The sequence below is a fragment of the Inquilinus sp. CAU 1745 genome, assembly GCF_039839375.1.
Lineage (GTDB): Bacteria > Pseudomonadota > Alphaproteobacteria > DSM-16000 > Inquilinaceae > JBDOQU01.
In genome coordinates this window covers 1-112,196 of record NZ_JBDOQU010000010.1, presented here as the reverse complement: position 1 = coordinate 112,196, position 112,196 = coordinate 1, and the positions used below count along the sequence as shown (strand labels likewise).

Genomic DNA, 112,196 nt, shown 5'->3' with positions numbered 1-112,196 from the left:
TCAGCGCGCCGTAGAAGATGACGACGCCCATGACCAGCGTGTAGTCGCGGTTGAGCGCGGCCTGGACGAAATAGCGGCCGATGCCGGGCATGCCGAAGATCTGTTCGATCACCACCGACCCGGTGATGATCGCCGCCGTCGCCGGCCCCAGATAGGAGACGACGGGCAGCAGCGCCCCCTTCAGCGTGTGCCGCACGATCATCACCCGCTCCGGCAGCCCCTTGGCCCGCGCCGTCCGGATGAAGTTAGACCGCAGCACCTCGATCATGCTGGCGCGCGTCATCCGGGCGACATAGGCCACCTGCGGCAGCGTCAGCGCGACGATCGGCAGGATCTTGTATTCCCAGGCCCCGCTGCCCCAGCCACCGGCCGGCAGCCAGCCGAGTTGCACCGCGAACAGCATCACCAGCAGGGGGGCGACGACGAAGTTCGGGATCGTGATGCCGACCATGGCGAGGCTCATCACCCCGAAATCGGCGCTGCTGTTCTGCTTGAGCGCGGCAATGGACCCCAGCGTCGTGCCGATCAGGACGGCCAGCAGGATTGCGGTGCCGCCGAGCTGCATCGACACCGGGAAGCCCTGAGCGATGAGCTGGTTGACCGAGAAGTCGAGATATTTGAACGACGGGCCGAGATCGCCCCGCAGCACGTCCGCCAGATAGTTCAGGTACTGGAGGATCAGCGGGTCGTCCAGATTGTAGGCCGCCCTGAGGTTTTCCTCGATCTGCGGCGGCACCCGCCTTTCGGCGGAGAACGGGCCGCCCGGCGCCAGCCGCACCATGAAGAAGGTGATGGTGATGATGATGAGCAGCGTCGGTATGGCTCCGAGCACTCTGCGTACTGAATAACTGAGCACGGGCCTGGCCCCAATTTGACATAATGCGAAACGGCATCCGCTGATCGCGGCCGGTCGTTTCGTGCGGTCGTCGAAAAAAGGCGGGGCTCTTCCCGCGCCGGGATCAGCGTCGGAAAGAGCCCCGGATATTCATGGTCGCGTCAGCGCGAAACGCTCAGATAGCGCGAGGCGTGCCGGTCCATGATGTTGTCTTCCCAGCCCGACACGGCGGACGAGACCAGATGCTGCTGCGTATAGTAGTAGATCGGGATGATCGGCATCTCCGACAGCATGATGCGCTCGGCCTCCTCCAGCAGGTCGGAGCGGGCTTCCATGTCCTGCTCCGTGGCGGCTTCCGCCACCAGCCGGTCATATTCGGCGTTCTGCCAGCCGGCCGGATTCATCTGGCCGATATCGCCGCGCAGATATCCGGCGAATGTATTCGGATCGTTGTAGTCGCCGATCCAGCCGGCACGGACCACGTCGAACTGCAACTCGTCGCGGCTGTTGAGGTAGGTGCCCCATTCCTCGTTCCGCAGCGTGGCGTTGATGCCCAGCGTCTGCTTCCACATCGCCGCGATGGCGATCGCGATGTTCCGGTGATTGTCGTTGGTGTTGTAGAGGATCTCGATGTCCAGCGGCTCGTCGACGCTGAAGCCCGCCTCCTCGTACTTCTCGACCGCCAGCGCGTTGCGCTCCTCCTGGGTCATCGCTTCCCATTCGTCGAGCTGCTGGGGCTCGTAGTTGGCGATGCCGGGCGGCACCCATCCATAGGCCGGGATCTCGCCGCCCTTGGTGATCTGCTTGGTCAGGATCTCCCGGTCGATCGCCAGGAACATCGCCTGACGCAGCGGGATGTTGTCCTTGAACGGCTCGATCTGGGTGTTGATGCCGTAGAAATAGTTGCCGAGATAGACGGTGTTGTGGAACTCCTCGGCCAGGTTCTCCTCGATCCACGGGATCTGGGAGGCCGGAACGTCATAGGTGATGTCCAACTCGCCGGCGCGGAACCGCTGAAGCTCGTTCTCCTGATCCTCGGTCGGATAGTAATAGATCGCGTCCAGCGACACGTTCTCCGCATCGTGGAAATCGGGATTCTTCTCCAGCTTGATGTGGCCCTGCGGCACCCATTCGGTGAGGACGAAGGCGCCGTTGCCGACGAAGTTCTCCGGCTGGGTGAAGGAATCGGGATGCGCCTCGATGGAGGGCATGTGGACCGGGTACGCCATATGGTGCGCCAGCAGGCCGATGAAGTACGGCGTGGGGCTTTCCAGCGTCACTTCCAGCGTTCTGTCGTCGATTGCGACCGCGCCGAGCTGAGTGATGTCGGTGATGGAGCCTTCGTTGATCGCCTTGCCGTTCTTGATCGGCCACAGCATGAAGGCGTAGTCGGCGGCGGTTTCGGGATCGAGGCCGCGCCGGAAGCCGGCGACGAAATCATGCGCCGTGACGGGCGTACCGTCCGACCACATGGCGTCGTCGCGCAGGTGGAAGGTATAGACCAGCCCGTCATCGCTGACGTCCCAGCTTTCGGCGACGCCGGGGATGATCGTCCCGTCCGCCGCCTCTGCCGTCAGCCCTTCGTAGATGTCGCGCTGGATGTTGGATTCCGACACGCCGGAGGATCGGTGAACGTCGAGTGATTCGGGCTCTGCGGCGTTGCCGCGATGAAGCGTGCCGGCGGCCTCTGCGGCGAAGGCGGTGGAGACGAGAAGCGCGGCCGTCAGCGCGGCGCGCGTCGTCAGCTTGCGGATGTGACTCATCGAGGAGTGCCTCTTTCTGTTCGTAACTGAGTTTCTTCTGCGGAAACGGCTCATCTATTCCGTGTCCAGACGCCGGTTTCGACACCCGGCTTTAGAGGTCACGGTAATCCCGCCGAAATCCGCCAGCAAACAAAATCTACGATATGGAAAGAGTAAGGAATCTCCGTTCCCGATCACGCCCGCCGGGTTTCATGAAGAAACCAAAGCACCGCCGTCAGCAGCAACAATGCTCCGGCCTGATGCGCCGCCGCCAGCGGGATGGGAACGCGCATCAGCAGCGTCCCGACGCCGAGAGAGACCTGCAAAAGGACCATGGCGGCGACCGAAGCGGCCGCGGTCGCGGCCCGCCCGCTCAGGCCTTCGATCCTCCCCCGCACCCAGAGCAGCAGCAGGAAAAGCGCCGTCGTCTGCGCCAGCCACCGGTGCGTGAACTGCACCATGGCGGTATTCTCGAAGAAGTTTATCGAAGGCGGGTTGAGGCTCCAGGCCTCCGGCGGCAGGACGTGTCCGTCCATCAGCGGGAAGGTGTTGTAGGCCATCCCGGCGTCCAGGCCGGCCACCAGCGCGCCCCAGAAGGCGGTGGCCCCGACCATCGCCAGCGCCGCCCATCCATGCAGCCTGAGCGAGCGGGAGACGATTGCCCCGTCGCCCTTCGGCCGGAGGAGGCCGAAGCCCACCCAGACCAGCAGCAGATAGATCAGGATCGCGGCGGAGAGATGGGCCGCCAGCCGGTACTGGCTGACCGACGGCCGGTCGACCAGGCCGCTCATCACCATGTACCAGCCCAGCGCGCCCTGGAGCCCGCCGAGCGCGAGGAGGCCCAGCAGCTTCCATTTCAGCGTCCCGCCCCGATCGGCGCGTCCGATGTCGCCCCGCAGCCAGAACCAGAGGAGCGGCAGGGCGAAGACCAGCCCGATCAGCCGGCCCCACAGCCGATGGAACCATTCCCAGAAATAGATCCCCTTGAATGCGGCCAGGCTCATGCCCGCATTCTCCAGGACATATTCCGGCGTCTGCTTGTAGAGGTCGAAGACCTGGTTCCAATCCGCCTGGTTCAGCGGCGGGATCGCGCCGATCAGCGGCTCCCACACCACCATGGAAAGCCCGCTTTCCGTCAGCCGCGTGATCGCCCCGATGACCGCCATGGCGAAGACCATGAAGGCGCAGACAAACAGCCATGCCGCCAGGCGGCGGACGCTGGCGGTCGAGGCGGGAATCGCGGGGGCTGTATCGGTGACGGCGGCCAATTCGGATGACGATCTGGTTGGGGATGGCCGCTATATGGGCCGTCGGCCGCGCGATCGTCAAACCGCGCATCCGCGTCCGTGCGTCGCATCATATTATACTAATTAAAATTGTTATTACTGAATATTTTTGAATGTGAATTGTAATTTCGGATGCGATAGACCATCATCAAACATGTGTTATTGACGATCTAATAACACATCGAACGTGTGGATAAGCCGATGCCCGATATTTCATACTCCCTTCCCGCGCGTCCGGCCAAGCTTTCGAAGGTCGAGGCGATCAAGGAGGAAAGCCGTCAGCTTCGCGGTGCGATCGCGGAGACGCTGGGCGATTCCGCCGCCGACAAGTTCGAGGAGTCGGAGGTCCAGCTTCTCAAGACCCATGGCATCTATCAGCAGTTCGACCGCGACACCGCGACCGAACGCAAGCAGGCCGGGCTTGAGAAGGAACATCAGTTCATGGCCCGCGTCCGCATTCCGGCGGGCCGGCTGACGGCCGACCAGTATCTGAAGCTGGACGGGTTCGCCGACGATTACGCCAACGGGACGCTGAGGATTACCACCCGGCAGACCTTCCAGTTCCACGGTGTCCTGAAGGGCGACCTTCACGAGTTGATCCACGCCATCAGCGGCGAACTGCTGACGACCATGGCCGCCTGCGGCGACGTGGTCCGCAACGTCACCGCGACCCCGGCCCCCATCCGGGACGAGGTGCATGCGACGCTCGACCGGACGGCAGCACTCCTCTCCTCCGTCCTGCTGCCCCGGACCACCGCCTATCACGATATCTGGGTGGATGGGGAGAAGGTCACCGGCGACGCGGTGGAGGAGCCGCTCTACGGCGCGACCTACCTGCCGCGGAAGTTCAAGATCGGCCTCGCCACCCCGGACGACAATTCCATCGACCTGTTCACCAACGATCTGGGCGTCATCGCCCATTTCGACGGCCAGCGGCTGGAGGGCTGGACGCTCGCCGTCGGCGGCGGGCTGGGCATGACCCACAACAAGCCGAAGACCTATCCCCGCCTCGCCACGCCGCTCCTGTTCGTGGAGCCGGACGGGCTGCTGCCGGCGGTGGAGGCGGTGATCAAGGTCCAGCGCGACCATGGCGACCGCGCCGACCGCAAGCACGCCCGGCTGAAATACCTGCTGGATGAGATGGGGCTGCCCTGGTTCAAGGCCCGGGTGGAGGAGCATGCCGGCCGGACCTACGATCCGCCGCGCCCGCTGCCGCGCTTCCGCATCGTCGACCATCTGGGCTGGCATACCCAGGGCGACGGGAAATGGTATCTGGGCGTACCGGTCCCCAGCGGCCGCGTCGCCGACATCGGCGACAGCCGCATCCGCGCCGCCCTCCGCACGATCGTGGAGACGCACCAGCCCTCCATCGTCCTGACGCCGGCGCAGGACATCCTGCTGGCCGACATAGCGGAGGACGCGAAGGAGGCGGTGGAGAAGATCCTGCGCGACCATGGCGTAACGTTGGCCGGCGACCTGTCGCCGCTGGAGCGCTGGGCGCTCGCCTGCCCCGCCCTGCCGACCTGCGGCCTCGCGCTCACGGAGGCGGAGCGGGTCCGCCAGCCGCTGGTCGCCGGCATCCTGGAGCGCCTCACCGCCTACGGGCTGGAGCGGGAGACGATCTCGCTGCGCATCACCGGCTGCCCCAATGGCTGCGCCCGGCCCTATGCCGGGGATATCGGGCTGGTCGGCCGGATGCCGGGCTATTACGCGCTCTATGTCGGCGGCGATTTCGAGGGCACGAGGCTGAATTTCCGCCTGCTGGACAAGGTGGGCGAAAGCGAGGTGCCGACCGTTCTGGACCCGCTGTTCAAGGCATTCTCCGCCGAACGTCAAGGACCGGAAGGCTTCGGCGACTGGTGCGGCCGGATGGGCCCGGCGCATCTTGCGGCCCTGATCGACGAAACCATGCCCGCGGTGAGCATCTGATGATCCCGATCATGCTGGACCCCGCCCAGGTGCGGATAGCCGTCATCGGCAAGGGCGAACTCGCGGCCCGCCGTCTCAGCCAGTTGATAGAGGGCGGCGCGCTACACCTCACGGTCTTCTCGACCGATCCCGTCGCGGAACTGACGGGGCTGGCCGGCGACCGGCTGATCCGCCGCCTGCCGGAGACGGAGGAGCTTGGCCTTTTCTCCGTCGTCTGGATCGTCGACGTCCATCCCGCAACAGCCGAACGCCTCGCCCGCGCCGCGCGGGCGGCCGGCGCGCTTGTGAATGTGGAGGATGTGAAGGATCTCTGCGACTTCCACTCCCCCTCCATCGTCCGGCGCGGCGATTTGCTGTTGACCGTCTCCACCGCCGGCCGCAGCCCCGGCCTGGCCGCCCGCATCCGCCGGCATCTGGAGCGGACCTTTGGCCCCGAATGGGGCGGCCGGCTGGACCGGCTGGCCGGCCAGCGGGACGATTGGCGGGCGGAGGGCAAGGCGCTGCCGGAGGTCGCGCGGCTGACCGAAGGCTTCATCGATCGCGAAGGATGGCTGCCGTGACCGTTTCCGCTGCCCGCTTCGACGATGCCGCGCCTCTGGAGGACAGGGTTGCCCACCTCCGCGCCGCCAACAGCGACCTGCACGGGCAGGAGCTGGTCCGCGCCATGGTGACGGGGGAGATGAAGGGACGGATCGCGCTCGTCTCCTCCTTCGGGGCGGAAAGCGCGGTGCTGCTGGACATGGTGGCGGAAGCCGATCCCGCCACGCCGGTCGTCTTCCTGGACACGCTCAAGCTGTTCCCGCAAACGCTCGGCTACCGCGACGCGCTGATCGACCGGCTGGGCCTGACCGACGTGCGCACCATCCAGCCGGCCGACCGCGACCTGACGCGCCACGATCCGGACGGCACGCTCTGGTCCATCGATCCGGATTTCTGCTGCCACATCCGCAAGACCGATCCGCTGGACGCGGCGCTTTCCGGCTTCGCCGGCTGGATCACCGGCCGCAAGCGGTTCCATGGCGGCAAGCGCGCCACATTGCCGACCATAGAGGGCGACCCGCTGACCGACCGGCTGAAGATCAACCCGCTGGCGCCCTGGACACCGGACGACATCGCCCGCTACCTGGCCGATCGCGACCTGCCGGTCCACCCGCTGGTCGATGACGGCTTCCTGTCGATCGGCTGCCAGCCCTGCACCCGCCGGGTCGGTCCCGGCGAGGATGTCCGCGCCGGGCGCTGGGCATGGCTGGACAAGACCGAATGCGGCATCCACGGCGAGGGCATCTGAGATGGCGCATCCTTTCGCCCTTCCCGACTTCCAGCCCGGCACGGTCTGGCTGGTCGGCGCCGGCCCCGGCGATGCCGGGCTGCTCACGCTGCTGGCGCTGCGCGCGATAGAAAGCGCCGATGTCATCGTCCATGACGCGCTGATCGGCGACGACATATTGTCGGCCGCCCGTCCCGGCGCGCTGATCGAGGATGTCGGCAAGCGGGGCGGCCGCCTATCCCCGAAGCAGGCGGAGATCACCGCGCGCCTGATCGCGCACGCAAGCGAGGGCCGCCGCGTCCTGCGCCTGAAGGGCGGCGACCCGTTCGTCTTCGGGCGCGGCGGGGAAGAGGCGCTGGCGCTGGCCGAGGCCGGCGTGCCTTTCCGGATCGTTCCCGGCGTCACGGCGGGAATCGGCGGCCTGGCCTATGCCGGCATCCCGGCGACCCATCGCGGCATGGCGAGCGCCACGGCCTTCGTCACCGGCCATGGCGCGGCCGGGACGGTGCCGGAAGATGTCGACTGGCCGGCGCTCGCCCGCGGCGCGCAGGTCATCGTGCTCTATATGGGGCTGCGCACGCTGGAGGATATCGCGACGAGGCTGATGGAGGGTGGCCGCTCCCCCATGACGCCTGTCGCCATCGTCTCCAACGCCTCCACGCCGCGCCAGACGGTCGTCACGACAAGCCTCGTCCGCTGCGCTCGGGAATCCCGCCGCCTCAACGCGAAAAGCCCCGCCATTATCGTGGTGGGGGAGGTCGCGCGGCTGCATGATCTGCTCGCCCCCTGGCAGCAGATCAGCCCGAACGGGGAGACCGTCGCCGATCTGGCGGCCACGCCCGCTACCGCCGCCGCGCAGGCTTGAGAATGGAACGCCAATGCCAGCCATGCGGCATGGGAAAGTGGCGTTCTTCGCCGGCCGCCCCTATATCCGGGGCGGGCCGTTCCGTTTGAATTTTTTGTAGAAGATCGCTCGCGTCCGGTGGACGCGCGCCCTAGCTTTGAATGATGGATGCCATGCCAAAAGACGTCATCACCACGGTTTCCACCGATGTCATCGTTATCGGCGCCGGTCCGGTCGGCCTGTTCGCGGTGTTCGAACTGGGACTCCTCGACCTGAAATGCCATCTGGTCGACATCCTGGACAAGCCGGGCGGCCAGTGCGCCGAGCTTTATCCTGAGAAACCGATCTACGACATTCCGGGCCTGCCCGTTGTGACGGGGCAGGAGTTGACCGAACGCCTGCTGGAGCAGGGCAAGCCCTTCTCCCCGCAATTCCATCTCGGCCAGATGGCCGAGCGGCTGGAGAAGACCGAAGACGGCAAATGGCGGCTGGAAACCGACGCCGGCACGGTGCTGGAGGCCCCGGTGATCGTCATCGCCGCCGGCGGCGGCAGCTTCGTGCCCAAGAAGCCGCCGATCCCCGGCATCGACGCCTATGAGGACAAGTCGGTTTTCTACGCCGTCCGCAAGATGGACCGGTTCCGCGACAGGAACATCCTGATCGCCGGCGGCGGCGACAGCGCGCTCGACTGGACGCTGAACCTGCAGCCGATCGCCTCGAAGACGGCGCTGGTGCATCGCCGCGACGATTTCCGCGCCGCGCCGGACAGCGTGCTGAAGATGCGCGCCCTGGTCGCGGAAGGCGCGATGGACCTGCACATCGCGCAGATCACCGAGTTGCATGGAACGGACGGCCAACTGGAAGCGGTGTCGCTGAAGGGGCCGGACGGCGTCACCCAGATCGAATGCGACACGCTGCTGGCCTTCTACGGCCTGACCATGAAGCTGGGGCCGGTCGCGCGGTTCGGCCTCAACCTACACGAGAACCTAATTCCGGTGGATACGGAGAAGTTCGAGACGTCGGAGTCGGGCATCTTCGCCATCGGCGACATCAACACATATCCCGGCAAGCTGAAGCTGATCCTCTCTGGCTTCCACGAAGCGGCATTGATGGCCCAGTCTGCTTTCCATTACGTGAAGCCGGGCGAAAAGCTGCGCTTCCAGTACACCACCTCCTCGACCAGCCTGCAGAAGAAGCTCGGCGTCGCTTGAGGTTTTTTAGTCGTCATTCCGGACTTGATCCGGAATCCATAGGCCCTAGCCGCTTCACCGGCGCGGAGGATCGGGCGCGGACCAGCTTCCGTCGACGCCGCATGGATGCTGGATCAAGTCCAGCATGACATTTTCTTGAGGCCCCGCGACCAGGAACAAGGGCGACATGTCCGACGACTACAAGATCCATGTGACCGACCGCGAAGGTGCGGAGCATACGCTGGACGCGGTGGAAGGCTGGCGGGTGATGGAGATCATCCGGGACCATGGCCTGCCCATCAAGGCGGAGTGCGGCGGCGCCTGCGCCTGCGCCACCTGCCATGTCTATGTCGACGAATCCTGGCTGCCCCGGCTGCATGAGCAGCATCAGGAGGAGATCGACATGCTGGACGAGGCGTTCGTGGTCGAGGACAACTCCCGCCTGTCCTGCCAGATCATCTTCGCGCCGGAACTGGACGGCCTCCGGGTCACGCTCGCGCCGGAAGGTTGATGCCGGGCATGTCCAATTCGTGTATCAGGACCATCCGACAATTCGAGAGGACGATATAAGCATGAAGCTGATCATCCCGGCCCTGGGGCCATTCTACGACCGTTGGGGCGGGATCGCCGAGACGCTGCTTCGAATCGTCGTCGGCGGCGCCCTCGTCACCCATGGATATGTGAAGATCCAGGACCCGTTCGGCGCGGCCGGCATGGTGGAGGGGCTGGGCTTCTACCCCGGCGCCTTCTGGTCGCCGCTCCTGTCCGCGACGGAGTTCTTCGGCGGCATCTTCCTCGCCATCGGCTTCCTCACCCGCCCGGCCGCGCTCGCGGCGATGATCGTCCTGCTGGTCACCGTCTGGTTCCACTGGATCGTCATGGCCCAGGGCTATGCGGGTGCGGAAAAATCCATCATCTGGGCCGCCGCCTGCTTCTATTTCGTGATCCATGGCGGCAAGCGCTGGTCCGTCGACCGCCTGATCGGCCGCTCCTTCTAAGCCTCCGCCGCCCCTCCTATTCGGCCAGGATTCCCGGCTCCCCTCCGCGGTTCGCCCGCGCCTGGGCGCGGGCGCCGGGGGGCGGGGCGTTGGCGGGGCGCACCGTGGCCTCGCCGCCTTCGGCCACCACCAGCCTGTCCGTCGCCGCCTCCAGTTCCACCTCCAGCCGGGCCAGCATGACGTCCCGGCTGAGGTCGGAGGGCAGCGGCGGCAGGAATTCCACCGTGATCGTGCCCGGCTTCTTGATGAAGGACCGCCGCGGCCAGAACACGCCCGAATTCAGCGCCATCGGCAGCACCGGCAGGTCCAGCGCGTCATAGAGCGCGGCGATCCCGATCCGGTAGGGGCCCCAGACGCCGGCCGCCACGCGGGTTCCCTGGGGGAAGATGACGATCGGCCGGCCCTGCCGCGCCATCCGGCGCGCGCCGTCGATCATCGACCCGATCGCCCTCGACCGCCCTCCCCTGTTGACCGGGATCACGCCGGCCTTGGCGGCGTACCAGCCCCAGATCGGTATCCACTTCAGTTCGCGCTTCATCACCGGGGCGGGATCGTCGACCAGCAGATGGAGCTTCATCGTCTCCCATGTCGACTGGTGCTTGGCGGCCAGGATGAACGGCCCCTCCGGCACGTTTTCCAAGCCGGTGACCCGGTAGTCGAGCCCCAGCAGCGTTCTCTCCAGCCAGCTCAGGCTGCGCAGGTAGAAGCGGATCACCACCATGAAGGCGCGTCTGGGAAGCAGCAGCCCCCACAGGATCCCGACGCAGAAGATCGTGGTCCAGGCGAACAGCGCGGCATTGAACAGGAGGGAACGGAGGACGGTCATCGGCTTTCAGCGGGCCTTCGGGGCAACGGCAAGGGCGCCGTCGGTCGGCGGACCCTTCGCCCATATTCGCATCCGACGCCGGAACCTCAAGGGCGATTGGACCGAAAAGCCGTCATCATCCCGCCAGGGCGATCTTCCGCTCCCCGGGCCGGCCGACGCGTTCGGGTGGGAACAGCAGCGTCACCACGGTTCCCTTGCCGAGCGTGCTGTCGATCTTGAGCGTCCCGTCATGAAGCCGCGTCAGCGACTTGGCGATCGCCAGCCCCAGCCCCGCCCCTTCATATTTCCGGCCCAGCGACGTGTCCGCCTGGACGAAGGGCGCAGCCACCCGTTCGATCGATTCCGGCGCGATGCCGATGCCGGTGTCGATCACCTCGATCCGGCAGCCGCCATCCTCCTCCAGCGATGCCCTGATCTCCACATTGCCGCCTTCCGGCGTGAACTTGACGGCGTTGGACAGCAGGTTCAGCAGCGCCTGCTTCAGCTTCCTCTCGTCGGCCAGCAGGCGCGGGAAATTCTCCGGCACGGTTATCTTGACCTCGACGCCGCCTTCCCGCGCCCGGTCGCGCACTAGCCAGCAGCAGGCCTTGATGGAGAAGGCGAGGTCGATATCCTCCTCGCTCAGTTCCACCTGTCCGGCCTCTATCTTGGCGATATCCAGGATGTCGTTGATGACTTCCAGCAGGCGCGCGCCGCTGCGGTTGATGTCGCCGGCATAGTCGGCATATTCAGCCGTCCCCACCGGCCCCAGCGCCTGGTCGCGAATGATTTCCGAAAAGCCGATGATGGCGTTGAGCGGCGTGCGCAGCTCATGGCTCATATTCGCCAGGAATTCCGATTTCGACCGGTTGGCGAGTTCTGCCAGCTCCTTGGCGGCGGTAAGTTCCTCCGCCGTCCGGCGTTCGTAGGTGATGTCGCGCAGGGTCAGCACCATGCCGTTGACGGCGGGGTCGGACAGCAGGTCCCGGGCGCTGACGTCGAACAGCCGGCGGTCCCCGTCCGACCGCACCAGCCGCCATTCCAGGGCCGCCGCCCCGTCGCGGGCCAGCATGTCCAGCGTCAGGTCGACTTCCCGCCGGTCCTGCGGATCGACCAGGTCGGTCAGGCACAGATCGACCAGCGTGTCGGGTTCGATCCCCAGCACCGCCACCGCCGACGGGCTGGCGAAGGTGATGCGATGGTCATCGTCGACCACCACGATCAGGTCGAAGCTGTTCTGCACCAGCGACCGGAACCGTCTTTCAGACGCCTGAAGCGCCAGCGCCTCCCGTTCGCTGAAGGCGGCGAATCGCCGCTCGATCCTGACCGCCAGCACGCCGAAGCCCAGGATGCTGATCGTCACGATCGCCACGGTCGCGCCCAGCAGGTCGCCATCTATGGTGGATCGTAGCCCGACCACCATGGGCAGCGGAACCAGCGTCAGCGCCGCCATGCCGGTGTAGTGCATGCCCGATATGGCCGCGCCCATCGCGCCGGACGCCGCTATCTTCCAGCTGAGCCCGCGCTGGTTGAACGCCAGCCACAACGCCGTCGTCGCGGCCAACACCGCGATCAGGACGGAAAGCGCCACCAGCCCCGGATCGTAGTTGGTCGTCGCATCCATCCTCATCGCCGCCATGCCGGTATAATGCATCGCGGCAACGCCCAGGCCGGTGACGGTCCCGGCCCCGCCGATGACGGCCGGACGAGCGCCCAGCCAGGCGGTCAGCGACAGCCCCAACCCGACGAAGCATATCGCGATGACCAGCGAGGCAGCCGTGAGGAAGGGTTCGTAGGTAACCGGCATCGGGGCGTTCATGGCCAGCATGCCGATGAAGTGCATCGACCATATGCCCCCGCCCAGCGCCGTGGCGGCGCTGGCCAGCCAGGCGGCGCGCCGCCAGCCTGCCGCGGCGGCGACCTGTCCGGCGATATCCAGCGCAGTGAACGAGGCCAGCACGGCCACCACGATGGAGAGCCCCATCAGGATCGGGTCGTGGTGGGCATGGATGGCGTGGTGGTGCATTCGGCCGCCGCGGGGTTGCTGGTGCGACCATTAACGCTCAAGGAAGGTTAATAAAATATGATGTACTTTACAGGATGGCCGTCCGCACCAGCGCCGCCAGGTATTTGTGGTATTCGGAGATCAGGAGGGCGGTCGTTCCGGGCCAGCGCCACCACTCCTTCAGATAGACGTTCGGCGGCGCCACCGGGTGCGGCAGGATCTCGATCTCCGGCAGCGCCTCGTCGAATTCCACCAGGCTGCGCGGCATATGGTAGTTGGCCGTAACCAGCCTCAGCGTCCGGTAGCCCTGCTCCCGCATCCAGGCCGCCGTCTCCAGTGCGTTGCCGCGCGTATCGTCGGCGGCGTAGCCCAGCGTGATGCAGCATTCCAGCTCCGCCGGCGCCTGGCGCGACAGGCGCAGCAGTTCCGCCACCTCGACCCCGGCATAGACGCCCGACACGAACAGCTTGTCCGCCCGGTCGTCCGCCAGGAGCGCCAGCCCCGCCGGCAGGCGCTCCCGCCCACCGGTCAACACGACGATCGCGTCGGTGCGCCGGTCGTCCGCCGGCGGCGTGGCGGACGCCATGTCGGCGAACCAGATCAGCCCGCCCAGCCAAACCGCGCCCAGGATCACCGCCGCGAAGGGCAGCATCCGGACCGCAACCCGCCAGAAGCGGTGATGGCGGCGGGACCGGCGGCGAGCGCGATGGAAGGCGGTGGAGGACATCAGCTTCAGAATATCCGGGAAAGCGCGAGCCTGACGGCGATCCGCGCCGAAATGGCGGCCAGCAGCGCGGCGGCGGCCGGCACCGCCAGCAGCACGAGCGCGCTCCCCACATCCAGCGAGAAGGAAGGCAGCAGACCACCGCCCCCGCGCGGCAGCGCGGCCTGCAGCAGGACGAGCGTCGCCAGCGCCAGCAGCGTTCCAGCGACCGCGCCGCGAACGGCCAGCCTCAGCGCATGGCCCTGGAACTGCCGGGCGACATAGGAATCCGTCGCCCCCATCAAATGCAGGAGGTCGATCACCGGGCGGTGGATGGCGAAGCCGGCGCGGGTGGCGAAGATGACCGCCGCCATCATCGACAGCGCCGCCAGCAGGATGAAGGCGGCCGCCACAGCCTTGACCGTGGTCGCCACGGTCAGCAGGTCGCGCCGCCATTGGCCATGGTCGTCCACCAGCGCCCCCGGCGCTGCCTCGGCCAGCGCGGCTTCCAGCGCCGCCGGATCGACAGCCGGTTCTCCCGCCAGGGTCACGTCGATCAGCACAGGGACCGGGAGATCGCCCAGATTGGCGTCCGGCCCCAGCCAGGGGGCTAGCAGCCGGCCGATGGCGTCATCGTCCAGGACGGTCGCGCCGGCGACGCCCGGCCATGCCGTCAATATCTCCATGATCGCGGCCAGCGTATCGGGGCGTTCATCCGCCGGCAGCGTGCCCGGAAGCTCCACCGTCATCGCTCCCGACAGGCCGCGGTCCCATCTCTCCGCCAGGGCTGCGGTCGACAGAGCCACGGCCAGCGCGAGGCAGGCCAGATAGACCATCGGCGCCAGGATCCAGGGCACGTAGCGGTCCGCCCCGTCCCTCCCCAGCGGCACGACATGCGCGCGTCCGGCTCTTCCTCGCTGTCTCATGCCGGTTCCCCGATGGCCGCTTCCCCCATGGCCAATTCCCCTGCCGGCCCCAGCAGCCGCCCCTGGTCCAGATGCAGGGTCGCATGGGCGAACCGGCGGATCAGCGGCTCGCTATGCGTCGCCACCAGCACGGTCGTGCCCAGCTTGTTCAACTCCTCCAGCAGGTGGAGGAGCCGCCATCCCATCGCCTCGTCGACATTGCCCGTGGGCTCGTCCGCCAGCAGGATGTCCGGCCGGTTGATGACCGCCCGCGCGATCGCCACGCGCTGCTGCTCCCCGCCGGAAAGGGTGGGCGGCCGGGCCTCCAGCTTGTCGCCCAGCCCGACCCAGCGCAGCAATTCGCGCACATGATCCAGAATCCGTCCGTCCCTGCCGCCGGCGATCCGCAGCGGCAGCGCGACGTTCTCCACCGCCGTCAGATGGTCCAGCAGGCGGAAATCCTGGAAGACGACGCCGATTCTCCGGCGCAGCGCCGGCAATTCCCGCCGGGGCACGCTCGCCATGTCGCGGCCCATCAGGGTGACAAGGCCGCGCGACGGGCTGTGGGCCAGCGACAGGAGGCGCAGCAGGGACGATTTGCCCGCGCCGCTGGGGCCGGTGATGAAGTGGAAGGATCCCTCCGCCAGCGTGAAGCTCACATCCTGCAGCACTTCCGGCCCGGCGCCGTAGCGCATGCCGACATTCTCAAAACGGATCAACGGCGACCCTGCCTTCCTCGTCACAGTCGCGCGGCCGGCCATGGCGCGCGAGGGCGAGACCTTACCCGTCCGGCCGCCTGTTCATCAATATTTAGGGGTTCCTTGCGTAAAGCCGGAGCCGCAACCTATAACGGTCGAACCTGCCGCGCGCCTGTCCGGAAACGCCTGATGCTGCTTACCTGCCCCTCCTGCTCCACGCGCTACGCCGTCGATTCGGCGAAGCTGGGCGCGAGCGGCCGCAAGGTGCGCTGCGCCCGATGCAGTCACCAATGGTTCCAGGAGCCGCCTCCGGAGACGGAGGAGGATATCCGCCGGACCGTCTTCGCGCCGCAGCCAGAACCCACCGTCAGGCCGATCCCGCCCGGCTCCAACCTGCCGGCGACCTGGACCGGGAATCCGCCCCGCCGCACCGGCCTGGCCGCCGCCTGGACCGCGCTGGCGCTGCTGGTCGTCGGGCTTCTCGCCGTCGGCTATGCCGGCCGCGACCGGATCGTGGAATTCTGGCCGCCGGCGCTGAAGCTCTATCAGGGGCTGGGGATAGAGGTTCCGGTCGATCTCGCCACTCTCGACGGCGTCGGGCCGGGACTGACGCTGGTCGACCTGACCACCGAGCGGACCGATGGGGCGGGCGGCTCCGTCCTCTGGGTGCGCGGCAGCGTGCGCAACGATTCCGGCGCGCCGCGCACGGTCCCTGACCTGGCGGTCACGCTGACCGGCGCGGACGGCGCAGAGGCCGGCCGATGGACCTTCGCGGTCGACCCGGCCGATCTCGCCCCGGACGCCGCCGCACCGTTCGAGACCAGCTTCCGCAATGTCGGCGACGATGTCGTCGCGCTGGAGATCGCGCCCGCCGCCGAATAGGGCGGCCGGCCGGCGGCGACCGTCATGACCGATTCCCCCTTCCGCCCTCGCATCCTCATCGCCGACGACGAGGAGGCGGTGAGGGAGTTCGTCCGCCGGGCGATGGAGCATGGCGGCTACCATGCCGACGTGGCGGCGGACGGGCTCCAGGCGCTGGAGACTCTCCACCGGGGAGAGAAATACGACCTTCTCATTACCGACATCGTGATGCCCGGCCTGGACGGCATAGAGCTGGCGCTGAAGGCGGCGAAGGACTTCCCCGACCTCACCATCCTCATGATGACCGGCTACGCCGCGGAGAAGCAGCGCGCCTACGGGCTGGAAAGCCTGATCCACAAGGTCCTCTCCAAGCCCTTCTCCCTGAAGCAGATCACCGAAGCCGTACGGGAAGCGCTGCGCCGGGGTTGAGCAAAGCCGTCATGCTGGACTTGATCCAGCATCCATACGGTCTCGACGGGAGCCAGGTCCGCACCCGCTCCTTCGCCGCCGGTGAAGCGGCGGCGGCCCATGGATTCCGGCTCGGGGGCCGGAATGACCACAAGGGGAAAATTCTCACACCTTCGGCGTGCGGCCCTCCAAAATCTCCGTGAAGACCGAAGCGTCGATGTTGCCGCCGCTGAGGATGACGGCCGCCCTGCGGCCCGCATAGCGTTCCCGTTCGCGAATCAGCCCGGCCAGCGCCGCCGCGCCGGCCCCTTCGGCCAGATTGTGCGTGTCGGCATAATAGACGCGGACCGCCCCGGCGATCTCATCCTCCGTCAGGCGCAGGATGCGGGCCGCCCCGCGCCTGATGATCGCCAGCGCGTCGGGATGCGGGTCCCGGCAGGCCATACCGTCGGCGAAGGTCCGGGCGCTGTCGGTCGATGTCGGGCGGCCGGCTTCGAAGGAGAGCGCATAGGCCGGCGCCTCATCCGCCACCACCCCGACGATTTCCGTATCCAGGCCCAGCAGGTCCCGCGCGGCGATCATGCCGCAGATTCCGGACCCCATCCCGATCGGCACATAGGCGACCGCGAGGTCGGGAACGGCGGTGAACAACTCATGCGCATAGGTCGCCACACCCTTCACCAGATCGATATGGAAGGAGGGAACGAAGTGGAAATCCCGCTCCTCCGCGATCCGCCCGGCGGTGACGCGGCTTTCGTCGAAATCCTTGCCGGAGACGACAAGCTCCGCGCCCAGCCCTTCCATGGCCGCGTTCTTCTCCGTCGAGTTGCTCTCCGGCACGACGATCACGGCGGGGATGCCGAATCGGGCGGCGGCAAGGGCGATCGACTGGCCGTGATTGCCGCGCGTGGCGGAGACCACGCCCTTTGGCAGCGCGCCCGCCCGCCGCAGGCCATCCAGATAGACCAGCCCGCCGCGCAGCTTGAATGCGCCGATCGGCGTGTGGTTCTCATGCTTGACCCAGACCTTTGCCCCAGTCCGTTTGGACAGGAGCGGCCATTCATAAGCCGGCGTCTCCGGCACGACCGGCCTGACGAGGGCGGCGGCTGCTTTGAGGTCGTCGAGTGAGAACAAGGTCATCGGTATCCGGCCTTCCTGTTTTCCTTAGCCACAGCCTATGCGACCCGGTGGCGCGCGTTCCACCCTGGAAACCTCGCATCGGCTCGGAACGAAAAGAGAACAATTGATTCGGCGCCTCTGGAACCCTACTCTCATGGGTCCGGTTCAATATCGGATGGAGCGGCGGTCTCTATGACGGTGATGAGCGACATCTCCCGGCGCATCTGGGACATGAAGTACCGGTTCAAAGGGCCTGACGGCGCGCCCGGCGACCCGGAGATCCCGGATAGCTGGCGTCGCGTCGCCGATGCCTTGGCCGCCGTCGAGGCCGATTCCGGCCATTGGGCCGGACGGTTCTACGGCGTGCTGGAGACGCTGGAATTCCTGCCGGCCGGCCGCATCCTGGCCGGGGCGGGCACCGGCCGCGACGTCACGCTCTTCAACTGCTTCGTCATGGGCCGTGTGCCCGACAGCATGGCCGGCATCTTCGAGCATCTGAGGGAGGCGGCGCTGACGCTCCAGCAGGGCGGCGGCATCGGCTACGATTTCTCGACCCTCCGGCCCAGGGGCGCGCCAGTGAAGGGCGTCGGCGCGGACGCGTCGGGTCCGCTCTCCTTCATGGATGTCTGGGATTCGATGTGCCGGACGATCATGAGCGCGGGGTCCAGGCGCGGGGCCATGATGGCGACGCTCCGCTGCGACCATCCGGATATCGAGGCGTTCGTGGAGGCCAAGCAGGAGCCGGGGCGGCTGCGCATGTTCAACCTGTCCGTCCTGGTGACCGACGCCTTCATGCAGGCGATCGAATCCGATTCGCCCTGGGACCTCCTGTTCGACGGCACCGTCTACCGCACCGTCCGCGCCCGCGATCTCTGGGACCGCATCATGCGGGCGACCTATGATTATGCGGAGCCGGGGGTGATCTTCATCGACCGGGTGAATGCGCAGAACAATCTCTCCTACGCCGAGACGATCCATGCCACCAACCCGTGCGGGGAGCAGCCGCTGCCGCCCTACGGGGCCTGCCTGCTCGGCTCCGTCAATCTCGCCCGGCTGGTGCGGAACCCCTTCACGCCGGATGCTTTCCTGGATCTGGACCGGCTGGCGGAGATCGTGCCGGTCGCCGTCCGGATGATGGACAATGTCGTCGACATCTCCCGCTTCCCCCTGCCCGCCCAGGCGGAGGAGGCGCGGGCGAAGCGGCGGATCGGCCTCGGCGTAACCGGGCTGGCCGACGCCTTCCTGATGTGCGGAATCCGCTATGGCGACGCCCGGTCGGCCGCGCTGACGGAGGAATGGCTGGGCGCGGTCCGCCGCCACGCCTATCGCGCCTCGGCCGAGCTGGCGGCGGAGAAGGGGCCGTTCCCGCTCTACGATCCCGAGCGGTATGGCGATGCGCCGATGATCCGGTCGCTGGAGCCGGACATCCGCGACCTGATCGGCCGGCACGGCATCCGCAACGCGCTGGTGACCTCCATCGCGCCGACCGGCACCATCTCGCTTTTCGCCAACAACGTCTCCTCGGGCATCGAGCCGGTCTTCGCCTACGCCTACACCCGCGCGATCCTCCAGCCCGACGGCGCGCGGACGACGGAGACGGTGACCGACTACGCCGTCCAGGCCTGGCGCAACCTGTACGGCCCGGACGCGCCGCTGCCCGACCATTTCGTCGATGTGGCATCCCTGACGCCGGACGACCATCTGGCGATCCAGGCGGCCGCCCAGCGCCATATCGACAGTTCGATCTCCAAGACGATCAATTGCCCGGAAGATTTGCCGTTCGAGGCGTTCAAGGAGGTGTACGCCAAGGCGTACGCGCTGGGCTGCAAGGGCTGTACGACCTTCCGGCCGAATCCGGTCACCGGCGCGGTGCTCCAGGCCGGACCGCCGCCGGCGGAAGCCAGCAGGGCCGGACTGGACGGCGATGGGGATTCGGTGCCGCTGACCGCTGACGGCGGGCCGATGGACAGGCCAGACGCCCTGCCGGGCCGAACCTACAAGCTGCGCTGGCCGGACAGCGACCACGCCATCTACATCACCGTCAACGACACCTGGGCGGACGGCCGCCGACGGCCGTTCGAGGTCTTCATCAACTCCAAGAACATGGAGCATTACGCCTGGACGGTCGCGCTCACCCGCATGATCTCCGCCGTCTTCCGGCGCGGCGGCGACGTGGCCTTCGTGGTCGATGAGTTGAAGGCCGTGTTCGATCCGCGTGGCGGCCAGTGGATGGGCGGGCGCTACGTGCCCTCCCTGCTGGCGGCGATCGGCGAGGTGATCGAGCGCCACATGGTCGCCATCGGCTTCCTCGACCGTCCGGCCGTGCTGGCCCGAACCTCTTCGCCGGAGGCCGATGCGATGCCGAGCGTCGGGCTCACCGCCCGCTCCTGCCCGCGCTGCGGCCGGCCGGGCCTGATCCGCAGCGAAGGCTGCGACCTCTGCCCCGAATGCGGATATTCCAAATGCGGATGAAGATCGACGAGCTGACCAGCGCGGCCGACGCCGCCGAAGCCCGGCCGGACGCCGCCTCCCTCCGCCGGGCAGCGGCGGCGGCGGTCGCGCTTGCCGACGAGGCCGCCCGCAATCCCGACCTCGACCATGACCAGCGCGCCGAGGCCAGCCGGGTCGCGCGGAGCGACTATATGGCGATCGCCCGAACCGTCGCGTCCGGCGGCGGCTTCCGGCTGGAGATTCCGGGCGATGACCCCGCAGGGCCGGTGGAGATCGTCATGGAAGATGGCGGCCGGTTCGATGCGCGCGGCTTCGTCCGCAGGCTGGTGTCGGACTGGCGGCGCGTGTTCGGTGGCTGAGGGCTCACCCGCCCGCCGTCGCCGCGCGCACCCGTTTCGCCAGTTGGACGAGCGCGCGATCATGCACGCCCATCTCCTCCAGATGCTCGACGGTGTTGAAAAGATAGTCGGGGTTCGGGCCGTTCTGTCCGACCCCTCCGCCGATCACCGCCGCGGTATGGTCCAGATCCAGCCGTCCGCAATATTGGCAGTGCTTGCGGTCGACCACGAAGCAGCAGGCGGGCAGCCGTTCGATGCCGCCTTTCCCGTCCGGCAGCTCTATCCGCAAGAGGCTTGGCCGATAGACGCCGGTGACCATCTCGCGGTCCCAGAGATAGGCCAGCGTCCGGTCCATCCCCTCCGGCCTCGCCTTGAAGGCGAAGCCCCGGCAGGAGCCGCCCCGGTCGAGCCCGAGAACGAGGCCCGGCCGGTCCGGCGTCCCGCGATAGCGGTGGGAATAGACGCAGAACCGGCGATGATATCCGCGCAGCAGCGCCGGCCGACGCTCCATGAACTCGAAGCCCGGATTCCACATCAGGGAGCCATAGGCGAAAACCCAGAGCGGCTGGCCGGGAGGTACGCGGAGCGTGACCGTACGCGGGTCGGTGAAGTGCGGATCGCCCGTCGCCGGATCGATCATGACGGGCTGGGCGGGCGACAAATCGGTATCGGGACTCATGCCCCTTGATGTAATGGAAAGCAGTCCCGCGCGCCAGCCGCGACCCCGAAGGTCCCCGGCGCGTTTCCCTTTCCCGGCCTGAGAAGGACGCCCATGCGCCGCTTCAGCCGCTTCGCCCTCTTCGGTCTCGTCATCATCGCCGTCGCCTATGTCGGCTACTGGTTCTATGCCGCCTCCCTCGTCCGTTCGGGGATCGAGGACTGGATCATGGCCGAACGCCAGCGCGGCGCGACGGTGCAGGCGGGCGATATCAGCATCACCGGCTTCCCCTTCACGATCAACGCGTCCAGCCGGGACATCGCCATCACCCGGCCGGACGGACTGATGTGGGAAGCCAACGGCCTGACGGCCAGTGCGCTGCCCTGGTCATGGGAGAAGATCGACTTCACCCTGACCGGCGGCCAGCGGCTGGTCGCCCCCGGCCAGCCCATGATCACCGGCACGGCGCAGGGCGGCGAGGGGGAGGCGTGGATATCCCCCGAAGGCCGGATCATCGGCTTCAACGTGGCGCTGGACGAGGTCGTCGTGTCGGCCCCGCAGACGGCGGGGACGATCACGCTGGCCGGCGTCGATATCGGCTTCCACGAGGTCCCGTCGGGCGAGGGGGAAGGGCAGCCGGACCTCGTCATGTCGCTCGACGCGCGGGAGGCGGTGCTGCCCCAGACGCCGCTGTCGACGCTGGGCAACCGGGTCGAAAGCGCGGGGCTGGGCATCCGGATCACGGCACCCGTCCCTCAGGCCGCGCGCGCGCCGATGCTCGAGGTCTGGCGCGATTCGGGCGGGGAGGTGCTGGTCGACCGGCTGTCGCTCGATTGGGGGCCGCTGTCGCTGGACGGCGAAGGCCGGCTGACGCTCGATGAGGAGCTGCAGCCCGAAGGCGTGCTCAACGCGCGGGTCGCCGGCTTCGTGGAGTTGATCGACGGGTTGGCCGCCGAAGGCATCCTGGAGGATCGCGCCGCCAGCTTCGCCAAGGCCGGCCTCACCCTGCTGGCCGGCCCGGCCGGCGAAGACGGAACCGTCCGCCTCGCCGCCCCCATCGTCATCGAAAACGGCCACGCCTCCCTCGGCCCCGTCCCGCTGGGGCCGGTGCCCCGGATCGACTGGCGACGGTAGGGCGGCAGCGCCTCCCTCCCTCATGGTGAGCTTGTCGAACCATGTGTGCCCACGTCCTTCGACGGGCTCAGAGCCTGTGAATCTTTCGGCTGATGCGTGCTGGAATGTGATTGCCTGGGTGGGCAGGTTTTGATTCCCTGATCCGAGCGTTGTCATGGTTCGGCGAGGGGGCGATGGCTGAGGAGCTGTTCGAGGGATTCGCAGAGCATCGGGCTCCGGCGGCGGGTGCAGGCGGTGGCCGGCCTCGGCTTCGCGAGCCGGAGCGGGGCCAGATCGAGCTGCGTGCGCTGGACCTCGACAGCCTGATCGGGTCGGACCATCCGGCGCGGCTGTTCTGGGTCTATGTCGAGCGGCTCGACCTGTCGGTCCTGGAGGATCGGATCAAGGCCCGGGCGGGCCGGCCGGGGCACCCGCCGATCAGCCCCCGGCTGCTGCTGGCTTTATGGCTGTACGCGACCAGCCAGGGGGTGGGCAGCGCGCGCCTGCTGGCGGCGCTGTGCGAGCGCGATGACGGCTATCGCTGGCTGGCCGGGGGTGTGTCGGTGAACTACCACACGCTGTCGGACTTCCGGGTCGACCATCCCGACCTGCTGGACCGGCTGCTGGTCGAGCATGTCGCGGCGCTGGTCGCCGCCGGCGTCATCGATCTGGACACGCTGGCCCAGGACGGGCTGCGGGTCCGGGCCGGGGCGGGAGCATCGTCGTTCCGGCGTCGCGACACGGTGGCGCGGCATCTGGACGAGGCCCGGGCGCTGGTCGGGCGGCTCAAGCAGGAGGTGGCGGCCGACGCCGCGGCCAGCCAGCGCCGGCGCCAGGCGGCCGAGGCGCGGGCGGCGCGCGAGCGCGCGGCGCGGCTGGAAGCGGCCCTGACGGCGCTGGTTGGGATCGAGGCCAGGCGGGCGGCGGAGGCGGCCCGGCCGCGCCGGCGCAAGGCTGCGGCCAAAGCCGGAGCGAAGCCGCCGAAGAAGCCGAAGCCGCCGCGGGCCTCGACCACCGATGTCGAGGCGACGGTCATGAAGATGGCCGATGGGGGCTTCCGGCCGGCCTACAATTTGCAGATCGTCAGCGTCGCCGAACGTCAGATCGTCGTCGCCGTCGAGCCGCTGGCCAGCGGTTCGGATGGCGGCCTGATGCGGCCGATGCTCGAACGGGTCGAGGCCGCCTTCGGGCGCTGGCCCGAACGGCACCTGGCCGATGGCGGCTTCACCAAGAACGCCGACATCGAGTGGGCCTATGAGGAGGGCCGGGCGATCGCCGTGCACTGCCCGCCGATCCGGAACAGGCACAAGACCGACCCGTTCGCGCCGCGCGCCAGTGACGGCCCCGGCGTGCTGGCCTGGCGCCGGCGCATGGCCAGCGACGAGGGCAAGGCGGCCTACAGGCGCCGGGGCGTCTGCGAGTGCATCCATGCCCGGTGGCGCCACTGGAACCTCAACCGGTTCACCGTGCGCGGCCGCGCCAAGGTCAGGACCGTCTCGCTCTGGTTCGCCCTGGCCAACAACCTCCTCCAGGGCCAGCGCCTGATCGCCGCCGCCTGAACCCCAGCGAACCGCCCAAGGGGAGGCCCCACCCGCCGGTCATCGCCTCAACGGTCCGCCGCGCCCTATCAATCACCGGCCAGCACACCAATCCAAGACACCCAGGTCATGGTCGTCGCCGCGCGATACATTCACAAGCTCTCAGGATGAAGGAGGGTGGGATAAAACCCCTCCCAGCCAGCCTCACGCCTGATTGGCGTCGATGATGCCTCGGCGGATGGCGCGGGTACGGGTGAAGAGGTCCTGGAGCTTGTCGGCCTCGCCCCAGCGGATGGCGCGCTGGAGGGCGGTCAGGTCCTCGTTGAAGCGCTGGATGACGTTCAGCACGGCTTCCTTGTTGTTCAGGAAGACGTCGCGCCACATCACCGGATCAGAGGCCGCGATTCGAGTGAAGTCCCGGAAGCCGGTGGCGGAGAATTTGATGACCTCGGATTTGAGGTCGTCTTCCAGGTCCGTCGCGGTACCGACGATCGTGTAGGCGATCAGGTGCGGCAGGTGAGAGACGATCGCCAGCACCTGGTCGTGATGTTCCGCGTTCATCGTCTCGACGGTCGATCCCATGCCCTGCCACAGCCGCGTCAGCCGGTCGATTGCGGCCTCGTCCGCGCCGGGCGGCGGGGTCAGCAAGCAGAACCGCCCCTCGAACAGTTCCGCGAAGCCCGATTCCGGCCCCGAATGCTCCGTGCCCGCCAGCGGGTGGCCGGGGATGAAATGCACCGTCTCGGGCAACAGTGGGGCCAGGTCGCGGATGACCGATCCCTTCACCGACCCCACGTCGGTGACGATTGCGCCCTTCGCCAGCCCCGGCGCCATCGCCTCCGCCACCGATTTGTAGGAGCCGAGCGGCGTGCAGATCATCACGCAATCCGCCCCCGCCACCGCGACGGCGGGATCTTCATGGACGCTGTCGACGAATCCCAGTTCCAGCGCCTTGGCGCGGGTTTCCGCGCTGCGGGCATGGCCGGCGATCTCTCCCGCCAGCCCATGCTTTTTCACGGCCCGCGCGACGGAGGAGCCGATGAGGCCCAGGCCCAGCAGCGCCAGCCGCCGAAAGATCGGGGTATCGCTCACCGCCTCAACCCCCCAAGTGTCCGGACAGGAGTTCGACCAGAACGTCCATCTCCGCGTCCTGGCCGATGCTGACGCGCAGGCAGCCCGGCAGGCCGTAGGCGCCCATCTGCCTGACCAGCACGCCATGCCGCTTGAGGTGGAGCCGCGCCGCCTCCGCGTCCCGCCCGCCGAAATCGACCAGCAGGAAGTTGGCGACGGACGGGTGGACGGTCAGCCCCAGCGCCCTCAGCGCCTCGGCCGTCCGCTCACGGCAGGCCTCATTATGGGCGCGGCTGCGGTCGACGAACGCCATATCCTCCAGCGCTGCGAGGCCCGCCGCCTGCGCGGCGGCGCTGACGTTGAACGGCCCGCGCACCCGGTTCAGCACGTCGGCGATTCCCGCCGGGCAATAGCCCCAGCCGAGCCGGAGCGACCCCAGCCCGTGGATCTTGGAGAATGTCCGGGTCATCACGACATTGTCGAACCGGTCGACCAGGGCCGAGCCGTCGGCATAGTCGTTGCGGTTCATGTATTCGGCGTAGGCCGCGTCGATGACCAGGATGACGTTGGGCGGCAGGCCGGCATGCAGCCGCTCCATCTCCCCCGCCGAAAGATAGCTGCCGGTCGGGTTGTTCGGGTTGGCGATGAAGACCAGCTTCGTCCTCTCCGTCACCGCCGCCAGCATGGCGTCGACATCGGTGCGCAGATCGCGCTCCGGCGCGGCGACCGGAATCGCCCCGGCCGCTTTCGCGCTCAGGGGATACATCAGGAAGCCGTGGGCGCTGTAGACCACCTCGTCGCCCGGACCGACATAGCTCCGGACCAGCAGGCTGATGATCTCATCCGAGCCCGCGCCGCAGACGATCCGGTCGGCGTCCAGCCCGTAGCGCGCCGCCAGCGCCCGTCGCAAGGCGGTCGAGCCGCCGTCGGGGTAGCGGTGCAGATTATCCGCCTGCGCCAGATAGGCAGCCGCCGCCTTGGGCCCGGGACCGAATGCGCCTTCGTTGGACGCCAGCCGGATCAACCGGCCCAGCCGGTTGTCCGCCGCCTCGGCCGTCGATTCGCCGCCGACATAGGGGCTGATCTCCAGGATGCCCGGCCGGGGCGTGGGCTGCCGGGAAAGCTGCCGCACGGGCTCCATGACCGCGCCCACGGCTCAGGCGCCTCTTGTTGGCATCGGGGTGGCGAAGCCGCCGATCGTCACCGCCCGTTGCGCGGTGTCGCCGATCTTGTCGACCAGCCGCTCCAGCCGGTCGTCCTGCGCGCCTACGAAATCATCGACCTCCAGAAGCTGGAGCGGCGTCCCGTTCTCGCCTCCGACCTTCGTGTTCCAGAAGGAAAGCGGTACGAGCCCCGCCGCCTCGGCCGCATCCTTCAGCCTGCCGCGGCTGAGGTCGCCCGCCGTCTCGATCCCGATCAGCGTGTGATCGTCGCCCGTCGGCTCATAGGGGATCTGCGCGATCGCCAAAGCGGGGCGCTCCTCCCCCTTCTCCGCCCGGAGGAAGGGCAGCCGGGAGACGATGCGCGGCGACTTCCCGTCCTCGGCCATCAGCGCCGGCCACCACGGGTCGGGGTCGCTGTCGTCCGGCCAGGGGACGACGGCCACGGTCGCAGCCCCGTCCATCACCAGCCGGATGGCGGCCATCGGCGCGTTGACCGGGACGATCGGCGTCGTGCTGCCGTAATGGTCGCGCGCCACGTCCCACAGATCGTTGCCTTCCTGGGCGCAGACGGCGATGGCGAACGGCCCCTGGAGCCGGGTCGTGCCGGCCAGAAGCTCCCGCCACATGCGGATCAGGACCGCGAAGGGGAAGCGGCCGGTGTGCCGGCCGGCCAGGCGGCGCAGGATCTTCGCCTCCCGCGCCGGGCGCAGATAGACCCGCTCCTTCCCCTTGGCGGCGGCGATCTTCTCCACGATTCCCGCGCGGCGCATGATCAGGTCGTGGATCGAATCATCGATCTCGTCGACCTCGCGACGCAGATCGTCCAGCGCATTTTCAGGGGAGGACATCGGGACCTTATTCGACGCGGTTCGGGAAGCATGCATCTCAAGCGCACCATGGAACGCTCAAGGGGGGACTAGGAATAGTCCGCGCCCCAATCAAAAGCAAAGAAAACATCGGTATTTGCGGCCGGCCGACGGCGCTTCCCCGGCGGCCGCCTCCGGTCAGGAAACCGTTGACACCGAGGGTCGGGACCGCCCTTTCTACTCTCCCCTTTTCGCCGCCGCACCCGAAAGTCCCATCGAGGCATGACCCTGCCGGTCCATATCAGCGCCACCCCGGATGCAAGCCCGGTCCTGCCGGGCCACCGCGTCACGCTGGCCGCGGAAACGCCGATGAAGCTGGACAGCGGCGCGACCATCGGCCCCTTCACGGTCGCCTACCAGACCTACGGGACGCTGAACGCCGACCGGACGAACGCGATCCTGGTCTGCCACGCCCTGACCGGCGACCAGTATGTGATGGAGAGCCATCCGATCACCGGCAAGCCCGGCTGGTGGAGCATGACTGTCGGCCCCGGCCTGCCGATCGACACCGACCGCTATTTCGTGATCTGCGCCAACGTGCTGGGCGGCTGCATAGGCACCACCGGCCCGAAGGAGACCGACCCCGCCACCGGCAAGCCCTTCGGCGTCTCCTTCCCGGTCATCACCATCGCCGACATGGTGCGCGCACAGAGACTGCTGATCGACCATCTGGGCATCGACAGGCTGCTGGCCGTGATCGGCGGCTCCATGGGCGGCATGCAGGTGCTGCAATGGGCGGTCAGCTACCCCGACAGGCTGCACGCCGCCGTGCCGATCGCCGCCGCCGCCCGCCACTCCGCCCAGAACATCGCCTTCCACGAGGTCGGGCGCCAGGCGATCATGGCCGATCCGGACTGGCGGGGCGGCGACTATTACGGCACCGGCGCCAAGCCGACGCGCGGCCTGTCGGTCGCCCGGATGGCGGCCCACATCACCTATCTGTCGGAACCCGCGCTGCACCGGAAGTTCGGCCGCAACCTCCAGGACCGCCAGTCGCTCAGCTACGGCTTCGACGCCGATTTCCAGGTCGAAAGCTACCTCCGCCACCAGGGGATCACCTTCGTCGACCGGTTCGACGCCAACTCCTACCTCTACATCACGCGGGCGATGGATTATTTCGATCTCGCCCGCGACCATGACGGCGCGCTGCATCGCGCCTTCAAGGGGAAGGACGTCCGGTTCTGCCTGATCTCCTTCTCGTCGGACTGGCTGTTCCCGACCTCGGAGAGCCGCGCCATCGTCCATGCGCTGAACGCCGTCGCCGGCAATGTCAGCTTCGTGGAGGTCGAGAGCGACAAGGGCCATGACGCCTTCCTGCTGGACGAGCCCGAGTTCGCCCGCGTGCTGGGCGGCTTCCTGAAAGGGCAGGCGGACCGCATCGGCCTGAAAGGCGCTTCTTGACCATGCCCCGCGATCTTGCCCTCCCCGCCGCCGCCGCCGTTCGGGCCGACCTTCGCCTGATCGCCGACATGGTTGCGCCGGACAGCCGCGTGCTGGACATCGGCTGCGGCGACGGCGATCTGCTGGACGCGCTGGCTCACGCCAAGGGCGTCGACGGGCGGGGCATCGAGCTGTCGATGGCCGGCGTCCATGCCTGCGTCAGCCGCGGCCTTTCGGTCATCCAGGGCGACGCCGACACCGACCTGGCGGACTATCCTGAGGGCGCGTTCGACTACGCCATCCTCAGCCAGACGCTCCAGGCGATGCGCGACCCGCGCGGCGTGCTGGAGAATCTGGTCCGCATCGGCCGCCACGCCATCGTCAGCTTCCCGAATTTCGGCTATTGGCGGGTGCGGATGGAACTGCTGCTGCGCGGCCGGATGCCGGTGACGCAGCAACTGATCTATCAATGGTACGAAACGCCCAACATCCATTTCTGCACAATCGAGGATTTCGCCTCGCTGGCCCGTGAGGTCGGCGTGGCGGTGGACCGCTGCGCCATACTGGACGGCAAGGGCGGGCTGGTCGCCTCCCGGCCGAGCTGGCGGGCCAACTGGCTGGGCGAGCAGGCTGTCTTCCTGCTGAAGCGGGGCTAGCCTCTATCCGCCCCGCGTCGCGACCGGCGCCGTCTGGCGGGCCGGCATCAGGACCGGCCGGTGGCGGCGGACCTTCCGGGCGGGCGAAAGCTGGTAGAGCTGCTTCGATGCCTCGATCATGACGACGCCGGCGAAGCCCTGGAACCAGCGCGCACCGATCTCCTCCCAGGCGGGGGCGGAACTCAAGAGGAAGCGCGACCGGACCGGCGGCATGTAGAGCGCGCGGGCAGAACGCTGCGGCACAAAGCGGTTGTCGCGCAGCATCCGGGAAAGCTGCGACGCGCTGTAGGGTCGGCCATGGCCGAAAGGCGTGCGATCGGTCCGCGCCCAGATGCCCCGCCGGTTGGGTGCGACGACCAGCAGGCGACCGCCGCCGGCCAGCACCCGCCAGCATTCGCGCATCAGCCCGGCCAGATTCTCCGTCACCTCCAGCCCGTGGACCAGCACGATCCGGTCGATGGAGGTGTCCTGGAACGGCAACTCCGTCTCCTCCACCAGCGCGTTCAGCCCAAGCCCGTCCTCCGGCCAGCGCACCACGCCCTGACGGGACGGCATGACGGACAGCACGCGCTCGGCCTCTCCCCGGAAGGGGCGGAGGAAGGGCGGCGCGTAGCCGACGCCCAGCACAACCTGGCCCTTCACGTCGGGCCACAGCAGCCTGACGCGCCGACGGATCATCCGCCGGGCGACCTGGCCCAGATTGCCCTCGTAGAATTCCCTCAGATCGACGACATCATTGTACATCGGCGCGCCCCCGCACGACCCGGCTAACGTTTACCTGTCATCAAATGTCATCATTTGTCATCATCCGGGCAAATCTATCCCGTTTCCTTCTAGGAAAATCGTCTTCAAGCCAGCCATGTTCAAGTGCCCTCTTGCCGGGTTCCGGGCGGCTTGGCATGGTCGGAGCTGGTTCCATCGCACTAGAAGGTGAGTCGAACGACCGATGGCCGCGCTTGAGACGATCGTCCTTCCCGCGCTCAGCGACAATTACGTCTACCTGCTGCGCGATGGCGGGACCGGCGCGGTCGCCGTGGTCGATCCAGGCGAGGCCGCGCCCGTCGAGGCGGCGCTGGAGGAGCGGGGCTGGACGCTCGACCTCATCATCAACACCCACCACCATGCCGACCATACCGGCGGCAATAGCGCGCTGAAGCGCCGCTATGGCGCGCGTATCGCCGGGCCGAAGGCCGACGCCCACCGGATCGAGGGGCTGGATTTGCCGCTGGCCGAAGGCGACAGGATCGCCGTCGGCAAGCATGAGGCGCGGGTGATCGAGACGCCGGGCCATACCAGCGGCCATATCTCCCTCTGGTTCGGGGAGGCCGGCGCGCTGTTCTGCGCCGACACGCTGTTCGCGCTGGGCTGCGGCCGCCTCATGGAAGGCACGCCCGCCCAGATGTGGGAAAGCCTCCGCCGGCTGCGCGCCCTGCCGGACGGCACGAATGTCTACTGCGGCCATGAGTATACGCAAGCCAACGCGCGATTCGCGCTCACCGTCGATCCGGACAATCCCGACCTCCAGGCCCGCGCGGCGGAGATCGACCGGCTGCGCGCGGCGGGCCGGCCGACCGTGCCCTCGAAGCTGGGGGTGGAGAAGAAAACCAACCCGTTCCTGCGCGCCGACGATCCGGATCTAGCCCGGTCGCTGGGCCATGAGGGCGACCCCGTCGCCGCCTTCGCGGAACTTCGTTCCCGCAAGGACAGTTTCCGACCCTGAACCATAAGGACCCCACGCCCATGTACACGCTGCGCGGCAGCCTCACCTCCCCCTATGTCCGCAAGAGCCTCGCGCTCGCCGTCGAGACCGGCCTGCGCGACCGGATCGAGTTCCAGAAGACCGACCCCTGGGCGGCCGACACCGACCTGGGCGATACCAACCCGCTGGGCAAGATCCCGGCGCTGGTCGGCGGCGGGCTGGAGAGCGCGCTCTTCGACAGCCCGGTCATCTGCGAATATCTGGACGGCCAGCATGGCGGCCGCCGCTTCTTCCCCGCCGAGGGGCCGGCGCGTTGGAAGGCGCTGCGCCTCCAGGCGATCGGCGACGGCATCGCCGACGCCGCGATCTCCCGGCTTCTGGACACGAGACGGCCGGAAGCCCAGCAATCGGCCGACTGGCAGAAGCGCCAGAAGACCGCGATCGCCCGCGCCTGCGACGTGCTGGAGAAGGAAGCGGCCGATCTGGAGGGCGAACCGACCATCGGCACGCTGGCCGTGGCGGTCGCTCTAGGCTACCTCGACCTGCGCTGGAGCCAGGACAATTGGCGCGACGGGCGTCCAGCCCTCGCCGGATGGTTCGAGACCTTCAATGCTCGCCCGTCCATGACAGAGACGGCCGTGGCCTGATGACCATGGCGGCGGAGCCGATCGGCGACCGCGTGTTGCGCGGGATCGGCTTCGCCGTCCTGACTTTCGGCCTGTTTTCGGCCAGCGACGCCACCGTGAAGTGGCTGAGCGCCGATTATTCGATCTTCCAGATCCTGTTCTTCTCCACCGTCACCGCCTTCCTGCCGGTCGGCGCCTTCGTGATGGCGAGCGGCGGGCTGGCGACGGTGAAGCCGCGCTATCCCGGCCTCGTCTGGCTGCGCAGCTTCCTCGTCACCGGGACCGCGATCTTCACCGTGCTGGGCTTTTCCTTCCTGCCGCTGACGGAAGGCTACGCCATCATCTTCTCCGGCCCCCTGATCGTCACGGTGATGTCGGTCCTGTTCCTGAAGGAGAGCGTGGGCTGGCACCGCTGGGCGGCCGTCTTCGTCGGCTTCCTCGGCGTTCTGGTCATGCTGCGGCCGGGCTTCCAGGAAATCAGCTTCGGCCATGTCTGCGCACTGATCGCGACGACCCTGTTCGCGGCGTCCAACATCGTCCTGCGCCGGATGGGGCGGGGGGAGAATATCGGCGCGCTGCTGATCATCCTTCTGGTCAGCACGCTGATCGTCACCGGCCCTGTGATGGCGGCGGTGTGGACGACGCCGACCCTGCCCCACCTCGCCACCATGTGCCTGGCCGGCCTGTTCGCCGGCAGCGCGCAGATCTTCCTGGTGGCGGCGTTCCGCGAGGCGCCGGTCGCCGCCGTCACCCCCTTCCAGTACACGCAGATGATATGGGCGGTCGTGCTGGGCTATCTGCTGTTCGGCGACCGGCCGCATTTCTTCACCATGACGGGCGCCGCGATCGTCATCGCCAGCGGCCTCTACCTGCTGTGGCGGGAGAGCCGGGCGGAGGAGAGGGCGCGCCCCTGACGGGAGGCATCCATGGATATCGACGCCTATCTGCGCCGGATCGGCTGGACCGGCGCGGTGGACCCGACGCCGGAGACGCTGTCGGCGCTCGTCGCGCGGCATGTGGCGTCCATCCCGTTCGAGAACCTGAACCCCTTCCTGGGCCTGCCGGTCGATCTCGACCCCGTGGCGCTGGAGGAGAAGCTGGTTCGGAACCGGCGCGGCGGCTATTGCTTCGAACAGAACGCCCTTTTCGCGCTGGCGCTGGAGGCGCTGGGGTTCCGGGCATCGGGGCTGGCGGCGCGGGTCCTGTGGAACGGGCCGGAGGACGCCATCACCCCGCGCAGCCATATGCTGCTGCGCGTCGAACTGGAAGGCCGCACCCATCTGGCCGATGTCGGCTTCGGCGGCAACACGCCCACCGGGCCGCTGCTGCTTGAGGAAGGGATGGAGCAGGAGACGCCGCACGAGCCGTACCGCCTGATCCCCCATGACGGCGACTGGCGTCTCCACGCCAGGATCGGGAAGGAATGGAAGGCGCTCTATCGGTTCGATTTGCAGCGGCAGTATCCAGTCGACTACGCCGCCGCCAACTATTTCCTGTCGACCAGCCCCTCATCGCATTTCGTGACCGGCCTTGTCGCGGCGCGGGCTGTCGAAGGCAGGCGTCTGGCGCTGCGCGGCCGCGATTTCGCCACCCATCATATGGACGGCCGGACGGAGCGGCGGCGGCTGGAAAGCGCCGACGAGATCATCGAGACGCTGGACCGCGACTTCCTGATCACGCCCCCGCCGGTCGCGGACCTTCGCGCCAGGCTCGACAGTATCGCCTGACGACTACTGGCCCGGGCACTGGCGCTCGAACAGCGCCATCACCTGCTCGTTCAGCCAGGCATCGGCGCTCGCCTGCCCGTTGGACTGCACGCGCTGGACATATTCGGGCTCAAGCTCCTGCCGCGCCTGCTCCTTCTCCTCCTCCGTCGGCACGCAGGACGCAGTGTCGCTCCCCATGCCGCCCAGGATGGAATCCACCTCGGCCTGAGGGGACTGGTTGGTCGAATCCGTGGCCTGGGCCGCCGCCGGCGCGGCCATCGCCATCACCGTCAGGCCGGCCAGCCATCCGAACATCGTCCGTTTCATGATCCTGCCCTCCTCGCTCGACCAGAACGACGGACAAGTATGAATGTCATACCGGACCTGATCCATTACCCATACGGCGTCAGCCGGAAGCGTCGACATTCCCCGTCGGCGCAATGCCCGGATCAGTCCTTCAGCCGCGCCGCGATCAGCAGGAACATCGGCCGGTCGCGCTCCTCCGCCCATTCGGGGTGGGCCGCGAGCTGCTCGTCCGTCGGCGACCATTCCTCGACATGGCGGATCTCGAAACCCAGCCCGATCAGCAGGTTGAGCCAGGTTCCGATGGTCCGGTGGTGCTTGACCACGCCCGGGGCCAGCCAGTCGGTGGTGCGCGGTCCTTCGACGCTGTAGCCGTTGAGCGGCCAGGCCCGGTTCCCGGCCTCGTCTACCGACCATCCCGGGCGGGCCGACGCCATGAAGATCGGATGTTCGACGGAGAACACCATCTCCGACCCCGGCCGGAGGGCGCGGCGCACCTGGCCCAAGAGACGCCCCGCATCGGCGACATAGTGCAGTGCCAGCGAGCTGTAGGCGAAGTCGAACGGGGCCTCGGGCAGTTCCAGCCGGTCCAGATCCGCCCGCTCATAGGCGATGGCGGTATCGGGCGTCTCCGCCCGGGCCCGCGTCAGCATCTTCTCCGACAGATCCAGTCCCAGCACATGGGCCGCTCCCTGCCCCGCCGCCCAGCGGCAGAACCAGCCGAACCCGCAACCGAGGTCGAGAACCTTCAGACCGCGCAGATCCGGAATCAGCGCCCGCAGAGACGGCCATTCCGCCGCCCCCTCCAGCCCTTCGACCGAGCGGCCCAGACGGCTGTAATTCTCGAAGAACTCCGGGGAGTCATAGATGTTCTGGGCCATCGGCCGCGCCTTCGATGCATCGTTCATGGGTAACCAACGTTAAGGATTGGGTCGGTAAATTAGGATTACCTGTATTGCCCGAACAGCATGACATGCCCGCCGCATCCCATCGAGGACCGATGACCAAGCTCCGGACCGGAATCGACGCCCGGCCATCGGCGGCCGGCTCGCCGCCGGAAGGCATCCTGCGCAAGACCGAGGAGCGGCTGCGGGCGATCCTGGACGCCGCCCCGGACGCGGTCATAACGATCGACAGCGGCGGGCTGGTCGTCGACCTGAACCAGACGGCCGAGCGCATGTTCGGCTATCCGCCCGAACGGGCCATCGGCCGCGCCATCGCCGACCTGATCATCCCGGCGCGGTACCGGGAGGCTCACAGGCACGGCCTGGCCAACTACCTCGCGACCGGCCAGAGCGCCATGCTCGATCGGCGGATAGAGGTCTCCGCCAGCCGGGCGGACGGGTCTGAATTCCCCGTGGAGTTGGCGATCGGCGCCTTCGTGCTGGACGGGGAGCAGTTCTTCACCGCGCGGCTGCGCGACATCACCGACCGCAAGCGGACCGAAGAGGCCATCACCCAGGCAAGAAATGCGGCCGAGGAAGCCAACCGCTCGAAATCGGAGTTCCTGGCCAATATGAGCCATGAGCTGCGCACGCCGCTCAACGCCATCATCGGCTTCACCGAAGCGCTCCATGCGGAGATGTTCGGGCCGATGGACGCCAGGCAGCGCGACTATCTGGCCGACGTGCTGGGCTCCGGCCATTACCTGCTGGCGATCATCAACGACATACTGGACCTTTCGAAGATCGAGGCCGGAAGGCTGGACCTGTCGCCGTCGCCGGTCGACGTTGCGGCGATGCTGCGGGATTGCCTGGCGCTTGTCAGGGAGCGCGCGCTGGAGAAGCGCATCCGTATCGCGCTGGAGGCACAGGACGGCATGCCGCCGCTCAATGCCGACAAGCTGCGGCTGAAGCAGATCGCGCTGAATCTCCTGTCGAACGCCCTCAAATTCACGCCCGAAGGCGGCGAGATCGCCGTTTCCGCCCGCCCCGCGCCGGATGGCGGCATGGAGGTCGCGGTCAGGGACACCGGCATCGGGATGAGCCGCGACCATGTGGCGTTGGCGATGCAGCCCTTCGGCCAGGTGGAGAATTCCTTCACCCGCCGCCATGACGGCACCGGCCTCGGCCTGCCGCTGGTCAACAAGCTCGTCGCCATGCATCAGGGCACGGTCGACATAGCAAGCGAGATCGGCCGCGGCACGACCGTCACCATACGCTTCCCCGAGGAAAGGCTGGCGAGGTGAGGCCTATTGTTTGCTTGGTTGGTCATTCCGGACTTGATCCGGAATCCATGGGACCTTGCCGTTTCACCGGGGGCGAAGGAGGAGGCACCGTCCTGGCGGCCATCGACACCGTATGGATGCTGGATCAGGTCCAGCATGACATTGTTTTTGTTGGTCATTCCGGACTTGATCCGGAATCCATGAGTCGTTTCCGCCTCACCGCCGGAGAAGGACCGGGCGCGGTCTCGTCCGGCATGACGGCGTTGGGAGGCGAGGAAAGGCGAGCATGATCCCGTCGCCATTTCGGATCGACGGCGGCGGAAGCGTCTCCTAAGCTGGCGGCGGTCCTTCCAACCCTGCGGTTCCCCTCATGAGCATCCCCGGCGACGGCCTTCATCAGCTTCTCATCGTCTACGCCGCCTATGTGGTGGCGGTGGCGAGCCCCGGCCCCAGCGTCCTGGCGATCATGGGCGTGGCCATGAGGCAGGGCAGGGTTCCGGCGCTGACGCTGGCCGCGGGGGTGATGACCGGGTCGGTCTTCTGGGCGTCCTCGGCGGCGCTCGGCCTGTCCACCCTCCTCGCCAGCTATGCCTCGGCGCTCCAGATCATCAAGGTGGCGGGCGGGCTCTATCTTCTCTTCCTCGCCTTCAAGGCGATACGATCGGCATTGCGGCCGGATAGCCCGACGCCGGAGGGCGAGGCCGCCCCCGCCCGGGAGAGCAACGGCGCGCTCTACCGCCGCGGGTTGATGCTGCATCTGGCGAACCCCAAGGCCGTTCTCGCCTGGATCGCCATCATGGCGATCGGCCTGAAGCCGGACAGTCCCGCCTACATCCTGCCCGCCATCCTCGTGGGCTGCGGCGTGCTGGGAACGTCGATCTGCTGCGGCTATGCGATCCTGTTCTCGACCCGGCGCGCCGTCCGCCTCTACCAGAGCGCCCGGCGCTGGATCGAGGGGACGATGGCGCTGTTCTTCGGTGGGGCCGCCCTGCGCCTGCTGGCGTTCAGGGTCTGACAGGCGCATTTCGACCCGAAAAGGAGACGCCTCGGATGGATCAACTTTCGCATATCGGCCTGGCATACGCGGCCGTCGCGGTCGGACTGCTCAGTCCCGGTCCGAACATCCTGTCGGTCATCGGAACGTCGATGAGCGTGAGCCGGAAGGCGGGCATCGCCCTGGCGCTCGGCATCTCCCTCGGCTCGTTCCTGTGGGCGACGCTGACGGCGATAGGGCTCACCGCGCTCCTCTCCGCCTACGCATCTGTCCTGGCGGTCATCAAGATCGCGGGCGGACTCTATCTCCTCTGGCTCGCGTTCAAGGCGTTCCGGTCGGCGGCGTCGGCCGCGCCGCCGGAAGGCCCGGAACTACAGGCCGGGCGGCCGCTCCGCTTCTTCATGCGCGGGCTGACGATCCAGATGACGAACCCGAAGGCGGCGCTGTCCTGGATCGCGGTCATGTCGCTGGGGCTTGGCGCGTCCGCGCCGGCATCGGTCGCCATGGTCATCGTCGTCGGCACGACGGTCCTGTCCATCGTAGGGCACGTCCTCTATGCGATGGCCTTTTCGACCGACCGGGTCGTCGTCCTTTATCTGCGGGCGCGCCGGGGCATCGAGGCGGCGCTTGGCGTCTTCTTCACCTTCGCCGGGCTGAAGCTGCTGACCTCCCGCACCTGAGCCCTACCCCCGCCTCGCGAACATGTCCCGCGCGGCCAGGATCGCGCCGCCGACGATCAGGATGCAGGCGACCCCCACGGCGGGCGTGAAGTCGCCCTGGCCGAAACCGATCAGCAGCAGGGTGGAGAGCAGCGGGGCGGAGTAGGCGAACGCCCCCAGCGCCCGGATGTCCCCCCGCTTCACCCCATGGTCCCAGGTGAAGAAGGCGAGTCCCACGGGACCCAGCCCGAGGCCCAGGATTGCGAGCCAGCCGGTCGCGTCCGGCCAGACCGTAGTCTCCAGCGCCAGATGGCAGGCGAGCGCCAGCAGCGCGGTCGCGCCGCAGAAGCCGCCGACCGCGTCGGTCGGCACGTCCCCGACCCGGCGGCTGAGGACGGAATAGCCCGACCAGATGAGCGCCGAGCCGATCGCCGCCATATAGCCCAGCGCATGATCGCCGCTGAGGGTCACCCCGCCATCCCTGGCGATCAGCAGCGCCGCGCCGGCCAGCCCCATCGCCGCGCCGGCGACATGCCACCAGCGCAGCCTCTCCCCCGGCAAGAGAGCCGAGAACAGCACGATCAGCAGCGGCCAGGTGTAGTTGATCAGGCTGGCCTCGACCGGCGGGGCGAACTTCACCGCCACGAAGAACAGGAAATGGAAGCCAAACAGGCCGCCGACGCCCAGCAGCCACACCAGCGGCCCCTGGCGGAGCGGCGCAACCGGCGACCGGCCCTGCGACAGCGGCCAGAGGAGCCCGATCAGGAAGGCCTGCGCGAAGGCCATGGCGACAAGCTGGAAGGGCGGCACCGCGCCCGTCAGCGTCGTCAGCAGCGCCAGCGTCGCCCACATCAGTACGGCCGTGCCGCCGATGAGGGTCGCGCGCCTCGTGTCGGCGAGGGAGGCCTGGAGCGCGGCGTCGGTCATCGGCGGGTCGTCATCTGTTCAGGCGCTGGAGATGGGCGGCGAAGGCTTCCACCGGCGCCTCGTCGGCCAGGAGGCCGGCGGGCACCGAGAAATGGCCCTGGGGACGCACATAAACCTGATTCTCCGGCACGCGCCAGCGCCGGGCGATGCCCATCCCCTGTTCGAAGGGCGCAATGGTGTCGACGGAGCCCAGCACCATGAACACGTTCTCCGCCCCCATCGCGGGATCGCCCGTCGGATCGGTCAAAGGACGCCAGCGGGCCAGCTTCTCCGCCGTCCAGCCATTCTCCAGCAGCACCCGGTCGACGCCGAACGCCTTGGCGAACGCCCCTGTCAACGCGATGTCCTGGATGCCTTCCGAGGTGGTGAAAAGCAGCAGCGCGTCCGCCCGTGCCTCCTCCGGCCAGCAGCCGGCATGGACGGCGGCGAGCTGGCTGGCAAACGCGCCCATGCTGATCCCGCTCCAGCCGACCGCCCCGCGCGAGGTCCGCCGCGCCCAGCGGGTCAGGATGCCGGCCTCCCGCACATGGGCGGAGAAATGGTCCAGCACGCCCAGCGGCGTCCGCGCCACCAGCATCTCCCCGCCATAGCGGCCCTTCGGCCGGCGGCGGCCGTGCCACGGCGCCTCGACGGCGATCACGCGGATACCGCGCCGGCAGAGCGATTCCACCTCGCGCAGCGGCCCCCGCACATGATCGGCCTCGATGCAGATGCCGTGGAGGTAGATCACGGTGGGCGGATCGGCGATCCCGGCGGGCTCGAACACCCTCGCCCAGCATTCGCCGCCCATGTCGGGCTCCGGGCAGCGGAAGCGCAGCCAGTATTCGATGCCGAGATCGCTCGCCACCCGCCGGCTCTCCGTCACCGCCGGTCCCGGCTCCGCCAGCGCATAGGCGTGGGCGGGATCGGCCAGCCGCGCGCCGTGCCGGGCGGCGACCTCCGCCTCCGTCGGGATCTCCCAGCGGCAGGCGGCTAGCCGGTGGGCACGGGCGAAATAGGCGAAGCGCAGGCGGGTCATCGCCAGCGCGTGGGCGGCGTCCAGCCGCTCCTCCTCCGCCCTCACCATGTCGGCGGGGTCGTATGGTCGCCGGCCGAACAGCGCGCCGCGCCACCGTTCCTCCGCCCCGTCGGCGCGGGCGGCGGCGCGATCGACCTCCTCCAGGCTGCGGGAGAGCCAGTTGGACCGGGTGACCTTCGCCGGATCGACCGGGACCTCGGCGCAGAACCGGTCGATGTCGCCGCCGGCGATTTGTGCCGCTGCCCAGGCGCGCGACATGGGCAGCATCCAGTCCGCCAGCAGCCGCAGCGTCACATCGTCCAACCAGGGCCGCGCGATGAGCGAGCCGAGCGGGCTGCGCATCAGCCGCCCCACGTCCGGCCGCGCCCGCAGCCTGGGCGGGGTCGGTGGGCGGGTGGAGGCGGACAGGCGGATCACCCGGCGAGTCTCCTCCCAGGCGACCAGCCCGTCCAGCTCGTCCAGCGCGGCCCAGCGGACATCCTCCGCATCGTCGGCGGCCAGGGGCTCTCCCGACTGCCACTCCGCCGCCACCTCGACCAGCGTGTAGTGATATTGCGTCCGCCCCGCCTCGTCGGGCGTGATGCTGTCGACGACGGTGACGATGCCGGTAGGGGCGACGCGGATGCCGGTCTCCTCCGCCACCTCGCGCTCCGCCGCCTCGAACACCGTCTCCCCGACCTCCTGGCCGCCGCCGGGCAGGCCCCATTCGCCGGCGCGGGGCGCACGGCCGCGCCGCACCAGCAGGACCCGGTCGCCGCGCCACACGACGACGCCCACCCCAACCCTGACGGCGGCGGGATATTCGCGGCCGTCGCCGGTCATTCCTTGAAGCGATCGTCCACGGGGATCCGGTATCCGACGGCCAGGCGATTGGTCTGGTTCGCCATTCCGGTCACCGCCATCAGCTCGCCGAACATGGCGTCGGTCATGCCGGCTTTCCGCGCCCCGGCGGTGTGGGACGCGACGCAATATTCACAGCCATTGGTCACGCTGACGGCGAGATAGACCATCTCCTTGACCACGGGATCCAGCGCGCCCGGCTCCATCACCGTCCTCAGGTTCTCCCAGGTCCGTCGCAGGCTCTCCGGATCGTTCGCCAGCGCCTTCCAGAAATTGTTGATCCAGTCGGTCTGGCGGACAGCCATGATGTCGTCATAGACCGCCCGCACCTCCGGCGTCGCATCCTCATACTCGATCAGCGCCATGTTTCCTCGCATTCCCGGAAAGGGTTCGATCACGCGGCGACCACGGAAATGCGCGCCGCCGCCCGCGAGCGGGGCTTCTTCCGGATGACGATCTCTATGTCCCGGTCGAGCGCCGTCAGGAACGTCATCAGCCGTTCGACGGAAAAGCCTTCGAGCCGGTAGTTGGCCAAAGCCGAAACCTTCGGCTGGTTCACGCCCAGGAGAGCAGCCGCCGAAACCTGTGTCAGGCGACGGCGAGTGATGATCCCGTTGATCGTATGCGCCAGCCGCAGCTTCGTCTGCCGCTCTTCCGCATCCGCGTAGCCGAGATCGGCGAACACATTGCCTGTGCCCCTGACGATCGCGGTCTCCTCATCCGCCGGGGCGGGAGTCTTTCGATCTGCCATATCGGACCTCATAATCCTGCCGAGCCAGCTTCAGCCTTCTTTCGACGACATCCACATCTGTACGGGCGGTCCTGACGCCCTTCGGCGATTTCTTCTGGAAGGCGTGGAGGACCCCACCCAATCGAGCGGCCTTTCGCCGGGACGCGCCGGCCGCGCCACCTCTTCTATATCCTACTTCTGGGATAAGCGGTCAAGCTGTTGCTCTGCTCAATACACCCCGCCTTCCCCTCATGGTGAGCCCGTCGAACCATCTGGAACATCAAAGTCCATCATGCGCCGGACTTCGCCGCCGGTGAAGCGGCGAAGGCCTATGGATTCCGGATCAAGTCCGGAATGACCAACAAAAACAAGGTCATGCTGGACTTGATCCAGCATCCATACGGTGTGCCGGCTGCCGGGACCGCGCCCGCCCCATTCATACTCAATACATATGCTGGCCGCCATTGATGGAGAGGGTGGAGCCGGTGACGAAGCCGGCTTCGTCGGCGACCAGGAAGACGACGCCGCGCGCGATCTCCGACGCCTGGCCCAGCCGGCCGACCGGCACGCGGGCGACGATCTTCTCCAGCACCTCCTTCGGCACGGCGCGGACCATGTCGGTGTCGATATAGCCCGGCGCGATGGCGTTGACGGTGATGCCCTTGGCCGCACCCTCCTGCGCCAGCGCCTTGGTGAAGCCGTGGATGCCGGATTTGGCCGCCGCGTAGTTCACCTGCCCGTACTGGCCGGCCTGGCCGTTGATCGAGCCGATATTGACGATGCGGCCGAAATTCCGGTCGCGCATCCCGTCGATCACCACCCGGCACATGTTGAAGCAGGAGCCGAGATTGGTGTCGATCACCTCCTGCCAGGATTTCGCGTTCATCCGGTGCATGGTGCCGTCGCGGGTGATGCCGGCATTGTTGACCACAACCTCGACCGGCCCCAGATCGGCCTCGACCTTCCGGACTCCTTCCTGGCAGGCGTCGAAATCGGACACGTCCCATTTATAGGCCGGGATTCCGGTGCGCTGGGTGAATTCCCGCGCCCGCTCGTCATTGCCGCCATAGTTGGCGGCGACAGTGTAGCCGGCCTCCTTCAGCGCGACGCAGACCGCCTCGCCGATGCCCCTGGTGCCCCCGGTGACCAAAGCTGTCCGCGCCATCGCATTTCTCCCTGTCGGTTGTTGTTCTTCCCTTTTGAAACGCCGTCAGGCGGCCTCGACGCAGAGCGCGATGCCCATGCCGCCGCCGATGCACAGCGTGGCGAGCCCCTTCTTGGCCGACCGGCGGCCCATCTCATGCAGCAGCGTGATCAGCACGCGGGCGCCCGACGCGCCGATCGGATGGCCGATGGCGATCGCCCCGCCATTGACGTTCACCCTTGCCGGATCCCAGCCCAGCTCCTTGTTGACGGCGCAGGCCTGGGCGGCGAAGGCCTCGTTGGCCTCGATCAGGTCCAGGTCCTCGACCGACCAGCCCGCCTTCTCCAGCGCCCGGCGGGAGGCCGGGATCGGCCCCGACCCCATGACCGCCGGATCGACGCCGGCCGTCGCCCATGACGCGATCCGCGCCAGCGGCTTGAGGCCGCGCCGGCCCGCATCGTCGGCGCTCATGAGCACCAGCGCCGCGCCGCCATCGTTGAGGCCCGAAGCGTTGCCAGCGGTCACCGTGCCTTCCTTGTCGAAGGCCGGGCGCAGCTTCGCCAGCCCTTCCGCCGTGGTGTCGGGCTTGGGATATTCGTCGGCGTCGACGATCGTGTCGCCCTTGCGGCCCTTCACCGTCACGGGGGCGATTTCGTCCTTGAAGCGGCCGGCCTTCTGGGCGGCGGCGGCCTTCTGTTGGGAGGCCAGCGCGAAGGCGTCCTGGTCCTCCCGCGTGATCTGCCAGCGCTGGGCCACATTCTCCGCCGTATTGCCCATGTGATAGCCGTTGAAGGCGTCCCACAGGCCGTCGCGGATCATGGTATCGATCATCTTCGGGTCGCCCATCTTGACGCCCGCGCGCAGATGGATGGCGTGGGGCGACAGGCTCATGCTCTCCTGCCCGCCCGCCACGACGATCGCGCTGTCGCCGGTCTTTATCGCCTGGCTGGCCAACGCCACGGCGCGCAGGCCCGACCCGCAGACTTGGTTGATGCCGTAGGCGGTGCGCTCCTTCGGGATGCCGGCGGCGATCGCCGCCTGACGGGCGGGATTCTGCCCGGCGGCGGCGGTCAGCACCTGGCCCAGTATGACCTCGTCGACCTCGTCGGCGGCGACGCCCGCCCGTTCCAGCGCGGCCTTGATGGCGACCGTCCCCAGATCATGGGCCGGCACCGTCCCCAGCCCGCCGTTGAAGGCGCCGACGGGCGTCCGGGCGGCGCCCACGATTACGACATCGGTCATCTGCTCATGCTCCCAGGAATGTGCGGGACCGACCGCGAGGGCCGGGAAAGGATTTAACCTTCGGACGATACGGCACGCCGACGGCGGGGCGCAACCGGCCGCTCCGATTTGTCCCGGCCCCCCGACAACCACGCCGCCAGCGGCTCCCAGACAGCCTCGCGGGCCGCGGCGGAGACGACCATGCCGATATGGCCGAGCGGCGGAGCCAGAATCTCCGACCCCGCCATCGCCTCGGCCAGGGCGCGGGCGCTTTCCGGCGGCACGATGCGGTCGCGCGCCGGGATCAGATGGAGGCTGGGGCAGCCGACGCGGCCGGGCAGCACCGGCTCTCCGGCGATCCGCCAGTCGCCCATGGCCGGCGTATTGCCGCCATACCAGTCGACCAGGCATTCCTCAGCGACCGGCGCGGCCAGCGCCATGCCGTCATTCAGCCAATCCTCCAGCGCGACGAAGGATTCCGCCGCTTCCGATTCCGGGTCCATGGCGGCGAAACGGGCGAATTTCCGCGCCGCCAGTAGCGGGTCGAGCGACAGGAACAGCGCCTGGAGGGCGTCCACCGGCAGCGAACCCCAGGCGGAGAGGAAGGGCCGCCATGGCGCGGCGAGCGCCGCCAGCCGCCGGGCCGCGCCCTCCCCCGCCGCGTGGAAATCCCAGGGCGCGGCCATCAGGGCCAGCACCGACACCTCCCGCGGCCGCCTTTGGGCGAGCGCGACGGCCAGCGTCCCGCCCATGCAATATCCGGCCACCGGAACCGGCCCGCCCGTTTCGGCGACCGCCTGATCCAGCGCGCGGTCCAGCCGCCCGGCGACATAGTCGGTGAGGTCGAAGCGCTGCTCCTCCGTCCCCGGCTCCCCCCAATCCAGCAGCATCGGCCGCAGGCCGCGCCTGGAGAGGAACCGCAGCAGGCTGCGCGGTTGCGAAAGGTCCAGTATGTAACCGCGATTGATCAGGGACGGCACGAACAGCACCGGCCTTCCGTCGGGCGGGCCGTAATCCAGCAGGCGGCTCCCGCCTTCCCGCCACAGCACGGGCGGGTCGTCCAGGGCACGCCGATAAGGGTGGGCGCGGTACCGCTCCAGCCCCGTCAGGAAGGCGTCACTTCGCCTTCGGACCGCCCTTTCGACCGCCTGGGCCAGATCCGCCGGATCGGCCGCCGCGAGGCTTGGGGCGAGGTCGCTCAGCCTTCCGTCCGGTTTCCAGGGCGGCAAGCCGCTCCTCAAGAGCGGCAACGCGGCGAGCGATGTCGTCCACGTCGCCTGCGCCGCGGTCAGGTGAAGGCCGAGCGGCCTGGGGCCCTGCCTTTTCATCGGCCTCTTCCGATCCGGCCCCGGCGAAGATCGGGGCGGTGAAGGGAGCCGCCATCCACGGCGCGGCGGCTTCGGAGAACAGCCCCGCCAGCCGGCCGAACGCGTCGGCGGATCGCGGGTCGGACAGAAGCGCCGTCCATTGGTCCTGCCACAGCTCCAGATAGCGTTGGGCGAGAGAATCGAGATCGGGCGGTTCGGCGTCGGGCGGTTTCGCAGCCATGGCCGCACTATAGCGGCACGGCCGGGACGAAGCCTAGCCTGCACCGGCGCGACTGTCACCGCCCCGCGGGAAATTCCCTTTCCGCTAAACGCCGATAAGACGAATCCTTGCCACCCATCGCCGGGACGCGTACCACTATCAGGGCTTGGTGGCAGTGCATCATCACTGCTTGTTCGCCGCCCACGCCTTTCTGCCTCGGGAGATGAACCGTTCCGATGAGCACATCACAGTCCGGCGAGAAGCCGTCGCCGATCACCATCAAGAAATACGCGAACCGGCGACTCTACAACACGGCGACCAGCAGCTATGTGACGCTGGATCATCTGTGCCATATGGTGAAGGAGGGGACGGAGTTCGTGGTCTACGACGCCAAGTCCGGCGACGACATCACCCGCTCCGTCTTGACCCAGATCATCGTGGAAGAGGAGGCCAAGGGGCAGAACATGCTGCCGATCGGCTTCCTCCGGCAGCTCATCAGCCTCTATGGCGACAGCATGCAGTGGATGGTCCCGCAATATCTGGATCATTCGATGGAGACCTTCGCCCAGAACCAGGACCAGATGCGGCGGTATTTCCAGGAGACGATGTCGGGCATGTTCCCGTTCAACGCGCTGGAGGAGATGGGCAAGCAGAATATGGCGATGATGGAGAACGCCATGAAGATGTTCACCCCCCTCCCCAACGGCGAGACGAAGAACCCCGCCGCCTCCGGCGCGCCCGGCGATCTGGAGGCGTTGCAACGCAAGCTGGAAGACCTCCAGCGCCAGATGGCCGCCATGGCGGGAATGGGGACGGGCGCGAAAAAGAACTGAGTCAGCTTTCCCCGCATTCGTCATTCCGGACTTGATCCGAAATCCATAGGCCGCCGCGGCTTCACCGGCGGCACAAGATCAAGCCCAGCATGACGACTGAGCCCGAAGGATGCCGGCGCGGACGGTCGCCGCCCGCTACTTCTTCGAATCGTGCTCCGGCTTGCCCTTCCGTTTGGTCGAGGCCATCTTGTCCAACTCCTTCTCGCTCATCGATTTGTACATCGATTTCGAAGGGCCCTTCAGGTCGCTGACCTTCTCGTCGCCGCGCTTGGCGGCGAGGGCCGCGCCGGCGGCCTTCTGCTGGGATTTGGATTTGGCGGGCATCGGGAAACCTCCTTGTGACCGGGTTCTGATCCAAGAACAGCGTCCGGGCGCGGCGGTTCCTTAGATCCCGAACTCCATCGACAGCCGCGACAGCCGGACGCTGAACAAGGGCTGCAGCCCCGTGAGGAACCTCAGCGGGCCGTCCGCCGCGAACCGCCAGCGCGCGCGACCGACCTCGATCCGCGCCCGGGCCCGCATGTCGGTGAGGATCGGTCCGTCCTCACCTGCCTGCGCCGTCATCAGCCGGAAGCGCCACCGCCCCGGAAGCTTGAACAGGGGAGCGAACTGGAGCGCGGCGTAGGTCCGGCCCTCGATCTCCGCCCGCGCATGATATTCGTCACCCCGGAACTCCTGGAATTCCGCCAGCTCCTTGGGAATTCCCCAAAGCGCCCGCCCGCCGACGCGCGACGCCGGACTATCAACCCTGATATCGGTGACGGTGACGCCGCGGCGGCCGTTCGCGCGAACCCGCACGGCGGCAAGCATTTCGCTGTAGGAGAGGATGCCGCCCGACCCGTAGGCCGCCCAGGCCGTACCCGTCAGTACCCGACCGAACCGCACGGCCGGCGCAATCCCCTCGGGCAACCGGCCCGCGATCTCCGCCACCGGGACCGGCCAGACCGAGAGATACATCACGCCGCGCAACTGCCAGGGGGCCGGCGGATAGGGGGTTCCATCGGCCCCGCGCGGCCACGTCGCGCTTTCCGCCTCGGTCGGAAAAGGAGCGTCCGTCCCGGTCATCGCCAACCGAAAGCCACGCCGAGAAGCGCGAGCAGAACAAACCCGGCCAGCCCGGCGATAAAAATCGCCCGCCGACGCCGGCTACGCAGGATAATCTCTCCCTGCCGGACGTCCCGCGCGGCATGGGTCCGACCGTCTCCGCCATTCTCTCCTTGCTGGGCCATGCGGGTACAAACAGCGTCCGTCGGACGCTTGTTCCGTCGGCGGAGCTACGAAAAAGGGTATGAGCTGGCTGGGGCGCCAGGGATCGCGCCGCTGTTCGTTTCGGCCTGTCTATTGTGGCTTGGCGCCCGTTCTAATGCTGAATGCGAACGACACATTGGGCTGGATCATGGCTCCTCGCCCAACTCGCGGAGCAGGCTCGCACATCCCACAGGAAGGCCCTGGGATCACGCCGCATAGACGGATTCCTTCGTCCTTTCGATATCCCGGCGAACATAGGGGTTGCGAATGGCGGCCTCCATGACGAGGTCGACTAGCCGCGCCAGCTTCGCCGCAAGATCTTCCTTCAGCGCCAGGATGTCGCCTAGCGAGGGCGGATTGTGGTCCGGCTGGAACTCGACCACAAAATCGACATCCGACCGGTCCGGATCGCTATCGATTGCGTGAAGGCGCCTGGTCAGTCTTCCCGCATCGAGATGCCGTAAGCGCGGCCGGCATCGCGCAGCCAAGCCATCATCCAGTCCCCGTAGCTCCGCGCGACCAGGATGCGCACCGTTTCCCCGGCGCTGCGCCACAGCAGCGCCGGTACATGAGCTAGCCCGGTCATCTGGGCGGCGCCGACGGGAAACCCCTCTGTTGCCCCCCCCTCCGGGGGGAGTGTGGGAGAGGGAGCTAGAGTCTGGTCGGACAAATCGAGCGCCGTTCCCGCCGCCAGGATGTCGAGCACGCGATCCCCCGACAATTCCAGGGCCGCATAGCCGTCACCAACGTCGAACGCGACCCACGGACCGCCATCGTTCAAGGCGGCTTCGACCTGCGCCAGCGCCGCCGCGCCGGCATCGTCCAGCGCCATCGCCAGGATCGATCCCCGCGCGGTCCGGAAGGCGACGAGAGAGCCGTCGCCGCAGGCGCGGCCACCCACGAGCGGCTCCGGCAACCCCGCCGGCAGGCCGGCCGGCGACCGGTCCACGGCTTCGAACTTGACGATCCGCCCCGGCTCGAAGGTTCCCAGCATCGGCTCAGCCATGGAGACGCACTCCCTCCGGATCGACGAACACCGGCGATCGGACGATCACCTCCACCGCCTCGCCCTTCAGCGGGAAGGCCGCGACCAGCCGCTCGCCATGCCGCTCCCGCCCACGCTCCAGAAGGGCGAGCGCGATCGGCTGACCCATCGCCGGGCTGAAGCAGGTCGACGTGACGTGCCCCTGCATCCTGACCGGCGGCGCCGCGTCCGCCCGGGCCACGATCTGAGCGCCCGGCCGGATGCGGCTTCGCCCGTCGGCGGGGACCAGGCCGACAAGCTGCTTCCGGTCGGGCGCTGCGAGGGCGGGGCGGTCCAGCATATGGCGGCCGACGAAATCATCCTTGGTTCGGCTGACCATCCGGCCGAGCCCGAGATCGTCGGGCGTCGTCCGGCCGTCCAGCTCCGGCCCGGCGACATGGCCCTTCTCAATTCGGAGCGTGCCCAGCGCCTCCGTGCCATAGGGCGTGATGCCGAACGTTTTCCCGGCCTCCATGAACCGGCGCCAGGCCGCCTCGCCATGGCCGAACGGCACATTGACCTCATAGGCCAGTTCGCCCGAGAAGCTGATGCGGAAGACCCGCGCCGCGACCCGGTCGATCGTCGTCTGCAGGATGCCCATGAAGGGCAGGGCCGTGTCGGCGACGGCGTCCTCGCCCAGCACGAGGGCCAGCACCTCGCGGCTCCGCGGCCCGGCGATGGCGAAAGACGCCCATTGCTCGGTCACCGACACGGCGGCGACCCTGAGCTCCGGCCAGACCACCTGGAGGTGCCGGTCGATATGACCCATCACCTGGACGGCGTTCGCCGTCGTGGTCGTGACCATGAAACGTCGGTCGGCCAACCTTGAGACCGTGCCGTCGTCGTACACCACGCCGTCCTCGCGCAGCATGACGCCATAGCGCGCGCGTCCGACAGCGAGGCGGCTGAACGCATTGACATAGAGCCGGTTCAGAAGCTCGACGGCGTCCGGCCCGGCGATCTCGATTTTGCCCAAAGTCGAGACGTCGACGATGCCGACGGCCTCCCGCACCGCCGCCGCCTCGCGGGCGATCGCCTCGCCGATGGTCTCGCCCGGCCGGGGATAATAGCGCGGCCGCCGCCACAGCCCGGCATCGACGAAGACGGCGCCGGTCCGTTCGTGCCATCCATCCATGGCGCTTTTGCGCAAGGGCTTCATCAGCGCGCCGCCGGTGCGGCCGGCCAGCGCGCCCAGCGCCACCGGCGTATAGGGCGGGCGGAACGTCGTGGTGCCAACCTTGGGGATCGATTCCCGCCGCAACTCCGCCATCACCGCGTGGCCGTTGAGGTTGCTGGTCTTGCCCTGGTCGGTGCCCATACCCAGCGTGGTATAGCGCTTCAGATGCTCGACCGAGACGAAGCCCTCGCGATGCGCCAGCTCGACATCTTCGACCGTGACGTCGTCCTGTATGTCGACGAAGGCCTTGCCCCGGCGCCTGCCCCCCGTCGGCACGCGCCACAGCGGTTCCGTTCGCGCCTCGTCCTCGTCCGGCAGGTCGGGTAGATCGATCGTCGCCGGCGCGCGGCCGAGGGCCTCGGCTGCCGCCGCGCCGGCTTCGGCGCCGTCACGCAGGATCGCCATGGCGCCCACCGCGCCCCCGGCGCGCCCGACGGTCCGCATGGCTTGCTTCACCTTGCCGGGGACAAATGCCGCCAGGGTGTCGTCCCACGCCACCTTGCCGTCCGACTGGCTGTGCAGATGGACGACCGGCGACCAGCCGCCGGAGACGCACAGCAGGTCGCAGTCGATCTTCGTCGTCCGGTCGAGGGCATGCCTCGGCGCGACCAGGACGCCCGCGACGGCGCCGCGCCCACGGACGCCGACGACAACATGCTCCGCCCGCACCTCGATCCCGCGCTGCCGCGCCTGGTCCAGGGCCGCCCCGCCGGCCACCGCCCGACAGTCGATCACGGCGCCGACCGTCACCCCCGCATCGTGCAGGTCGAACGCGGTACGCCAGGCGTCGTCGTTGTTGGCGAAGACGACGGCCCGCCGGCCCGGCGCGACGCCATAGGCATTGACGTAGCCCCGCGCGGCCGATGCCAGCATGACGCCCGGACGGTCGTTGCCGGCGAAGGTCAGCGGCCGCTCGATCGCCCCGGTCGCCAGCACCACGCGGCGCGCCCGCACCAGCCACAGGCGCTGGCGCGGTTGTCCCGGCGGCGGCTCGGGCAGATGGTCGGCGACCCGCTCGACCAGGCCGACGCCGTTATGGTCGTAATATCCGAAGGCGGTGGTGCGGGGCAGCAGCGTCACGTTCGGCGACGCCGACAGCTCCTCGATCGCCGCCTCCGCCCAGTTGAGCGCCGCGTCCGGGCGCTCGAACCTGAGCGCGCCGCCGAAGACCGGACGATCCTCCGCCAGCATCACGTTCAGCCCCGATCGCGCGGCCGTCAGCGCCGCCGCGAGCCCCGCCGGGCCGCCGCCGACCACCAGCAGATCGGTATGGGCGTGGCGTCTGTCGTAGCGGTCGGGATCGGCCAGCGTCGCCGCCCGTCCCATGCCGGCGGCGCGCCGGATGAACCGCTCGTAGAACATCCAGGCCTTGGCCGGCCACATGAAGGTCTTGTAGTAGAACCCGGCAGGGAACAGCGGCGACAGAAGCCCGTTGACCGCCATCAGATCGAACCGGGCGGACGGCCAGCGGTTCTGGCTCGCCGCCACCAGCCCGTCATAGAGTTCGACCGTCGTCGCCCGCGCGTTCGGTTCCCGCCGCGCGCCGTCACGCAGCTCGACCAGCGCGTTCGGCTCCTCGACGCCCAGGCCGTAGACGCCGCGCGGCCGGTGGTACTTGAAGCTCCGCCCGACGATGCGGACGCCATTGGCCAGCAGCGCGGAGGCGAGCGTGTCCCCCGCGAAGCCGGTCAGCGCCCGTCCGTCGAAGGTGAAGCCGATCGGCCGGCCGCGATCGATCAGGCCGCCGGCGGCCAGGCGGTGGCTCTGCGCACTCATCTTCCGTTCGTCCCCGTCTCCGACTCCGCCGGCGTTGCGGCAAGCGCGGTCTCCATGACCTCGTGGGTCGTCACGTCCCGCCGCACGCGGAGCCACTGCCGGCAGCCCTGGGTGTGCTGCCACAACTCCCGGTGCGGTCCGCGCGGGTTGTCGCGAAGATAGACGTAGTCCTGCCACGCCTGGGCAGGCGCGCCTGGCGAGGGCCGTGCGACCGTGCCGTCGCCGCCATAGACGAATTCGGAGTGGTCGCGCTCACCGCACCAGGGGCAGCGGATGATCATCGGGCGTCGGGCCTCCGTCAGTGGGCGCCGGGGATCGGCCCGGCGCCCTTCTCGTCGATCGTGGCGCCGGCCTCGAACCGCTCCAGCGAGAACGCCTCGTTCAGCGCGTGCGGCCGGTCATGGGCGATGGTGTGGGCGAACACCCAACCCGATCCCGGCGTGGCCTTGAAGCCGCCATAGCACCAGCCGCCATTGACGTAGAGCCCGTCAACCGGCGTCCGGGCGATGATCGGGCTGCCGTCCATGGTCATGTCCATGACGCCGCCCCAATGGCGCAGCATCCGCAGCCTGCCGGTGCACGGGAACAGCTCGACCGCCGCCTGCGCCACATCCTCGATGATCGGCAGGTTGCCGCGCTGGGCATAGCTGTTGTAGCCGTCCAGATCGCCGCCCATCACCAGCCCGCCCTTGTCGGACTGCGAGACGTAGAAATGTCCGGCGCCATAGGTCACGACCGTGTCGATCAGCGGCTTGACCGGCTCCGTCACGATGGCCTGGAGGACGTGGGATTCGATCGGCAGCCTCAACCCGGCCAGTCCCGCCACATGGCTGGTATGGCCGGCGACCGCCATGCCGATCCGCCCCGCGCCGATATGGCCGCGGCTGGTCTCGACGCCGATGGCGCGGTTGCCCTCGCGCCGGATCCCGGTGACCTCGCAGTTCTGGATGATGTCGATGCCCAGCCGATCGGCGGCGCGGGCGAAGCCCCAGGCGACGGCGTCGTGCCGCGCCGTGCCGCCGCGCGGCTGCAGCAGGCCGCCATGGATCGGGAACCGCGCCCGGTCCGAGGTGTCGAGCAGCGGCACGAACTCTTCGACCTGCCGGCGGTCCAGCAGCTCGGCGTCGATGCCGTTGAGCCGCATCGCATTGCCACGACGGGCATAGGCATCCAGTTGGGCGTCGCTGTGCGCCAGGTTCAGGGCGCCGCGCTGGCTGAACATGACATTGTAGTTGAGGTCGGCGCTCAACCCCTCCCACAGCTTCAGCGACCATTCGTAGAAATGCGCGTTCGGCTCCAGCAGGTAGTTGGAGCGGACGATGGTCGTGTTCCGGCCGGTGTTGCCGCCGCCCAGCCAGCCCTTCTCGACCACCGCGACGTTGCGGATGCCGTGGTTCTTCGCCAGGTAATAGGCCGTCGCCAGCCCGTGCCCGCCGCCGCCGACGATGACCACGTCATAGGACGCCTTCGGCTCCGGGTCGCGCCACGCGGCCGGCCACCCGCGATGCCCCCGCAGGGCTTCGCGGCCCAGCCTGAAAATGGAATAGCGCGTCATCGACATTCAGCCCCCATGCCGCACCCTACCGTCATCGACGGTCGGCGGCGCATCATCAGCAAAACTTATGCACGACAGTACTGCGGGAGGCAGGGCTTGACCCGCCGCTGTCCGGTTGAAGTCCGATGCAGTTTTTGATGAAAATACATTGTAATATTCTCCTGTAGAGAGAAGCGACGAGAGCTCCCGCGTCCGGGGCCTCGACGGGATCGCATCAGCCGATCACCGATTTCTGTGCGAGATCGCCGCCTCGCCAGAGATAGAGCGCCAGCAGCGGCTGACTGGAGGTGCGCATCGCGTGAGGGCGCCAAGGCGTATGGTGGATGAGCGTTCCTGGCGAGTGCTGGGCGAATCCGGCACCGCCCTTCCGCCAATCGGCGGCGCCCGAGAGCACGAGATACACCTCTTCGGCCTTGTGCCGGTGCGGCGGGTACTCGACCTCCGGCCCGAGCAGAAGGAACCCGCAGGCGATCGCATCGCTGCGGAACGGGCCTCTGAGCCCGATCAGTTCGCTCCACCCGTATCGCTCCAGGAACGTCGCACCGACCTCCGCCTCGCCATAGGTCTGATTCCAGGCGAGCAAGGGCGCGGAGCGAACGATCAGATCGGTCAGAGCCTGGGTTGCCTCACACGCATTGGCGCCGGTTTCGTTCAGCCAGCGCAGAACCGGCAGGCTCTTCGGCGTCGGCTCTTGCCCGAGCGATTGAGATATCCCGAACGATCCGATGAAGGGCTCGATCGGCTTGGCCCGCAAGGTTTCCAGGAGATCGGCGACCGCCTCGCGGAGGCCGCGTACCGCTTCACGCGGCGATACGTTTCTGTTGGTTGGCACCGCACTGCACTCCCGGTTTCATGCCGCGGGCCTACTCACGAGTCCGCATTGGGGTCGGCTATAGAATCTGCGAGAGGAACTCGCGCGTTCTCGGGTGCTCCGCTTCCTTGAAGAAGGTCGCGGGCGGGCCATGCTCGACGATCACCCCGGCATCGGTGAAATAGACATGGTCGGCGATCTCCCGCGCGAAGCCCATCTCGTGGGTGACCAGCGCGCAGGTCATGCCGTCCTCGACCAGTTCGCGGATCGTGACCAGCACCTCCTTCACCGTCTCCGGGTCCAGGGCCGCCGTCACCTCGTCGAACAGCATCACGTCGGGCCGCATCGCCAAGGCGCGGGCGATCGCCACGCGCTGCTGCTGGCCGCCCGACAGCTCACCCGGATAGGCCGATTCCTTGTCCGACAGCCGGACCTTGCGCATCAGCGCATGGGCCCGCTCCTCCACCTCCCGGCGGTCCTCCTTCAGCACGTGGACCGGCGCCATCATGACGTTCTGCAGCGCCGTACGGTGGGGGAACAGATTGTACTGCTGGAACACCATCGAGACCTTGCGGCGCAGCCCCAGCTTCTCCTTGTCGCCGTGCAGCGTATGGACGGCGAAACCGCCGACATGGATCTCGCCCTCGTCGATCGGCGTCAGCGCGTTGACGCAGCGCAGGATGGTCGACTTGCCCGACCCCGACGGGCCGATGATGCAGATCACCTCGCCCTTTGCGATGTCGAACGAGACGCCCTTCAGCACCTCGATCGCGCCGAACGATTTGCGGACGTCCCGGACGCGCACGATCGGCTCGGCAGGTCCCGTCGAAGAGACATCGGTCATGCCGTTTCTCCTGGTCATTGAAGCACCGCCGTCCGGCGCTCGAGCCAGGCCGTGAAGCGGGCGATCGGGTAGCAGTAGGCGAAGAACCACAGCAGCACGTAGCCGTAGACCGGGATCAGCAGATCGGTCCGCGCCTCGGCGCTCAGGACCCGTCCGGCCAGGGTCATCATGTCGGCGACGCCGACCACGGAGGCCAGCACGGTCGCCATGGTCAGGATGGCGTAGAGGTTCATCCAGGGCGGCAGCATGCGTTTCAGGCATTGCGGCAGGATGATCATCGTCATCGTCTGCCAGCGTGAGAAGCCCAGCGTCCGGGACGAATCCCACTGTCCCGACGGGATCGACTGGATGGCGCCGCGGACGATCTCCGACACGTTCGCCATCACCGGCAGCGCCAGCCCCAGCGTCGCCTTGAGCCAGCCGGGGAAAGGAATGCGCGCGTCGCCGATCCGGAACTCGAACGGCAGCAGGAACATGGTGAAGAACAGCAGCACCAGCCACGGCGCGTTGCGGAAGAAATGGGTGACCAGCCAGGCCGGCCGCCGCACCGCCCCGGTCTCCGCCACCTGCGCCATGCCCAGGCCGAAGCCGGCGGCGGTGCCGATGGCCATGGCCAGGAAGCTCATCACCAGGTTGAAGGCGAAGCCCCGGGCCAGAAGCGGCGTCCATTTCCACAGGACCTGCCAGAACGGCGGCTGGCCCGAACCGGTCTGCGCGACCGCCGCGCCGGCGATCAGCACCAGCACCAGCCCCGCCGACCAGACGAGCCCGTTGGCCAGCGAGGCGCCGGTGTGCCGGTCAGGCGCGGTCATTGGCCGAATCCCGGCAGCCGCAGCCGCCGCTCGATCCGGTGCATGACCCAGACCAGCAGGCTGACCAGCCCGACATAGGTCACCAGCAGCACGATCATCATCTCCGGCACGTTGACCGCGTCGGACCAGATCTGGTTCGAGACGTAGAGCAGCTCCGGCACCGCGATGGCATAGGCCAGCGATGTCGTTTTCACCAGATTGACCAGATTGTTGTTGAGCGCCGGCAGCGAGATGCGGAAGGCCAGCGGCAAGACGATGTGCCGATAGGCCTGGAGCCGGGTGTAGCCCAGCGCCTCGGCCGCTTCCCGGGTCGCGGTCGGAACCGCCTCGATGCCGGACCGGAAGATCTCGACATTGAACGCCCCGGCGAAAAACGACAGCGAGATGACCGCCCAGGTGAAGCCGCCCAGCATCGGCTCCATACCGCCCCAGTCGTTCGGCACCTTCGGCAACAATTCGCCCAGCGCGAAATAGAAGAAGTAGAGCTGCACCAGCGGCGGCGTGTTGCGGAAGAACTGGATATAGGCCTGGAGGGCCTTCCGGACGACGGTCGACCGCACGCCCTGCGCCCACGCGCCGACCACGCCGATCACCAGCGACAGGGCGATGCAGATCGCCGACAGCTCGATCGTCGTCAGCAACCCCCACAGGAATCGCCGCCGGTCGAACCCGTCATAGACGATGGTCAGATTGACGCCGGTGGCGTCGTAGAGCTGCTGGAACCAGGCGGCGATGACTTCCAAGGGGACCCGTTTTCTTCGTTCCTTACATTCAAAACCCCATCCTGAGCCCGTCGAAGGATGGGCTGCTCAGCACTGCGCGGTCGCCGAAACAACCGCACCCTTCGACAAGCTCGGATGCGATGGGTGAGGGAGAAGGTTACTCCCCGTATTCCTCGTGCATCGCCTGGGCGAACGGGCTGGGCTGGATGCCCCATTTCTCCTCCAGTTCGAGGATCGTCCCGTCGCGGTGCCAGTCGATCGTCACCTCCGAGATGAACTGCATCATCTCCTCGTCGCCCAGCAGGACGCCCATGCCCCAGGGCGAATCGTCGATGGTCTCCAGCGGCATCTCGTAATCGCCCCAGGTAGCCGTGTCGGCGAGGGTCGAGACGATCAGCGCGTCGTCGTAGACGAAGGCGGCGCAACGCCCGGACTGGAGCGCGTTGAGCGCCTCGGAGGTGCCGGTGAAGGCGACGATCTCAGCGCCGAACTCCTCGGCCGTTCGCCGGTTGTAGAAAGCGCCCTGAATGCCGCAGACCGGCAGGCCGTCCAGGTCATCCCATTCTTCCAGGCCAACCGACTTGCGCGCCAGCACGTTGGTGCCCGAGGAATAGTAGCTGGGGTCCGGGATGCCGACGACCGCGGCCCGCTCCTCGGTGTCGGTCATGGTCGCGATCATCAGGTCGATCCGGCCCTGCTGGACGAACTCCATCCGGTTGGACGCGATGACCGGCACGAACTCGATCTCAACGCCCAGGCGCTCGGCGATGTCGCGGGCCAAATCGGGCTCCATGCCGACGATCTCGCCCGACGGATCGATGAAGCCGAACGGCTTGTAGTCGGCCTTGACGCCAACGACGATCTTGCCCCGGCTCTCGATGTTCGCCAGCGTTTCCTGGGCTTCCGCGGCTCCCGGTACCGTCGATGCCGCCAGCGCGACCGCGGCGACGGCCATACCGAATTTCAACTGCTTCATGTGTTGCCTCCTGTCTTGGACTTGCGTGGAAGATTGTAGCGCCGGAGGTCGTCGGCCTCCGGGTCATTGGCCTCAGAGTCGTCGATCACCGCGATGCCCTGTCCGACCGGCTCGAAGGCGCGGTGAAGGGCGGGCACGCCCTGGTCGCGCAGGAACCGGCGATAGAGCGCCGCAAGGTCCCGTGGCAGGTCGGCCAGTTCGCCGCGCCGCGCCATCAGGGTGAAGGTCCGCCATATCCCCGGCCCGGGCAACGGCATGTGCCGCACCGCCTCGGCCCTGTAGCCGCATTTGTAGAGGCAGAGCGGCGTTGTGATCGCCCAGCCGATGCCGGCCGCGACCAGGCTGATCAGGCTGTTGGTCTCGTCGAACTCGAACCGACGCGGGATGTCTAGATTGAGCCGGCGGAGGTGGCGGTCGATCTGCCGTCCGATTGCCGACCGCGCACTGTAGCGGATCAGCGGCGCGACCTCGGCCAGCCGGGCAAGCTGGACCTCCTCGCCGTCGCGAATAAGGAAGCGCGGCGCGATCAGGATATACGGCTCCCGCACCAGGGGATGGCGTTCCAAGCCGTCCAGATCGTCAAGATCGTCCAGCGCATCGGTCGCGACGACCACGTCCAGCTCCCGGGACATCAGCGCGTCGTGCTGCAGCGGCGACAGCCCCGACCACAGGGTCAGATGCGCCGCCCGGTCGCGCATCGTCTTGATCAGATCGGCCCCGAATGCGGCGGCGAAGGAATCGACGAAGCCCAGGCGGAGCCGGGGCAGCGAAGCCTGCGCCGACTGGCGCAGCAGGTTCGGCAGCCGGGCAAGATCGGTCAGCAGCACTTGCCCGTGATCGCGTAACAATGTGCCGGCGGCGGTCAGCGCGACCGGGCGGGTGCGCCGGTCGATCAGTTCGACCCCGATATGCCGCTCCAGGGCGCGGATATGCTGCGACACCGCCGGCTGGGTCATGCCCAGGCGCCGCGCGGCCCCGGTAAGCGAGGCCGACTCGCACACCGCGCCGAAAATCTGCAGAGATCGGAAGTCGATGGGATGTTCGCCCCGCATGCCCGTCACCATTCTCGGGATCGTAGTCTCGCGGAACGCGGTCGAGCAATATAGCCCCATCACCATATCTTATGATGACCATAAGATAGAACCACTGGGATAGCGAGCGAGCGACTGCATGTCAGCGCCGCGATCCAGCCGAACACTCAGAGTTGCTCGATCTCGAACACCCAGCTATCGGGCAGGATCCGGTTCTCGATGAGCTTGGCGATGCGGGGATCGAGTTCATCAGGAGCGAAGGTTCCGCATCGTGAGAGCGCCCGGCGAAAATCGACTTGCGGGCCGAGATATTCGAGCATCACGGTCGAGGCCGAGGGCATGCGTCCGCGTTTCAGGGGGCCCCCGGTCTGCAGCCCGAGCAGGTAGTCGACGCTGGATCGGTAGGACGGATAAAGCATCATCTCGGTAATCGAGGTTGCAAGAAGCCTCTCGTACTCGACAACCATGATGCGTTCGCCGAGGAAGAAAGCCATGCCGTCATATTTCGACACTTCGGCGGGCTGCCCCACCTGATGGGCATGTCGCTCGATATTCTTCCAGTAGTAACGGCCGTCACGTTCCCAGAGCATGGCAAAAGAACGGATGATCCGGCCCGGATAGCTGAACGCGTAGAAATAACGATAGTAACAGCCGACATAGCGATCGAGCCTCGCCGACAGTCGAACGAGTTTTTCGATCTGGCGCACATAGGGCGGCGCGGCGATCTCGCCGCGCCGGTCGCGCCGCAGAGATAAGAGGTCGGCGAAGCGACCCTCTTCCAAGAGCAACTCGGATTCGGTGACGCCGAAGAAGTCGCAGATGCGGCGCATATTGTGGCGCGATGGCCTGACTTGGCCGGACAGATACTTGTTGAACTGCTGTCGATTAATTCCCACTCGCCGGCAGACGTCGGCGATCGAGGGGAAAAGGCTGCAGGCGAAAGCCAGGTTGGCGGGAAAGGTATCTTGCATCTGCCTATCGCAACCTGTCGCAGAATTGTTGTCAACCTGCTCAGAAGAGCGAAATTGCGACAGTCGGACGGCCGTGTCCAAACTCCGCGTCAAATGAAGAGAGGATCGCACGATGGACATGACGCCGGCCGCGCCGGACGCGGTAGTGGAACATGAGCATGTAGAGATCGCGCTCGCCGACGGTTGCAGGCTTGCGGCGCGCATCTGGATGCCGGCCGACGCCGAAACAAAGCCCGTGCCGGCAATTCTCGAATATCTGCCCTATCGCAAGAACGACGGCACACTGCCGCGGGATGCGGTGCGCGCGCCCTTCATCGCCGCGCGACGCTATGCCTATGTCCGGGTCGATCTGCGCGGCACAGGCGAGTCCGAAGGAGTGATGAAGGACGAATATCTGCCGCAGGAGCTCGAAGACGGCTGCGAGGTGATCGCCTGGCTTGCCCGACAGCCCTGGTGTGACGGCAATGTCGGAATGGTCGGGATTTCCTGGGGCGGCTTCAACGGCCTCCAGATCGCCGCCATGCAGCCGGCCGCCCTCAAGGCGATCGTCACCCTGTGCTCGACAGACGACCGCTACGCCGATGACGTGCACTATATGGGCGGGACCATGGTGATCGACCAGATCAGCTGGGCATCGCACATGTTCGCCATCAACACGCTGCCGCCCGATCCGCGCCATGTCGGCGAGCGATGGCGCGACATGTGGCTCGACAGGCTCAAAGGTTCGGGCTTGTGGCTGAAGACGTGGCTGGAACACCAGACCCGGGACGATTACTGGAAGCACGGCTCGGTCTGCGAGGACATCTCGCGCATCAAGGTGCCGGTCTATGCCGTGAGCGGCTGGGCCGACGGCTACTGTCGGGCGGTCTTCCGACTGATGGAGACACTCGAAGGACCCAAGAAGGGCCTGGTGGGACCGTGGGCGCACAAATACCCCCATATCGGCGCTCCCGGCCCGGCCATCGACTGGCTGACGGAAGAGCTGCGCTGGTGGGACCACTGGTTGAAAGGCAAGGAAACGGGGATCATGGACGAGCCGCAATTGCGGCTCTATCTCCAGGATCACGCCGAGCCGAGAAGCAGCTATTCGCGACGCGAAGGCCGCTGGATCGAAGAACCATCCTGGCCTTCGCCGAATGTCGCGTGGGTCGCCTTCGCGCTCGGCGCGGACGGTCGGCTCGCGCGGGATGTGCCAGCGAACGAGGAGGCGGCCCTTTCGGTGCGCTCACCGCTCGGTGTGGGGCTCGCCGGAGGCAAGTGGTGCTCCTATGCGAGGCCGGGCGACCAGCCCGTCGACCAGCGCCGTGACGACGCCGGCAGCCTGGTCTTCGAGACCGCGCCGCTCGGCACGCCGCTACACGTGGTGGGCGACCCGGTGGTGGAACTCCGCTTCAGTGTCGATCGGCCGGTCGCGCAGGTTGCCGCGCGCCTCGTCGACGTCGCGCCGGATGGGGCCGCGACACGGGTGAGCTACGGACTTCTCAACCTGACGCATCGCGACAGCCACGAAACTCCCGAGGCGCTTGAGCCGGGCAAGACCTACACCGCACGGGTGCAACTCAAGCATGTCGCGCAGATTTTTCGGGCGGGACACCGGCTCCGCCTATCCATCTCAACCAGCTATTTCCCGGTTGCCTGGCCGGCGCCCGATGACGCTACCCTCACCGTGCATACAGGTGCGAGCCGACTTCACCTGCCCTTGCGGGAGGACGCGCTCCATGCGCCCGAGCCACGCGATCTCGGTCACGCCCGGGGAGCGTTGGCAATGCCCCTCGAAATCGACGAGCCGTCAACAGCGGACTGGCAGGTTATCGAGAATCTCGCCGACGGAAGCGTAAGGGTCGAGATCACGGCCGACGAAGGAAAGAGCACGATCGTCGGAGCCGATCTCAAGACCTGGGGGCGGACGGTCGAGACCTATGGGTATCAGGGCAATGATTATGTCTCGCCCTGGACGTCCATCACCTCCGACTACGGAATGGCGCGCGAAGGCTGGGAGGTCACAAGCCGCACGGAGACCTGTTTCTCCGCCACGAAAGACCATTTCGTCGTGGCGGCGCATATGCGCGTCTGGCTGGGCGAAGAGCAGGTTCATGAGGCGCAATGGGACTTCCGGACGCCTCGCCATCTGATTTAGCTGGGCATAGCCTCCTTCGCATCATGACGCATAACAAGCTTAAATAGACGCGACATGCGAAATTGATTCGATCAGGAAGCGATACTCTAATCCCCCTGCAAAGAGCCGCGAAGACGGCCCGAATATACGTGCCATGGGACAGCGCACAGGAGAGGCGACAATGACCAAGATGAAGAACTTCTTCCATCCCGCCATCGATCGTCGGGGCTTTCTCAAAGGCGCCGCCGTCGCCGGGCTCGTCGGCGCCACTATGCCGCTGTCTTCAAGAATATGGGCGCAGTCGGGCAAGGTATTGCGCGTCAGTTCCTATGCCGACATCGACGCGCTCGATCCGGGTTTCTACCAGAACGGCTACAACGTCGATGTGATGAACTGCATCTACTCCAAGCTCGTTCGCTACGTGCCCGGGCGCGAATGGGACTGGGAGCTCGAAGCGGCCGAAGAGATTGAGCAGGTCGACCCCACTCATATCCACTTCAAGCTCAAGCCCGGAATCATGTTCACCGGCGGCCATGGCGAGATGACGGCCGAGGACGTGAAGTTCTCCTTCGAACGTGTCATTAGCCACGACAGCCCCGTCAAATCCGACTGGGGGCCGCTCGATCATGTCGAAGTGACCGACAAGTATTCCGGCGTCATCGTGCTCAAGGAGTCCTTCCAGCCGCTCTGGACGATCACCCTGCCCTACGGGACAGGCCATATCGTTTCGAAGAAGGCCGTCATGGAAGCAACCGAGGACGGCGGCAATTTCGGCATGGAGCCGCCATGCTTCTCGGGCCCTTATGTCCTCGACGAATGGGTTCCGAACCAGCACGTCAAGCTCGTGCGCAACCCGGACTGGAAGGGTGAAGCGCCCGGCTTCGACGAAATCCGCATCCTTCCGATGGACGATACGAAGGTTGCCGAGCGCGCCTATGAAGCAGGGGATCTCGACTTCACCGAAATCACCCTGTCCTCGCTCGCCGGCTACCGCGGCAACGCGCCGGCCGATACCACGATCGAGGAATATCCCTCGCTCTACTATGTCTGGCTCGGCATGAACCTCGACAACCAGGCTCTGGGCGACATCAATCTGCGTAAGGCGATCCAGCATGCCATCAACGTGCCGCAGATCCTCGGCGCGGCCTATTTCGGCGAGGCGGCGCCCTCCACGGGATTGATCGCGCCCGGTCTCATCGGCCATCGCGAGGCCCCGCTGACGCCGATCGAGGGCGATCTCGACAAGGCCCGGGAATTGCTTGAAGCAGCCGGCGGTCCTCCTGCCGAACCGCTGAGGCTCGACGCGCTCAACGCCACGGTGTGGAAAACGATGGCGGAGGTGATCCAGGCCCAACTCGGCCAGATCGGCATCCCGGTAATGGTGAACCTGCAGGACTCGGGCTCGTTCTGGACGCTCGGCATGGAAAGCGAAGGCGATCGCTGGAAGGACGCTCAACTCATCCTCAACCGGTTCTCGATGCTTCCCGATCCCTACTATGCGACAAGCTGGTTCACGACGGAACAGGTCGGCATCTGGAACTGGGAGCGCTTCTCCAACGCGGAGTTCGACGAGTTGCATCAGCAGGCGGTCCAGGAGACGGACCGCGACAAGCGCGCCGGGATGTACGTCAGGATGCAGGACATCATGGAGGAAACGGGCGCTTACAAGTTCCTTACTCATGAAGGCAGTCCGGTGATGTTCCGCGCGGACATGGAACCCGCGCTACGTCCTGACGCGCGACCGCTTTTCATCGGCTTCAAGGGCTGAGCGAAGCCTCATCGAAGCGACGGAAAAGGGAGATCGCGAGTCTTGATCCTTTACGCCATCCAGAGATCCCTTCTCTCGGTGCTGATCATCATGGTGGCGGTCTCCCTCCTCAACATCATGCTCCATGTCGTGCCGGGCGACCCGGCCGTCATGGTGCTCGGTCCGCGCGCCACGCCCGAACTCATTGCCGAGACGCGCGTCGCCATGGGCCTCGACCGATCATTGCCGGTTCAACTAGCGACCTTCTTCGGCAATGTCCTTCAGGGCGATCTCGGCCGTGACATCTTCACCAACCGGTCGGTCGGCCAGATCGTCTTCAGGCAGTTGCCCTACACGCTGGTGCTCATATCGGCGTCGATCCTGTGGGCCGCGGCGCTCGGCATCCTTCTCGGCGTCCACTCCGCCATCCGGCGGAATTCCTGGCTCGACAGGATCACCGGGGTTCTCTCGGTTGGCACGATCTCGATACCTGCCTTCGTCATGGCGCTCTATGCGGTTCTCATCTTCGCCGTGTGGCTGCAATGGCTGCCGGCGATCGGTGCGGGACAGGGGTTCTGGGGACGAGTAGAGCATCTCATTCTGCCCTCCTTCGCGATCGGCATTTCCTGGGTCGGCTACGTGGCGCGGATCGTGCGCGCCTCGATGCTTGAGGTCATGGGCGAGCCGCATGTGCGCATGGCGCGGGCCTTCGGGCTGAAGGAAAGCGCGATCGTTCGAAGCCATATCCTGCGCATCGCGGTGCAGCCCGCCATCACGCTGATCGGCGCCGGCGTGGCGCATCTCTTCTCCGCGGCCGTCTTCGTGGAAGTCATTTTCGCGCGTCCGGGTATCGGCGCGCTCATCGTCAGCGCCGTCAACGAACGCAACTATCCGATCGTGCTCGGCACCGTGCTCGTGACGACCGGCATCATCGTGCTCGCCACGCTCGTCTCCGACCTGATTGTGGCCTGGCTCGATCCGCGCCTGAGGGAATCGCTATGAGCGACGCCGCCGTGATGCGCGAACCCTCGGCTCTGGGGCGGACGGCGCGACAGCTCGCACGCAACCAGATGGGGCTGATCGGGGCGATCCTCGTCGCGCTGGTGGTGGGGGCGGCGATCTTCGCGCCCTGGATCGTTCCTTATGACCCGACGCAGATCATGGTCGGCCCGCGCATGGCGCCGCCGTCGATGGATCACTGGCTTGGAACCGACAATATCGGTCGCGACATCTTCAGCCGCGTCATCGCCGGCGGACGCATCGCCATGCTTGTCGCGGCCGCCACGCTCGGCGCGGCGCTCACCGCCGGGGTGGCGCTCGGGCTTGCCGCCGGGTTCGGGCCGAAATGGCTCGACAACATTCTCCTTCTTTTCTTCGATGCGATTCGTTCGTTCCCGACCATTGTCTTCGGCCTCGCCGTGGTCGCGCTGATCGGACCGAGCCTCTTCACCGTCATTCTTGTCGTGTCCATCACGTCCGTGCCGGTCTATGCGCGGATCGTGCGCACGCAGACGCAGGCCCTGCGATCGGCCGAGTTCATCCTTGCCGAACGCGCCATGGGAGCGGGCACGCTGCGCATCCTGATCATGCACATCCTGCCCAACGTTCTCGGGCCGCTTCTCATCTTGGCGAGCATGGACGTTCCCATGGTGATCGCCGTGGAAGCGGGCCTGAGCTTTCTCGGCATGGGCGTGCGCCCGCCCGCTCCCTCCTGGGGGGTCATCATCAATGACGGCTACAATTTCATCCGTAACTCGCCCTGGCCGGTGATCGGAGGATCGATCCCCATTATCCTTGTGACTCTCGGCTTCACTTTCCTGGGCGAGACGCTGCGGGACATCTTTGACCCCAAGCTGCAGAAGGATCTTTGATGCAGGCGCCGCCGAAGGCAGCATCAGGCAATAGGACGCTCGTTGCGGTCGACGACCTCTCGGTCGACTTTGCGACGCCGCGCGGCGCGATCCATGCCCTGCGCAACGTTTCCCTCGACATCGCGCGGGGTCGAATCATCGGCATTGTCGGCGAAAGCGGCTGCGGCAAGTCCACGCTCGCCTATGGCCTGATCGGCCTTCTGGCCGGCAATGCGAAGGTCACCGGCGGGACGATCCGGATGGACGGCCAGGACCTTGTGAAGCTGTCCGAGGCGCGGTGGCGCGACCTGCGCGGCAAGCGCATCTCGATGATCTCTCAGAACCCGATGACGTCCTTGAACCCTGTGACCACGATCGGGCGTCAGATGACCGACATCCAGTATCGCGACGCGATCTCCATGGCGCAAAAGCGCCAACGGTCCGTCGAGATGCTCGATCTCGTCCAGATGCCGGACGCCCGCAGCAAGCTCGACGTCTATCCGCATCAGCTATCGGGCGGCATGCGCCAGCGTGTGTGCATCGCGATGGCCTATCTGACGCGTCCGGACCTCCTGATCGCGGACGAACCGACGACTGCTCTCGACGCCACGCTCGAGGTGCAGATCGTCCACCTCCTTCGCGACCTGCAGAAGAAGTTCGGCTGTTCCGTCGTGTTCGTCTCCCATCATCTGGGCGCCGTCGCCGAACTGTGCGACGACATCGCGGTGCTGTATGCCGGCGAAGTGGTCGAGCGTGGCGCGGTGCGCGACATATTTCATCACCCAGCGCACCCCTACACTCAGGCTCTTTTCGAGTGCGATCCCGCCCGTATCAAGGAAGCGACCCGAACGCTGCCGACCATACCCGGCACGCTGCCCGATCTCAGGCGAGCGCCCAAAGGCTGCATTTTCGAGACACGCTGCCCGCATGCCATGGAGCGTTGCCGGGTCGAACATCCGGCTGCCTATTCCGGGCGACCGGGCCAGTCGGCATGCTGCCACCTCATGGACGCAGGTTGATGGCGCTTCTCGAAATCGACGATCTACGGGTCAGCTATCGCCGCATGGGGGGCATACGCGCGGCAATCAAGAACGAGCAGCCGACCTTCGATGCCGTGGCGGGCGTCACTTTCACGCTCGAAGCCGGCGAGACGCTCGGCCTCGTCGGCGAGAGCGGGTCCGGCAAGTCGACCATCGCAAGGACGCTGATTGGGCTCAAGAAGCCGGCCTCGGGATCGATCCGGTTCGAGGGTCGCGAGATCGCTGGCGCCTCGGCAAGGGAATATGGCCGGTTGCGCCGAGAGATCGCGATGATGTGGCAGGATCCCTCGGGATCGCTGTCGCCGCGCATGACGGTCGGGGCGCTGATTTCGGAGCCTTTCCGGATCCACGGCGTGCCGACGGGCAAGGGCGAAGCTGAGCGACTGCTCGAAACGGTCGGTCTGCCCGCCGACTTCGCCAGCCGCTATCCCCATCAGCTTTCCGGCGGTCAGGCGCGTCGCGTCGGCGTGGCGCGGGCATTGGCGCTCGACCCCAAGCTTGTCATCGCTGATGAACCGACCGCCGGTCTCGATATGTCGGTGCAGGCGGAAGTGCTCAATCTCATCGCCGAGATGCAGGCACACACCGGCGTCGCGATCCTGGTCATCACGCACAATCTTAATGTCGTGCGTCACATCACCGATCGCATGGCGATCATGTATTTGGGACGGTTCGTGGAACAGGGACCGACCGCTACGATCTTCTCCGACCCTCGCCATCCCTATACCGAGGCGCTCCTTTCGGCCAATCCAGAGCCCGATCCGGACGCTGTCGCCGCACGCGTGGAGCTTTCCGGGGAGGTGCCGAACCCGGTCGACCGCCCGAAGGGCTGCGAGTTTCATCCCCGCTGCCATCATGCAAGACGGGATTGCATGGACGTTTTTCCAGAGGAGAATGGCTCGGCTGTGCACCACTATCGCTGCCGCTATCCGCTCGGCGCGCCGCTACTCACGCTGCCGACAGGATTCTCAAGCCCGTAAGGGCCCATAATTCCTGGATCGGCCGTCATGCCCGGGCTGTCCCGCATGCCAACCGGTCGAAGATGTCGGGACTGCCCATCTGTCCGCCTTTGAGAATCATCGGCAGGCCGTCCAGCCGATTGGCGGCATGCGCCCGCACCAGTGGGACGCCGTGGTCGAAGTCGGCGATGACGGAGATGCTGACGACGTCGAGACGCTCGACCGCGATGCTCGACGTGTCGCCGCCGGCGATAGCGAGGCAGCAAATCCGCGCGCCTGAAATCGCCTCTTCCACGAAACCTGCAGTGGCTTCGGCCAGGCTCCGTCCCGATGGGCCTGGGCCGTCGCTCTCGATGAGATATGCCAGGACATTCGAGCCCTGCGCGAGGCTGGTCCGGCAGCGCTCGACGAGGCCCGTTCGCTCCGGCCCGGTCGACAGGGCGGCGGGCGCCACCGGTATCTTGACGTAGGATGAAGCTCGCCTCACCTGCTCTGCCGTGACCGCCGACCGGCTGCCGGCAAAAACGAACACCGGACCGGAAGGCGGGGGCGCTGTTATCGGACGCGGGCGGGGCCTCGGCCTCTCTTCGCGCGGGCACATGGCTTCCGCGACGCTGCTGCCCCCTATGCACAGGACAGTCTGGCGCGTGGCGAGCCTTCGGAGCGCCGCGCCGATGACCGCAAGATCGTCCTCGCAGGAGATATCGAACAGCGTCCGTCTTTCGCCCGAAGCCTGCCGCTCTTCGATCAGTTCCGCGAGATCGGCGGCGCCCCTTCGATATTCCGGGTAGGCGACCAGCCCGATCCGCTCCCATCCCTGGCGTCGAAGATGCAAACGCAGATCGGCCTCGCTCATCGGCGTGATCGGGTGGACGCTCATCACCGGATGCCGGTCGATTCGATGCATCGCCTGGTCGGCCGCCGTGGCGAAGAGATGACCGAAGAGACAATAGCGGCCAAGGGAGGGCTGGCCTCCGACTATCGCGATCCAGCGTGCGCCGGTTGCGTCGGCGAATGCATCGGCCGCGGCGGCGATGTTGCCGATCTCCGGCGAACTGTCGAAGGTCGAGCAGACCTTCAGATGGTTGACGCACGCGTTCATGGGAGCGATATCGGCGGCGATCTCCCGCAAGCGGCGCGCGCCGGCCTCCCGCGGCATTGAGCGGAGCGAGGTCGCCACGCCGATCGCATCCAGATCGGCCATTTCGGGATTGTCGGCAACGTTCGGCGGCCGCAGGTAGAGCCGCGCGTCGAGGCCGCGCCGCACCAGAGTCGCCAACGTGTCGGAAGCGCCGGTGAAATCGTCGGCGCAGAACACGATCTCCGGCCTTGTTTTCACGCAAGCGCTCCGTAGAAGGCAAGCGACTGGGCGAGCGCCGGATGCGTCCTGGCATGCGCCTCAAGCGTGTTTCCTTCCGTGATGGCGTCCCAGGCCTGACGCAGACTCGCCACGCCGGCCGCTGGCCCCATGGGATGGGCGAGGATTCCGCCGCCGGCGAGGAACATGAAATCGGCGGAGCCGGCCGCCTGACAGGTTACCGGAAGCGTGCCCGCCCACTGGCCGGAGGAGAAGACCGGCAGAACCTGGTCGTTGGCCTCACCGTCATGGGCCAGCGGCTTTGCGCACAGCCGCGCGGCCTCGGCGACATCCTCATCGGCATCGGCGAATTTGCCGCCGATGCCGTGCACATGCATGTGATCGACGCCTGCCAGGCGATAGAGCGTCTGATAGGCGGCAGCGGATATCCCCAGCGCCGGATGGCGATGCAGGGCGCCATAGCCGTTGCGATGTCCGTGCAGGATGAGCGGTGTCGAGGCGCGCAGCGTCTGCAATCCCGCCAGCCCGACCCAGTTCATGCTGGCCATCACGCAGGAGCCGCCTTCCCTCTCCACAAGATCGGCGTGCCGGCGCATGGCGTCGATTTCGTCGGTGATATTGAAGGCGACCAACACGTCGCGCCCGGTCCGCTGTCGATAATCGCGGACACGACTCATCACGGCCGGAACGCGCTCCGAAATCGGCGCATATGCTGGATCCGCAGCCACCTCGTCGTCCTTGACGAAGTCGACGCCCGCCTCGCAGAGATCGCCGACGAGGGTCGCGATCTCCCCGCTCCTGAGACCGACATTCGGCTTTATGATCGTGCCGAAGAACGGCCGATCTAAAACCCCCGCCCGCTGGCGCGTGCCTTCGATCCCGGCCACGGGATGGGCGAAGCGGTCCCTGTAGGCGGCGGGGAGCCCGAGATCGAGGAGCCGCAGACCGGTCACCTCCCCGAGATCGTATAGATTGCCACAGACGGTCGCGGCGAGCGTCGGCAGATTGGCGCCGATATTGTCGACAGGAAAGGCGACCCGTATTTTTGCACGGCGATAAGGCCCGCCGACCGCTTTCGCCTCAAGCCAGGCGCTGGTGAGGCTTGGCGCAGGCGTAGGCTTGATCTCCCTGACGGAGAGCAGCCGGGCGGCGGCCCGCTGCCTCAACTCGTCGGTCTCGCCGGACACGCGCACGAAGGTGCCGCTGCTCTGTTCGCCGGCGATGATGCCGGCGACCTTCTCGGGATCGAGCGGCGTCTCGACCAGATATTCGGCCTCGATCATGACCACCGCCCGTCAACCCTCCGACAGCGACGGAAACGGTCTGATCGGATCGGCCCCGTCCCAGTCCATGGAGGCTTCGCGGATAGTCCGGAACAGCCGTCCCTTCGGTCCCACGACCTCCGACAGTTCGATCACGGTCCCGGGATGCAGTTCCTTGTCGAAATAGACGAAGCGCCCCTGTTCACCCACCTTGCCGCCCATCTTCACGCGGAAGCCCCTGGCTTCCAGGGAGGTGAGATCGGTTTCGAAGCTCTCGGTCCAGTAGGCGACGTGTTGCAGGCCCAGCCGGCCGGCGCGCTGGAAATCCCGATACATCGACGGCGCGTCGTTTCGGGTCTGGATGAGTTCGACCTGAACGAAGCCGGAATTGGCGAGCGCGACTGAATTGTGCACCTCATGGGGCTCGCCGTCGTAATGATAGTCCTCTATCGGCACCTTGGGATTGTAGTACCAGGGGCCGACACCCATGGTTTCGGTCCAGTACTTCATGGCGACTTCGATGTCGTCCACGACATAGCCAAGCTGTCGGATCTCGCCCAGGAATCTACTCATATCGCCTCAGTTGATGAAAAGATCGGGAAGCCAGGTCGACAGCAACGGGAACAGCGTCACCAGCGCCAGGGAAAGGAACAGCGGGATGTAGAAGGGCGCGGTGCCGCGGACGACCTCGTGGAACGGCATCTTCGCGACGATCGACATGACGTAGAGGCTCATGCCGACCGGCGGGGTAAGCAGGCCGATCATGAGATTGAGCACGAAGACAACGCCAAGCTGTATCGGATCGACGCCCGCGGCGATCATGGCCGGGGCGACGATCGGCGCGATGATCAGGATGGCCGCGATCGATTCCAGAAACATCCCGACGATCAGGAGCAGAACATTGAGGATGATCAGGAGGACCAGCGGATTATCGGAAATGCCGAGCAGCCATTCGCCGGCGGCGGCCGGCACGCCGTCGATGGTCAGCACCCAGGCGAAAAGCGCGGCGGAGGCGACGATGAACAGGATGTTCGCGGTCGATTCCACGGTTTCCACGGCCGCGGCCACAAACCGCTTCCAGGTCAGTTCCCTATAGATGAATATGCCGATAAGGATGGCGTAGGCGACGGTCACACCCCCGACTTCGGTCGGACCGAAATAGCCGCTCATCAGGCCGCCGACCAGGATGATCGGCGCGATCAACGCGGGAGTCGACACTACCACGCTGCGGGCCAGGGTCCGGAATGTCGGCTTCACATCATCGCGCGGCAGCTTCTGGACGCGCGCCTGTATCGCGACCTGGATCATCTGCACCGCGGTAATGATAAGCGCCGGCACGGCGCCCGCGAGCAGCAGCTTGACGGCCGAGATTTCCGCGGCGGCGGCGAAAATGATCAGCGGAATGCTGGGAGGAAAGATCGGCCCGATGGTGGCCGACGCGACCGTGATGCCCGCCGCATAGCGCTTCGTGTAGCCCTGGTCGACCATCATATCCATCTGGATCTTGCCGAGCGCGCCGATATCGGCGAGCGCGGCGCCGGATATGCCCGAAAAGACCAGGCTGACCAGAATGTTGACCTGGGCCAGTCCGCCGCGGATGCGGCCGACCAGCAGGCGCATCAGTTCCATCAGGTGGTTGGTGATGCCGGTGGTGCTGAGCAGCGTCGCCGCGAAAATGAACAGCGGCACGGCCAGCAGCGGCGTGGAATCGAGCGCGTTCACCGCCCTCTGCGCGAGGACCGCGACAGGCAGGTCGTAGACGACGATCACGACCGCGGAGGACAAGCCGAGGCCGACGGCCACCGGCGCACCCATCGCGAGAAGGAGCACGAACAGGACGATGAGCAGCAAGGTCATGGCAAGTGCGCCGGTTCGGGATCAGGAAGGCGGCCACGGGCCAGCGCGACGACTCGCGCAAGCGCCACGGCGAAGAGAAGCGCGGTGCCGACGACCATCGGCAGATAGAAGATGAAATTGGGCATGCCCATCGCCGGCGTTGAGAATTTCGCGGCGCGCATCAGGAATTGCTGGGCGCCGAACAGCGTCAACGCCGCGAATGTCAGCGTCGCGAGTTCCGTGAGAAGCCGCAGAACCAGGCGCGAACGACCTTTGAGCATCGACGAAAAGACGTCCACGGCGATGTGTCGCTCCCGCAGCAGCAGGTAAGGCGTCGTCAGATAAACCAGAGCGATGCCGGTGAAGCGCGCAAGCTCGTTTGCCCAGGGCAGGCCCAGATCGACGAAATTGCGCGCCGCCACCTGCAACACGATCAGCGCGGACATCACGAAAAGCATGCCGACGGCGACGACGACGCACAGCCGGGACGCGCGGTCGAGCAGGCCTCCCACCTCCAGCGTAAGTAGCTGCATCCCAATCACTCCCGACCCGGCATCACGGTTCCCACGGCTCAGCCGATCGCCTCGATCTGCTGATAGAGATCGCCATACTGTTCGGCGAACTCCGCATCGATCCTGGCCTTCACCGAAGCCTGGAACGCCTCCAGGTCCAGCCCCTCGTCAGGGCCGATGATGGTCATCCCTTCGTCCTTCAGGGCCTGGAGATTGGAAGCTTCGCCATCGAGCACCGACTGGGAGGCTCGCTCGCGCACGACGGAGGCCGCTTCCTGGACGGCCGACTGGACATCCGACGAAAAGGATTGCCATGTGGAATCATTGATCAACACCAGCTCGGCGCCCTGGATGTGGCCCGTGAGCATCATGTGCGACTGTACGTCGAAGAGCTTGTTGTCCAGCACGACGTTGACGGGGTTCTCCTGCCCCGAGACGACGCCCGTCGCCAATGCCGTCGGCACCTCCGACCAATCGACCGGCACAGGGACCGCGCCCAGGCCTTCGACGGTCGCCAGATAGATCGGGGACGGGATGGCCCGGATCTTGACGCCCTCGAGATCGGATGGCCGCTTGATCTCCCGGTCGGCCGTCAGTTGCCGCGTACCGAAGTAGAAGGCGTAGAGCACCCGCACGCCGCTGTCCGCGACGAGCCGCTCGTTCAGCATCTGCATCACCGGGGAGTCGATGTCGACGACCTTCATGAGATGGTCGACGTCGCGATAGAGATACGGCGTATCGAGTGCGGCAAACGACTCCGACAGCGCGGAGATAGCGCCGGCGGTATTGTGGGAAAGCGCGATCGTCCCGGTCGAAACCCCGGCGGCAAGCTCCCGGATCTTCCCGAGCTGCGATGACGGATAGACATTGATCGCGATCTCTCCGCCGGTGGTCCGGGCGACCTCTTCGGCGAACCATTGCGCCTGCAGGCCGGCGTTGCTGGTCGGGGAGTTCATATGCCCGTAGCGAAGCGTCTGTTGCGCGCCGGCCTTGCCGGGGAAGCCCAGCAAGCCAGCTCCGGCGGCGGCGCCGGTCCAGCCCAGAACGGCGCGACGGGATACGGATTTCTCAAACATCTGATCCTCCCTATGACGGTTTTTGATGTTATTTCAGAAGACGGCGAGATAATTAACGCCTCGACATCCCGCTATTTTGTGGTTGATGGTAAGGAGGCAGTCCGTTATGTCAAACTCAATTGAATGATGTTTTTTGATGGTTTACGGAGCAGATCAAGCATGCCTCGAACCAACGGCCCGATAATCAACGATGTCGCCGCACGCGCCGGGGTCTCGCCCGCCACCGTCGACAGGGTGATCAACAAGCGCCCGGGCGTGCGCGCCCTGACCAGCCGCCGCGTTCTCCAGGCCGCCGCGGAACTCGGCTATCTGCCGGAAGAGGATATCCTCAAATCCCTGCGCCCACAGCCGATGCGGCTTGTTTTCCTCTTGCCGGCGGGGACGAACCCCTATCTCCAGCTGCTCGGCGACACGGTGAAGGCCATCTCTGCGCGGCCACCGCATGACGACGTCCGGATCCGGTGCTTCTTCATCGACAGCTTCAACCCGAAGATCCTGACGGAGGCTCTGAGGCGCTACGGGGAGAAGGCGGACGGCGTCGCGTTCATGGCGATCGATCATCCGCTGGTGCGCGAGGCGGCATCGGCGTTGCGGGCGAAGGGCAAGCACGTCGTGACGATCGTTTCGGACATTTCCGGTTCCAGCCGAACGGCTTATATCGGTCTCGACAACCGCGCCGTGGGGCGTACGGCCGCCTATCTTCTCGGCCGTCTCGCGGGATCGCCCATCGGCAAGCTGGCCTTGATCGCGGCGAGCCGCACCTACCGGGCGCATGAGGAGCGCGAGATGGGGTTCCTCGGCCTGATGGAGGAATCCTTTCCGAATCTATCCGTGGTCGGCGTTCGCGAAGGTCACGACAATCGTGACGAGAACTATCGCCGAACCTTGGAGCTTCTTGCCGAGTATCCGGACCTGATCGGCATCTATAATGTCGGCGGGTCTTCCGATGGGATCGCCCGCGCCCTGCGGGAACAGGGCCGCGATCAGGACATGCTCTTTATAGGCCACGGCCTCACCGCCGATACGCGCAGCCTGTTGCTCGAGGACACGATGGATGTCGTCATCACGCAGAACCCGGACATGATTGTGCATAACGCGCTGCGGGTGTTCGTCAGCGTCCGCCGCGGCGATGATCCCCTGTCAGGCATCGCTCCCCTGACCATGGAGGTCATCGTCAAAGAGAACCTGCCGTGACTTCCCGTGCAGGACAACCCGCCGTGTCCGAGTCTACCATCCGAACATCCTGGGCTGATCCGAACGTCGAGAGGAAAAAGCGGCTATGGCCATGTTCGATCTTGCAGGCGGAACGGCGCTCGTCACTGGCGCCAGTCGCGGTATCGGCAGGGCGGTCGCGATCGGGTTCGCTGAAGCAGGCGCCGACGTCGTCGCCGTGTCTCGATCCGTTGATGGAATGAAGGGCACGGCGGATGCGGTCGCGGCGGCCGGACGGAACTGTCATGTTTTTGCCGCCGATATCTCCGACGTGGCCTCGATAGAAGCGCTCTTCGGTGAGATCGACGCCGCCGGCCTGCGGACCGATATCCTGCTGAACAACGCAGGCATGGAAGAGGTCCGCCCGTCGGTCGATGTCGACGAGAGCCTCTGGGACCGGATTCTGGACACAAACCTGAAGGGCGCCTTTTTCGTCGCCTCCCATTTCGCATCCCGACTGCTGGAGCGGGGCTCCCAGGGGTCGATCATCAATACCTGCTCGCTGACCTCCGCCATCGGCGTCCCGACCGCGACACCCTACACGGCATCGAAATCGGGAATGCTGGGCATGACGAGAGCGCTGAGCAGCGAGTGGTCGCCCAGGGGCATCCGCGTGAACGGCATCGGTCCGGGATATTTCCGGACTGAACTGACCGAGGCGTTCTACCAGGATCCAGCCTGGCAGGAGCGTATGCTCGGCAAAATCCCGATGGGCCGGTTCGGCGAGTTGGAGGATCTTGTTGGGACCTGCGTCTACCTCGCCTCAAGCGCCTCGGCCTATGTGACAGGGCAACTCGTTTTCGTCGATGGCGGCTATATGGCCTCGGTATGAGAGGCGGGACAGAGTGAGGACTGGACAGCATATGATGAAACCAGCGCCGCTCTACGAACGCGTGAAGCAGCATCTCACCGAAGCAATTTCCGCCGGTCGATATGTTCCGGGACAGCGGCTTCCCAGCGAAAACGACCTGGTGAAGCGCCTGTCCATTTCCCGTATGACGGTGAATCGCGCACTCAGGGAATTGAGCCGGGACGGCGTCATTCGTCGGGTCAAGGGCGTGGGCTCGTTCGTCAACGAACCCAACCACCACGCCTCGCTGATGGAAATCCGGGATATCCGGCACACGATCGCCGAGCGCGGGACCGAACATAGTTGCCGTCTGCTCGAGGCCGGCGCACGGGCGGTTTCGGGGGAGACTGCCGATGCCTTGTGCGTTCCCGAGGGCACGGAGATCCTGTACGCAGTGATCCTGCATTTCGAGAACGGCGCCCCGCTGCAACTGGAGCGCCGGTTCATCCGAAAGGACTTCGCTCCCGGATTCCTGGAGATCGATTTCGAGGAGGTCTCGGCGTTCGACTATCTTCAGTCGATCGCGCCGGTCTCGGAACTCGAGCATATCGTGGAGGCGGCGCGACCGGACAGCCTGGAGATCACGACCCTCGGCATCGAACCGGATGCGCCTGCCATACGCGTCCGGCGGCGCACCTGGGTCGGCGAAACCGTCGTGACCCTGGGGTTCTTCTCCCATCCGGGAGACCGATACCGCGTTTCGGTACGCATCAAGCCAGCGGATTTCCCGCATCGGCGCGGGGAACGCGATGCCCCTATCGTCGCGGGCCCGGCTGGTTGCGGTTCGATCGGCAGGAGGTGAAGATGCCGATGATGGGAGATCGTCGGGGAAGTTCGATCCGCTCCCGCGTCCACCGAGCGTTGCGCGGGCCCTCCGACAGTGCAAGCGGGGCGTCCCGACGGGCCACGCGGGTCTTGTATATACAGAGCTTGACGAGTCGGTTATCCACTGCAACGGTCTGCTGTCTTGCAGCGAACGACCCAAAGGGCGAGGAGCGTGACTGAACAGGCCCGAATGGTGGAGATCCGCGACGTCTCGAAATTCTTTGAGGATTTCGCCGCCGTCGATCATGTAAATCTGTCCCTGTCCAAAGGTGAGTTCCTGACCATCGTGGGGCCGAGCGGGTGCGGCAAGACGACCCTGCTGCGGATGATCGCGGGCTTTTCCAGGCCAAGCACCGGTGAGATACTGATCAATGGCGGGCGGGTCGAGACCGTGCCGCCTCACCGGCGCTCGATCGGCATGGTCTTCCAGCGGCTGGCGCTGTTTCCCCATATGACGGCGGCGCAGAACGTCGCCTATCCGCTCAAGATGCGAGGCTTCGATCCGGCGACGATACCCGAGCGCGTGTCGCGATACCTGAAGCTTGTTCGTCTGGAGGGCTATGGGGGCCGCCGCCCGCACGAACTGTCGGGCGGGCAGCAGCAGCGCGTGGCGATAGCGCGGGCGTTGTCCTTCAGCCCGGACCTGCTCTTGCTGGATGAGCCTCTGTCCGCGCTGGACAAGAAGCTGCGCGAGGAGATGCAGCTGGAATTCCGGCGCATCCAGCAGGAGCTCGGCGTCACCACCATCAACGTCACTCATGATCAGCGCGAGGCGTTGGTCATGTCGGACAAGATCGTCGTCATGAACGAGGGCAAGGTTCAGCAGTCCGATAGCCCCGAGGACGTCTACAGGGCCCCGTCGAACCGCTTCGTCGCGAATTTCATCGGCTTGACGTCGACGTTCGCCGGCATCGTCGAGAACGGACAGGCCGGTGAGACCGTCGTCCGCGTCGGCGACCTGATCCTCCATGCACGGCCCGGAAGCGGCGTCGACTGCGGCTCGCTCGTGGACTGCGCCATCCGGGCCGAGCAGATCCGCTTCGTGGACGACGATTCCGGGGGTTACGAAAACGTCGTCACCGGCAGTGTCGAGCAGCGTATATTCGAAGGCGATCGTCTGGTCTACGAGGTCCGGGTTCCAGAGCTTGGAAACGCCACGCTCTTCGTCTTCGATCATGACCCGGTCCACCACACCGAGCACCAGCGGGCAAGCCGGGTCAGGCTGGGCTGGAATGCGAGGGATCTCTTCGCGTTTCCGGGCGATCAAGAAACAAACCGGTAGCAAAGGAGGCTTCAATGTCCATGAAATCCAACCCGGCCGGTGTCGGCCGCCGCCGCTTCCTGCAGGGGGCCGCGCTGGCCACCGGGGCCGCCATGGCTCCCCGGTTCGTGCTGGCCCAGGACAAACCAAGCGAACTCATCGTCCGCGCCTGGGGCGGCGCATGGGGCGACGCCCTGAAAGCTGGCGTCACCGACCCGTTCTCGGAGATGACGGGCATTCCGGTGCGCCTCGATTTCACCGAGGACAATGAGATCAAGCCGAAGATCTGGGCCGCCGTCGATCAGGGGCGCATCCCGCCCATCCATGTGAACTGGGACACGACGACGAACGCCACCATCTCGGCCCTTCGCGGCGTGACCGTCGACCTGAGCGACCTTCCGAACCTCGAGGGCCTGCTGCCGCTCGCCAAACCGGTCGGTCTCGACGGCTATCCGCTCGTCAACACCTACGCCTACGTCTATGTGTGCGCCTATCGTCCCGAGGCGTTTCCGGAGGGCCCGCCACAGTCATGGCGCGTGATGCTCGATCCGAAGTTCAAGGGCCGGATCGCGCTCTACGATGACGGAATCGGCTTCAACCCGATCGCTGTCATCGCCGGCGGCGGAACGGTCGAGGACATCCCGGACAATATGGAGCCGGGCTACGAGTTCTATCGCCAACTGAAGGAAAACGAACCGCTGCTGGGCGAGGACGCCGACTTCACGAACTGGTTCCAGAACGGCGAGATCGACATCGCCTGCACCATCTCGGTCAACGCCCGGGCCGCCAAGCAGAACGGCATCGCCGTCGACTGGACGGTTCCCGAAGAGGGCTGCAAGGTCGACACTGACGGCCTCTGGATCCCCAAGGGCCTGCCGTCCAACGAGGAGCACTGGGCCAAGGAGCTCGTCAATTTCGCGCTGTCGCGTGAGGCGCAGGCCGAATGGTGCTCCGGGCTCGGCCTGCCGCCGGTTTACCCCGGCATCGAGCCGCCGCCGGATCTCGTCGGTGATCCGTCCTATCCGACCGAGCCATCGGATTTCGAAAAGCTCGTTCGTATTCCTTCGCCGGTTCTCGTCGAAAACCAGCCCGTCTGGTTCTCGACGTTCAGTTCGATCATGCAGAGCTGATGCCTCTTTATACAGGGCGCGGAACCGCGTGCTCCGGGTCCTCTTTTCCGGGATGCCCGAATGGCTGACGCCGGCGCCGGCCATAAAGCCCACCGTAAACCGATGTCATGGCGTTTCATGAACGCCGTGGACAGCGCGGTGTCCATGGTCTGGCCGCGCGGCGCGCACGGCATGAACGGCTATCTGTTCCTGCTGCCCGCGCTGGCGCTCGTCTTCATCCTGGTGGTCGGCCTCGGCTACATGGTCGATTACAGCCTGCATGAGCTGGACATCTCGACCTATCGTCTGAAAGAGGAATACAGCCTCGCCAACTATCTCATGATCCTTGAGCGGCCGGTCTATCTGCTGGTTCTGTGGCGCAGTCTTCTCGCCGCCGCCATCGTCACCGCGATTACGGTGTTTCTGGCTTTCCCCTACGCCTATCTCATGGTCCGCACGCCTTCGGCAGCGATCAGGAAGTTCCTGCTGATCGCGCTGTTCCTGCCGTTCTTCATCGGGCAGGTGGTTCGGGCCTATGGCTGGTTGATCATTCTCGGCAAGGAAGGGCTGCTGAACGGGATCGTCACCAGCCTCGGCTTGCCGCCGCTGGACCTGATCTACAACTACCCCGCCGTGATCTTCGGGCTTGTCCAGTACATGCTGCCCTTCGCCGTGCTTCTGATCACGCCAGCCATCGCGGCCATCGGCGAAGACGTGGAGCAGGCTTCGGAGAGCCTCGGCGCGAACTGGACCCGAACGTTTCGCCATATCGTCATTCCGATGGCCACCCCGGGCCTGATCGGCGCCGCCATCGTCGTCTTTACGTTGACGCTCACCGACTTCGCCATGCCCGAGATCCTGGGCGGCGGCACCTCCGATTTCATCGCCAACCTGATCTATGACAGCTATTTCCAGATCTCGAACATCGGGCTGGGCGCGGCGCTTTCGATCGTCCTGGTGATCGTAGGCAGCGGCCTGGTTGCTCTCATATTCATGATCGCGGGCACCGGCACCCTCGGGACCGAGGGGAGGAAGAAATGAGCGGGCCGCGCAGCAAGGCCGCCGTCCTCTGGGGACTCGTGACGTTCAGCCTGGTCACGTTGAGCCTGCCCACCCTGATCATTATCGGCGCTTCGTTCACCTCGGGCGAGATCATCCGATTCCCTCCCGACGGCTTCTCACTGCGCTGGTATGGCGAGTTGTGGCGGTTGGACAGCTTCCGGGACGCCCTCTTCCGGACATTCTACGTCTCCGCGATCTGCACCCTCATCGCGACCCCTGTGGGCACGCTGGCGGGCATCGCCATCGTCCGGTACCGGATCCGCTTTCGCCGGGCCATCCAGGTCTATCTCCTGCTTCCCTTCACGATCCCGCTGGTCGTGTCGGGGTTGGGAATGATGATCTTCTTCGGCCAGATCCGCATCCTCGGGCAGCTCTGGCCCGTCGGCGTGGCCATTTGCGTCATCAACCTGCCCTTCATGATCTGGGCGGTCAGCGCGTCGGTGAACGCCCTCGACGATGAGCTGGAGAACGCCGCCGCGAATTGCGGGGCGCCGCCGATCAGAGTGTTCTTCACCGTCACCCTGCCGGCCGTGATGCCGGGCGTCATCACCGGCGCGCTGCTGATGTTCATCCTCGCCTTCAACGAGTTCCTCGTCAGTCTCTTCCTGGTGAACGCCAGGACGGTGACCTTGCCGGTTCAGATCTATAATTCCATACGCAGCGTGATCACGCCCGACCTTGCCGCCGTGTCGGTGCTCTACATCGTGATCGCGCTCGTCGCCGTCTGGCTTCTCGACAGGCTGGTCGGCCTCGAAATCTTCCTTCGCTCGAAGTAACCCGCAAGAGGACGACCCCCCGTGTCCAGACAGATCAACCTACATATCCTGTCGCCGTTGAGCGTCGAGGCCCGCGCCGGACTGCTGAAGCGGTCGGAGGCCGATCTCGGCCCCTTCATCGCGAAGGTGCGCCCGATCATCGAGGCGGTGCGCGACGGTGGCGACGCCGCGCTTGCCCGCTTCGCCAGGGAGTTTGACAAGAGCCCCGTCGAACCCGACGCGATCGCGGCGACGACCCGGGATTTCGACGACGCCTTCGACGCTCTCGACGACGAGATGATCGAGGTCCTGAAGTTTTCCTCGGACAATGTGCGCCGGTTCCACGAGGCGCAGATGCCCGAGGAGATGTGGCTGAAGGAAATGCATCCCGGCGTCTACGCCGGCGATCGCGTCGTCCCGATCGACTCCGTCGCCTGCTATGTCCCGCGCGGCAAGGGTTCGTTTCCCAGCGTCGTCATGATGACCGCCATTCCCGCCGTGGTCGCGGGCGTCCCGAAGCCCATCATCATCACGCCGCCGGGACCGGACGGAAAGATCGATGCCGCCACCCTGGTCGCCGCCCGACTGGCGGGCGTCGAGCGCGTCTACAAGTGCGGCGGCGCCCAGGGCGTCGCCGCGGTCGCCTACGGGACAGAGACGGTGCCGCGCTGCCTGAAGATCGTCGGGCCGGGCAGCCCGTGGGTGGTCGCCGCGAAACAGGTGCTGGCTGACCGGATCGACCCCGGCATCCCTGCCGGGCCGAGCGAATCCATCATCCTGGCCGACGAGACCGCCAACGGTCGCGTCTCGGCGCTCGATCTCCTGATCGAGGCCGAGCACGGGTCGGACAGCTCGGCCTATCTGGTGACCAGCGCGCGTGAGGTCGCCGAAGCCGCCAGGGCCGCCATTCCCGATTTCTGGAAGGAGATGAGCGAGCAACGGGTCCAGTTCTCCGCCGACGTCCTGTGCGGCCCGCGCGGGGGCATCGTGCTTGCGGACTCGATGGACGAAGCCATCGCCTTCGTGAACGATTACGCACCCGAACATCTGGAGATCCAGGCCAAGGATCCTCACCAGTATCTAGGCTCGATCCGCAACGCCGGAGAGATCCTGATGGGCGAACACACGCCGGTCGCGATCGGCAATTTCGTGCTCGGCCCGAACGCCGTGCTGCCGACAAACGGGGCCGCCCGGACACGATCCCCGCTCAGCGTCTTCGACTACACCAAGCGGATCTCGGTCGGCTACGTGACCAAGGCCGGCTATGACAGGGTCGCCCCCTACGCCCGCAAGTTCGCGCGGTACGAGGGCTTCGACGCCCACGGCAACGCGCTTTCACCGATGCGGGACGAGGCATTCGGCTCCGGCGGTTCATGATGAAGGCGGTCAGGCTCCATGCCATCGGCGATCTCCGCGTGGAGGATGTCGCCGAGCCGGGACCTCCAGCAGCCCGGGAGGTCAAGCTCAAGGTCGAGATGGCCGGCATCTGCGGGTCGGACCTTCATAATTTCCGCACCGGCGCCTGGATGAGCCGCGTGCCGTCGACGCCGGGTCACGAGTTTGTCGCGACGGTCGTGGAGACGGGTTCCGGCGTAACCGGCCTGACCGTCGGCGACCGGGTTGTCGCGGATTCCCGCGTTCCCTGCGGACGATGCGCGGCATGTTCGTCGGGGCGATCCTATCTCTGCCCGTCGATGGGCTTCGTGGGTGAGGTCAATGACGGCGGTTTCGCGCCGTTCACCGTCCTCCCCGAACAGCAGGTCCTGCGCCTGCCGGACCAGTCCCTGCCGGCCGTCGTAGCGGCCATGGCGGAGCCTCTGGCGGTTGCGCTGCATGCCGTCAACAGGCTCAACGCCCCCAGGGACGTCGCGGTCGGAATCGTCGGCGCCGGGCCGATCGGCGCGCTGGCGACGCTTGCCCTGCGCCATGCCGGCCACCCGGTCTTGCTGGCGGAGCGCAACCGGGCGCGGCTGGACCGGGTGCTGGAAATCACCGGCGCAACGCCCTGGACGCTTGATGCGCCGGACGAGTATGGCAAACCAGCCGCGGCCATCGACACCACGGGCGCCGCTCCGATCCTGAACCGGCTGCTCGGCGCGCTGGAGCGCGGCGGTCGCCTGGCCGTCGTGGGCCTCTATCACGGCGCGGTCACGGTCGACCCCAACCTGATCGTCGAGGGCGGCCTGGACGTCGTCGGATGCGCCGCCTTTGATAATGAGCTCGGCGAGGCGGTGGACATGCTGCCGGCTCTCGCGCCGGAACTCGCGGCTCTGGCATCCCGGCCGATCACGCTCAATGACGTGCCCGCGGCCTTCAATGACCTCATCGCCGGATCGGGGACGATCAAGGCGCTCATCGACCCGGAGGCCTGACGCCCGTGATGCAGACGACAGCGGACATAAGAGCGCACGCACGGGCGGGCGAGACCCATAAGGCGGAGCAGGGCCTGCGCGCGCTGATAGAGGCCGTGACGAAGGAGAAGGTCGTCACGGTATCGGTCAATCAGGACCGGTACAGCCTGAACTCCGTCAACGGCTTCGCCCGCCTGGAGACCACGGGCGACGTATTCTTCAAGTTTCACCAGGAGGAGGACGAGGACGGCATCCGGGAGTACTACAACGCGCAGATCCTGGACGAAGCCGGTTATGCGGTGGATCGTCCGTTGTTCGCATCGGGCGAACCCGGCCGACAGATCCTGCTCTATCGACGCCGGTCGGAGAGACGGTTTTCCGAAATTTGCCGGGAACTGGACCATGAACCGGATCCGGCAGTCTTCGAAGACGCCGTGGCCGCGCAGAGGTCGGCGGACGCCGACAACGCGCGGATCGCGATCGAAACGCTGCACGAGGCGTCATACGACGACATCGCCGCCGAGCCGATCTTTCAGCTCTTCCACCGCAGGCTCGTCGATCATCCGGACGACGAAGTCCTGGGCGGCCGGGCTGCCCGGTTCTATGTGAACGGAACGTTCGCGTTCAACGGCTTCTCGGGCGGATGGAGCGATATTGCCGATCTCGAATGGCGGATCAACGGGCGGCGCTATCCGGTAACTCTGGCCAGGGCGTTCGCCATGGCCCGGACGCTGCTCCACCCGCGAATCCATGGCCCCGGCCCGGCGGTCGTCGCGCATGGCGACGCCCACAACGCCAATGTCTGGTTCGACACAAGTGCGCCGCTGCCGCGGCTGACCCTGTTCGATCCTGCATTCGCGGGACGCCACGTCCCCGCGCTCCTGGCCGAGGTCAAGGCGACCTTCCACAACATCTTCGCCCATCCATTCTGGCTCTATGACCCGGATGATTTCGCCCGGCGCTACGCCGCATCGGTTTCGGTTCGTCCGGGCGAACTCGTTGTCGATACCGACTGGGACCTTTCGCCGTTGAGACGCCGCTTCCTGGAGAGCAAGGCCGAACTGTTCTGGCGGCCTCTGCTGGGCGCACTCCGCGCCGAGGGACAGCTACGGCCCGACTGGCAGGCGATCATGCGATCGGCGCTGTTCGCCTGCCCGACGCTGGTGATGGATCTGACAGCGGGCGGTGACGGCGCGCACAACCCGACAAGCTCCACCAACGGTCTGGCCATAGCCATCATGGCGGCCTCGGCCCCGACCGGCGGCAGCGATCCGTTCTCGGACTTCTTCGACCTGTTGGGCTGAGAACCCGCTACCCGGGTCGATCCCCTGTGATTCCTTCCAGAATCACGACGAAGGCGGCGCAGCCGGGATCGATCTTGCCGACCGTGCGCTCCCCGACCCAGCCCGCGCGACCGACCTTGTTGCGGAGCGGAATGGTGGCCTGCAGTCCTTCACGAGCGGCGGCCAGGGCCCTGTCGCCGGCTTCCCGGAGGCTATCGCCATCACGCACGGCTGTTTCCAGGGCGTCGGCGGCGGGATGCAGTGCGTCGATGACGGTTTTGTCGCCCGGCTTCGCCTTGCCGCGTTCCTGGACGCCGAGATCGGCGGCGCGCGCCATCGCAGCGACATCGTCAAGGGTAAGCTCGGCCTTTCCATCCACGGCCTTGCCGGCGCGCATCAGCGCGGTCGCGACGAGAGTGCCCATTGTGGACGACGCGGCCCGATTGACCGCCATGCCGGCCTGGAAGATCAGCTTTCCGAGATTGTCATCGGGCGCTTCGCCCGCGGCAAAATCCTCCAGCGCCTTCGCCATCTTGCCGGCAGTGATGCCGAGATCGCCATCGCCGACAGCCTGGTCGAGTTCCGTCAGGTGATCCTTCCGCTCGTTCAGACGCGCCGCGACGCGCGCCATCGCGGCCCTGATATCCGATGCCCGCACGGCCACCATGTCGCTTCCTCAGTTCTGGATGAAGAAAGGTGAATGGGCCGGCGCGTCGAGAAGGCCGGCCATTTCATCGTCGAGGCGGAAGAAGGTGAAGGAGGCGCCCGCCATCTCCATGGAGGTCGCGAACTCGCCGACATAGGCGCGATGCACCTTGAGGCCGCGTCCCGTTACGACCTCATGCGCCTTTCGATAGAGGATGTACAACTCCTCCGGCGGCGTCGCGCCGAGGCCGTTGACCATGACGGCGAGCCGGTCGCCGGCGGCGGGTTTCAGGTCGTCGAGGATCGCGGTCGCCATGCGCTCGGCCACCTGGTCGGCCGTCTGCAAGGTCTCGCGCTTCATCCCGGGCTCGCCATGGATTCCCATGCCGATCTCCATCTCGTTCTCGCCGATCGTGAAGGTCGGCTTGCCGACCGCCGGGACGGTGCATGGCGACAGCGCGACGCCCATGGTCCGGATGTTGGCCAGCGCCCGTTCCGCGACCTCCGCCACCTCGTCGAGGGAACCGCCGCGATCGGCCCTGGCGCCGGCGACCTTGAAGGCGAACACCATGCCCGCGACCCCGCGCCGGCGGTCCGCCTCCCCGGCAGGCGCGGACGCGACGTCGTCCTTCACCAGGACGGTTCGGACGGGAATGCCCTCCATGTCCGCCATCTCCGACGCCATGTCGAAGTTCATGACGTCGCCGCCATAATTGCCGTAGATGTAGACGACGCCCTTGCCGCCATCGATGCGCCTGGTCACGGCAAGCATCTGTTCCGATGAGGGCGAGGAAAACACGTCGCCGACGGCGCAGCCGTCGAGCAGCCCCTTGCCGACATAACCGAGGAAGACGGGAAGATGGCCGGAACCACCGCCCGTCGCCAATCCGACCTTGCCCTTCACCGGCGCATCGGCCCGGACGATGGCATGGACATCCTCGGCATAAGCCAGTTGATCGGGATGCGCCTTCAATAGGCCATCGAGCATTTCGGGGACGAAGTCTTCCGGTTTGTTCAGGAGCTTTTTCATCGATGCCTCACAACGGGTTCGAGGAGTTGCTGGTCAGGCCTTCGAAGGCCTGCTGAGCTGAAGGGTGTTGACGACGAGCACGAGAAGCAGGAGCGCGCCCCAGATGAATTCCTTCGCGAAGTTCGACACCTGAAGCATGCTGAGGCCGCTCGACAGGAACTGCAGCGACAGGACGGCGAGGACCAGCCCGGCGACCCGACCGAAGCCGCCATAGGGGTTGATGCCGCCAAGCACCGCGATCAGGACCGACAGAAGCAGGTACGAACTGCCATAATCGGCCTTGGCCGAGTTCGCCCGCGACATCATCACCAGGCCGGCGTTCGCCGCGAGGAATGCGCTGATCAGATAGGTCTTCAGCGTCACCGCGGCGTTGTCGATCCCGGCGAAGCGCGAGGCGAGCGGGTTCGTTCCCATCATGTAGATCTTGATCCCGAACGCCGTCCGGTTGAGCATCACCGTCAGAATGATCGCCAGGACCGCGAATATGATGAGGGGCACGGGAACCTGAAGGATCGTGCCGTTCCCGATGATGCTGAACGCCCTCGGAAAGCCGACGACCGCGCTGCCGCCGGTCAGAACGATGCCGATGCCGGTGAAGATCAGCCCCGTACCGAGCGTCGCCAGGATCGGCGGAATGCCGATGCCGGCGATGCAGAAGCCGTTGACGAGCCCGCAGGCGAGTCCCGTTCCCAGCGAGAGCAGGATCGCGACCAGGATGAGGGCGGCCGTCTCCCAGCCTCCCGATACGTCAACGCCGTAGTTCGAGAGAACGAGCGCGGCGAGGATGGCGGAGAGATTCGCCGTGCCGATGATCGACAGGTCGATCCCTCCCGTCAGCATCGCCACCATGATCGCCAGGGCGAGTAGCGCGATCTCCGGGAACTGGAACGCCATCGAGCTGAAGTTGCGCAGAGTGAAGAACAGGTCCGGTCGAAGCAGGCTCATCACCACGAAGATCAGGATGGTGATGACCAGCAACCGGAACAGGGACGAGACGTCGCCGCTCTTTTGTCGTGGCGCCGCCTTGGCTGTCGGAGCCATGGCGACCTCATTCCGGGGTTTCGGGTTTTCAGTCATGATCTTCTTCCGTCCCGTCAAACCGTATGCCGTGCGGTTCGCCGCGCCTGATAGGCCGGCACGCCCGTCCCAAGCAGGATGAGCAAGCCGATCACCACCGACTGCCAGGTCGACGGGACGCCCAGCAGGATAAGGCTGTTGTTGACCAGCACGATCAGCGCGACGCCGAGCAGTGTCCCCGTGATGGTGCCGTAGCCGCCGGTAAGCCGGGCGCCGCCCAGCACCACCGCGGCGATGACCGACAACTCCAGCCCGACGAGATCGAAAGGGTTGGCGACCCGCGCCATCGACGCGTGGATGATGCCCGCAATGCCGGACAACACGCCCACATAGCCGTAGATGAAGAACTGCGTGGCGCGGACGTTGACGCCGATGCGCGCCGCCGCTTCCGGCGAGCCGCCGATGGCGTAGATGCTTCGTCCCAGCATCGTCCGGTTGAGGATGAACCAGGTGACCAGGACGACGATCACAAGCGCGAGGAACGCGAGCGGGAGCGAGAAGAAATAGCCGTCCGCCGTCGTCCCGGTAAACAGGTTGGCCCGCGAGAAGTCGCGCATTCCCCCGGGGACGCTGGTGATCAATTCATTGCCGACAAAGGTCAGGAGGAAGCCGCGGAAAGCGCTCAGCGTGCCGAGCGTGACGATCAGCGTCGGCAAGCCGAACAGGCCGATGAAGAAGGCGTTGACCATGCCCAGCGCCAGACCAAACGCCGCCGCGATAAGCAACGCCAGCACGAAGTGCCCGTCCACCCCCCAGGCGACGAGGATGCTTGTGGTGGCGTACATGCTGAACGCGGCAAGCGCCGTGAACGAGACGTCGATCCCGCCGGAGATCAGGACGAGCATGACGCCGATGGCGAAAATCCCGATGACGGTCGCGTTCCGGAGGAGATCGAAGAGCGTCACCAGGGAGAAGAAGCGCTCGCTGGTGAGACCGGTAACCAGGCAGAACCCGACGACGACCAGGCCGACGAGAAATTCATTGCGCTGCAATAGCTTGCCGAGCACGGCGTTCTCCCTAGCTTACCAGTCGCCGGGCCAGGCCGGATTCGCTGGTATCCGCCTGCCCGACCTCCTCCACGACCCGGCCCGCCTTCATGATCAGGATGCGGTCGCAGGCGCGGAGGAGTTCCGGAATGTCGTCGGAAATCACGATCACGCCGATGCCCTTCCGGGCAAGGTCATCGATGATCTCGTGGATGTCGACCTTCGACCCCACGTCGACCCCGACCGTCGGACCATTCAGGATCAGGATCCGGGGTTCGGTCGCCAGCCAGCGCGCCAGCATGACGCGCTGCTGGTTTCCGCCGGACAGGCTCTGGACCGGGGATCTGGCGGATGGTGTCGCGATCTTCAGATTGTCGAGCCATTCATCGACCTGGCGGCGCATGGCGCCGAAATCGAGGAAGCCCGACCGGCCGGCCAGCCGATCTATGCTCCCGACGACGATATTGCGTTCGATGGCCTGGGGCAGGAACAGTCCCTCGGTCAACCGGTCCTCCGGGACATAGCCGATGCCGCAGTTGATCGCATGGCGGACATCACGGAGAGCGACCGGTTCGCCTTCGATGAATATCCGCCCGGAGTCCGCGGGGCGAAGACCGAACAAGGCCTCCGCCAGTTCGGTCCGGCCGGAGCCGAGGAGCCCCGCAACGCCGAGCACTTCACCGGCGAGCAGGCTGAACGACACCTCCTGGAAGCCATCCTTCTTCCCCAGCGCCTCGACCCGCATGAGTTCGCGAGCGTCTTGCGGGATCGCGCGCTTCTCGCCGTCCGCCGAGAACCTGCGCCCCGTCATGTGGAAAGTGAGAGATTCCAGATCGAAATCGCCTACGGGACCGTCGGCGACCTTGCGGCCGTTGCGCAGCACAGCGATCTTCTCACATACCTCGAAGACCTCATTCAGCTTGTGGCTGACGAACAGGACCGAAACGCCGTCCTGCTGCAGCCGGCGGATGATCCCCAGAAGCGTCCGGACCTCCCGTTCGGTCAAGGCCGTCGTCGGCTCGTCCATGACGATCAGCCGTGCGTCGCCGACAAGCGCGCGGGCGATCGCGACGAGCTGCTTATCGGCCACCGGCAGGTTTTCGACGCGGGCGTCCAGGTCGATATCCACACCCACCTTGTCCAGCGCTTCGCGGGCAGTCCTGTGGACGCCACGCCAGTCGACGAGGGCCCGCCCGTGCGACAGCGCGTCGTTGAGTGCGATGTTCTCCGCCACCGTCAGGTTCGGAAACAGCGAGAAATCCTGGAAGATGACCTGGATCCCCTCATGCACGGCCTCGATCGGGCTGACGCGGCGATAGGCCTTGTCGTTGAGGGTGATCTCGCCCTTGTCCGCCGCCTGTGCGCCGGCCAGAATCTTGATGAGGGTCGACTTGCCGCTGCCGTTCTCGCCGGCGAGGCATACGATCTCACCGCGGCCGATCGTCAGGCTGACATCGTCGAGCGCCTGGACGCCGGCGAAGGCCTTCGAGATCCCGCGCAGGGAGATCAGGTCCGAATCCGTTGTCTGGTCCATGTGATGTAGCGACGCGGTCCATGGAGTGGCAGTGATGACGGGACCGGCGCACCAGATCCAATAAGTCGGCGGTCCGATTCAGCCAACGGATGGGAACCATCCGTCGGCATCGGAACACCAGCCGGCCCCGTCGATTGAAGCAGAGGGACCTCAGAAGGGATACTGGTCCATGTTCTCCGCCGTCACGTCGACCCAGGCCTCGCCATAGATGACCTTGCCTTCCAGAGTGACATTCTCATAGCCGGGAACGCCGAGATTGGCGCCATCCTCGATGGTTTCGCCATTGAGCAGCATGACCGCCACGGTATTCATGACATAGGCGGCCTCGGCGGGATCCCAGAACGAGATCATGTCGACCGCTCCGGTTTCCAGATACTGCGAGGCGATCGACGGCAGGCTTGTTCCCATGACGCAGGTATCGTCCTCCATCCCGCGTTGCTCGAGCGCCAGGCCGATGCCGGCGACGTCGGTGGAGGCGCTGCCCTGGAAGCCGCGGACATCGGGATAGGCTCGCAGGAGTTCCTGGGTCTTGGCATAGGCCTGCTGCTGGTCGTCGAAGGTTTCGTTCTTGGATCCGACCAGTTCCATATCCGGATAGTTCGCCTCCTGGTATGCGATGGCGGCGTCGACCCACTCATTGTGGGACTTGGAGGTCAACCCGCCGACGAAGACGGCATACTGGCCCTGCCCGCCCATGCATTGGGCGAGCGCTTCCATCAGATGCTCGCCATAGGCGGCATTGCGGAACGCTTCGATGTCGTAAACGGCATTCTCGATGGCCGAGGCCTCGTGACTGACCACCGTGATGCCCTGCTCCATGGCCTTGGCCAGCACCGGCTCCACCGCCTCGGGCGAAAACGGAACGATCGTGATGGCGTCGACGCCCTTGGCGATCTCGTCCTCCACGATGCGCACCTGAAGCTGCGCGTCCGCATTGGCGGGCCCGACCTGATAGGCGTTGTGGCCGGTCTCCTCGGCAAATCGCTCGACGCCTTCCTCCATGCGGATGAACCACTGGATGCCGGAGATCTTCACGATGGTCGGGATGGTGTAGGTGGCATCCTCCGTCGCCGCGACGTCAGGCCCAGCCTCCTGGGCGCGGGCATCCGCCAGCGGCGAAATCGAAATGAGACCGACGCCCGCGATGAGGGCAAGGGCGGATACGCCTGCGAAAATCTTCATGATGTCTCCTCCTGTCTTTCGTTTTGTTGGGTCACTTCGTGCAAAGCGCTTCTCATTTTTCGCCGGATTTCTCTCCTTTCCCGTTTTCGTCCAGCCCCGACATGGCGAACAGCATCTTGTGCAAACCGGAAGCGTTGAGATCGCCGAGCCCCTGGTTCACCGCCGCCTGATACATCTGCGCGATCACACCGGACACAGGCAGCGGCACATCGAGACCACGGGCGAAATCGCCGATCAGCCGGGCATCCTTCAGCATATGCTTGAGATAGAAATGCGGTTGATAGTCGCCGGCGAGGCTCGCCCGGCCGACGCCGCGGATGAGACCGGAACTGAAATCCGTGACGTCCAGAACGCCCATCACGCGCTCCGCGTCGAGTCCGGCCTTCCGGGCGAGCGACAGCCCCTCGCCGAGCGACATCATCTGCGCCGCCACGAGCAGGTTGCCGACGAGCTTCATCGCGGTCCCTGCCGTCGATCCGCCCATGTAATGCACGCTGGCGGCCATCGCGTCCAGAAGCGGCCTGACAGCGTCGAATGCCTCGCGTTCGCCGCCGCAAACGAAGTCCAGCCGGCCTTCCCACGCCTCGTTCCTGCTGCCGAAAACAGGACAATCCAGGTAGCGCAACCCGTTGTCGGCGGCCGTTTGAGCGAGACGGCGGGTAACCTCCGGGTCGGTCGTGGTGGCGTCGACGACGATCGCATCGGCAGAGGCGGCGGCGAGCGCGCCGTCCGGCCCTTCCAGCACCTCGGCCTGAGCGTCCGGTCCGGTCAGGCAGACGAAGACGCGCGTCTTCCCCGCGAGAGCCTCCGCGATCGACGTCGCCCGGCTCGCCCCGGCAAGATCCGCCGGCAGGGGCCGGCTGGTCCGGTTCCAGACCGTGACCCCATGCCCCGCCTTCAGGAGATTGCGGACCATGCCGCTCCCCATGATGCCCAGTCCAAGAAATGCGATACTCGTCACGCGATCCTCGCTTTCCGTGTTCCGCCGTGTCCCATGACACTAGCTGGCGGGTTTCGGTTTGTCATATTCCCGCCCGCAGGCTGGCCACGCCAGTTTCCGCCTTCCGGTCACGGACTCCCTTCAGCGCCGGATAGAGCGCCCGGTATTGCTGGTAGATCTCGTCATAAAGCGCCGTCTCCCGCGGCCGGGGATCGATCGTGCGGCCGGGCTTCACCATCGCCGCGATCCCCTCGTCGATCGTGTTGAAGCGGCCCGCCCCGTGGGCGGCGAGAACCGCCGCGCCAACCGACGGAGAGTCGATCGAGACGGGCACCGAAACCGGAAGGCCGGACGTGTCGGCATGGATCTGCAGCCACAGGTCGGACGCCGTCGCACCGCCGCCGACCGTCACGGCCCGCCCCCTGAATCCGGCCGCGGCCATCTGGTCGAGGATCGCCCGGGTGCCGAATCCGATCCCCTCGATGATCGCCCGGAAAACATGCGCCGGCCCGTGCGCGAGGGTGAGTCCGACCAGCGCCCCGCGCGAGCGCGGATCGGTATAGGGCGTCCGGTTGCCCTGGAAGTGATCCTGCACGATCAGGCCATCGGCTCCAGGCTCGATCTCGGCCGCCGCCGCATTGAGCGCCGCGAGATCGATCGTGCCGTTCATCATCCGGCCGAGCCACTGGAGAATGGAGCCGGTCGACGTCTGACCGCCCTCGATGATGTAGCGGTCGGGATAGACGGCGTTCGGGTAGGCGCCCCAGAGCCCGGGGAAGTTGACCGGCTTCTCCGACACGCCGAACTGGAGGTGTGAGGAGCCGGTGACAAGCGCAAGCTGGCCGGGTTGCGCCACGCCAAGACCGATCATGCCGATCAGGGCGTCGGCGCCGCCCTGAACGAGCTTCACGGTTCTCGAGAGGCCGAGATGTTCCGCCGCCATGGCGGTGAGTTCGCCGACCACCTCGCCGGGAGCCGCCACCTCCCCCGGCCACTTGTCCTGGAGCGCATCGAGGTCCAGGCGGGCGAGAAGGCCGGTCGGCCAGCCGCCCAGATCGGTGTTGTAGTGCCAGCGGATCGAGACGTTGTTCAGGCTTGCGACCCGTCGCCCGGTCAGCCGGATCGTCATGAAATCCTGATACTCGCAGATCGTGTGCGCGGCGTCGAAGACATCAGGCTCATGCCGCGCCAGCCACAGGGCCTTGGGGATCATCCACTCGGCCGAAACCGGGCCTTGTCCAGCGCCGTTGACGATCAGCGCCGGATCGCCGGTCGCAAGCACGTCCGCCGCCTCCTCCCCGGCGCGAACGTCCATCCATATGATCGACGGGCGCAGCGCCCGCGCATCGCGGTCGAGCGCGACGACGGTGCAGGAGGTCGTGGCGAGGGCGATCGCCTCAATTTCGTCGGGAGCGACGCCGGATCCGGCGACCGCGCGCCGGACAGAGCCGCCAAGCGCGCGCCACCAATCCTCTGGATCCTGTTCCGCCCTCGCCCCGCTCGCAAAGGTGGTGTCATAAGGGTCCGCCTCACTGGCCAGGCATCGTCCCGAGAGATCGTAGACACGGGCCCGCAAGCTTTCGGTGCCGCCGTCGACGGCGATGAAATAGGCCATCCCGTCCTCCCTCTACCGCGCCGTGGACCTGTTCTTCTCTACCCGTCTCTCCATCACCGGCACTCCAATCTGTCAACTTCCGGGATCGACGATGCGAAGCACTTCGGCAGGCTTGTCCCAATGAGGCATATGCCCTGCTCCTCCGACCAGATGGATCGCAACCGCCGACGGCGCCGCCGCGACTTGTCGCCAGGGGATAATCCTGTCCTCAAGGCCGAAAATGACCCGCACGCTGGTCCGTTCGACCGCGCGGCCAAGCGCCTCGACCATGTCCACCTGCTGGGCGTGGGCGCCTACCAACGCATGCGCCAGATCGACGAGACGGCCTTGCCCCAGGGAATCGGCAAGCGCCCTCAACGCGTCCGGCGACGGGAGCGACGCGTTGACGGTCAGGCGTCGGAGGAGATGCGCTACCGCATCGGGCGTCCTGGCAGTTGCCATACCGAGAAGGAAATCCCGATCGATCTCAGGCCCGAGCCCGACCGGCGCGAGAAGCGTCAGGCGGCGCACCCTCGTTCCGAGCGCATCTGCGAGGCGGAGAGCCGCGAGCGCGCCCAGCGAGTGGCCGACCACCTCCAGCGGACCGTCGCCGAGATCGAGCGCATCGACGAAGGCCGGCAGCGGCGCGCGCAGGGCGTCGACTGTTCCCGCCTCGATCTCCGTCGCGCCATGTCCCGGCAGGTCGGGCGCGATCACATGCCGGCCGGCGCGCGCGAGGCTGGACGCAAGGCTCGACCAGGTCATGCGGTCGCCGGAGAAGCCGTGGAGGAGGATGACTGTCCCCTTCCCGCGTTCCGGCGCTCCATGGCGCGTGAATGCGATCCTGCCTTCCGGCAGCGCGATGGACTCGTCATCGCCGACGCGGACGGGCGATTGGTCCACCGCCGCCATGACATCGTTCTTTTCTATCCGCCCACGCCGGCCCGAGCCGGCAAGATTGCCTATGTCGATGTCATGCCGTTGGGCGAGACGGCGCGCGACCGGTGTAGCGCGGACACGGCCGCCGGACGTCTTCGCGGCGACCGGGGACATCGGCGACGGCCCCGTCGACGGCTGAACCGTCGTCTCTTCCGGCGCGCCGCCGGCCCATTCGTCCTTGTCAACCGCGTCAATTCTGGCCAGCGGCTCTCCGACCGGGACCTCGTCCCCCACGGCTGCAAGCATCTCGTCCAGCCTGCCGTCGCCGAGCGCCGGCAGTTCCGCCACCGTCTTGTCCGTCTCAATCTCCAGGATCGCCTCGCCGCGTTTGAAACTGTCGCCAGCCTGCACCAGCCAACCGACGACGCGGCCCTGCTCCATCGTTTCGCCGAGACGCGGCATGGTGAGAGTAACGGCAGCCATCAGACCATGCGTCCCGCGATCTCGTGGATCAGCTCCGGCGACGGAATGCTGCCGGATTCCAGCGTCGGCGAGACCGGGACCGGCACATCCTCTCCGGCCAGCCGGATCACCGGCTCCTCCAGGAAATCGAAGCATTCCTCGGTGATCCGCGCCGCCAGTTCGGCCGCGACGCCCGCGGTCAGCACGCCTTCGCTCACGACCATCGCGCGGCCGACCCGCTCCACATGCTCGCGCACCGTGTCCATATCCAGGGGATCGAGGGTCCTGAGGTCGATGACGGTCGCCTCGATGCCGTCGGCGGAAAGCGCCTCCGCCGCCTCCATCGCATGGAGAAGCTGGCGGGAATAGCTGACGATGACCAGGTCGCCGCCCGTCCGCCTCACGGCGGCCTTGCCCCAGGGCAAGGGAGGACGGGAAAGGTCGGCGTGCTCCTTCCGGGCGTAGAGAGCCTTGTGCTCGATGAAGACGACCGGATCGGGAAGCGTGAGGCTCTGGCGCAACAGATGATAGGCGTCTTCGACCGTCGCCGGCATGGCGAGCCTCAGGCCCGGGGTGTGCATGATCCAGGCCTCGAGGCTTTGCGAGTGCTGAGCGCCCGCCGACCGCCCGGTGCCGCCCTGGGTGCGCAGCACCATCGGGACGCCGATCTGGCCGCCGAACATGTAGCGGATCTTGGCTGCCTGGTTGGCGAGCTGGTCCATCGACATGCCGAGGAAGTCCACATACATGAGCTCGGCGACCGGCCTCAGCCCGGTCATCGCCGCACCGACCGCCGTGCCGACGATCGCGGGTTCGGAGATCGGCGTGTCGATCAGCCGGTTCGGTCCGTACTTCTGGATGAGATCCTTGGTGACTCCGTAGGCGCCGCCATAGCGGCCAACCTCCTCGCCGATGACGACGATGGAGTCATCCTCCGCCATTGCGTCGTCGAGGGCCTGACGCAGCGCGTCGCGATAGGTGATCTCGACCATCACGCGGCGCTCCCGGAGAGGATTCTATCAAGACGGGCGCGAAGCGGCTCCGGCCCGGTCTCGCCGTCCGCATAGACGTCGCGGAACATCGCCGGCAGCGGCGGTGCGGCGGCCCGAACGGCGAAATCGACGGTGGTGTCCATCTCCTTCGCGATTTCCCGGTCCAGCGCTTCCAGCACCGCCTCGTCGGAGATGCCGCGCTCGGCCAGCGTCGCGCGGGCATGCTTCACCGGATCGCGCCGCCGGCCCTCGATTTCCTCCTCCTCCGAACGATAGGGGCTCTTGTCCATTCGGGCATGGCCGAAGAAGCGATAACAGGAGACGGAGAGGAAGCCGGGTTTGCCGGTCCTCGCCTTGTCGACCAGTTCCTGCGCGGCGGCAAGGACCTCCTCGACATCCGCCCCGTCCGCCGCCGCGGCATTGAGGCCGAAGACGCGGGCGCGCTCCTCAAACGCGCTGGAGCGGGTCGCCTGGTCGACCCTGGTGCCCATGCCGTACTGATTGTTGACACAGACGAAGACGACGGGAAGGTCCCACAGGGCTGCCATGTTCATGCTCTCATAGAGGATGCCCTGCTGCATCGCGCCGTCTCCGAAGAAGGCGATCGACACGCCGTCGCGCCGGAAATGCCGGTTGCTGAGCCCCGCCCCCACCACGGCCGGGATACCGCCGCCGACGATCGCGTTCGCGCCCAGATGGCCGAGCGTCATGTCGGCGATGTGCATGGAGCCGCCCTTGCCGCGACAGTAGCCGCTCTCCTTGCCGGCAATCTCCGCCATCATGCGGTTCGGGTCGGCGCCCCGGGCAAGGAAGATGCCATGTCCCCGATGATGGGTCGTGAAAGTGTCGTCGTCGCCCATGGCGGCGCAAACGCCGGCCGCCGCCGCCTCCTCGCCGATCGACAGGTGCAGCATCGAGCCCGCCGATTCGCCCCGGACGAAGAGCTCGCCTACCCGTTCCTCGAACGAACGGATGCGGCGCATCGTCCGGTAGAGCGCGAGGAGACGGGAGTTGCTTCCCGCTGCATCAGCATCATTCATCGCTTTGTCCCTGGAGTGCGTTCCGCCAACTCAAGATGTCATGTCTTGCTCGCCGGCATATCGTCTCCTCCTCCGTGTCGGGCCACGTCTTGGCCCATTCACCGCTTGACGGGTGATTGCCGGAACCACGTTATGGAAGGTCGTGACAGATGTCAAAATCAGATACAAATGTCTTACCGACGACCGTACGGACGATGGGATTGAGAGAAAACGACGAAGAACTCATGGTCAGGGCCGCCTGGCTCTACCATGTCGGCGGGTTCAATCAGGAGGAGACGGCGGCGCAGCTGGGGCTGACCCGGGCGCGGGTCAATCGTCTCCTCTCCGAGGCGAGGGAACAGGGCCTCGTCACCATCTCCGTCGATCACGAGCTGGTCGGCATGCTGCCGGTCGAAGACCGCATCCGGGAGCATTTCGGCCTCGACTTCTGCCGCGCCACCCCGGCATTCGGGCTGGGCGCGGCGCCGGCGGCTGGCGAGGCGTTCTCCGAAGCGCGGAGCCGCATCTCGATCCGTGCGGTCGGCCTGGCATCGGCGAATTTTCTGAGGGCCAAGCTCGCCGCCATGGATGCGCCGACCATCGGCGTCGGCTGGGGCCGGACGATCGAGCAGATGGGCCTGCAGTTGGGAAGCGTCCGCGCGCGAAAGGCGCGCTTCATTTCCCTGATGGGCTCGCTTACGGCGAACTCTTCCTCCAATCCGTTCGAGGTGGTTCAGGCGTTGGCGCGGCGGACGGGCGCGGAGGGTTACGTTCTTCCCGTACCTTTCATCGCCGACACGGTCGCCGACAAGGAAGTGTTCCTGTCCCAGCGCCCCGTATCGCGGGCATTGGCGATCGCCCGGTCCGCGTCGCTATGCATGATCAGCGTGGGCGAGTTGACCGAGGCGGCCCTGCTCCGACGGCAAGGAATGCTTTCGCGTAACGATTTGGAGAGTCTGCGCGCCGCCGGCGCCGTCGGCGATACGAACGGCATCTTCTTCGACAACTCCGGCAGGCCCGTGGACCATGAGCTCAACAGCCGTACGCTCGCCGTGCCGTTCGAGACCCTGCGGGAACTCCCGGTCGTCCTGATGGTCGGCGGGATCGAAAAGATCGCCGCCGCCGCGGCACTATTGCAGAGCGGAATCGTAAACGGCCTGATCATTGACGGCGACACGGCGCTCGCGTTGGGTGATCGGATCGCCGCCGCTGAGGACCGGTTGCCGAATGACCCTCGATCATGACTGGCCGGCGATGGCCGGAGGACGCCCGTTCCGGCGAATACTGGCTGGGGCGCCAGGGATCGAACCTGGGAATCGCGGTACCAAAAACCGCTGCCTTACCACTTGGCTACGCCCCACCGGCCAGAGCGCCGGAAGATACTGAGAAAGCATATCCGCCGCAACAGCGGAGCGCTCCCGCGCGTTATAACCCGTTGCCGGTTGCGAGGGCGGTTGTGGCATACTAGAAAAACCGCCGAGCGCTCGTCACCAACGCCGCAGATCAGCCGTGCCGAGGAGTGGGCATGAACGGAAATACCCCCCGCAACGACGACTACCCGACCGTCGAGAGACCTCTCGGGCGTCGGCCGACCAACCCTGAGGCGGCCAATCGCGAGGGTAATCCGTCCGATCGCGAACCGCCCCCGCCCGATGAAGGCCGCCGCGACGAAGGCCGCCGCGATTCGACGTCCGGAGGGCAGGACCAGGTGCTGGCGGCGCTTGCGCAGCTCGCCTCCCGCCTGGAGAGGCTGGAGCGCGACATCGGCGGACGCGCGCCCGAAGCCCCGGGGCCTGAACGGGTGCGTCCGGCCGCCGCGCCGGCGGGACCGACCCCGGCTCCCGCCGCTCCGCGTTCGGTCGAGCCGCGCCCCGCCGAACATCACGCCGAGCCACGTCACGCCGAGCAGCAGCCTGCCGGCTTCCGGCCCCGCCCCGGCGAGCCGACACCTGCGCCCGCACCCTCCAGATTCACCCCCACTCCGACGCCCCCCACACCGCCCCCCATACCGCCCGAGGACGACGCCCCTTCGATGGATCACCGCACGCGCATCCCGCCGCGCTTCAGCGAAAGGCGCGCCGCTCAGCCCGGCCCCACCTCAACCGGTGATGAGCCGGAAGCCCCGACGCCTCAGGTCAACCCACAGGCCGGTCCCCGCCCGGAACAGCCGCGCTTCGTCCAGGGACGGGCCGCCGGGCAGTTCGCGGCTCAGCCGACGCCCGGCCCGGCCGGTCCGAACGCGCCGGGACGCGCCGCCGGCCCGGCGGGCCCGAGCGCGCCCGGACGCGGCCCCGCGGCTCCGGAGCAGCAGCCCGCCCGCCCCCGCCCGACGCCGCAGCCCAGCCCCTATTTCGAGCAGGCGCGGGAGCATTACGATTCGGTGAGGGAAGGCCGCCCGCGCCGCCGGCTGGTCACCTGGGCGGTGCTGATCCTGCTCCTGCTCGCGGCGGGAGGAGCCGGCTACGTCTTCCTGACCGCCGAACCCCGGCCGCAGACCGAACCGACACCTGAACAGGCGGCCACCCCCGAAACGGACGCCACCGGAACGAGCAACGACCCGGACGCCGCGACAACGGCCGGAGAGATCCCGCTCGACGAACAGGCCGACGCCCCGATCGTCGCCGAGGCCGAGCCGATTCCGGCCGAACCGGAGCGTCCGCAGGCAGGCCCGGCGGTGAACGCCGCTCCCGCCACCGCGATCGAGACCGCCGCGCTGGGCGAGCGAGCCGATCCGGCGGAGATGGCGGCCCTGCCGGCGGGCGCGTCGGAGGAGCTTCAGTCGCTGTCGGCCCTGGCGATCGACGGCAACGCCGAGGCGCAGCACGATCTGGCCACCGCCTTCGCCCTGGGTGACGAGTTGCCCCAGGATCTGGAGCGCGCGGCCTACTGGTACGGCCGGTCGGCCAATGGCGGCGTGGTCAACGCCCAGTACAATCTGGGGGTCCTGACCGAACGCGGCGACGGCGTCCCGCAGGATAGCGGCCGGGCGTTCGACCTGTTCCTGGCCGCGGCCGAAAGCGGCCATCCCGACGCGCAGAATGCGGTCGGTCTCGCCTACATGAACGGCAGGGGCGTGGAGCGCAACCTGACGGAGGCCGCCACCTGGTTCCAGGCCGCGAGCGGCAACGGCAACCCGCGCGGGGCCTACCATCTGGGCCGGCTGTTCGAGCAGGGGCTGGACGGCGCGCCCGATCTGGCCGCCGCCGCCGGCTGGTACCGCGTCGCCGCCGAGGCCGGGGACGCCGAGGCCCAGGCGGCGCTGGACCGCATCACCGAGACGACGGGCCAGCCGGCTCCCGACACCCCGACACCGGTCAACGTGCCTGCCCCCGGCAGTACCCCACCCCCCGTTCCCGCCGGCGGCGGAACGGAGACGGCGGAGGTGACGTCCGGAATGATCCGGGAGATCCAGCAGATCCTGGGTGCGCTGGAATACAATGCCGGCCCGGCCGACGGTCTTCTGGGCGACCGCACCATCGCCGCCATCGCCGCCTTCCAGCGCGACCGCGACCTGACGGTCACCGGCCAGCCTTCGGCCGATTTGCTGGCAGCGCTGCGCCAGGCGGCGGAGTAGCCTCACTGGCCCAGGAAGCGGGCGGTCAGAAACCGCCCAGCTTCCAGGGCTTGGTCTGTGGGAAATTGTGCGCGAGGAACCGGTAGGTTTCCTTCAGCAGATTCTCCGACGCTGGCGAGCGGACCAGTATGTGCTCCTCCCAGGCCGGGATCATCTCGTCCCACGGCATCAGGCGGGTGTGAAGCTCGTCCCGCTGGCGGCGGATGAAGCCGACCTGGGCGTCCAGGTTCTTCAATACGGCCAGCACCTCGCTGGTCTGCGCGTCGACCTCCGCGACCAGCGCCTCCAGCCCCTGGACCGGCGGGCGGATCAGGATCTTCATCCGCTCCAGATTCTCGATCATCCCCCGGTCGCTACGATAGACCTGGATCATGGTGTCGATCTTCAGCACGATCGACCGCGTCATCGCCACCCGCTCGCGCAGCGCCTCGATATAAGAGAGCTCCCGCGCCAGCATGTCGATCGAATCGACGACCTGCTGCTTGTTGTCCCGGCCGAGCCCCAGCTTGTCGGCGATCTGGGCGAAGGCGAGCTGCACCTTCTCCTTGGTCGACGGGTCTTCCGCGAAGGCGCGGAGCTGCGCCACATCGACGATCAGCGTCTCGCTTCCCGCCAGCCAAGAGGCGAGCTGCACGCTGAGCCGGCTCTTGGCCGTCTCCAGATGCTCCGGCCGGACCGACCAGGAGGCGGTGCCGTCCAGCACCTCGCGCGGGATGCTGTCGTTGGGGCGGATGATCTTCACGAAACGCAGGCTGCGCTCGATGATCGACAGAAGCTCCCCGTCCCGCGACGTCGGGTCGATCTCGAACTCGTCGCGCAGCACGTCCAGCGGGATCGCCCCCCTGATGTCGCCCATCGGCACCTGGAACAATATGTCTCCGGAATCCCGCGACGGCGCGAAATAGCTGCCGGGAACCTGGAAGACCTTGTGCCGGAAGTCGAACAGGGTGCTGCGATCGCCGCCGGCCGGGGGGTCCCGGTCCGCGATCAGGGGGTTGGGTTCGGAACTGTCCGCCATCCGGGTCGCCTGGCTTTCCGCCGTCATGTCCGTGTCACCGACCTCACGCGAGGAGCCGGAATCCGCTTCTAGGATGCCATAGCTAACGGCCGGACGTTACCAAATCGCAAATCCGTTGGTGCGGGGCACACATGGTTCGACGGGCTCACCATGAGGTTTCCCTTAGTTGGTCATTCCCGACCTGATCGGGAATCCAGGCGCCTTACCCCCTCCGCCTTCGCCGGACACCGCGAAAGCCCCGCCGCCAAGGCGCCTGAATGCCGGGTCGGGCCCGGCATGACGGCTTTGGAAGTGGGCACGAACGTCCGGCATAGCGGTTACTGAAAAAGGAGAGAAGCGACCAACTTCCCTCACCCTTCCCGTTCGATCCGCCAGAAGAGGATCATCGCGTGGCGCTGGCGGGCGGGTTCGAACATCCGGCGTTCGCCGACCTCGCTCATTCCCAGCTTCCGGAGGAGTTTGTGGGAGGCGGCGTTGGCCGGTTGGGCGCCGGCTTCGACGGCCTGGAGGCCGAGTTGCCGGAACCCGGCTTCGACCATCGCCGAGGCCGCCTCGAAAGCGAACCCCCGCCCCTGGAACGGCTCCCCGATCCAGTAGCCCAGCTCCGCGGCCGGGGCGTCGATCTTCGACAGCTTCAGCCAGCCGACGACCGCCCCGTCGGCCTTCGCGGTCATGACCATGGGCAGCGTCCGGCCTTCCGCGACGCCGGCCAGCGCATCGGCGATCATGGCGTCGACCATCGGGACCGTCAGCGGGTAAGGCCAGGCCGCGACCCAGCGGCTGATCCCGGCCGTCATCAGCCCGGCCAGCACGGGCGCGTCGCCCGGTTCAACCACACGCAAGCGCAGCCTTTCGGTCGACAGGGTGAAGGATGACAGATCCATCGGTTCTCCCTACAGCAGCCGCGCCGGGCGGACCCACCAGCCGGGGCGGCGGGCGGCGATGGCTTCGGCGGCGGCGCGCGCGGCGGCGTGGTCCTCGAACAGGCCGAAGCAGGTCGCGCCGCTGCCCGACATGCGGGCGAGGAGGCAGCCTTCCGGATCCTCCAGTATCGCCAGGACCTCCCCGATCTCCGGCGCGAGCGCGAGGGCGGCCGGCGTCAGATCGTTCCGGCGGGCGCGGAGCGCCGCCGCCCAGCCGCGAGGGTCCGAGGGGTTGTCGAACCGGTCGTCGAACCGGGCGGCGGCGGAGAAGCCGCCGGTCCGGGCGCGGAACACGTCCGGGGTCGCGAGCGCCACACCCGGATTGACCAGCACGACCGGCAGGCCGGCCGTCGAGGGCGCAGGCGTCAGTTCATCCCCGATCCCGGCGGCGAAGCAGGCCGCGCCCAGGAGGCAGGCCGGCACGTCCGCCCCCAGCGAGCCGGCGACGGTCCGGATGCGGGGATCGCGGCGGTCGATGTCCCAGAGGCGGCAGAGACCGCGCAGCACCGCCGCAGCGTCCGCTGACCCGCCGCCGATGCCGGCGGCCACGGGAAGCGCCTTGGTAAGCTCCATCGCTACGCCGGGCGGCCGCCCTACCGCCTCGGCCAGCGCGAGGAGCGCCTTCAGCGCCAGATTGTCCGGCCCGGCCGGCGCCGCCGAGGCGAACGGACCGTCGACCGAAAGCGACGGCCCCTCCCCCGGCCGGAGCCGGATGCGGTCGCCGATGTCGGCGAAGGCGAACAAGCTGTCCAGCAGATGGTAGCCGTCCGGCCGCCGGCCGGTGACGTGCAGGTAGAGGTTCAGCTTCGCGGGGGCCGGCTCCTCGATGACCGAAACGGCCGTCGCGGCCGGCCGGCCGCTATTGGGCGGCATCCGGGGATGTGCCAGGGGATGTGTCGGGGGTGGCGGGAGCGGTCTGGCCGCTCACTTCGGGCGTCACGATGCCGGGATCGGTCACGCCGTTGGCGATCTTCTCCTCGATGGAGAGGATGAGGTCCTGGTCCTCCGCCGTGCGGAGCGCCCGTCGCCATTGATAGACGGCTTCGTTCCGTCGGCCGGCCATCCAGTAGGCGTCGCCCAGATGATCGTTGATGACCGGATCGCCCGGCTGCAGCCCGGCCGCGCGCTCCAGCGTCTCCACCGCCTTGCCGATCTGTCCGGTGCGGTAGTAGGCCCAGCCCAGACTGTCGACGATGTAGCCGTCGTCCGGCATCAGGGCGACCGCCTGTTCGATCATCGCCTGAGCCTCGGCGATGTTCTCGCCCCGGTCGATCCAGGAATAGCCCAGATAGTTCAAGAGCGGCGCATGGTCGGGGTTCAGCGCGACCGCCGCCTGAAGGTCCTGTTCCGCCCGCGCCCATTCCTGGGCCCGCTCCAGCGCGATGCCCCGGCGATAGAGGAAGGTCCAGTCGGATTCGGCCAGCGTCGGCTGCCGTTCCTGCGCCTCGTCATAGGCGGCGACGGCGTCTTCGAACCGTTCCTCCGACCGATAGACGTCGCCCAGCGTCACCAGCGCGTCGCCGGATTGGGGCCGGTCCTCCGCCATCCGCCGGAGCCGCTCGATCGCCTCGTCCGTCCGTCCGTCGGCGGCGAGCGCGCGCGCGGCGCTGAGCCGGGCGGCCCAGGCGGCGGGCCTGTCGGCATCGATCGCGCCATAGGAATCCAGCGCCAGGTCGATCTCCCCCCGCGCGGCCAGCAGATCGCCCAGCAGGATGCGCGACAGCGCCATGTCCGGCTGGAGGTGGAGCGACATGCGCGCATAGGTGAGCGCCAGGTCCGACGCCCCCTCCTGATCCAGCGCCGAGGCGATCTGGAACAGCGCGTCGGCCAGCCCTTCTTTCGGCCCGGCGATCGGCGCTTCGAGCGCCTCCCCGGCCGCCAGCGCCTCCATCGCGGGGGCAAGCATGATGCTGCCGGGATTGCCGGTCATGAACCGGCCGAACAGCGCCTGGGCGTCCTCCGTCCTGCCGGTGCGGGCGTAGAGGGCGCCCAGCGTCTCGATCACGCGCAGGCTCTGCCCCTGCTCCAGCGCCGTCTCCAGCGCGGCGATGGCGTCCTGATCGGCGCCCAGAACCTCCAGCACCAGCCCCCGCTCCACGGTGGCCAGCCCGGAGAAGCCCTGGATCGAGCCCAGTTCGTCCAGCGCCGCCTCGGCGGCCGCGCGGTCCTTCAGCCCGGCATGCAGCCAGGCGGACACCAGCGGGACGACGAACCGGGCCACACCTTCCTTCGGCATCGCCTTCGCCCGCTCCAGAGCGGCGGCGTAGTTCCCGGATTCCGCGTCGTCGACCAGCAGCAGCAGGTCGGACATCGGGTCGATCGGCACGGCCTCCTGCACCCGTTCGGCCAGAGGCACCGCCATGTCCAGATCGCCGCTGGCCAGCGACAGCAGGAAGGTCTGCTGCAGCACCCCCAGATTCTCCGGGTCGCGGGCCAGCGTCTGGGCCATGAATTCCGCCGCCGCGGCGATGTCGCCATTGCCGCTGGCGTAGGTGGAGGAGAGATAGGCGCCGGCGAGCGTGCTGGCGCGCAACGGGTCGTCGCCCCGGCCGGCCTCGGCGGCATCCTGAGCCTGGCTGGTGGCGGGGGCCGCGACCAGCCACAGCGCCGCGCCGGCGGTGAGCGCGACCTTGGTCCATCCGTCCGTCATTATCTTCTCAGCCATAGACCGGCCTATCCTTTACCGTTTCAAATAATTCTAGGCCGTACCTGCCGCCGCTTCAATGAACCCGCCATCTACATATCGGGATAGTTCGGCCCCCCGCCACCCTCCGGCACCGTCCAGACGATGTTCTGCGTCGGGTCCTTGATGTCGCACGTCTTGCAGTGGACGCAGTTCTGGGCGTTGATCACAAAGTGGGGGTCGGAGCCGTCATCGTTCCGCACCACCTCGTAAACGCCCGCCGGGCAATATCGCTGCGCCGGCTCGTCATAAAGCGGCAAATTATAGTCGATCGGGATCGACGGGTCCTTCAGCTTCAGGTGCGAGGGCTGGTTTTCCTCGTGGTTCGTGTTCGACAGGAAGACCGATGACAGCCGATCGAAGGTGATCTTCCCGTCCGGCTTCGGATAGTCGATCCTCTTTACCTCCGACGCCTTCTTCAGCGTCTCGTTGTCGGCGTGACGGTGGCGCAGCGTCCAGGGCGTCCTGCCGCGCAGCCATAGCTCCAGCCCGCTGTAGAGCGTGCCGGGGATGAGGCCCCAGCGAAAGGCGGGCCGGCAGTTCCGCACCGTCCGCAACTCGTCATAGACCCAGCTCTTCTCCAGCGCCTCGGGATAGGCGGTCAGCTCGTCATGCCCCTCGCGTCCTTCGGCCAGCGCGGCGAAGACGGCGTCGGCCGCGACCATGCCGCTCTTCATCGCGGTGTGGTTGCCCTTGATCTTGGGCACGTTCACGAAGCCGGCGGAGCAGCCCAGGATCGCGCCGCCGGGGAAGACCAGCTTCGGGACCGACTGCACGCCGCCCTCGTTGATCGCCTTGGCCCCGTAGGTGAGGCGCTTGCCCCCTTCCAGATAGTCCCGGATGACCGGATGGGTCTTGAAGCGCTGGAACTCCTCGAACGGCGACAGGTACGGGTTCTCGTAATCCAGCCCGGTGACGAAGCCGATGGAGACCTTGTTGCCGTCCAGATGATAGAGCCAGCCGCCGCCATAGGTGCCCTGGTCCAGCGGCCAGCCGAAACCGTGGATCACCAGCCCCGGCCGGTGCTTCGCCGGGTCGATCTCCCAGATCTCCTTGCAGCCGAGGCCGAAGGTCTGCGGGTCGCAGTCGCGGCGCAGGTCGAACTTCTCGAACAGGGTCTTGGTCAGCGACCCGCGCACCCCTTCGGCGAAGAAGGTGTATTTGGCGTGCAGCTCCATCCCCGGCGTATAACCGGCTGTCTTCTCGCCATCCTTGCCGATGCCCATGTCGCCGGTCGCCACGCCCTTGACCGACCCGTCCTCATGATACAGCACCTCCGCCGCCGCGAAGCCGGGATAGATCTCCACGCCCAGCGCCTCGGCCTCCCCGGCCAGCCAGCGGCAGAGGGTGCCCAGGCTGATGATGTAGTTGCCCTTGTTGTGCTGCTCCTTCGGCAGCAGGAAGTTCGGCATCTTGAAGGAGCTGACGGCTGTGAAGATGTGGAATTCGTCCCGCGTCACCGGGACATCCAGCGGCGCGCCCTTCTCCTTCCAGTCGGGTATCAGCTCGTCGAGAGCGCGCGGCTCCAGCACCGCGCCGGACAGGAGGTGCGCGCCGACCTCCGACCCCTTCTCCAGCACGCAGACGCTGACCTCCCGCTCCGCCTCCGCGGCAAGCTGCTTCAGCCGGATCGCCGCGCAGAGCCCGGCCGGGCCGGCGCCGACGATGACGACGTCATACTCCATGGATTCGCGATCCATCGCGCTTCCCCCCCGTACGTTCATTACGCGTTCATTCTGTTGGGCCGGATAAGGCCTCGTGCTAGCCTTCAACCATGCCTGAACCCGACCTGCAACAGTTAGCGGCGCTGCTGCGCTGGTATGAAGATAACGGCGTGGACGAGATTTCGGCCGACGCGCCCGTCGATCATACCGCCGTGCGGAAAGCATCGACGCAAGCACCGGCCCGAGTGCCAGCCCCGGCGCAGGCAACGCGTCGTCCGCAGGCGGCGGCGCTGCCTCCAGGCGGAGAAGCCAGCGCCGACGCCCGCAAGCAGGCTGATGGCGCCCGGACGCTTGAGGAGCTGGAGGCGATCGTCCGCGGCTTCGAGGGCTGCGCGCTGAAGGAGACGGCGACCAACACCGTCTTCTCCGACGGCAATCCCAAAGCCGCGATCATGGTGATCGGCGAGGCACCGGGGGCGGAGGAGGACCGGCGGGGCAAGCCGTTCGTCGGGCCGGCCGGCCAGCTTCTGGACCGGATGCTGGCCTCGATCGGCCTCGACCGGACGACCGTCCACATCACCAACATCCTGCCCTGGCGGCCGCCGGGCAACCGCCAGCCCAATGCCGGGGAGATCGCGACCTGCCTGCCCTTCGTGGAGCGGCAGGTGGCGCTGATCGCGCCGAAGCTGGTCCTGCTGGCCGGCGGCACCTCGGCCAAGGCGCTGCTCGGCACGACGGAAGGGATCACCCGGCTGCGCGGCCGCTGGGTCGACCATCATTATCCGGGGCTGGCCGCGCCGACCCCGACGCTGCCGATCTACCACCCCGCCTATCTGCTGCGGCAGCCGGCGATGAAGCGGGACGCCTGGCGCGACCTCCTTTCCGTCGCCGCCCGGATGGAAGGCCTGGGGATCGGCCCCGGCGGCGAAAATTCGCCATCCGGAACAATCGCGGACTGATTTCCCGATCCCTGGTGCATCCGCCCTTTCTCCCTGCCCGTAGGGATGGATGTCTGACCCCTTCCTCTCGAAGCGGGTCTTTCCAACAGGGAGATCATCCATGCCTCGCCTTCGTTCAGCCGCGCTCGCGGCGGTCTTCGGCCTGATCGCCTCCGCCGCCTCGGCGCAGGACACCGTGACGGTCGGCGGCCAGCCGATGTATCCGGCGAAGAACATCGTCGAAAACGCCGTCAATTCCGCCGACCACACGACGCTTGTCGCCGCCGTCCAGGCCGCCGGGCTGGCGGAGACGCTCCAGGGTCCCGGCCCCTTCACCGTCTTCGCGCCGACCAACGCGGCGTTCGAGGAACTTCCCGCAGGCACCGTCGACACGCTGCTGATGCCTCAGAACAAGGACCGGCTGACCGGCGTCCTGACCTACCACGTCGTCCCCGGCCGGCTCGATTCCGAAGCGCTGGAGGAGATGATCGACGAAGGCGGCGGGTCCGCGACGCTGGAGACGGTGTCGGGCGGGACGCTGACCGTGATGGCCAACGGCCCGATGAATATCGCCGTCGAGGATTCCACCGGCGGCGTCGCCAACATCTCGACCTACGACGTGAACCAGTCGAACGGCGTCATCCACGTCATCGACAAGGTGCTGCTGCCGGCCTCCTGAGCCGCCGTCAATCTCCATAGGGAATCGAAAAAATGAAGACGATCCAGTTCGCGGCCGTCGCGGCCGCCAGCCTCCTGACCGCCGCCTGCATGTCCGGGCGCGGCGATTCGGACATGCAATCCTCCATGATGCCGAACTCCTCCTCCTCCTCCGACACCGTCATGGTCGGCGGGGAAGCGATGCTCCCTAGCCAGACCATCGTCGACAATGCGGTGAATTCGGAGGATCACACGACGCTTGTCGCCGCCGTCCAGGCCGCCGGCCTGGTGGAGACGCTGCAGGGCCCCGGCCCCTTCACCGTCTTCGCGCCGACCAACGCCGCGTTCGAGAAGCTGCCCGCCGGCACGGTCGACACGCTGCTGATGCCCCAGAACAAGGCGCAGCTCACCAACGTGCTGACCTATCATGTGGTGCCGGGCCGGATCGACGCGGAAGAGTTGATGAGCCGGATCGAAGCCGGCGGCGGGACCGCCACCCTGACCACGGCCAGCGGCGGCACGCTGACCGCGATGATGAACGGGCCGCACAACGTCGTCATCCATGATTCGTCGGGCGGCGCGGCGCAGATCAGCGTCTACGACGTATACCAGTCCAACGGCGTCATCCACGTCGTGACCGACGTCCTGCTGCCGTCGGCCTGAACGACCCCCACCCCGGCCCTCCCCCGCTTCGCAGGGGAGGGAGTCGTTAAGCCCCCTCTCCTGCTTGCGGGAGAGGGGGGTTGGGGGTGTGGGTGGTTCGGGTATTAGTGCACGTGCTGCTCTTCGGCCGTCGCGCCGGCGCCGGGGGCGTCGACGGCGATCTCCACGACCACCTCGCCCGCATGCTCGAATTCCAGCGTCAGCGGGAAGCGGGTCCCTTCGACCAGAGCGCCGTCCAGTCCGATCAGCATCAGATGATAGCCGCCGGGGGCGAAGACGATTTCCTCCCCCGCCGGCAGGTCGACGGCCTCCACCGGCCGCATCCGGGCGATCCCGTCCTCCATCACGCCGCGATGGATCTCGACGGTCTCGGCGCGGTCGGTCGACGCGCCTAGCAGGCGGTCCGCCGTCTCGCCATCGTTGCGGACGCTGAAGAACGCAGCGCCGGTCGGCATGCCTTCCGCCGTGGCGCGGGCCCAGGGATGGCCGATATGGAGACTGCCCGCCTCATATTCATGAGCGAATGCGGGAATAGCGAAGGCGGCCGCGATGGCAAGGGCGGCGGCGATGCTGCGGATATTCATGGTCGATGCTTCCTCGAATGAAACCTGATCTGGAAAAGGACTGGTCTGGATCAGGCGAGGAAGGGAGGCCCGCGGGGCCGCCAGCCGAACAGGATTGCCGGCGCGGGTCGTGGCGCGTCGGCCGGGCGGAGGTTGGCGGCCTCCGCGACGAGAGGCTGCGGGAGAGCCGGTCCGACGGGCGACAAAGCGGCCGGAGCGGCATGAAGCGAGCAGAGGACGCAGACATGGTCGTGCGCCGCATCCCGCCCCGCCGGAGCGCCATCGTCCGGATTCTCGATCCCGCCGAGCGCGGTGCAGAGGACGAGCGGCAGGGCGATCCCCGTCGCCGGGTCGACCACCGTGAAGTCGCGCGGACCCGCGACCGGGGCCGCCTGCGCCAGGGGCGTCAGCGCCTGGAACAGGAGGCCGATCAGGGCCAGCCAGCCGGCGAACCGGTTATGACACGCGCGCGAATGCTTCATTGCCGCCGCTTCTTCCATGCCGGGGCGTCGCCGTCAACGATGCCGGCCGGGCCTGCGACAATGGCGGCCCGGCCGGCGCGGCGTTAAGCTGCCGACAGTCCGCCGCAGCCAGACCAGGACCTGCCCATGGCCCGCATCGACGAATCCCGCCCCTTCGTTCCCGTGAACATCGCGATCATGACCGTCTCCGACAGCCGCACGGCGGAGACCGATACGTCCGGCGACACGCTGGTCGAAAGACTGGAGTCCGCCGGCCACAAACTGGCGGGCCGCGCCATCGTGCGTGACGACCAGCAGTCGATCGAGAGACAGCTTCGCGCCTGGATCGAGGATTCGGCGGTGGAGGTGGTGATCTCCACCGGCGGCACCGGCGTCACCGGCCGCGACGTGACGCCGGAAGCCTTCGCCGCGATCTACGAGAAGGAGATCGCTGGGTTCGGGGAACTGTTCCGGATGTTGAGCTACGAGAAGATCGGCACCTCATCGCTGCAGAGCCGGGCGACGGCCGGCGTCGCCGGCGGCACCTACCTGTTCGCCCTGCCCGGATCGCCCGGCGCCTGCCGCGACGGCTGGGACGGCATCCTCAAATACCAGCTCGACTACCGCCACCGCCCCTGCAACTTCGTGGAGCTGCTGCCCCGGCTGAAGGAGCATCTTCCGGGACGGGGCTAGAGTGAACGCCGCCTAGCCCTTAGGCGTGGCGCGCTCCAGTTTCCACACCGTCGCCGGCGGCACGTTGTTGGTGGTGTGGCCCAGATTGGTGGCCTTGAGGCCCAGCGATTTCCGCAGCCGGTCGGGCACCGGCACCTTGGGGCCGTAGGTGAACTGGATGTAGGCCCCGTCGGGGCGCAGCAGGGCGAAGCTTTCCTTAAGGATCGCCTCCTGCTGGGACCGGGTCATGGACAGGAGCGGCAGGCCGGACACCACGGCCGCCACGCCGCCGTTCCCGGTAAGCCCGTGTTCGGTCATCAGCCCGGTCAGCGCCGTCGCCTCTCCCTTCAATACCCGGATCCCGGGGAAGCGTTCGGTCAAGAGGGCGTGGAAGGTCGGGTCACGCTCCACCACGATCAGCCGGTCCTCCGGGATGCGCTCCAGAAGCGCCGTCGTGATCGACCCGGTGCCGCCGCCCAGTTCCACCACCAGCCCGTCCCCGTCCGGATCGACGGCCCGCGCCATCGCGCCGGACAGGCTCCGGCCGCTGGGCATCACCGCGCCGATCTTCAGCGGGTTCCTGATCCAGCGTCGAAAGAACAGCCAGTGGTTTGCTGTCATACGGGGACCGATCCTCTTCTTGCGCCCGGGGGCGGCTCGGTGCCGGAGAGATAGAGAAGTTTCGCCCCGGTTTCGAGAGATGTTTTTGCTTCAGCCGCTCCGGTCGCGCGCAATCGCCATCCTTCGCCCGCATCTTATGTTCTTTATTTGTTCTCATGTCGGCGCTAGCATGGGGCATGGCTTCATCCTCCTCCTGCCTACCGCCCTTCGCCGCCGGGGGTGGGCCACTCAAGGGGCGCGGCGCGGTCACCAACCGGACCGGCCGGTTCGAACGCAATTCGACCGAAACGGCCGACGATGGCTGGGACCGGGAGGATGAGGATCTGCCGCCCCTGCGGACGGTCGTGGGCGTCGACAAGGCCAGCTCGATCCTCAACAGGAACGACTCCCCCGACGTGCCGTTCGAGCGGTCGATCAACCCCTATCGGGGGTGCGAGCATGGCTGCGTCTACTGCTTCGCCCGGCCGACCCACGCCTATCTGGGCCTGTCGCCGGGGCTGGATTTCGAGACGCGGCTGTTCTTCAAGCCGGACGCCGCGGCGCTTCTGGAGAAGGAGCTGCGGTCGAAGCGCTACCGGCCCTCGACCCTGGCGCTGGGCGCGAACACCGATCCCTACCAGCCGATCGAACGGCGGCTGAGGGTCACGCGCTCGATCCTGGAGGTCTTGAGCGCCTTCAACCATCCCGTCGGCATCATCACCAAATCCAACCTGGTGACCCGCGACATCGACCTCTTGGCCCCGATGGCGGAGAAGGGGCTGGCGAAGGTCTGCGTGTCGATCACCACGAAGGACCGGGAGCTCGCCCGGACGATGGAGCCGCGCGCCGCCACACCCTCCCGCCGCTTCGCCGCCGTGCGCGCGCTGACCGAGGCGGGCGTGCCGACGGCGGTGCTGGCCTCCCCGATGATCCCCGGCCTCAACGACCATGAGTTGGAGGCTATCCTGGAGACCGCGGCCGCGGCCGGCGCGATCCAGGCGAACTACATCCTTCTGCGCCTGCCGCTGGAGATAAAGGATCTGTTCGAGGAGTGGCTGCGCGCCCACCGGCCGGACCGCGCCGACCATGTGCTGAGCCTGATGCGGCAGAGCCGGGGCGGCAGGCTCTACGACCCGGCCTTCGGCGTCCGGATGAAGGGTGAGGGCCAGTATGCCGAGCTGCTGGCCTCCCGCTTCAGGCTCGCCTGCCGGAGGCTGGGGCTGAACCGCCGCCGATGGGACATGACGGCGGAATTCTTCTCCGCCCCGGCAAGGAACGGAGATCAGTTGGATCTGTTCTAGTCTCGAAGCCTTCGCCTTTAATTTTGGTAAACTGTTTCGGGCGGATTATCCTTTGATAAGCAACGCCATCGCCCACCCGCCAGGCGGATATGACTTGTCGCAGCTAGCCGATCCAAACGCCCCGACCATTCAGGAAGAACTTGACCGGTTGCGCGCGCGTGTCGCGGAGTTGGAGGCGCTGGCCGCCGAACAAGAGGAACGGACGGTCGCGCTTCAGGCGAGCGAGCAGCTTTACCGGTCGCTGATCGAGAACCTGCGCTCCATCATCTTCTATCGCGGCGCGCCGGACGGCGACGTCCATCTGTTCGGGGCCGACGCGCAGAAGATCGCCGGCACGCTCGCGCCCGACGGCAAGGCGAACCTGGATTGGTGGTACGGCGCCATCCATCCGGAGGATTACGACCGCTACATGGAGCTGGAGAGCCGCCGGAAGGAGACCGGCGAAGGCTTCCTGATCGAATTCCGCTTCATCCACCCGATCTCCGGCCAGCTCGTCTGGGCGCGGGAGCGGGCCTATACGGTCACCTCGCCGACCGGCGAGCGGTTCAATGACGGCTACATCATCGACATCAGCCGGGAGAAAGCGCAGGAGCGGCAATTGACCGAGGCGACCGAGGCGGCAATCCTGGCCAACCGGTCGAAGTCGGAGTTCCTGGCCAATATGAGCCACGAGCTGCGCACGCCGCTCAACGCCATCATCGGCTTCGCGGAGATCATCGTCGCCGAATCCTTCGGGCCGATCGGCGTGGAGCGCTATCGCGAATATATCAGGGACATCCACAACAGCGCCTCCCACCTGCTGAAGCTGATCGAGGACGTGCTGGACGTCTCCAAGGCCGAGGCCGGCAAGGCGGAGCTGCGGGAAACGCTGTGCGACATGGGCGGCATCGTCAATTCCGCGATCCGCATGATCCACGACCGGGCGGAGCGCAAGCGCATCAGGATCGTCAAGGACATCGCCCCCCGCGTCCCCCAGATCCGCGCCGACGAACGAAAGATGCGGCAGATCCTGCTGAACCTGCTGTCGAACGCCGTCAAGTTCACCGGCGAGGGCGGCGCCGTCCGGATCCATGCCGTCGACAGGCCGGATGGCGGCGTGACGATCATCGTCAGCGACACCGGCATCGGCATGGCCCCGGATGACATCCCCCGCGCGCTGGAGCCGTTCGTGCAGATCCATGCCGGCCTCGACCGCTACTATGAGGGCACCGGCCTCGGCCTCCCGCTGACGGCGAAGCTGGTGGAACTTCACGGCGGCACGCTCGACATCGCCAGCACCCCCGGCGCCGGCACCGAAATCCGCGTCAACCTCCCCCCCGACCGCTCCACCCCGCCGCCGGGACCGGGCTGAAGCCCCTCACCCTCCCATCCGCTTCGCGGTCGGGTCCCTCCCTCTCCCACGAGGGGAGAGGGTCAAGTTGTGGTCCAACCCGGATAGATAGGTGACAGTTTAGCCCGGCGACATGGGTGACAGGTCTCAGAGTGGTTGCAGGAGGTGCGGCCATGCCCTGGAGAGAGACCTGTGTGATGGATCAGCGGCTGAGA

The 112,196-nt window shown here is 66.9% G+C and carries 111 protein-coding genes and 1 tRNA gene (1 of these 112 running past the window's edge); 48 read left to right on the top strand and 64 right to left on the bottom strand.

The features are described 5' to 3' along the window. The 3 genes from oppB to AAFN89_RS13315 all read right to left on the bottom strand — a co-directional run. A protein-coding gene (gene oppB / locus AAFN89_RS13325) for an oligopeptide ABC transporter permease OppB (RefSeq protein ID WP_347539555.1) crosses the window boundary here: on the bottom strand, nt 1-856 show its 5' portion. 68 nt of this gene lie to the left of the window's left edge; only the first 856 of its 924 coding nucleotides appear in the window; the start codon lies at nt 854-856; its stop codon lies beyond the left edge, outside the window. 140 nt (nt 857-996) lie between these two features. Next, nucleotides 997-2,598, bottom strand: a complete 1,602-nt coding sequence (locus tag AAFN89_RS13320; RefSeq protein WP_347539554.1) for a peptide ABC transporter substrate-binding protein — start codon at nt 2,596-2,598, stop codon at nt 997-999. 173 nt (nt 2,599-2,771) lie between these two features. Continuing rightward, nucleotides 2,772-3,845 carry a COX15/CtaA family protein gene (locus AAFN89_RS13315; RefSeq protein ID WP_347539553.1) on the bottom strand — a complete coding sequence of 358 codons (1,074 nt, stop codon included), beginning with the start codon at nt 3,843-3,845 and terminating at the stop codon, nt 2,772-2,774. A 219-nt stretch (nt 3,846-4,064) separates the two neighbouring features. Here AAFN89_RS13315 and AAFN89_RS13310 point away from each other — a divergent pair, with 219 nt between their 5' ends. The 7 genes from AAFN89_RS13310 to AAFN89_RS13280 all read left to right on the top strand — a co-directional run bounded on the left by AAFN89_RS13310 (nt 4,065) and on the right by AAFN89_RS13280 (nt 10,091). Continuing rightward, on the top strand, nt 4,065-5,792 hold the full coding sequence (locus AAFN89_RS13310) for an NADPH-dependent assimilatory sulfite reductase hemoprotein subunit (RefSeq protein ID WP_347539552.1): 1,728 nt from the start codon (nt 4,065-4,067) through the stop codon (nt 5,790-5,792). Further along, nucleotides 5,792-6,352 (top strand): NAD(P)-dependent oxidoreductase, encoded by a 561-nt coding sequence (locus AAFN89_RS13305; protein WP_347539551.1) that lies wholly within the window; start codon nt 5,792-5,794, stop codon nt 6,350-6,352. The genes AAFN89_RS13310 and AAFN89_RS13305 overlap by 1 nt, the downstream gene beginning before the upstream one ends. Continuing rightward, nucleotides 6,349-7,080 (top strand): phosphoadenylyl-sulfate reductase, encoded by a 732-nt coding sequence (locus tag AAFN89_RS13300; RefSeq protein WP_347539550.1) that lies wholly within the window; start codon nt 6,349-6,351, stop codon nt 7,078-7,080. The genes AAFN89_RS13305 and AAFN89_RS13300 overlap by 4 nt, the downstream gene beginning before the upstream one ends. Nucleotide 7,081: 1 nt before the next feature. Next, on the top strand, nt 7,082-7,924 hold the full coding sequence (gene cobA, locus AAFN89_RS13295) for a uroporphyrinogen-III C-methyltransferase (protein WP_347539549.1): 843 nt from the start codon (nt 7,082-7,084) through the stop codon (nt 7,922-7,924). Between the two features lie 152 nt (nt 7,925-8,076). Further along, nucleotides 8,077-9,114, top strand: a complete 1,038-nt coding sequence (locus AAFN89_RS13290) for an NAD(P)/FAD-dependent oxidoreductase (RefSeq protein ID WP_347539548.1) — start codon at nt 8,077-8,079, stop codon at nt 9,112-9,114. Nucleotides 9,115-9,280: 166 nt separating this feature from the next. Continuing rightward, complete coding sequence (locus tag AAFN89_RS13285; protein ID WP_347539547.1) at nt 9,281-9,604, top strand: 2Fe-2S iron-sulfur cluster-binding protein; 324 nt, start codon at nt 9,281-9,283, stop codon at nt 9,602-9,604. A gap of 61 nt (nt 9,605-9,665) precedes the next feature. Next, nucleotides 9,666-10,091: a DoxX family protein gene (locus AAFN89_RS13280; RefSeq protein ID WP_347539546.1), complete on the top strand. Its 426-nt coding sequence runs from the start codon at nt 9,666-9,668 to the stop codon at nt 10,089-10,091. 16 nt (nt 10,092-10,107) lie between these two features. On the opposite strand, the gene AAFN89_RS13275 is transcribed toward AAFN89_RS13280, so the two are convergent. The 5 genes from AAFN89_RS13275 to ftsE all read right to left on the bottom strand — a co-directional run bounded on the left by AAFN89_RS13275 (nt 10,108) and on the right by ftsE (nt 15,228). Beyond that, on the bottom strand, nt 10,108-10,917 hold the full coding sequence (locus tag AAFN89_RS13275; protein ID WP_347539545.1) for a lysophospholipid acyltransferase family protein: 810 nt from the start codon (nt 10,915-10,917) through the stop codon (nt 10,108-10,110). 115 nt (nt 10,918-11,032) lie between these two features. Next, complete coding sequence (locus AAFN89_RS13270; protein WP_347539544.1) at nt 11,033-12,922, bottom strand: MHYT domain-containing protein; 1,890 nt, start codon at nt 12,920-12,922, stop codon at nt 11,033-11,035. A gap of 67 nt (nt 12,923-12,989) precedes the next feature. Continuing rightward, a complete protein-coding gene (locus AAFN89_RS13265) occupies nt 12,990-13,628 on the bottom strand; it encodes a YdcF family protein (RefSeq protein WP_347539543.1) in 639 nt (212 codons plus the stop codon). Between the two features lie 5 nt (nt 13,629-13,633). Continuing rightward, nucleotides 13,634-14,530 carry a hypothetical protein gene (locus AAFN89_RS13260; RefSeq protein ID WP_347539542.1) on the bottom strand — a complete coding sequence of 299 codons (897 nt, stop codon included), beginning with the start codon at nt 14,528-14,530 and terminating at the stop codon, nt 13,634-13,636. Further along, on the bottom strand, nt 14,527-15,228 hold the full coding sequence (gene ftsE, locus AAFN89_RS13255; RefSeq protein ID WP_347539541.1) for a cell division ATP-binding protein FtsE: 702 nt from the start codon (nt 15,226-15,228) through the stop codon (nt 14,527-14,529). The genes AAFN89_RS13260 and ftsE overlap by 4 nt, the downstream gene beginning before the upstream one ends. Before the next feature lie 168 nt (nt 15,229-15,396). Here ftsE and AAFN89_RS13250 point away from each other — a divergent pair, with 168 nt between their 5' ends. Both AAFN89_RS13250 and AAFN89_RS13245 read left to right on the top strand, forming a co-directional pair. Continuing rightward, entirely contained in the window at nt 15,397-16,089 is a 693-nt protein-coding gene (locus AAFN89_RS13250) for a DUF3426 domain-containing protein (protein ID WP_347539540.1), read from the top strand. A gap of 24 nt (nt 16,090-16,113) precedes the next feature. Then, entirely contained in the window at nt 16,114-16,497 is a 384-nt protein-coding gene (locus AAFN89_RS13245) for a response regulator (protein WP_347539539.1), read from the top strand. 144 nt (nt 16,498-16,641) lie between these two features. On the opposite strand, the gene AAFN89_RS13240 is transcribed toward AAFN89_RS13245, so the two are convergent. Beyond that, the gene (locus AAFN89_RS13240; RefSeq protein WP_347539538.1) at nt 16,642-17,616 is read right to left on the bottom strand and encodes a threonine dehydratase; all 975 of its coding nucleotides are present in this window, start codon (nt 17,614-17,616) and stop codon (nt 16,642-16,644) included. 171 nt (nt 17,617-17,787) lie between these two features. Between AAFN89_RS13240 and AAFN89_RS13235 the strand changes: the two genes are divergently transcribed. Next, entirely contained in the window at nt 17,788-20,067 is a 2,280-nt protein-coding gene (locus AAFN89_RS13235; RefSeq protein ID WP_347539537.1) for an adenosylcobalamin-dependent ribonucleoside-diphosphate reductase, read from the top strand. Beyond that, nucleotides 20,058-20,405 carry a hypothetical protein gene (locus AAFN89_RS13230; RefSeq protein WP_347539536.1) on the top strand — a complete coding sequence of 116 codons (348 nt, stop codon included), beginning with the start codon at nt 20,058-20,060 and terminating at the stop codon, nt 20,403-20,405. Before AAFN89_RS13235 ends, AAFN89_RS13230 begins: the two co-directional genes overlap by 10 nt. A 4-nt stretch (nt 20,406-20,409) precedes the next feature. On the opposite strand, the gene AAFN89_RS13225 is transcribed toward AAFN89_RS13230, so the two are convergent. After that, the gene (locus tag AAFN89_RS13225) at nt 20,410-21,063 is read right to left on the bottom strand and encodes a gamma-glutamylcyclotransferase (protein ID WP_347539535.1); all 654 of its coding nucleotides are present in this window, start codon (nt 21,061-21,063) and stop codon (nt 20,410-20,412) included. A 93-nt stretch (nt 21,064-21,156) separates the two neighbouring features. Between AAFN89_RS13225 and AAFN89_RS13220 the strand changes: the two genes are divergently transcribed. Then, complete coding sequence (locus tag AAFN89_RS13220) at nt 21,157-22,176, top strand: DUF2125 domain-containing protein (RefSeq protein WP_347539534.1); 1,020 nt, start codon at nt 21,157-21,159, stop codon at nt 22,174-22,176. A 173-nt stretch (nt 22,177-22,349) separates the two neighbouring features. Beyond that, nucleotides 22,350-23,714 (top strand): IS1182 family transposase, encoded by a 1,365-nt coding sequence (locus tag AAFN89_RS13215; RefSeq protein WP_347539533.1) that lies wholly within the window; start codon nt 22,350-22,352, stop codon nt 23,712-23,714. Nucleotides 23,715-23,897: 183 nt separating this feature from the next. On the opposite strand, the gene AAFN89_RS13210 is transcribed toward AAFN89_RS13215, so the two are convergent. From AAFN89_RS13210 to AAFN89_RS13200, 3 genes are read right to left on the bottom strand one after another with little or no spacing between them, the layout of a single operon-like run. Further along, a complete protein-coding gene (locus tag AAFN89_RS13210; protein WP_347539532.1) occupies nt 23,898-24,785 on the bottom strand; it encodes a prephenate/arogenate dehydrogenase family protein in 888 nt (295 codons plus the stop codon). Between the two features lie 4 nt (nt 24,786-24,789). Continuing rightward, nucleotides 24,790-25,905, bottom strand: a complete 1,116-nt coding sequence (hisC, locus tag AAFN89_RS13205; RefSeq protein WP_347539593.1) for a histidinol-phosphate transaminase — start codon at nt 25,903-25,905, stop codon at nt 24,790-24,792. Between the two features lie 15 nt (nt 25,906-25,920). Continuing rightward, complete coding sequence (locus tag AAFN89_RS13200; protein WP_347539531.1) at nt 25,921-26,775, bottom strand: chorismate mutase; 855 nt, start codon at nt 26,773-26,775, stop codon at nt 25,921-25,923. 240 nt (nt 26,776-27,015) lie between these two features. On the opposite strand from AAFN89_RS13200, the gene AAFN89_RS13195 reads away from it, so the two are divergent. Together AAFN89_RS13195 and metW are read left to right on the top strand one after the other, a co-directional pair. After that, nucleotides 27,016-28,194, top strand: coding sequence for a homoserine O-acetyltransferase (locus AAFN89_RS13195; RefSeq protein WP_347539530.1), 1,179 nt, complete (start codon nt 27,016-27,018; stop codon nt 28,192-28,194). A 2-nt stretch (nt 28,195-28,196) separates the two neighbouring features. After that, a complete protein-coding gene (metW, locus tag AAFN89_RS13190; RefSeq protein ID WP_347539529.1) occupies nt 28,197-28,829 on the top strand; it encodes a methionine biosynthesis protein MetW in 633 nt (210 codons plus the stop codon). A gap of 3 nt (nt 28,830-28,832) precedes the next feature. On the opposite strand, the gene AAFN89_RS13185 is transcribed toward metW, so the two are convergent. After that, entirely contained in the window at nt 28,833-29,573 is a 741-nt protein-coding gene (locus AAFN89_RS13185) for a methyltransferase domain-containing protein (RefSeq protein WP_347539528.1), read from the bottom strand. A gap of 202 nt (nt 29,574-29,775) precedes the next feature. On the opposite strand from AAFN89_RS13185, the gene gloB reads away from it, so the two are divergent. Genes gloB through AAFN89_RS13165 form a run of 4 tightly spaced genes read left to right on the top strand, consistent with a single transcriptional unit; the run spans nt 29,776 to nt 32,881 of the window. After that, nucleotides 29,776-30,549: a hydroxyacylglutathione hydrolase gene (gene gloB / locus AAFN89_RS13180; protein WP_347539527.1), complete on the top strand. Its 774-nt coding sequence runs from the start codon at nt 29,776-29,778 to the stop codon at nt 30,547-30,549. Nucleotides 30,550-30,569: 20 nt separating this feature from the next. Continuing rightward, nucleotides 30,570-31,175 (top strand): glutathione S-transferase N-terminal domain-containing protein, encoded by a 606-nt coding sequence (locus AAFN89_RS13175; protein WP_347539526.1) that lies wholly within the window; start codon nt 30,570-30,572, stop codon nt 31,173-31,175. Then, nucleotides 31,175-32,068 carry a DMT family transporter gene (locus tag AAFN89_RS13170; protein WP_347539525.1) on the top strand — a complete coding sequence of 298 codons (894 nt, stop codon included), beginning with the start codon at nt 31,175-31,177 and terminating at the stop codon, nt 32,066-32,068. Before AAFN89_RS13175 ends, AAFN89_RS13170 begins: the two co-directional genes overlap by 1 nt. 12 nt (nt 32,069-32,080) lie before the next feature. Further along, nucleotides 32,081-32,881, top strand: coding sequence for an arylamine N-acetyltransferase (locus AAFN89_RS13165; RefSeq protein ID WP_347539524.1), 801 nt, complete (start codon nt 32,081-32,083; stop codon nt 32,879-32,881). Between the two features lie 3 nt (nt 32,882-32,884). Here AAFN89_RS13165 and AAFN89_RS13160 read toward each other — a convergent pair whose 3' ends face one another. Both AAFN89_RS13160 and AAFN89_RS13155 read right to left on the bottom strand, forming a co-directional pair. Continuing rightward, entirely contained in the window at nt 32,885-33,187 is a 303-nt protein-coding gene (locus AAFN89_RS13160) for a hypothetical protein (protein ID WP_347539523.1), read from the bottom strand. A 122-nt stretch (nt 33,188-33,309) separates the two neighbouring features. Further along, the gene (locus AAFN89_RS13155; protein WP_347539522.1) at nt 33,310-34,071 is read right to left on the bottom strand and encodes a class I SAM-dependent methyltransferase; all 762 of its coding nucleotides are present in this window, start codon (nt 34,069-34,071) and stop codon (nt 33,310-33,312) included. Nucleotides 34,072-34,163: 92 nt separating this feature from the next. Here AAFN89_RS13155 and AAFN89_RS13150 point away from each other — a divergent pair, with 92 nt between their 5' ends. From AAFN89_RS13150 to AAFN89_RS13135, 4 genes are all read left to right on the top strand, one after another. Continuing rightward, nucleotides 34,164-35,351, top strand: coding sequence for an ATP-binding protein (locus AAFN89_RS13150; protein ID WP_347539521.1), 1,188 nt, complete (start codon nt 34,164-34,166; stop codon nt 35,349-35,351). A 116-nt stretch (nt 35,352-35,467) separates the two neighbouring features. Continuing rightward, nucleotides 35,468-35,620 (top strand): hypothetical protein, encoded by a 153-nt coding sequence (locus AAFN89_RS13145; protein ID WP_347539520.1) that lies wholly within the window; start codon nt 35,468-35,470, stop codon nt 35,618-35,620. Nucleotides 35,621-35,700: 80 nt separating this feature from the next. Then, entirely contained in the window at nt 35,701-36,345 is a 645-nt protein-coding gene (locus tag AAFN89_RS13140) for a LysE family translocator (protein WP_347539519.1), read from the top strand. A 35-nt stretch (nt 36,346-36,380) separates the two neighbouring features. Further along, complete coding sequence (locus tag AAFN89_RS13135; RefSeq protein ID WP_347539518.1) at nt 36,381-37,004, top strand: LysE family translocator; 624 nt, start codon at nt 36,381-36,383, stop codon at nt 37,002-37,004. A gap of 3 nt (nt 37,005-37,007) precedes the next feature. Here AAFN89_RS13135 and AAFN89_RS13130 read toward each other — a convergent pair whose 3' ends face one another. The 8 genes from AAFN89_RS13130 to AAFN89_RS13095 all read right to left on the bottom strand — a co-directional run bounded on the left by AAFN89_RS13130 (nt 37,008) and on the right by AAFN89_RS13095 (nt 44,191). Next, on the bottom strand, nt 37,008-37,910 hold the full coding sequence (locus AAFN89_RS13130) for a DMT family transporter (RefSeq protein WP_347539517.1): 903 nt from the start codon (nt 37,908-37,910) through the stop codon (nt 37,008-37,010). 10 nt (nt 37,911-37,920) lie between these two features. Continuing rightward, nucleotides 37,921-39,750: an NUDIX domain-containing protein gene (locus AAFN89_RS13125; protein WP_347539516.1), complete on the bottom strand. Its 1,830-nt coding sequence runs from the start codon at nt 39,748-39,750 to the stop codon at nt 37,921-37,923. After that, on the bottom strand, nt 39,747-40,133 hold the full coding sequence (locus tag AAFN89_RS13120) for a carboxymuconolactone decarboxylase family protein (protein WP_347539515.1): 387 nt from the start codon (nt 40,131-40,133) through the stop codon (nt 39,747-39,749). The genes AAFN89_RS13125 and AAFN89_RS13120 overlap by 4 nt, the downstream gene beginning before the upstream one ends. Before the next feature lie 29 nt (nt 40,134-40,162). Beyond that, nucleotides 40,163-40,519, bottom strand: a complete 357-nt coding sequence (locus tag AAFN89_RS13115; RefSeq protein WP_347539514.1) for a helix-turn-helix transcriptional regulator — start codon at nt 40,517-40,519, stop codon at nt 40,163-40,165. A 228-nt stretch (nt 40,520-40,747) separates the two neighbouring features. Further along, a complete protein-coding gene (locus AAFN89_RS13110) occupies nt 40,748-40,894 on the bottom strand; it encodes a hypothetical protein (protein ID WP_347539513.1) in 147 nt (48 codons plus the stop codon). 46 nt (nt 40,895-40,940) lie between these two features. Further along, a complete protein-coding gene (gene phbB / locus AAFN89_RS13105; RefSeq protein ID WP_347539512.1) occupies nt 40,941-41,663 on the bottom strand; it encodes an acetoacetyl-CoA reductase in 723 nt (240 codons plus the stop codon). Between the two features lie 45 nt (nt 41,664-41,708). Next, entirely contained in the window at nt 41,709-42,884 is a 1,176-nt protein-coding gene (locus AAFN89_RS13100; protein ID WP_347539511.1) for an acetyl-CoA C-acetyltransferase, read from the bottom strand. A gap of 53 nt (nt 42,885-42,937) precedes the next feature. Further along, complete coding sequence (locus AAFN89_RS13095) at nt 42,938-44,191, bottom strand: alpha/beta fold hydrolase (RefSeq protein WP_347539510.1); 1,254 nt, start codon at nt 44,189-44,191, stop codon at nt 42,938-42,940. A gap of 435 nt (nt 44,192-44,626) precedes the next feature. On the opposite strand from AAFN89_RS13095, the gene phaR reads away from it, so the two are divergent. Next, nucleotides 44,627-45,223 (top strand): polyhydroxyalkanoate synthesis repressor PhaR, encoded by a 597-nt coding sequence (gene phaR, locus AAFN89_RS13090; RefSeq protein ID WP_347539509.1) that lies wholly within the window; start codon nt 44,627-44,629, stop codon nt 45,221-45,223. A 135-nt stretch (nt 45,224-45,358) separates the two neighbouring features. Here the strand turns inward: phaR and AAFN89_RS13085 are convergent, their stop codons facing one another. The 14 genes from AAFN89_RS13085 to AAFN89_RS13020 all read right to left on the bottom strand — a co-directional run bounded on the left by AAFN89_RS13085 (nt 45,359) and on the right by AAFN89_RS13020 (nt 58,170). After that, on the bottom strand, nt 45,359-45,547 hold the full coding sequence (locus AAFN89_RS13085; RefSeq protein ID WP_347539508.1) for a DUF3008 family protein: 189 nt from the start codon (nt 45,545-45,547) through the stop codon (nt 45,359-45,361). Between the two features lie 60 nt (nt 45,548-45,607). Next, nucleotides 45,608-46,288 (bottom strand): acetoacetate decarboxylase family protein, encoded by a 681-nt coding sequence (locus tag AAFN89_RS13080; protein ID WP_347539507.1) that lies wholly within the window; start codon nt 46,286-46,288, stop codon nt 45,608-45,610. A 389-nt stretch (nt 46,289-46,677) separates the two neighbouring features. Then, a complete protein-coding gene (locus tag AAFN89_RS13075) occupies nt 46,678-46,854 on the bottom strand; it encodes a hypothetical protein (protein ID WP_347539506.1) in 177 nt (58 codons plus the stop codon). 53 nt (nt 46,855-46,907) lie between these two features. After that, a complete protein-coding gene (locus tag AAFN89_RS13070) occupies nt 46,908-47,477 on the bottom strand; it encodes a hypothetical protein (RefSeq protein ID WP_347539505.1) in 570 nt (189 codons plus the stop codon). After that, a complete protein-coding gene (locus AAFN89_RS13065; protein WP_347539504.1) occupies nt 47,470-50,448 on the bottom strand; it encodes a sarcosine oxidase subunit alpha family protein in 2,979 nt (992 codons plus the stop codon). Before AAFN89_RS13065 ends, AAFN89_RS13070 begins: the two co-directional genes overlap by 8 nt. Next, complete coding sequence (locus AAFN89_RS13060) at nt 50,445-50,729, bottom strand: sarcosine oxidase subunit delta (RefSeq protein ID WP_347539503.1); 285 nt, start codon at nt 50,727-50,729, stop codon at nt 50,445-50,447. Before AAFN89_RS13060 ends, AAFN89_RS13065 begins: the two co-directional genes overlap by 4 nt. Nucleotides 50,730-50,746: 17 nt before the next feature. Beyond that, nucleotides 50,747-52,003 carry a sarcosine oxidase subunit beta family protein gene (locus AAFN89_RS13055; RefSeq protein ID WP_347539502.1) on the bottom strand — a complete coding sequence of 419 codons (1,257 nt, stop codon included), beginning with the start codon at nt 52,001-52,003 and terminating at the stop codon, nt 50,747-50,749. Nucleotides 52,004-52,217: 214 nt separating this feature from the next. Beyond that, complete coding sequence (locus AAFN89_RS13050; RefSeq protein ID WP_347539501.1) at nt 52,218-52,835, bottom strand: dimethylsulfonioproprionate lyase family protein; 618 nt, start codon at nt 52,833-52,835, stop codon at nt 52,218-52,220. 58 nt (nt 52,836-52,893) lie between these two features. Beyond that, the gene (locus AAFN89_RS13045; protein WP_347539500.1) at nt 52,894-53,658 is read right to left on the bottom strand and encodes an amino acid ABC transporter ATP-binding protein; all 765 of its coding nucleotides are present in this window, start codon (nt 53,656-53,658) and stop codon (nt 52,894-52,896) included. Between the two features lie 14 nt (nt 53,659-53,672). Continuing rightward, entirely contained in the window at nt 53,673-54,470 is a 798-nt protein-coding gene (locus AAFN89_RS13040) for an amino acid ABC transporter permease (RefSeq protein ID WP_347539499.1), read from the bottom strand. Continuing rightward, nucleotides 54,467-55,213: an amino acid ABC transporter permease gene (locus tag AAFN89_RS13035; protein ID WP_347539498.1), complete on the bottom strand. Its 747-nt coding sequence runs from the start codon at nt 55,211-55,213 to the stop codon at nt 54,467-54,469. The genes AAFN89_RS13040 and AAFN89_RS13035 overlap by 4 nt, the downstream gene beginning before the upstream one ends. Nucleotides 55,214-55,349: 136 nt before the next feature. Beyond that, nucleotides 55,350-56,168, bottom strand: coding sequence for a transporter substrate-binding domain-containing protein (locus AAFN89_RS13030; protein ID WP_347539497.1), 819 nt, complete (start codon nt 56,166-56,168; stop codon nt 55,350-55,352). After that, on the bottom strand, nt 56,165-57,220 hold the full coding sequence (locus AAFN89_RS13025) for a LysR family transcriptional regulator (RefSeq protein ID WP_347539496.1): 1,056 nt from the start codon (nt 57,218-57,220) through the stop codon (nt 56,165-56,167). Before AAFN89_RS13025 ends, AAFN89_RS13030 begins: the two co-directional genes overlap by 4 nt. A 146-nt stretch (nt 57,221-57,366) precedes the next feature. Next, nucleotides 57,367-58,170: a helix-turn-helix transcriptional regulator gene (locus tag AAFN89_RS13020; RefSeq protein ID WP_347539495.1), complete on the bottom strand. Its 804-nt coding sequence runs from the start codon at nt 58,168-58,170 to the stop codon at nt 57,367-57,369. Nucleotides 58,171-58,282: 112 nt separating this feature from the next. Here AAFN89_RS13020 and AAFN89_RS13015 point away from each other — a divergent pair, with 112 nt between their 5' ends. The 6 genes from AAFN89_RS13015 (at nt 58,283) to AAFN89_RS12990 (ending at nt 65,903) form a co-directional block, all read left to right on the top strand. Then, on the top strand, nt 58,283-60,307 hold the full coding sequence (locus AAFN89_RS13015; RefSeq protein ID WP_347539494.1) for a CocE/NonD family hydrolase: 2,025 nt from the start codon (nt 58,283-58,285) through the stop codon (nt 60,305-60,307). A 160-nt stretch (nt 60,308-60,467) separates the two neighbouring features. Then, nucleotides 60,468-62,054 carry an ABC transporter substrate-binding protein gene (locus AAFN89_RS13010; protein ID WP_347539493.1) on the top strand — a complete coding sequence of 529 codons (1,587 nt, stop codon included), beginning with the start codon at nt 60,468-60,470 and terminating at the stop codon, nt 62,052-62,054. Between the two features lie 42 nt (nt 62,055-62,096). Further along, nucleotides 62,097-63,035, top strand: coding sequence for an ABC transporter permease (locus tag AAFN89_RS13005; protein WP_347539492.1), 939 nt, complete (start codon nt 62,097-62,099; stop codon nt 63,033-63,035). Next, the gene (locus tag AAFN89_RS13000; protein ID WP_347539491.1) at nt 63,032-63,904 is read left to right on the top strand and encodes an ABC transporter permease; all 873 of its coding nucleotides are present in this window, start codon (nt 63,032-63,034) and stop codon (nt 63,902-63,904) included. Before AAFN89_RS13005 ends, AAFN89_RS13000 begins: the two co-directional genes overlap by 4 nt. Beyond that, nucleotides 63,904-64,902, top strand: a complete 999-nt coding sequence (locus AAFN89_RS12995) for an ABC transporter ATP-binding protein (RefSeq protein WP_347539490.1) — start codon at nt 63,904-63,906, stop codon at nt 64,900-64,902. The genes AAFN89_RS13000 and AAFN89_RS12995 overlap by 1 nt, the downstream gene beginning before the upstream one ends. After that, a complete protein-coding gene (locus AAFN89_RS12990; protein WP_347539489.1) occupies nt 64,902-65,903 on the top strand; it encodes an ABC transporter ATP-binding protein in 1,002 nt (333 codons plus the stop codon). Before AAFN89_RS12995 ends, AAFN89_RS12990 begins: the two co-directional genes overlap by 1 nt. A gap of 25 nt (nt 65,904-65,928) precedes the next feature. Here AAFN89_RS12990 and AAFN89_RS12985 read toward each other — a convergent pair whose 3' ends face one another. The 6 genes from AAFN89_RS12985 to AAFN89_RS12960 are packed head-to-tail and all read right to left on the bottom strand — an operon-like array spanning nt 65,929 to nt 71,886. Beyond that, complete coding sequence (locus tag AAFN89_RS12985) at nt 65,929-67,221, bottom strand: four-carbon acid sugar kinase family protein (protein WP_347539488.1); 1,293 nt, start codon at nt 67,219-67,221, stop codon at nt 65,929-65,931. Continuing rightward, nucleotides 67,218-68,483, bottom strand: a complete 1,266-nt coding sequence (locus AAFN89_RS12980; RefSeq protein WP_347539487.1) for a ribulose-bisphosphate carboxylase large subunit family protein — start codon at nt 68,481-68,483, stop codon at nt 67,218-67,220. Before AAFN89_RS12980 ends, AAFN89_RS12985 begins: the two co-directional genes overlap by 4 nt. A gap of 12 nt (nt 68,484-68,495) precedes the next feature. After that, entirely contained in the window at nt 68,496-69,035 is a 540-nt protein-coding gene (locus tag AAFN89_RS12975) for a VOC family protein (protein ID WP_347539486.1), read from the bottom strand. Between the two features lie 6 nt (nt 69,036-69,041). Beyond that, nucleotides 69,042-70,319 (bottom strand): TRAP transporter large permease, encoded by a 1,278-nt coding sequence (locus AAFN89_RS12970; RefSeq protein WP_347539485.1) that lies wholly within the window; start codon nt 70,317-70,319, stop codon nt 69,042-69,044. Continuing rightward, complete coding sequence (locus AAFN89_RS12965) at nt 70,316-70,831, bottom strand: TRAP transporter small permease subunit (RefSeq protein WP_347539484.1); 516 nt, start codon at nt 70,829-70,831, stop codon at nt 70,316-70,318. The genes AAFN89_RS12970 and AAFN89_RS12965 overlap by 4 nt, the downstream gene beginning before the upstream one ends. Nucleotides 70,832-70,869: 38 nt before the next feature. After that, the gene (locus tag AAFN89_RS12960; protein ID WP_347539483.1) at nt 70,870-71,886 is read right to left on the bottom strand and encodes a TRAP transporter substrate-binding protein; all 1,017 of its coding nucleotides are present in this window, start codon (nt 71,884-71,886) and stop codon (nt 70,870-70,872) included. Between the two features lie 123 nt (nt 71,887-72,009). Here AAFN89_RS12960 and AAFN89_RS12955 point away from each other — a divergent pair, with 123 nt between their 5' ends. The 10 genes from AAFN89_RS12955 to AAFN89_RS12910 all read left to right on the top strand — a co-directional run bounded on the left by AAFN89_RS12955 (nt 72,010) and on the right by AAFN89_RS12910 (nt 82,615). Beyond that, nucleotides 72,010-73,080 (top strand): LacI family DNA-binding transcriptional regulator, encoded by a 1,071-nt coding sequence (locus AAFN89_RS12955; RefSeq protein ID WP_347539482.1) that lies wholly within the window; start codon nt 72,010-72,012, stop codon nt 73,078-73,080. Nucleotides 73,081-73,171: 91 nt separating this feature from the next. Further along, on the top strand, nt 73,172-73,930 hold the full coding sequence (locus AAFN89_RS12950; RefSeq protein WP_347539481.1) for an SDR family oxidoreductase: 759 nt from the start codon (nt 73,172-73,174) through the stop codon (nt 73,928-73,930). A 31-nt stretch (nt 73,931-73,961) separates the two neighbouring features. After that, nucleotides 73,962-74,750, top strand: a complete 789-nt coding sequence (locus tag AAFN89_RS12945) for a UTRA domain-containing protein (RefSeq protein ID WP_347539480.1) — start codon at nt 73,962-73,964, stop codon at nt 74,748-74,750. A 195-nt stretch (nt 74,751-74,945) separates the two neighbouring features. After that, nucleotides 74,946-76,055 (top strand): ABC transporter ATP-binding protein, encoded by a 1,110-nt coding sequence (locus tag AAFN89_RS12940; RefSeq protein ID WP_347539479.1) that lies wholly within the window; start codon nt 74,946-74,948, stop codon nt 76,053-76,055. A 14-nt stretch (nt 76,056-76,069) separates the two neighbouring features. Further along, a complete protein-coding gene (locus AAFN89_RS12935) occupies nt 76,070-77,164 on the top strand; it encodes an extracellular solute-binding protein (protein ID WP_347539478.1) in 1,095 nt (364 codons plus the stop codon). Between the two features lie 60 nt (nt 77,165-77,224). Then, nucleotides 77,225-78,184: an ABC transporter permease gene (locus AAFN89_RS12930; protein ID WP_347539477.1), complete on the top strand. Its 960-nt coding sequence runs from the start codon at nt 77,225-77,227 to the stop codon at nt 78,182-78,184. Next, nucleotides 78,181-78,981 carry an ABC transporter permease gene (locus tag AAFN89_RS12925; protein ID WP_347539476.1) on the top strand — a complete coding sequence of 267 codons (801 nt, stop codon included), beginning with the start codon at nt 78,181-78,183 and terminating at the stop codon, nt 78,979-78,981. Before AAFN89_RS12930 ends, AAFN89_RS12925 begins: the two co-directional genes overlap by 4 nt. A gap of 21 nt (nt 78,982-79,002) precedes the next feature. Then, a complete protein-coding gene (gene hisD / locus AAFN89_RS12920) occupies nt 79,003-80,337 on the top strand; it encodes a histidinol dehydrogenase (RefSeq protein ID WP_347539475.1) in 1,335 nt (444 codons plus the stop codon). Further along, nucleotides 80,334-81,332, top strand: coding sequence for an alcohol dehydrogenase catalytic domain-containing protein (locus AAFN89_RS12915; RefSeq protein WP_347539474.1), 999 nt, complete (start codon nt 80,334-80,336; stop codon nt 81,330-81,332). Before hisD ends, AAFN89_RS12915 begins: the two co-directional genes overlap by 4 nt. Before the next feature lie 5 nt (nt 81,333-81,337). Continuing rightward, nucleotides 81,338-82,615 carry a hypothetical protein gene (locus tag AAFN89_RS12910; protein WP_347539473.1) on the top strand — a complete coding sequence of 426 codons (1,278 nt, stop codon included), beginning with the start codon at nt 81,338-81,340 and terminating at the stop codon, nt 82,613-82,615. 7 nt (nt 82,616-82,622) lie between these two features. Here AAFN89_RS12910 and AAFN89_RS12905 read toward each other — a convergent pair whose 3' ends face one another. From AAFN89_RS12905 to AAFN89_RS12855, 11 genes are all read right to left on the bottom strand, one after another. After that, a complete protein-coding gene (locus AAFN89_RS12905; RefSeq protein ID WP_347539472.1) occupies nt 82,623-83,261 on the bottom strand; it encodes a DAK2 domain-containing protein in 639 nt (212 codons plus the stop codon). 9 nt (nt 83,262-83,270) lie between these two features. Beyond that, on the bottom strand, nt 83,271-84,269 hold the full coding sequence (locus AAFN89_RS12900; RefSeq protein WP_347539471.1) for a dihydroxyacetone kinase subunit DhaK: 999 nt from the start codon (nt 84,267-84,269) through the stop codon (nt 83,271-83,273). 33 nt (nt 84,270-84,302) lie between these two features. After that, on the bottom strand, nt 84,303-85,310 hold the full coding sequence (locus AAFN89_RS12895; protein WP_347539470.1) for an ABC transporter permease: 1,008 nt from the start codon (nt 85,308-85,310) through the stop codon (nt 84,303-84,305). A gap of 53 nt (nt 85,311-85,363) precedes the next feature. Next, entirely contained in the window at nt 85,364-86,353 is a 990-nt protein-coding gene (locus tag AAFN89_RS12890) for an ABC transporter permease (RefSeq protein WP_347539469.1), read from the bottom strand. 10 nt (nt 86,354-86,363) lie between these two features. Then, complete coding sequence (locus AAFN89_RS12885) at nt 86,364-87,866, bottom strand: sugar ABC transporter ATP-binding protein (protein ID WP_347539468.1); 1,503 nt, start codon at nt 87,864-87,866, stop codon at nt 86,364-86,366. A 150-nt stretch (nt 87,867-88,016) separates the two neighbouring features. Beyond that, complete coding sequence (locus AAFN89_RS12880) at nt 88,017-89,048, bottom strand: autoinducer 2 ABC transporter substrate-binding protein (protein WP_347539467.1); 1,032 nt, start codon at nt 89,046-89,048, stop codon at nt 88,017-88,019. Nucleotides 89,049-89,100: 52 nt separating this feature from the next. After that, nucleotides 89,101-90,009: an NAD(P)-dependent oxidoreductase gene (locus AAFN89_RS12875; protein WP_347539466.1), complete on the bottom strand. Its 909-nt coding sequence runs from the start codon at nt 90,007-90,009 to the stop codon at nt 89,101-89,103. A 61-nt stretch (nt 90,010-90,070) separates the two neighbouring features. Next, nucleotides 90,071-91,603, bottom strand: a complete 1,533-nt coding sequence (locus tag AAFN89_RS12870) for an FGGY-family carbohydrate kinase (protein ID WP_347539465.1) — start codon at nt 91,601-91,603, stop codon at nt 90,071-90,073. 72 nt (nt 91,604-91,675) lie between these two features. Beyond that, a complete protein-coding gene (locus tag AAFN89_RS12865; protein ID WP_347539464.1) occupies nt 91,676-92,944 on the bottom strand; it encodes an acetoin dehydrogenase dihydrolipoyllysine-residue acetyltransferase subunit in 1,269 nt (422 codons plus the stop codon). Then, a complete protein-coding gene (locus AAFN89_RS12860; RefSeq protein WP_347539463.1) occupies nt 92,944-93,915 on the bottom strand; it encodes an alpha-ketoacid dehydrogenase subunit beta in 972 nt (323 codons plus the stop codon). Before AAFN89_RS12860 ends, AAFN89_RS12865 begins: the two co-directional genes overlap by 1 nt. After that, nucleotides 93,915-94,955 (bottom strand): thiamine pyrophosphate-dependent dehydrogenase E1 component subunit alpha, encoded by a 1,041-nt coding sequence (locus tag AAFN89_RS12855; protein ID WP_347539462.1) that lies wholly within the window; start codon nt 94,953-94,955, stop codon nt 93,915-93,917. The genes AAFN89_RS12860 and AAFN89_RS12855 overlap by 1 nt, the downstream gene beginning before the upstream one ends. 224 nt (nt 94,956-95,179) lie before the next feature. On the opposite strand from AAFN89_RS12855, the gene AAFN89_RS12850 reads away from it, so the two are divergent. Beyond that, nucleotides 95,180-96,178 carry a sugar-binding domain-containing protein gene (locus tag AAFN89_RS12850; protein WP_347539461.1) on the top strand — a complete coding sequence of 333 codons (999 nt, stop codon included), beginning with the start codon at nt 95,180-95,182 and terminating at the stop codon, nt 96,176-96,178. 41 nt (nt 96,179-96,219) lie between these two features. Here AAFN89_RS12850 and AAFN89_RS12845 read toward each other — a convergent pair. Next, nucleotides 96,220-96,294, bottom strand: a tRNA-Gln gene (locus AAFN89_RS12845). A 165-nt stretch (nt 96,295-96,459) separates the two neighbouring features. Here AAFN89_RS12845 and AAFN89_RS12840 point away from each other — a divergent pair. After that, entirely contained in the window at nt 96,460-98,508 is a 2,049-nt protein-coding gene (locus AAFN89_RS12840; protein WP_347539460.1) for a peptidoglycan-binding protein, read from the top strand. 25 nt (nt 98,509-98,533) lie between these two features. On the opposite strand, the gene AAFN89_RS12835 is transcribed toward AAFN89_RS12840, so the two are convergent. The 5 genes from AAFN89_RS12835 to AAFN89_RS12815 form a co-directional block, all read right to left on the bottom strand. Next, nucleotides 98,534-99,553: a hypothetical protein gene (locus AAFN89_RS12835; protein WP_347539459.1), complete on the bottom strand. Its 1,020-nt coding sequence runs from the start codon at nt 99,551-99,553 to the stop codon at nt 98,534-98,536. Nucleotides 99,554-99,876: 323 nt separating this feature from the next. After that, nucleotides 99,877-100,410, bottom strand: a complete 534-nt coding sequence (locus AAFN89_RS12830; protein WP_347539458.1) for a GNAT family N-acetyltransferase — start codon at nt 100,408-100,410, stop codon at nt 99,877-99,879. Nucleotides 100,411-100,419: 9 nt separating this feature from the next. Continuing rightward, nucleotides 100,420-101,322, bottom strand: a complete 903-nt coding sequence (locus AAFN89_RS12825; RefSeq protein ID WP_347539457.1) for a 4-(cytidine 5'-diphospho)-2-C-methyl-D-erythritol kinase — start codon at nt 101,320-101,322, stop codon at nt 100,420-100,422. After that, a complete protein-coding gene (locus AAFN89_RS12820; RefSeq protein WP_347539456.1) occupies nt 101,309-103,114 on the bottom strand; it encodes a tetratricopeptide repeat protein in 1,806 nt (601 codons plus the stop codon). Before AAFN89_RS12820 ends, AAFN89_RS12825 begins: the two co-directional genes overlap by 14 nt. A 71-nt stretch (nt 103,115-103,185) precedes the next feature. Further along, nucleotides 103,186-104,832, bottom strand: coding sequence for an electron transfer flavoprotein-ubiquinone oxidoreductase (locus tag AAFN89_RS12815; RefSeq protein WP_347539455.1), 1,647 nt, complete (start codon nt 104,830-104,832; stop codon nt 103,186-103,188). A gap of 74 nt (nt 104,833-104,906) precedes the next feature. On the opposite strand from AAFN89_RS12815, the gene AAFN89_RS12810 reads away from it, so the two are divergent. The 3 genes from AAFN89_RS12810 to AAFN89_RS12800 all read left to right on the top strand — a co-directional run bounded on the left by AAFN89_RS12810 (nt 104,907) and on the right by AAFN89_RS12800 (nt 107,054). Further along, nucleotides 104,907-105,755, top strand: coding sequence for a uracil-DNA glycosylase (locus AAFN89_RS12810; protein WP_347539454.1), 849 nt, complete (start codon nt 104,907-104,909; stop codon nt 105,753-105,755). Between the two features lie 196 nt (nt 105,756-105,951). Further along, nucleotides 105,952-106,413, top strand: coding sequence for a fasciclin domain-containing protein (locus AAFN89_RS12805; RefSeq protein ID WP_347539592.1), 462 nt, complete (start codon nt 105,952-105,954; stop codon nt 106,411-106,413). A 32-nt stretch (nt 106,414-106,445) separates the two neighbouring features. Next, complete coding sequence (locus AAFN89_RS12800; RefSeq protein ID WP_347539453.1) at nt 106,446-107,054, top strand: fasciclin domain-containing protein; 609 nt, start codon at nt 106,446-106,448, stop codon at nt 107,052-107,054. A gap of 104 nt (nt 107,055-107,158) precedes the next feature. Here AAFN89_RS12800 and AAFN89_RS12795 read toward each other — a convergent pair whose 3' ends face one another. Together AAFN89_RS12795 and AAFN89_RS12790 are read right to left on the bottom strand one after the other, a co-directional pair. Further along, entirely contained in the window at nt 107,159-107,638 is a 480-nt protein-coding gene (locus AAFN89_RS12795) for a copper chaperone PCu(A)C (protein WP_347539452.1), read from the bottom strand. A gap of 50 nt (nt 107,639-107,688) precedes the next feature. Beyond that, on the bottom strand, nt 107,689-108,099 hold the full coding sequence (locus AAFN89_RS12790) for a DUF2946 family protein (RefSeq protein ID WP_347539451.1): 411 nt from the start codon (nt 108,097-108,099) through the stop codon (nt 107,689-107,691). A 126-nt stretch (nt 108,100-108,225) separates the two neighbouring features. Between AAFN89_RS12790 and moaB the strand changes: the two genes are divergently transcribed. Further along, a complete protein-coding gene (gene moaB / locus AAFN89_RS12785) occupies nt 108,226-108,771 on the top strand; it encodes a molybdenum cofactor biosynthesis protein B (protein WP_347539450.1) in 546 nt (181 codons plus the stop codon). 12 nt (nt 108,772-108,783) lie between these two features. Here the strand turns inward: moaB and AAFN89_RS12780 are convergent, their stop codons facing one another. Next, nucleotides 108,784-109,371, bottom strand: coding sequence for a methyltransferase domain-containing protein (locus AAFN89_RS12780; RefSeq protein WP_347539449.1), 588 nt, complete (start codon nt 109,369-109,371; stop codon nt 108,784-108,786). Nucleotides 109,372-109,547: 176 nt separating this feature from the next. Between AAFN89_RS12780 and AAFN89_RS12775 the strand changes: the two genes are divergently transcribed. Further along, nucleotides 109,548-110,651, top strand: coding sequence for a PA0069 family radical SAM protein (locus AAFN89_RS12775; RefSeq protein WP_347539448.1), 1,104 nt, complete (start codon nt 109,548-109,550; stop codon nt 110,649-110,651). Between the two features lie 148 nt (nt 110,652-110,799). After that, nucleotides 110,800-112,002 (top strand): PAS domain-containing sensor histidine kinase, encoded by a 1,203-nt coding sequence (locus tag AAFN89_RS12770; protein WP_347539447.1) that lies wholly within the window; start codon nt 110,800-110,802, stop codon nt 112,000-112,002. The last annotated feature ends 194 nt before the right edge of the window (nt 112,003-112,196 follow it).

Bases quoted from the DNA above. Each gene is read 5' to 3' on its own strand.
- AAFN89_RS12860 (WP_347539463.1), bottom strand. From the start codon at position 93,915: ATGGTCGAGATCACCTATCGCGACGCGCTGCGTCAGGCCCTCGACGAC.
- AAFN89_RS13175 (WP_347539526.1), top strand. From the start codon at position 30,570: ATGTACACGCTGCGCGGCAGCCTCACCTCCCCCTATGTCCGCAAGAGC.
- AAFN89_RS13000 (WP_347539491.1), top strand. From the start codon at position 63,032: ATGAGCGACGCCGCCGTGATGCGCGAACCCTCGGCTCTGGGGCGGACG.
- AAFN89_RS12815 (WP_347539455.1), bottom strand. From the start codon at position 104,832: ATGGATCGCGAATCCATGGAGTATGACGTCGTCATCGTCGGCGCCGGC.
- AAFN89_RS13290 (WP_347539548.1), top strand. From the start codon at position 8,077: ATGCCAAAAGACGTCATCACCACGGTTTCCACCGATGTCATCGTTATC.
- AAFN89_RS13220 (WP_347539534.1), top strand. From the start codon at position 21,157: ATGCGCCGCTTCAGCCGCTTCGCCCTCTTCGGTCTCGTCATCATCGCC.
- AAFN89_RS13200 (WP_347539531.1), bottom strand. From the start codon at position 26,775: ATGTCCTCCCCTGAAAATGCGCTGGACGATCTGCGTCGCGAGGTCGAC.
- AAFN89_RS12810 (WP_347539454.1), top strand. From the start codon at position 104,907: ATGCCTGAACCCGACCTGCAACAGTTAGCGGCGCTGCTGCGCTGGTAT.
- cobA (WP_347539549.1), top strand. From the start codon at position 7,082: ATGGCGCATCCTTTCGCCCTTCCCGACTTCCAGCCCGGCACGGTCTGG.
- AAFN89_RS13250 (WP_347539540.1), top strand. From the start codon at position 15,397: ATGCTGCTTACCTGCCCCTCCTGCTCCACGCGCTACGCCGTCGATTCG.
- AAFN89_RS13230 (WP_347539536.1), top strand. From the start codon at position 20,058: ATGCGGATGAAGATCGACGAGCTGACCAGCGCGGCCGACGCCGCCGAA.
- AAFN89_RS13285 (WP_347539547.1), top strand. From the start codon at position 9,281: ATGTCCGACGACTACAAGATCCATGTGACCGACCGCGAAGGTGCGGAG.
- AAFN89_RS12965 (WP_347539484.1), bottom strand. From the start codon at position 70,831: ATGCAGCTACTTACGCTGGAGGTGGGAGGCCTGCTCGACCGCGCGTCC.
- AAFN89_RS13145 (WP_347539520.1), top strand. From the start codon at position 35,468: ATGCTGGATCAGGTCCAGCATGACATTGTTTTTGTTGGTCATTCCGGA.
- AAFN89_RS12825 (WP_347539457.1), bottom strand. From the start codon at position 101,322: ATGCCGCCCAATAGCGGCCGGCCGGCCGCGACGGCCGTTTCGGTCATC.
- AAFN89_RS13245 (WP_347539539.1), top strand. From the start codon at position 16,114: ATGACCGATTCCCCCTTCCGCCCTCGCATCCTCATCGCCGACGACGAG.
- AAFN89_RS13025 (WP_347539496.1), bottom strand. From the start codon at position 57,220: ATGCGGGGCGAACATCCCATCGACTTCCGATCTCTGCAGATTTTCGGC.
- AAFN89_RS12980 (WP_347539487.1), bottom strand. From the start codon at position 68,483: ATGATCGAGGCCGAATATCTGGTCGAGACGCCGCTCGATCCCGAGAAG.
- AAFN89_RS13115 (WP_347539514.1), bottom strand. From the start codon at position 40,519: ATGGCAGATCGAAAGACTCCCGCCCCGGCGGATGAGGAGACCGCGATC.
- AAFN89_RS13055 (WP_347539502.1), bottom strand. From the start codon at position 52,003: ATGACGCGCTATTCCATTTTCAGGCTGGGCCGCGAAGCCCTGCGGGGG.
- AAFN89_RS13060 (WP_347539503.1), bottom strand. From the start codon at position 50,729: ATGATCATCCGCTGCCCCTGGTGCGGTGAGCGCGACCACTCCGAATTC.
- AAFN89_RS12990 (WP_347539489.1), top strand. From the start codon at position 64,902: ATGGCGCTTCTCGAAATCGACGATCTACGGGTCAGCTATCGCCGCATG.
- AAFN89_RS12905 (WP_347539472.1), bottom strand. From the start codon at position 83,261: ATGGTGGCCGTGCGGGCATCGGATATCAGGGCCGCGATGGCGCGCGTC.
- AAFN89_RS13030 (WP_347539497.1), bottom strand. From the start codon at position 56,168: ATGAAGCAGTTGAAATTCGGTATGGCCGTCGCCGCGGTCGCGCTGGCG.
- AAFN89_RS13310 (WP_347539552.1), top strand. From the start codon at position 4,065: ATGCCCGATATTTCATACTCCCTTCCCGCGCGTCCGGCCAAGCTTTCG.
- AAFN89_RS13085 (WP_347539508.1), bottom strand. From the start codon at position 45,547: ATGCCCGCCAAATCCAAATCCCAGCAGAAGGCCGCCGGCGCGGCCCTC.
- AAFN89_RS13065 (WP_347539504.1), bottom strand. From the start codon at position 50,448: ATGAGTGCGCAGAGCCACCGCCTGGCCGCCGGCGGCCTGATCGATCGC.
- AAFN89_RS13110 (WP_347539513.1), bottom strand. From the start codon at position 40,894: ATGCTGGATCAAGTCCAGCATGACCTTGTTTTTGTTGGTCATTCCGGA.
- AAFN89_RS12945 (WP_347539480.1), top strand. From the start codon at position 73,962: ATGATGAAACCAGCGCCGCTCTACGAACGCGTGAAGCAGCATCTCACC.
- AAFN89_RS12830 (WP_347539458.1), bottom strand. From the start codon at position 100,410: ATGGATCTGTCATCCTTCACCCTGTCGACCGAAAGGCTGCGCTTGCGT.
- metW (WP_347539529.1), top strand. From the start codon at position 28,197: ATGCCCCGCGATCTTGCCCTCCCCGCCGCCGCCGCCGTTCGGGCCGAC.
- AAFN89_RS13165 (WP_347539524.1), top strand. From the start codon at position 32,081: ATGGATATCGACGCCTATCTGCGCCGGATCGGCTGGACCGGCGCGGTG.
- AAFN89_RS13010 (WP_347539493.1), top strand. From the start codon at position 60,468: ATGACCAAGATGAAGAACTTCTTCCATCCCGCCATCGATCGTCGGGGC.
- AAFN89_RS13150 (WP_347539521.1), top strand. From the start codon at position 34,164: ATGACCAAGCTCCGGACCGGAATCGACGCCCGGCCATCGGCGGCCGGC.
- AAFN89_RS12840 (WP_347539460.1), top strand. From the start codon at position 96,460: ATGAACGGAAATACCCCCCGCAACGACGACTACCCGACCGTCGAGAGA.
- AAFN89_RS13270 (WP_347539544.1), bottom strand. From the start codon at position 12,922: ATGCACCACCACGCCATCCATGCCCACCACGACCCGATCCTGATGGGG.
- AAFN89_RS12865 (WP_347539464.1), bottom strand. From the start codon at position 92,944: ATGGCTGCCGTTACTCTCACCATGCCGCGTCTCGGCGAAACGATGGAG.
- AAFN89_RS12930 (WP_347539477.1), top strand. From the start codon at position 77,225: ATGGCTGACGCCGGCGCCGGCCATAAAGCCCACCGTAAACCGATGTCA.
- AAFN89_RS13305 (WP_347539551.1), top strand. From the start codon at position 5,792: ATGATCCCGATCATGCTGGACCCCGCCCAGGTGCGGATAGCCGTCATC.
- AAFN89_RS12995 (WP_347539490.1), top strand. From the start codon at position 63,904: ATGCAGGCGCCGCCGAAGGCAGCATCAGGCAATAGGACGCTCGTTGCG.
- AAFN89_RS12790 (WP_347539451.1), bottom strand. From the start codon at position 108,099: ATGAAGCATTCGCGCGCGTGTCATAACCGGTTCGCCGGCTGGCTGGCC.
- AAFN89_RS13240 (WP_347539538.1), bottom strand. From the start codon at position 17,616: ATGACCTTGTTCTCACTCGACGACCTCAAAGCAGCCGCCGCCCTCGTC.
- AAFN89_RS13215 (WP_347539533.1), top strand. From the start codon at position 22,350: ATGGCTGAGGAGCTGTTCGAGGGATTCGCAGAGCATCGGGCTCCGGCG.
- AAFN89_RS13275 (WP_347539545.1), bottom strand. From the start codon at position 10,917: ATGACCGTCCTCCGTTCCCTCCTGTTCAATGCCGCGCTGTTCGCCTGG.
- AAFN89_RS13095 (WP_347539510.1), bottom strand. From the start codon at position 44,191: ATGAAAAGGCAGGGCCCCAGGCCGCTCGGCCTTCACCTGACCGCGGCG.
- AAFN89_RS12970 (WP_347539485.1), bottom strand. From the start codon at position 70,319: ATGACCTTGCTGCTCATCGTCCTGTTCGTGCTCCTTCTCGCGATGGGT.
- AAFN89_RS13195 (WP_347539530.1), top strand. From the start codon at position 27,016: ATGACCCTGCCGGTCCATATCAGCGCCACCCCGGATGCAAGCCCGGTC.
- AAFN89_RS12805 (WP_347539592.1), top strand. From the start codon at position 105,952: ATGTATCCGGCGAAGAACATCGTCGAAAACGCCGTCAATTCCGCCGAC.
- AAFN89_RS13140 (WP_347539519.1), top strand. From the start codon at position 35,701: ATGAGCATCCCCGGCGACGGCCTTCATCAGCTTCTCATCGTCTACGCC.
- AAFN89_RS12880 (WP_347539467.1), bottom strand. From the start codon at position 89,048: ATGAAGATTTTCGCAGGCGTATCCGCCCTTGCCCTCATCGCGGGCGTC.
- moaB (WP_347539450.1), top strand. From the start codon at position 108,226: ATGGCCCGCATCGACGAATCCCGCCCCTTCGTTCCCGTGAACATCGCG.
- AAFN89_RS12795 (WP_347539452.1), bottom strand. From the start codon at position 107,638: ATGAATATCCGCAGCATCGCCGCCGCCCTTGCCATCGCGGCCGCCTTC.
- AAFN89_RS13045 (WP_347539500.1), bottom strand. From the start codon at position 53,658: ATGACCGATGTCTCTTCGACGGGACCTGCCGAGCCGATCGTGCGCGTC.
- AAFN89_RS12915 (WP_347539474.1), top strand. From the start codon at position 80,334: ATGATGAAGGCGGTCAGGCTCCATGCCATCGGCGATCTCCGCGTGGAG.
- AAFN89_RS13155 (WP_347539522.1), bottom strand. From the start codon at position 34,071: ATGAACGATGCATCGAAGGCGCGGCCGATGGCCCAGAACATCTATGAC.
- AAFN89_RS12780 (WP_347539449.1), bottom strand. From the start codon at position 109,371: ATGACAGCAAACCACTGGCTGTTCTTTCGACGCTGGATCAGGAACCCG.
- AAFN89_RS13070 (WP_347539505.1), bottom strand. From the start codon at position 47,477: ATGGCTGAGCCGATGCTGGGAACCTTCGAGCCGGGGCGGATCGTCAAG.
- AAFN89_RS12835 (WP_347539459.1), bottom strand. From the start codon at position 99,553: ATGACGGCGGAAAGCCAGGCGACCCGGATGGCGGACAGTTCCGAACCC.
- phbB (WP_347539512.1), bottom strand. From the start codon at position 41,663: ATGGCGCGGACAGCTTTGGTCACCGGGGGCACCAGGGGCATCGGCGAG.
- AAFN89_RS12885 (WP_347539468.1), bottom strand. From the start codon at position 87,866: ATGGACCAGACAACGGATTCGGACCTGATCTCCCTGCGCGGGATCTCG.
- AAFN89_RS12900 (WP_347539471.1), bottom strand. From the start codon at position 84,269: ATGAAAAAGCTCCTGAACAAACCGGAAGACTTCGTCCCCGAAATGCTC.
- AAFN89_RS13120 (WP_347539515.1), bottom strand. From the start codon at position 40,133: ATGGCGCTGATCGAGTATGAGGATGCGACGCCGGAGGTGCGGGCGGTC.
- AAFN89_RS12820 (WP_347539456.1), bottom strand. From the start codon at position 103,114: ATGGCTGAGAAGATAATGACGGACGGATGGACCAAGGTCGCGCTCACC.
- AAFN89_RS13225 (WP_347539535.1), bottom strand. From the start codon at position 21,063: ATGAGTCCCGATACCGATTTGTCGCCCGCCCAGCCCGTCATGATCGAT.
- AAFN89_RS13235 (WP_347539537.1), top strand. From the start codon at position 17,788: ATGACGGTGATGAGCGACATCTCCCGGCGCATCTGGGACATGAAGTAC.
- gloB (WP_347539527.1), top strand. From the start codon at position 29,776: ATGGCCGCGCTTGAGACGATCGTCCTTCCCGCGCTCAGCGACAATTAC.
- AAFN89_RS12955 (WP_347539482.1), top strand. From the start codon at position 72,010: ATGATGTTTTTTGATGGTTTACGGAGCAGATCAAGCATGCCTCGAACC.
- AAFN89_RS13265 (WP_347539543.1), bottom strand. From the start codon at position 13,628: ATGTCCTCCACCGCCTTCCATCGCGCTCGCCGCCGGTCCCGCCGCCAT.
- AAFN89_RS12855 (WP_347539462.1), bottom strand. From the start codon at position 94,955: ATGAATGATGCTGATGCAGCGGGAAGCAACTCCCGTCTCCTCGCGCTC.
- AAFN89_RS13185 (WP_347539528.1), bottom strand. From the start codon at position 29,573: ATGTACAATGATGTCGTCGATCTGAGGGAATTCTACGAGGGCAATCTG.
- hisC (WP_347539593.1), bottom strand. From the start codon at position 25,905: ATGGAGCCCGTGCGGCAGCTTTCCCGGCAGCCCACGCCCCGGCCGGGC.
- AAFN89_RS12800 (WP_347539453.1), top strand. From the start codon at position 106,446: ATGAAGACGATCCAGTTCGCGGCCGTCGCGGCCGCCAGCCTCCTGACC.
- AAFN89_RS13080 (WP_347539507.1), bottom strand. From the start codon at position 46,288: ATGACCGGGACGGACGCTCCTTTTCCGACCGAGGCGGAAAGCGCGACG.
- AAFN89_RS13320 (WP_347539554.1), bottom strand. From the start codon at position 2,598: ATGAGTCACATCCGCAAGCTGACGACGCGCGCCGCGCTGACGGCCGCG.
- AAFN89_RS13100 (WP_347539511.1), bottom strand. From the start codon at position 42,884: ATGACCGATGTCGTAATCGTGGGCGCCGCCCGGACGCCCGTCGGCGCC.
- AAFN89_RS12960 (WP_347539483.1), bottom strand. From the start codon at position 71,886: ATGTTTGAGAAATCCGTATCCCGTCGCGCCGTTCTGGGCTGGACCGGC.
- AAFN89_RS12935 (WP_347539478.1), top strand. From the start codon at position 76,070: ATGTCCATGAAATCCAACCCGGCCGGTGTCGGCCGCCGCCGCTTCCTG.
- phaR (WP_347539509.1), top strand. From the start codon at position 44,627: ATGAGCACATCACAGTCCGGCGAGAAGCCGTCGCCGATCACCATCAAG.
- AAFN89_RS13280 (WP_347539546.1), top strand. From the start codon at position 9,666: ATGAAGCTGATCATCCCGGCCCTGGGGCCATTCTACGACCGTTGGGGC.
- AAFN89_RS12775 (WP_347539448.1), top strand. From the start codon at position 109,548: ATGGCTTCATCCTCCTCCTGCCTACCGCCCTTCGCCGCCGGGGGTGGG.
- AAFN89_RS13040 (WP_347539499.1), bottom strand. From the start codon at position 54,470: ATGACCGCGCCTGACCGGCACACCGGCGCCTCGCTGGCCAACGGGCTC.
- AAFN89_RS12850 (WP_347539461.1), top strand. From the start codon at position 95,180: ATGGTCAGGGCCGCCTGGCTCTACCATGTCGGCGGGTTCAATCAGGAG.
- AAFN89_RS13130 (WP_347539517.1), bottom strand. From the start codon at position 37,910: ATGACCGACGCCGCGCTCCAGGCCTCCCTCGCCGACACGAGGCGCGCG.
- AAFN89_RS12925 (WP_347539476.1), top strand. From the start codon at position 78,181: ATGAGCGGGCCGCGCAGCAAGGCCGCCGTCCTCTGGGGACTCGTGACG.
- AAFN89_RS12870 (WP_347539465.1), bottom strand. From the start codon at position 91,603: ATGGCCTATTTCATCGCCGTCGACGGCGGCACCGAAAGCTTGCGGGCC.
- AAFN89_RS12950 (WP_347539481.1), top strand. From the start codon at position 73,172: ATGTTCGATCTTGCAGGCGGAACGGCGCTCGTCACTGGCGCCAGTCGC.
- AAFN89_RS13260 (WP_347539542.1), bottom strand. From the start codon at position 14,530: ATGAGACAGCGAGGAAGAGCCGGACGCGCGCATGTCGTGCCGCTGGGG.
- AAFN89_RS13125 (WP_347539516.1), bottom strand. From the start codon at position 39,750: ATGACCGGCGACGGCCGCGAATATCCCGCCGCCGTCAGGGTTGGGGTG.
- AAFN89_RS13015 (WP_347539494.1), top strand. From the start codon at position 58,283: ATGGACATGACGCCGGCCGCGCCGGACGCGGTAGTGGAACATGAGCAT.
- AAFN89_RS13170 (WP_347539525.1), top strand. From the start codon at position 31,175: ATGACCATGGCGGCGGAGCCGATCGGCGACCGCGTGTTGCGCGGGATC.
- AAFN89_RS13160 (WP_347539523.1), bottom strand. From the start codon at position 33,187: ATGAAACGGACGATGTTCGGATGGCTGGCCGGCCTGACGGTGATGGCG.
- AAFN89_RS13135 (WP_347539518.1), top strand. From the start codon at position 36,381: ATGGATCAACTTTCGCATATCGGCCTGGCATACGCGGCCGTCGCGGTC.
- AAFN89_RS13020 (WP_347539495.1), bottom strand. From the start codon at position 58,170: ATGCAAGATACCTTTCCCGCCAACCTGGCTTTCGCCTGCAGCCTTTTC.
- AAFN89_RS12975 (WP_347539486.1), bottom strand. From the start codon at position 69,035: ATGAGTAGATTCCTGGGCGAGATCCGACAGCTTGGCTATGTCGTGGAC.
- AAFN89_RS12895 (WP_347539470.1), bottom strand. From the start codon at position 85,310: ATGGCTCCGACAGCCAAGGCGGCGCCACGACAAAAGAGCGGCGACGTC.